This is a genomic window from Paenibacillus kribbensis (genome assembly GCF_001705305.1).
GTDB classification, from domain to species: domain Bacteria; phylum Bacillota; class Bacilli; order Paenibacillales; family Paenibacillaceae; genus Paenibacillus; species Paenibacillus kribbensis_B.
In genome coordinates, this window is record NZ_MCBP01000002.1 from 519,045 (window position 1) to 615,261 (window position 96,217).

A 96,217-nucleotide genomic window follows, 5' to 3' on the forward strand; every position below is an offset into this window, starting at 1 on the left:
ATTCCCAAACTGCGATGCTTATGTGCAATCTGACGCACCACTGGAAGGATTCCCTCCAGACGATCAATGTGCTGCGCAGCTGCATATACAGCATTCGCCAGTGCCCCTTGCTGACGTCCTTGCTTCTGGTTAGCGTGATTGAATATATTCAGCAGCTCGGGATGAGCCTCGAACATCATTTGGTAAAAACGCTTGGTGATCGTAGTTCCATGAACCTCCAAGACAGGTACAGTCGATTTTATCGTTGCAATGGTTTGCTCACTCAGCATCTTTGTATCCCTCTTCTCTCCAAAATAAGATGAACAAAGGGTGTCTCAACATATGCACCCCATGGTTAACCCTCCATTTACAGCCCAGTATACCCACATAAAGTAACCGTTAATGTGATTGCAGTCACTTTAAATTTAAATAATCGGAACATGTCAATGACAAAGCGCACATTCATAAACATTTCCGGTGTAATTAATGACCTTCCCGCAAGCAGGCAAAAAGGAGAACGCCTATAGGCCTGAGCCGGTCGGACGTTCCCCTTTTCATTCACTTACAACATATCAAATTAAGTAGCGTGGTTCGTAAGTTGTAGCTTGTAGGTCATTGGGTCAATATGGATTTCCTTGGCAGAGACTATAGCCACTTCAGCAAGTCTTCAAGTGTACTAAATACATAATTAGGTACAATGGCGCTCTTAAGCAAGCACTCGCTCCCTGTGACTCCGGTCAAAACTAGCGCTGTGTGGACAGCGCTGTTGACACCCATCATTATATCTGTCTCCAAACGATCTCCGATCATCAGGCAGCGCCCTGCATCCAGACCTGATAATTTCAATGCCCTATCTATATAATAAGTGGAGGGTTTGCCTGTCATCACTTGAATATCAAGAGTGCTCGCCGCCTCAATTGCTTTGGCAATAGGCCATGAATCGGGTATGATTCCGCCAGGTACGGGACAGAACGGATCAGGGTTCGCCACAATGAACCTGGCACCGTTCCTGACTGCATTCATACCTGCCGTCATTTTGGCATACGAGAACTCCCGATCCAGTCCGACAACCAAATGCGTAGCTTCCATTGGATTACCCGTCAGGATAATATCCAGCACATCCAGTTCCTGCTCAAGCGCCCGCTCTCCAATAACGAACGCCCGTACTTCCTCTTGTTGCTCCTTCAGATACATCCCTGATACATAGCCTGCTGTCATAATGTCGTCTACCACAGGCTCCAATCCCATAGCCTGAAGCCTGTCACGGCACTCCTCACGGGTATATATCGTTGTGTTGGTCAAATACATGACCTTCTTACCCAACTGAATCAGACGAGAAATCACCTCATTCACTCCCGGCAATAGCTCGCTGCCTGTATAGATCGTTCCGTCAAGATCAAAAAAGTAGGCATCATACCGGGACGGGTCCATCTCCCTAATCGTCCCCTGCCCTTGTGATATGGTGTGTGAGTTCAAAGGATTATAGTGCAAGATGCTGCCGGAGCAGTTGCTTTCCTTTCACTAACTGGTTCAGGGCTGTTCCAGGAGAATATTCCAGAATCAGTTGGCAGGGAGCATCCACCTCTTGTAGTGCATCATATATGGGCTGCCAGTGGATGGAGCCTTCTCCAATCGGTAAATGCTCATCACCAACACCGGAGTTATCATGAATATGAACAGAAAACAAACGTTCCTTCACACTGCGAATCATTTGCGGAATATCCCAGCCATTCAAGTGGGCATGCCCCGTATCAATCAAATAACCTGCCGTATGACCCATCTGATCCAGACAGCTCAAATACTCTTGTTCCGAATAAATGGAGGCACCGTTATAGCCTACATTTTCAACTGCCAGCTTGACCCCAAGAGGCCCTGCTACCTGGCAAAGCTGGTGCAGATACTCCTGTGCACGCTGCTGAGCTACAGCCTTATCAAAGGCTGGAGAGAAGCAAAAGCCCGGATGGATGACCACATGTTCTGCTTCAATCTCATGCGCGAATTCAATGGCTTTTTTGTACTCCACATAAGAAGCCGTGCGGATAGCCTGATTCTCGCTCGTCAGATTCGTATCCCACGCTGGAGGGTGGACGGAAAAGGCACAATGGTGAAGCCGCAAAGCCTTACCTATCTTCTTGATCTGCTCATCCATGCGATCCCACTGGATACCGTCCATAAGCAGTTCGATTTTATCCGCGCCGTGGTTCACCAGTTGTTCCACGTTCTCCTCTACGGAACAGGTTAATAACGGAAGATCAGAGTAGCTGATTTGTGTATTCATGCTGACGTTCCTCCTCAATGCTGTATGTTGTTCTACGTATAAATAAGCTTGTGATGCTGAAGCCGAAGCTGCACCTGATCCCCTTCGTTTAGATGAATATCATTGGGAACGTCCAGCAGCAACTTATGCCCATTTGCATCCGCTATGACCCTATAGCGCTCCCCGAGGAAGATGCTTTCCCGGATACGAACCGGGAAACCCTGACCCGGTAACACTTCAACCTCAATATCCTCAGGTCTGAGGAATGCCTCCACTTCCTCTCCCTCGATAAAATCCCGACTGCCGTGATACGGTATGAGGTCAAATCCGAACTGCACCGACCAGCCTTCCTTCGTATGGACGGCCTGTCCCCTTAATCGGTTGACCTGTCCGACGAATTGTGCCACAAAAGGAGATCTTGGCTGATGATATACTTCCTTGGGCGTACCGATCTGCCGAACCACTCCTTTATCCATCACCGCAATCCGGTCGGCAATCGCCATAGCCTCCACCTGATCATGCGTAACATAGATAGTCGTGATGTTCAGCTTCCGGAAGAGCTGGGCCAGCTCAATCCTCAAGTACTCCTTAAGCTTGGCATCCAGTGCTGTCAGCGGCTCGTCCATCAGCAGAATTTTGGGTTCCGTAGCCAACGCCCGCGCTACCGCTACCCTTTGCTGTTGTCCGCCGGACAGTTGAGATGGCCTGCGATCCTTCAGTTCTTGCAGACTCATCAGCTCCAGCATCTCTTGCACTTTAACCGCAATCTCCTGCTTACTCTTCTTGCGGAGCTTCATGCCAAAAGCAATGTTCTGTGCAACGGTCATCGTCGGAAACAGGGCATACTGCTGGAACACCAGCCCAATATCCCGCTTCTCCGGCAGCAGATGGTTGATCTCTGCTCCATTGACGTTAATGGAGCCACCGCTGGACTTCTCCAGACCAGCCATAATGCGCAGCAAAGTACTTTTGCCGCAGCCCGAAGGTCCGAGCAGGACCAGAACCTCACCGTGCTGAACGTCCAGATTGATCGGTTCAAGTGCCGCCGTTCCGTCCGGATACGTCTTATGCACCCCACGAATGCGAATATAGGTTTCCCTCATGTTTAGACCCCTCCTCTGGTATACGTCGAAGACTGATTCAGCTTGTGCAGAATGAACATCAATGGAACTGCAATGACCAGGAATACCACCGTGTACGCGCTCCCGATCTCGATCCGCAGTGAAGAGTAAGCTTCATACAGTCCTACAGGCAGGGTCACCTTAAGCGGTGTATACAGGAAAAATGTCATGTTGAATTCTCCGAGCGATAGCAGAAATACCAGCATAGCTCCCGATAATACCGCTGATTTGATACTTGGCAGAATAACATAAAAAAAACGGTAAAAAGGACCTGCTCCCAGCGTAGCCGCGCTTTCATCAAGTGCCTTGAAGTTCTTGGTTCTGAGCGTCCCCAGCACAGTCCTGAAGATCAGAGGGAACGTCACAATGACATGCCCTAGCAAAATCAGCCAGCCCGCTTCCCGAAGCGACGCATAGGTCTGAATCAGTGCCAGCGCAATCGCGACCCCCGGCACTGCAATCGGCAAAGTCAAAATTTCCTCCATGATCATCATCCAACGGCTGTTCGTTTTGGAAAACTGGTAAGCCGTCATTGTGCCCAGCAGCACATTGATGATTACGGTTGAGACAGCAATCACCAGTGTGAAGAGAATGGTGGGACCGTAATAGTGAAACACTTCCCGGTACCATTTTAAAGTCCAGCCCGAAGCAAACAGGCTTGACCCCCAGTAGTTGGCGAACGAACCGATCACGGTGAACAAAAGGGGGATCATCATGAACAGGCTGACGATCACAATCAAAGCGTACATGATGCCTTTGCCCAACTTTCGCATATTAGCGCATCCCCCTCTCCATAATGATGCGATTCGTTAGATTCATCAGCACACAAATCATTCCGATTACAACGGCTATCGCGCTGGCCACCTCAATCTTGAAGCTTAAAGTAAACTCGTTATACATCAGGATTGGCAATATGTCGAAGTCATTAGCCAGCATAAACGCAGTACCAAACGCACTCATCGATGTCGAGAAGGCCAGTGCACCGGAAGCTATAAAAATCGGGAATACGGTCGGCAGCACCACATAACGAATCGCCTGCCAGGGTGACGCTCCCAGCGTTCTGGCCGCCTCCTCCAAAGTCCGGTCAAAATGCTGGATCGCACCATATAGCGATAAAATGACCCTCGGTATCTCAAAGTACAAGTAAGCCAGCAAAATGCCTGTGATGGTATAGGCAAATGCCATGGAAGGCGTACCTGTCAACCATTTGCTCAACATCGGCATTACACCCGTAGTACCAAACAAAATAATGATCATAAAGCCAACAACTACACCCGGAAGCGACATTGGAAATGTCAGCAAGGTAAAATACAGCGTTTTGCCCTTAAATTCGTTCCGTGCCAGAAAAAAGGCTAGAAGTCCTGCCAGAACCAGAGAGGATACGGTTGCGGCAAGGGAGAGCAGCAAACTGTTGACGAGTGCTTTAGAATAGTAGGGGTCAACAAGTATTTGTGTGTAGTTGTGGAGAGTCATCGCACCGTCTCCCTCACTCCTCAGGCTCGTTAACACGAGAATAACCAGTGGATAGAGAAAAAAGAAACTGAAGATGATCATGACTGGCGTTAGAAAAAAGATTTTGTGCCTTACCATACCCATACTTCTCTCCTCTTTATCATTTACCAGCGATTACTTCGTTTTTCCAACGTTCATTCACTTCTGTCTGCACCTTGTTCATTTGTTCATAATTTACACTTTGTACACGCGCATAGTCGCTTTCCGGCAGGAATTTGTCCTTTGTTTCACGGGGAATATCTACGGCCCGGATGGGACGTACATAACCTTGAGCGAATAACTGCTGACCCTCATCCGACAGCATAAAGTCTATATATTTCTTGCCGTTGTCCTGATTAGGGCCATTTTTGACAAGGGACACGATATAAGGAACCTTCAGGGAGCCTTCCTTCGGAATCACGACTTCAATAGGAGCCTGATCGTTGTATTTCATCGTATATCCGTTAAAATCAGCATCAATAAGTATTGGAATCTCACCCTTCATAACTTTGGCGGTTGCCGTCTGTTTCGGATGGATAGTACCATTCTGCTCCAGTTGCTTTAGGTACTTGATGCCCGGGTTCCAATTGTCGAGCGTTCCACCCATCGCAATATTGGCTGCTGTTACCACGCTATATCCCACTGCTGCGGAAGTCGGGTCCAAGAAACCAACTTTATCTTTGTACTCTGGCTTGAGCAGGTCAGCCCATGAACGGGGCACAGGCACATTCCCGAGCGCATCCTTATTCACAATGAAAGCAATCGCTCCGTAATGGACAGCCATCCATTTGCCGTCAGGGTCTTTAAGGTCTGCGGGGATATCGTCAAAATGCTCAGGTTTGTAGGCTTCAGCCACTCCTTCTTTAACCGCCTGCGGCCCAAAGGTAATGCCCAAATAGGCCACGTCCGCCACTGGCTTGTTCTTCTCCGCGATCATCGCGGTCATGGCTTGTCCGCTGTTTTTATTATCTGCCGGGACACGAATTCCTGTCTTTTCCATAAATTTTGCCTGGACAGCTTCCCAATTGGCCCACAATGGCGGGTTATTGTATGCAATGGCTACCTTGCTTGTGCTACTGCCATCTTGACCAGCCAGTCCAGCTCCACTCGTACCTGTCCCTGTAGAACATGCTGCCAGAGTTAATGCCATTACCGCACTGACTGTACCCCATACCCATTTTTTCTTCATCATTTCTTAATCACCTGTTCCTTGAGATTTTTTGTACTGCTTGAACGATTGAATGCAAAAGAGAACACAAAAAAAACACATAGGTATCCCCTTATCACATTCAGTAAAGGATAGCTATGGGTTCTCATGGTCTCCACCCAAGATATCGTATGAAATTCACGGACCTACAGATTCCATAATTCTGATCGGCTTAGCGATACGGCATCTGCACCTGCCTTCATTGCTTCTTCCACCTGTTCCGGTGTCGATATCAGTCCCGCAGCAATGATAGGCAAGCCTGTCTGTTCCTGAAAAACCGGAATAATAGATGGTGCGATACCCGGCATGATTTCAATTGCGTCAGGTCCATTCTCTTTAATACTGCGAATTGCGGTATGGAACGATCCTGTGTCAATCAGGAAAACACGCTGAATGGTCAGCAACCCTTCTTTTTTGGCCGCACGAATCGTAGCGCTCTTGGTGCTTACGATGCCCGCAGGCTGTACATGCCCGGCCAGAAACGCTGCAGCCTCTTTATCATTGGAAAGCCCTTTGACCAGATCCGTATGCACAAACACCGGCTTTTGCTTCCTCAGCTCCTGAAATTCCGTCTCCAGCAGACTTGTAATCTTGCCATGCATCAGCAGCACCGCACACGCTTTAGAGCGAACGGCCAGCGCAACATGATCATGTTCTGCTGCTGCAATGATAGGGTGAGTTTGGAGCATTTTTCTGATGTTCATGTGACTTCCTTCTTCCTTCATAGTCGCGTCAAGCATCGTTAGCCAAATGATAAACAGCAATGGATCATAATAGCACATGCTCATCTGCCTTCGCTTATGTTCAACAATAATCAACATTTGTCATCGCAGTATCAAATCTGTTTTAAATTATAATTTTATTAGTCTTACAATTTAATCATCAAAGACTTCAATTTATTCCACTTGTAAACGCTTCCAATTAAGATAAAATCGAAGATGAGGCACGGGACAAGCCGTTCCGGCCCATCCTATCCGTATTAAGGGAGGCAGATGATATCGTGAAGTGGATCAACAGCAGCAAATGGTTAGGCGCATGGATTTGTATCTTGCTCGCAGTGGCCGGTACAGGCCTTCAACCCGATGCAGCGCATGCCAATACGACAGGCGTGACTCATGCAACCTACGGGACCGAGGCGATTCAGGCACTGAATGGTTTGGACGCTACCCATGCAGAATTATCCCTGAACGCAACAGCAAGCACAGCCATTACCAACGGAACGGATTGGAAAGACACTGCTGGTAACCCGATACAGGCGAACAGCGGCAATATTCTAAAAGTAGGTTCCACTTATTATTGGTACGGCGAGCATGCCGAGAACTGGAAATTTGAAAAAGTGAATGTATATACCTCAACCGATCTGAAAAATTGGTCCTTCCGCAGCACCATCCTCACTAAAAATTCCGCCCCTGAGTTAAATTCCAGCAAAATCGAACGCCCCAAAGTCATTTACAACAAAACCACCGGAAAATATGTACTATGGGCGCATTACGAAAATGGTACAGACTATTCGCTCGGTCGTGTAGCTGTCGCTACCAGCGATACACCCGACGGGAATTTTGTCTACCAAGGCAGCTTCCGTCCGTTGAATTACGAGTCCCGTGATATGACAGTGTTCACGGATACCGACGGTAGCGGCTACCTCATTACAGCTTCACGTAAAAATGGCGGTGCCAACGATACGATGGCGATCTTCAAGCTGACAGCCGACTATACGGGCGTGCAATCATTTGTAGGTTGGATCTTCGAGAATGGCTACCGCGAAGCCCCTGCTGTTGTGAAAAAGAACAACACCTACTACCTGTTTACCTCGCAAGCATCCGGCTGGTATCCCAACCAGGGAGCCTATGCCACCGCCAACTCCATGACTGGAAGCTGGTCTGCTCTGTCGCCCTTCGGTGACCCGGCGGCCTATGGCTCGCAAATTCACTCTATCGCCACGATTACAGGCAGCGCAGGGACCAGCTACATCTATATGGGCGACCGCTGGAATCCACTCAACCTGAGTGACCACAAATTCATCTGGTTGCCACTGACGCTGAATGACTCCAATAAAACAGCAACCCTGAACTGGTACAGTAGTTGGGATCTGGATGCGGCAACAGGCTCGGTCATCTTGCCGTCCCTTGTGAATCACGCGCAAGGCAAAACCGCGACTGCCAGCTCTGCTGCATCCGCTTCTCCGGCTTCACTGGCGAACGACGGCAACGCCCAAACCTCGTGGAAGGCTGCATCTGCATCCTGGCCCGCTTGGTGGCAGGTCGATTTGGGCAGTACCAAGACCATCAGCGAAGTGGATATTTCATGGTTTATGTACAAAGGCTCTGAAGCGTATTACAAATATAAAATTGAATACAGCACGGATGGAATTCATTATTCCACCATTGACCGCACGACCAATACTGCGTATGGCTTTACCAGTGACAAAGTCAATCTCCAAGCCCGCTACGTGCGAATCAATCTCGTAAATGCGGTATTATTTAATAATCCGAACAACTGGTATACCCCAACGGTGCATGAAGTCAGACTGCTGGGTAACTAATTCGTTTCATGAAAAAGAACATGGCAGGAAAGCACCTTCATAAAAGAGGCCCCTTCTGCCATGTTTTCTTTTTACCCATTACCATCCGCTTCGTGCACGCTCGCTCAACGCATTCGGTTCACCGTAGTAAACACAAATTTGTCGTACCGATGCCGCGAGAATGAGTATTCAAAAGGTATACCCGTATCCAGATAACCCACCTGCTCAATTTCCAAAATTGGATCATCCGCCGCACAGTCCAAATGCTCCCGATCCAGTTCTGTCGACTTGGACGCACGGATTGTACGATGTGAACCGACAATATTAAGGCCCAGCTCCTCCTTAATATGTCGGTACACCGAGCCGTACAGTACCTGCTCGGTAATACCGCTAATCAGCTTCGTGGGCATGTACGTGCGCTCGATAACATACGGCTCACCCTCCACAACACGCAGACGGATCACATGATATACAGGAGAATTGGCATCAATAAATAGATGAGCCGCTACTTCCTCGGATGGAAATTGAACGTCAAAGGCGACAATCTTATTTTTGATTTCTTTCCCGCGCAGTACGTTGGTTAACCCCAGCATTTCATTGACAACGACGTTAACAGGGCCATTATGAACCGATTTGACGATAAAGGTGCCGTGTCCTCTTTTACGATTCAGCAGCCCTTCCATCACCAACGTATCCAATGCCCTCTTAATCGTCATCCGACTTACCTGAAACTCACTTGCCAGTGAAATCTCATCGGGAATCGGATCATCACCGCTATAGGTCTTATTCATAATACGCTGTTTGACCTCTTGTGCAATCCGCTCGTATTTGTTCATCTGTCTACCACCTGTACTAAAAATTGTTTAATGTCAGCATTTTACCAAAAACACCGGTAGCGCTGGTTCTTATGTCTCTGCAGGCGGGACGTTAAGGTATTACGGTATAAGTAGTATACCGAACATTATACTTTCTCACCAGCGGTAATACAGCATAGCTCATTTCCAGCGATGAAGAAAAAAAGGCGGTCCAGAGGACCACCTACCACCTTAGAATCCGTTATTTTCGATCACCTGTTTGAACCAGTGTCCACTCTGTTTAACGGATCTTTTGCCTTCGTTCTGAAGATCGACAGACACGAAGCCATAGCGATTTTTATAAGCGTTCGTCCAGGACCAGTTATCCATAAACGTCCATAAGTGATAGCCCTTCACATTGGAGCCTTCTGTGATGGCCCGTTGAACCCATTTGAGATGCTCACGGATAAAGTCAATGCGATATTCATCGTGGACCATGCCCTGTGTATCCCTGAATTTTTCCTCACCTTGAACGCCCATTCCGTTTTCTGAAATGAAGCATTCAATGTTGCCGTAATTTTGTCTGACATTGGTCAGAATATCGTAAATCCCCTTCTCATAAATTTCCCAGCCCCGCATCTCATTCATCTTGCGACCAGGCATGACATAATAGTCAAAGAAACGTTCTGGCACAAAAGGCGCGTCCGGGTTCGGCAGACTTTCACGGGCCTTGACTCTGCGCGGCTGATAATAGTTAATGCCCAGCAGATCCACAGTACCCTGGCGTATAATCTCCCGATCTCCTTCTTCCGTCGAAGGTAAAAATCCCTCTTGGCGTAACAGCTCTACGAGCAAAGGATTAAATTCTCCCGTCACAGATGGGTCCAAAAAGGAACGGTTAAAGAACGCATCGCATATTTCAGCAGCCTGCACGTCTGCCGGGTGCTGACTACGCGGATAGGTCGGCGTCAGGTTCAAAATAATACCGATTTTACCTTTATAGCCTCCCTCTTTGTAAGCCTTAATGGCACTTGCGCTCGATAACAGAGTATGATATCCCACCTGTACAGCTTTGCCGAAATCCACTTCATTCGGATAGTGAAAATCGTACAGATAGCCGCCTTCCACCGGGACAATCGGCTCGTTATGCGTAAACCATTTGGCTACACGATCCCCGAATAGTTCAAAGCAAGTGTTAGCGTAATCCACGTAAGCTTCGACCGTCTCCCGGTTCACCCAGCCTCCCTTTTCCTGTAAAGCCATCGGCAAATCAAAATGATACAGATTCACGAACGGCTCAATATCCGCCTGCCGCAATTCCTCAATGACGGCATTATAGAACTGAACTGCCTGTTGGTTCATAGCACCTCTTCCCGCCGGAAACAGACGCGACCAGGAAATGGAGAACCGGAAAGAGTTGTGACCAAGCTCTTTCATAAGTGCAATATCCTCTTTGTAACGGGTATAGAAACGGGATGTATCGGCAGGGCCGACCCCGTCATAGAAACGGTTCGGCTCCTGCTCAAACCAATAATCCCAAATGTTTGGTCCTTTGCCGTCCCCCTCCACGGTTCCTTCTGTCTGGGTAGCCGAAGCTGATGAACCCCACCAGAAGTCGGATGGAAAACGGTATTGAATGGCTTGCTTCTCTATATCTTTCATTTCGGTATGATTCACAGCTCTACTCCTCTCTCTTTTGCAATGAATGAGCTGCTAATCCAGCAGCTCATTCACGTTACATTCCAACAGTTTGATCCTTACCTGCAAGGGCTGCTTGGCTAAGCTCCTCTTCCTGCTCTTTACGAACATTCATCCGGTCAATAATTTTCAGGAACGGGAACCAGATGATAAAGACGACAGCCATATTAAACAGTTGCAGCACGCCACCCATCAGGGAGCCCGTACCCATCATTCCACTAAAGAACAACGGCATCGTCCAAGGAACCTGTATCCCGTTTGGCGGCGGTACAATACCCGTGGACATGGCAAAGTAAGTAATCAGCGTAACGATCATTGGAGAAATGACCCATGGGACAAAAATAAGCGGATTCATCACAATCGGCAGACCGAATATGACGGGCTCGTTGACATTAAACAGACCCGGTCCAAGGGCCAGCTTACTGACCTGCTTCAACTGCTTGCTCTTCAGGAAGATCAGAATCGTGAGCACGACAGCCAGTGTCATACCTGTACCACCGATACCTACTGTATAAATATCCACAAACTGCTTCGTGATAATATGCGGCAGTTCCAAACCTTTGGAGTACGCTTCATAGTTTTCAAGTGCCAGCGTATTCCAGATCGGGTCCATAACCGAGTTGATAATGATTTGACCATGAAGCCCAAAGAACCATAAGAGCTGAACAAAGAAAATAGCAATCAATGTAGGTATAATTCCACTGCCCAAATGCACCAGCGGTGCCTGAACGGCATGATAAATCAAATCATGCAGGTTATTGTGAAGGGTCAGGGTAACTATAACGTTGATGATCAAAAATATGCCCAATGTGATACACGCCGGAAGCAAAGCGGCAAACGATTTGGCAACTGCCGGCGGAACGCCTGGAGGCATTTTAATGATAAAATTCCGCTGCGTCACCTTTCGGTAAATCTCAGCCGCGATAAAAGCGACGATCATACCAAGGAACATGCCTTTGGCCCCGATCCGATCAACCGGAATGACCCCGGCAATCGTAGCACCGCTTTCTTGTGTCAGCACGAACGGGGTCAGCATCAAAAAGCTGGCCAACGCGATCATGCCGCCGAATATGGGTTCGACCTTATAACTTCGAGATAGATAATAACCAATCCCGACGACCACGAATAGGGTCATGATATTCAGTGTGGCATTAGGCGCAATATTCAACAGATTTTGAAAAGTCGTCAGATTGCCCTCGCCCATCCACCCTTTTAAGAACGGCAGATTGATAATAACAACGATAATGGAGCCAAAAACCGTTAATGGGAATGACAGCATAAATGCATCACGCAGTACAGTAAGATAGCGGTTGTTGTTCAGTTTACCGGCAATAGGTATCAGTATCCGGCTTAATTTTTCAAACAAAGCCTATTCCTCCCCGCGAAGTGACTTGCATCAAATGGTTGCAAGCATTTCATGTCACAAATTTCACAAACTTTCAGGTCCAGCTATAAATTTCTGGATTTGAACAGCTCCAGCAGCTCTTGAACCAAATCCTTCATGGTAGCCGTGGACATCAGATGATCCTCGGCATGCATCAGAAGGAGCGAGAAAGGAGTCTGGGTTCCTCCCGCTTCCTTCTGAACCATTTGAAAATGGATATCATGCGCAGCACGCAAATCCTGCTTCGCCTGCTTGAGCAATTCGTCCGCACCTTCCGCATTCTCATTACGGTATTCACTCAGCGCCTGAATCACTTTACTGCGAGCGCTTCCACTATGAAGAATAAGTTGGAAACTAATTTGCTCTTCCGTCAGTTCAGCTATGTTGACTTTATCCATTTTTACGTTCCACCAGCTTCACGGCCTGCTCATAGGCTTTCTTACCGTCGACCATTCCGTATGCCATCATGTCAATCACTTCTACATGAATACCATATTGAGCTGCTTCCTTTTCCAGCTGCCCCTTAAGAAAACTCATTTGCGGGCCAATCAATACCGCGTCAGCCTTAGCCATGTCTTCTGATGCCTGATCTTGACCTACTGCCCAAATTTCAGCCTCGTCCCCAATAGACTTGGCATAATCCTGCATCTTGGTAACCAGCAAACTTGTAGACATACCTGAGCTACACGCCAGTAAAATTTTCTTCATGATTGTTCCTTCCCTTCAAGGTCTGATTGGATGCTAACTACTAGAAAACGTTTACCAGAAAACGGTTGCACAGTAATTATAAATCCGCTTGTTGGATTTGTCTATACATTTAATTTATATGTATAGACTTTTTTGAATATGACACTTTTTATTCCCCTCCAAAAAAAGCGCTTTCATATATTTTCTTAAATCTCTCAATAACATTCGAGCCTCGCAATATTAGAGTCGTACATCATTCGTCCCTCGAAGTGCACACCAGGTGTCATATAGACGAGGCATACAAGCGGTTGTATGATATCAGAAATATGGGATTCATCGCTGACTACATTACACGATACGGAGGTTCCGCCATGAATATACCCGATGATGACAATAACACTGATTTATGGCTGCGATATGCGCCTTTCCTGATGTATGTTGCGGGCAATAAATAGCCACGATCGTCTTTGTCTTCCAATCCCAACGGCTCAGGCCATCCACATGCGGGAAGCGACAGACAAAAGCGATCGCGGCTTTTTTTATACCACAGATGTTGTGGGGTTTGCTTGTTTTAAAACACGCTGATTGATACAGTACACCAGCCTCTCCTGATCCGTAGGAATCATTTCAACAAATATAAGCCCATATGTAATAAAAGGCTGGCTAATATGCGCTTCTTTTCGGATTAAGTGTGCCTGCAAGACAAAAGGCTCTTTGTTTAGCTCGAATTCAATCTGGATGAGGACTGTTTTTTTTAAAGGTAGATCATAATCGCAAATCAGCTTTAGCCCCTTTACACTAATGTCTTGTATTTTACCGATCCCTTTTCTATGAGTAAGCCCTGCCAGGGCCTCGTCGCCAAAATGTAAAAACTCAAACGCACAACCCTCGTCCGGAACACCCAAACGAAAGGCTTCCCGCCGATTCAACTTGCTGTTGACTTCCTCCAGTGACTTCTTAAGCTCCTTTTTCTCCAGCTCTTTCATACCCAATTGTTTTTTTAGATCCATAAAATGAACAATTCCGTTGACCAGACACACAACGATAATTAAAATGATAAATCCTACGATAATGGATGTCATGGAACATGCCTCCCTCTGAGTTATTGTTCAAGGGGACTCGACAGGTCCTCAAGCAGATGCAAAAACCGTTCTACATATAGCAAATCAAATTGTGTTCCAATGTGGCGCCAAAGCTCCTCCTTGGCCTCCTGCATAGACATGCCCCGGCGATATGGTCGATCCGAAATCATACTGTCAAAAGCATCAATAATGGAACACATCCGGGCCATAGACGGGATTTTGTCACCACTTATGCCAAACGGATAACCCTGTCCATCCCAGCGTTCATGGTGAAATCGGACGATGTCCACAACATCCTGATCCAGTATCCCCTCTTTCAAAATAAGCTTGGTCCCCAGGAGAGGATGGATCTTCATCATCTTCCACTCCTCCTTATTCAAGGGGGCTGACTTGTCCAAAATGCCATCCGGCAGCAGTATTTTCCCAACATCGTGAATACAACAACCTATGACGAATTTCCGTGTCTGCTGCTCATCGAAATTTAGATAAGAAGCCATCCGTCTAGCCATATTTCCAACCCGCAGGGAGTGTTCATACACTTGTTTATTTTTGGATAAGAGGCGAGTCAGACAGTTTACTAAAATTTTTTCCACAAATATTCCTCCTGTTTGGCGCGCGGTCAGTAATTTGCCTTAATATTGAGAATGGATATCGCACAATATTCATTGTGCGAACGAACAGGAGGAATTTCTATGTATACGTCCAAAATGATATCTTCTCAGCTACATGCCCATTCCATACACAACCCTGAGACGTACACGGATGACCAAATCATTGGGTTATTTTTAAGTACTTGCGGCAGCTCACCGTATACCCTGCGTAACTATAAGAGAGCCATTCAGCAGTTCCGAAATTTCACATCAGGCAAACCATTACGGACAGTGACATGGCAGGATATTGAGATTTATAAAATCGGCTTATTAGAAGGGTTTTGCAGTTCTACCAAGCAAACCCCCGCACCAGCAACCATTGCCAGCCTTTTGGCACCATTAAGATCACTGTACAAATGGGGAAGCGATCCAAGCATTCATATTTTCCAGCACAATCCCACGACAAGTGTACGGACTCCCAAAATCCCGGTGAACAGTAAAAACCATTTTTTGACCAAAAATGAGCTGCGCCAGCTTTTAACCTATTTAAAAACGCAGGGGGAACGAAATTATCTTATCGCTCTCACGCTGGTATTATTGGGACTTCGGGTGTCTGAGATGGTAGCTATACAGTGGGATCATTTCCATTACGATCCGACAGAGACATTCATTTGGCTGACCGTATTTAACGGAAAAGGAGGCAAACAGCGGGAGGTGAAAGTGCCACCAAGACTTTGGAGTATGTACAAGCAGTTCAAGGGTATCCTTCCGCTGGATGAGCCATTAGATATGCCTGAAAGACTGTTCCCATTGTCCGTAAGACAAGTAGAAACGATCATTAAGCGGGCCAGGGAAGAAGTCGGTCTCACGAAAAAGATAACACCCCACTGGTTTCGCCACACGAACGCTACATTGGCCTTGATTCAGGGTGCATCGTTACAGCAGGTGCAGGAAAATCTCGGACACTCCCACATCAATACGACACAACGCTACCTTCATACGGTTAGCCAAATGCAAAAAGCAGCTCCCGACTACGTGGAAGACTGCTTAAAAGATATATTGTAGGTATTTAGTTATAAAAAAGGAGTTGAAAAAATAGTCTTAAATGACTAAAATAAAATGCAAGAGGTCCTTTTTTTAGTTCATTTTACATATCGCACAATGAATATTGTACGCTATTTTTTTCTAATATTTCACAATTTAAAGAGTGTCCAGATAGTTCTTGAGATATAGAATTCTCACTACAATTATGCCCTTTGAGCAGAACATTAGTCGATAACATAATCATACTGAACTGTCACTTATATATCCGTGATAACAATAATCCACAAGAGGGAAGCTGTGAATAGCAGCTTCCCTTTCCATTTGATCTGTGCACCGATGATAATCCCCCCCATCAGACACTCATTCTCATGAACCGCAATATTTTACAACTGTATAAGATGTCACTCCATCTCTCCATCTCCGTGCTGAAAATTAGAAAAATTTTGAATTACAAGAAACATTCCTACATTTTTTCCGTCTATATTATGGTAAATCAACTTGCAAAGGAGCCTGTGCATGTTAAAAAAGTTCGGATTAGCGATATTGATTCTATGTACCAGCATTGCCGTTTCCGGGATGGGTTCGGCTGCTCCCAGTGTTGCAACAGCTATTGAAGTTTCCAAAACACCGCTGGATTACAATATTGCTCGGCCATCAAGCGACGGTGCTTTTCACGATGGCTTATTAGCCGCTGAAACATCTACTGGGAATCTTGTGTTTTATAATACCAAAGGGGAAAAAGCGTTCTCCCTACCCGCCGAGCTTAAGCCTGTTGGTGATTTTCATGAGCAACGGGCCGTTGTGAAAAACACAAAAACCAATCTCTACGGGTACATTAACACCAAAGGAACACTGGTCATTCCTTGCCAATATACCGAAGCTAATTGGTTTAGCGAAGGAAAAGCCAAAATCACCATAGCCTCCACCAAAGAAAATGCCTTTATTGATCGCACAGGAAGGGTCCTTACTCGTTTTAAAGAAAACGTTGATTCGGAATATCTGTTTACAGATGGACTGGCACTTGCCTATGCTCCCAACACAGGCAAGATCGGCTTCGTTAATGCTTCCGGTCAATTAGCGATCCCCTATAAATACAAATATAGTCGAAGCTTTTCCGATGGCTTGGCTATTGTTCAGAATAGCAAAGGGCTGTACGGATATATAAATACCACAGGAAAGGAAGTTATTCCTCTTCAATATAAATCCGGAGGAGATTTCTCAGAGGGTTTAGCTCCTGTACAAAATGCCAAAGGAAAATGGGGCTTCATCAATAAACAGGGAAAAGTCGTTATTCCCTTTACATTAACCGATGCCCAGGATTTCAGTGAAGGCCTGGCGAGTGTAAAAAATACGAAAAACGAGGTCGGATTTATTGATAAAAGCGGAGCCTTGGTCATTAAATATCAACAAGAATATGATGTCACATTCCCATTCAAGGAAGGCTTGGCTTTAGTGGGTAAACAAGCACATTCATCCGTCTCAGACGGAAAATTCGGTTACATCGATCGTCAAGGCCAATTGCTGACCAAGCTCGAGTATAGGGCGGAATCTTCCTCCTTCTCCAATGGTTATGCTGTTGCCTTTATCAAGCCGGGTAAAGCGTTCATTGTATCCAAACATTCCGTTTCCAAATAAAAAAACGACCCCGGAGGCAGATCAAATGGATCTGTTTCCGGGGTCAATACATGATTGCCTTGGAGTCATTAGTCATGCGTGTAAAATTTTACTCCAGGCAAATCTGCTGCCACCCACGAATAGTTAATGGTATTACTGTTATAATTTTTGGTCCCCGCTTGTGCAATTTGTACCCCTTTTAAAATCGTGATTGATGACCCCTTCGGTCTGACAACGACAACATGACCATGCCCTTCTGCTTTTCTGATCCCGACGGCAGGATATCCGAGATTTGCCCTTTTTTGAGCATCCAAAAAGGTTACGGAGTACCATCCCGGCGTCTTGTTACCTGATAAAGCTTCCGCCATTTGATTGGCTAAGCCGCTCGGTAAGTCAGCCGACATGGCGGACATCACATCCTGCGCAAAAATGTTACACTTGGTACCTCCTACCGATGAATACTTTCTGTTCGTTTCTACCTTAAAACCGTCAATTACAGATGTGTAGGTGCTTGCACTTCTAGCCATTTTGGACTCCCCCTGAATATTAGTTATGGAGGAAGTGATGTTGGCCTCAATTCCCTCTCAACATTTTAGGTGAATTCCGGCTTTCTTTAACAACGTAATGCGCGAAGAAACAATCCCAATTCACAAAAAAGTAATTAGTTGAAAGTATATATAATCCATCCATAAGATGGTATAATATCTCCCAGAATGGCCTCATATTCTAGCATCAGATTGTCCCAAGGAATATCCTTATAGATCGCTATCTAACGAAATACATAAAATGTTACGTTAAAGGGGTTGTTTACATTTGGAACCTACAACCACGATACGCACAGAACTGGAAAACTTCATGAAACAGAATGGGTTAAACATTACCCAGTTTGGTTTGGTAGCAGACATAAACCCAGGCACAGTAAGCGGGATTGTTACGGGCAACCGTACACTCTCCGTTCAACAGTTAGATCGGATTACAGCTACGCTGGGCCACCCCCAAGGACATTTTTACAAGAATTACATTGAGGAATTCCTGAGTACAGCAACCCCTAACATACGCAGAGTCAGACCCCTGTTGTATCATTGCGCGGAGCTGGACATGCTGGATTGTATGGAGCAGGTCGTCAACTTGCTCATGGAAAAGCTGGCATACGGCGATGCCCTGTTTATCATAGCCGAGGATTTGTTCAAACAAGGAAAGTTCGCAGCGTCCATCATCCTTTATGAAAGCGTAGCCGTTGGTGAGAAAAAGCAGCACTCCGAAAGACTAGCCCTTTGTCAGTATCGTATTTTTATGGCGAAGCAAGGGGAGGATCAGGAAATAAATTATCAGGCTGCGATTCAGTTTGAAGACTATATTGAACGCCTTGATGATGCTGACCAGCTTGACGCGTTAAAGGATTTAGTGAATACATACCGCTCTTTACGGAAATGGGGAAAGGTAAACATATTCGCTAATATCATGGGAGACAAGGCTGCAATTCAGTGCGGGATTAACCAACAGCTTAAGTTAAAAAGACGGAAAAAGAAGAACCCGGTCAATCCCCCGTTTGTGTATTGGGCTTACTCCTACTTACTACGTGCAGGTGTCTGTGAAGCCCGGAAAGACTATAATAGGGCATTGGAGCATACTTACGCTTACGCTGATTTAAGTTGGGTAAAGGAAACGGATGAACAGACCTTGTTATGGAAGGGGCGGTTTACAGAATGGGCGCAGGCTAACATTTACGTGAATAAGCTGTTGGCTGGTGATATAAGCGTCCTTCCAGACTATTTAGCTTACGTTACTACTAATAAAAATGAGGTTGTACATGCACTGGTTAACATAATTGAAGCGGCTAATCAATATGATTTTATTGTAGATGATGTACTCAAGCAGTTTGAATTAGAGATACAGTCTTTAGCGGAACAACAAAAAAGCGTGGGCGTGTACACCCAACAATTAATGTCAGAGAGCTTCGCTCGCTTTTTAAAAGGATTAGCTGATTACTACTTACGTAAAGGTATGTATCAAGAAGGTTTTAAAAATTTAATTAACAGCTTGGAATTGTCCTCAGCAACTAATAACAGACCGTATATAATTGAGTGCGTGAAATTGCTTGAGCACTATAGGAAAAATGCAGCTTCCGATATAATAACATCCTACCAAACTTTAATTAACGAGGTGCGTGGTGATGAAGAATAAGTTAAGGCTACTCCTTTTGACAACCAGTCTCCTGTTAGTGATAATAATGATCTTTTCAATACAGCATCTAGAAACAGGATCTACTTACAAACCATTTAGCCAACATGGTGGAGTCTAATAATTTTTGCTAAAACCCTGCTAGCCAGCTCTCCGAGTTGGCTTTTTCTTTTAATGACTTACAAAGTAAGAGAACAAATTAAGCAATTACTATTTCTTCGGATCATCGCCAAACAAAAAAATAAAACGCCTTCCAATGAAGGCGCCCTAAAAGATTAGCTTTTTCATTTACTTAAGCTCATCTTTTGTTTTTATAGTTCTACCGGCAACTAAAACATATTGAAGAGGATCTTTTATGGTCACAAATGAAATGCTTCGAGAAACTGAGCCTCCTTTTTCAATCCTTGGACGCTTTCTATCGGGAATATCTATAGAAGCCTGATCGGCATCCATATTAACTGTTTGATTAAAGACAAAGATTTCGTGTAAATCCTCCTTACCTTCCTTAATCGCAGAACCTGAATGATTCAAAGCACTTACAGTTAAATTGCCCTCTAGTTCTCCAGTAGAATTTATCTTAGATGTTAATTTAAAATTCTGAATGTCCAAAATAGAATTGTTATCCAATATATTGTTTCTACCCCAATCTAGCTCAGTAACATGTTGAAGAACTTTACTTTGGTTAAAGGATTCATTTTGCAAAATAACCTTATTATTTTTATACTCAAATGGAATATCCATAGCTCTTAGTAATACACCCAGTGGAATGATAAAAGAATTATACTTCACTTCAGGATAGGTATCCATTTCTACAGACTTTCCGTTCAACTCATACATATTCTTACCTTTGTGAAACACAATCTTGTCTTTTTCCCAGTTAATAATAGCTTCCTGTAACTTCATGTCGTATTCCACTTTAGCACCAAGAAGTTCAGACACAGAACGAAGGGGAGCCATTAGACGATTTTCTTTATTTGTATATGGGCCAACGGGAGCGCTGTACAGGACATCATAATCGTTTACTTTAAAACCACTAAAGTTTATAGAGTGCACAGTCTGCGCTGCATTAACTACAGGAGATGCACTGAACAGAGCAAATGCAAGTAAAGTGAAGGATAACTGAGTTGTCCTAAACATACACATAAATAGAAGGTTCAAGTTTAACCTCCTTCTTTTAATCGCTTAATCGCTGCTACCAATTGACTAAAGGATACGATATAAAAATCAAATGGGTTTTTCCTTTAATAAGTTACCGTATAATTCATTCTTAACTAAAAGATACGCATAATTGCTTTATCCATAGGATTCGCGGGCACTCTCATTATTATCGTATACTCGTGGGCTAGGGGGGAGCGGAACATACACGATAGTAAAACTGATGTTTTAGTTACTTTTGAAGATGGTTAATGTGGGTTGTCGAATTAGATCTTTAGATTAAAAGCAGTCTGAACCCCTTATATTTGAGGTTTAGACTACTTTACAAAAATCTATATCAGAAATTGGTATTCAGAGTTTCCCCTCATCCGATTTCCTCTGGGAATTTATGCAGAATGCTCATATTAAGAAGCTTCATACTTGGAAGTAGATCTTTCTCGATCTTCAACAATCTCGTTTTTATAGGCATCTTGATACGTTTTATACTCCTCTGTTTTGGTCAGTTCATTAGCAATGCTCTCTTCACTCAGCGCCTGGATACTGTTTTTCGAAAAGAAATCTGTTTTTACTTCTATATTAGAATTTGGCCCTGATACTAGTAAAGAACCATCCTGCTCTGCGGTCGCAGTAAACACATATACCTTTCCTTTTTGTGGTAGGAAATCATTTTCAAATAAGAAATATGTGCTCTTATCATCATTCAGTCCCCCAAATTTTTGAATAGGGATGGAAACATCTTTCTTCAGATTACCTTTTATATTATCAAGCACTTTAACGGAATAATTTGTATAGGGCATCGTCAATACTTTGGAGCCATCCTCCGTTTCTTTCGTTACAGGAAATTTATAATCCGTTCCCGTCATTTCTTCTACCAACCCTACAAACGCATAGTCAGCATAACCTACAACTGCTTTGGGGTTATTTACATCTATAACAAATGAAGCCTGTAAGTAACTGGTCGGAACCTCACCAGACTTCGTTATATTCTTGTCTACCTTTGGATTTGAACAACCAGAAACCAGTATTACAACCGTAGTAAAAATGGACAAGAACATAAATACTTTCTTCATGCTAGTTCTCATTGGTTGTACCTCCTTAACCCCCGTCATACCGGGGAGGTAAACGTAACGATCAAACACCAATACCGCTCAGACGGTTCTATAAAAGAAGAAGTCGAAGATCGGTTCTTCGACTTCTTCTACTTTAGTCTTCTACAAAACGGATATATGGACGTTGGAAATATCTTTGGTCAGACACGAAGTAATATTCTTTCCCCACAACAAGAGGAGGGATAACGGACTTTGAAGAGATATATAATTTTTTAATCTCGCCTCCGTTAGAGGCATCGCTTTGAATGACTAAGTAATCATCTTTAACTTCGACTAATTTAGCGGTTTCACTTGGATGAGATCCTGAATAATAATAAATCAAGCCAATGATTAGTGAAAAAAATGAAATTTTTAGAATAAATGATGAAATTTTATTTTTTGTTACTGACATTAGAATGCACCTCCAATAATTGATGATTATACTATATATATGATATTCTTGGAAATAGAATTACAATATTATTCCACTTTGGAGGTAAAAGATGAAAAAGAAGACAGGGTTACTCTCGCTTGTGGTAGTTGGACTCCTTGCATTTTCTCAAGGCTCAGTTAGCGCGGCTAGTGCGGCAGAAATGGAGGTAATGGACTATACTCCACTGAAAATTGACAACAATCTAACGGTTAAAAAATTTTCTGATGGCCGTATTGAGCCGATTGAGAATGCAAAATCTTTGACGGAGAAACAGCAAGACGAGATCTTAAGCGAAATGGGTTATACCGAAAAAGAAAGTGAAGAACTCTCTGAGGCAGAGAAAGTTTATCTCATTGCTGAGGGTGGAGTGAAAGTTAATGTAATCCAAAGTGAAATGGTTCACAAATATTTTGATCTTAGTGGTAAGGAACATATAATTACACCAGAAAATGAAGCTGAAATTAACAAGATCAAAGAAGCTGATTTAAAAAAAATAAAAGGTGATAAGTTTAGCACATCTGCAATGGGATCTGTTAACGATGGTACTTTTTCAGGCACTTCTTCAATTCAATATTTGGGGAAAACAGCAAATGGTAGAGAGTTCAAGTATTCATATAGAACACATTTTAACTGGAGCAACATCCCTTGGTTTACCTTATCTGATAGGGTAGCGCATGCTTTCCAATCCCATACTTCTGCCATTGGGTCAAAAGCTGATTTCTTTTATCGTTCAGCAAATGGAAACTGGCAAGATGGTAAATTTAGTAATATTGACCAATCACAAGTTTTGGGAACTATTGGGTCGGTCCGCTTAATGCCCATCAAAGAGCAATACGGAACTTTATATACTGAAGTAAGAATACCAGTAGCGCATGGTGGCGGTACAGGAAGCTTTGCTAATAGTTATGCTCATTCATACACTGAAGTACCATTCGCTATATCTTTAGGTTCAGTGAGTATTACTGGGACTGGATTAGGCGATTTTTGGAGTTGGAGAAGCAATTTCACAATTGGTCAATGGGACTAGTAATATTTTTGACGGGAAAATGACCTCTTTATGACCTGCCACTGGACTTTTACTGTGGTAAATTTGTATCATGGAAAATCAAATAAGGAACGCATCGCAGCTTTCGAGCCTCGGTGATCAGGTCGGCCAATGTGCCGGCCTTCTTATGTTAGGGAGGGACGTACCTTGTTCCACGATCAGGAGACAGGTAAAAAGAAGGTTGCCAAAGAGGGATGCTGCATTCATTGTAACAAGCCATCCACGCATGTTTCATTAGGTATCCGGTTCTGTACTGAGTGTGTCCAGGCTATGAAGAACAGTGAGGATATGAGGAAACTTACTGTGTGGGACAACTGATATCGAGAAAGAGCGCAGCGTTTTTGCTGCGGCCGATTCGGACATCAGATTTTAAACGGCGTTACAATAGCAGTAGAAATCGTTATTTTTATGCGAAAAACGTTATTCAAACCTCGAATATCGTACATATGACAGCCAAAGTCGTTTCTTAATAGAGCGGCTTTTTTTATTTTTCCGAAAGGGTGATAGTTTTGCCATGCATAAGAATTGTCCCATTGTTAATAAAAAGAGCCAGATACGGAGAACCACTTCTACGTCCAATGGTTTGAACTACCTGCTTCGTATCTTCCTGAATCTCTAATTCTCTTACAAAATTCTCTTGTCCATTTACTATACTTAACACTCCAACACCGATACGCTTATGATCTTTGTAAGCTATTAGAGAAAATGGCTTGTCTGCATTATTCACTATTTTGTAGTTTAGTAGCTCAAACTCTTCTTTACCTGCAACTTTTTTGATTGCTTCCTCATTAATGGCGGTGTATTTATCTCTTGTGAAGTCATTTGAAACTACAACAATGAGAACTATACATTTCTATACAGGAACAATCCTCATATTCCTCATGCACTTTCATTTTTCCCATAAATACACATGACACCCTAAAATAAGTATCATCTAAGGAGGGATGTATGATGGGAAGTGAAAAAACTTTGCAGCAGCGATTGGAGAAAAATCGGCAGCGGCTCTATGATTTGCAAGCGAAATACGGATTAGGTCATACCAATGTACTCCGGCAATCTATGGTTTTGGACGAGCTGATTAATCAATATAATCGGATATACTATGCCAAATAAGCTGATTGCCAGCTTTATCGTTTATTTTTCAATTCATTCATACAAGAGATACAGATCCAAGCATTTTTAAAGTATGTAAGATGCTCAAGCTCGCCACATAAAGTACAGACTTCCCCCGTGCATTGTCGCATGATTATACCACTGTCCGTCATCCAAAACTCCATGGCTGTATGCTTGCCAATCCCGAAACGCTTCCTTATTTCCACGGGGATGACAATCCGACCCAAGCTATCCAGGTCCCTGACCAATCCTACGCGATCCAAGAAATAACCTCCTTCATCCCAAAATATCAATAGCTCAAAAATAGGCATAAATGCCTGGAATAAGGAAATATTTATCATGACATGGCGCGAACTGGAAAAAGAAGCGTTCGAACTGGAAAAATATAAAACGCCTTGCCGGGAAAGAAGTTCCCCAGCAAAGCGCATGAATTACTCGAACCTGATCTGACTCGGTTGTTGATCATATCCCAAAATGATCGTGGCTTCCTTGATTTGAATTTCAAAAACCTCCAGTGTCTCACGGAGACCCGACAGGATTTCATCATACCCCGGAACCTTGGCCAAAAATAGCTCCTTCACCTCGTCTATAGAATACTTACTCTTCTCAACCATAGCATGGTGGGAACGAATATGAGGAATACCTTCTGTCGGGATCGTTGTAAAGGCTACTTTGTTATTTTGTCCAAACTCGGCAACCTTCTGATTCCTCCGATCTGACGTGAAATAAATAACTCCCGGCCTGTTGGTGTCATAAGCAAAATTGACATTTCTGACATTGGGAATGTTGTCGACCGATGTTGCCAAAGCGATCCTGTTCGTCTCTTCCAAAATCTCGTAATACCCTTGCATGTTGCTCATATGATCAGCCTCCTCAATTGCTTTACGACATGATTCTATCACCGACCATTGACAGCTATATGGCAACAATTCAGAATGAAAATAAAAAGGCTGATGCTACATGAAAATTGACCGACTGATTTCTATTATTATGGTTCTGCTTGAACGTAAAAGAATGAGCGCAAAGTCTCTATCTGACATGTTTGAGGTTTCACTTCGGACCATTTATAGAGATATTGAGACCATCAACATGGCGGGTATACCTATCGTATCGGCTCCTGGCGTGAACGGCGGATTCCGTATCATGGACGAATATAAAGTGGATAAAAAAGTGTTCACACCTGCCGATATTACAACACTTCTGATGGGGCTTGGAAGCATTTCACCCATGCTGACCCGCGAACAGATGTTAGGTACACTTGCCAAAGTCAAAAGCCTCATGCCAACAGAGCAGGCTCACGAAATAGAACTGAAATCAAGTCAAATCATGATCGACCTCAAACCTTGGATGGGCAATGTAAATTTGCAGGTGTTTTTAGAAATGATTAAAACTGCTCTTCAAAAGCACTCTCTTCTATCCTTCCAATATTCCGACCGCAAAGGCCGAATGAGTACCCGCAGGATTGAACCATACAAGCTCGCGTTAAAGGAAAATCATTGGTATGTTCAAGGTTTTTGCCTCCATAAGCAGGACTTTCGTTTATTCAAATTATCCCGCATATCCCAGCTGGAAGTTCTGGATGAGACCTTTACACGTAGGGAATTACCTGAATCGATCTCCGAATTTACCAGTATCATGTCTCAAAAGCAGAGACCCATCCAATTGCTGATTCACGAATCCCTTAGAGATCGGATGCTGGATTATTGCAGCAGCGAACATATCACGCCCCATGGAGATAATCATTTCATTGTTCATTTTCCATTTATCGCTGATGATTTTGGTTACAATCTTCTACTCAGTTTCGGTGATCAATGTGAATGCCTGGAGCCACCGGACGTAAGGGAAGAAATGATCCGTAGAATTGAAAGAATGTCCCAACGATATGAGCGGAGGAAAGAGCAATAGTGCTCTTGTTAATCATCACTTATCTGCATCATTCACTAATGTATTATCATATAGTTGAAAAAATTAGCAATTATTATTTATGTAAAGAGAGGTACCCAGAGGGTTTTAAATATTTAATTTGAATATCAAGTTGCCTCAGCAACCACTTAAGTTCAGCGTCAAAAAAAATCCCGATCATCTCAATTGGCTTCATACGATGATCTCTAACACCAAAGCGTTTATCGGCGGTACGTTTCACGGTTTGGCTCCTAAGCATTTGCAGGCCTACCTGGACGAGTTTTGCTTTCGTACCAACCGAAAGCAGTTTGAAGGACAACTGTTCAATCGTCTTTTACTCGCTTGCGTAGCTACAGAAACCATTACGTACCATAAACTTACAAATTGACCGCTTGCGGATTAAACTTGATATTCAAATTAAAGAAAAAAGGGCAAACTCTCCAAGGTGAGAAGAGTCTGTCCAAAAACAGATATATCTTATCCATGATCTCTTTGGTTTAACAACATAAAATTCAATTCCGCCAGGAATCTTTCGTTCTTTTTTCATATCCCATTATTTTTGCACTAGAACCAACAATAGTGAATTAGAATAATGACATAATACTTGCTAGGACAGTAAGTACACCTATAACAATGATAAATACATTGCTCTTTTTCCCTCTGTATTTAGCTAGTACTGGTACTTTACGGATCGCATACATTGGTAATAGACATAAGATAGCAGCAACTAACGGACCGCTAAGGGCATCAATGATTCCAAGAATACTTGGATTTGCATAAGCAACATACCAGCATGTTAATACGACAAAAGCAAGGATCATTGTCTTAACTGTTTTTTCTTCTATATCTTTTCCGCGTGTTTTACTGAACTTGATAATCATGTCACGCATTACCTCATATGCTCCTATATAATGGCCAAGGAAGGACTTTGTTATAGCCATAAAAGCAATGATAGGAGCTACAATAGTGATTAGAGGCGAATTAAGCTCATTAGCAAGATATGATAGAATTGACAAGTTCTGTTCTTTTGCCATTATAAGATCATTTGGAGTCAAACTCAAGGCACTGCTCCAAACAAAGAACATAACAACAGCGAATGTCATGATATAACAAACTTTTTGTATTTGAGCACATTTGGCATCAGTAGCTAATATTCCATATGTAGCTCTCTGTTTCGTAACAAATGACGAAATAATAGGAGAATGATTAAACGAGAATACTATGATTGGTAGTATCATCCATATCATTCCAAAATATCCTTTTTCTGTTGAAGCAGTAGAAACACTTGAAAAACTAAGCATTGACGTATTCCACTGTGGAATCAAAGATATTGCGATAAAAAGTAGAGAAACTATGAAAGGATATACTAGCATGCTCATTATCTTTACAGTAATATCTTGACCAAAATTTAGTATAGCTATAAGACCGAGTACTAATACAAGTGATAAAATAGCCCTTGAAGGCTCCTTCATGTGTAATTGATTCACGATAAAACTACTTGCAGTATTTGTAAGTGCAACCGAATACATCAGCACAATAGTATAAATTGAGCAGAAATATACTATGTTAAAAATTATACTTGCCTTATTTCCGAAATACTCTCTTATTGTACCTGTAATCCCCTCATCAGCAGAATTGGAAGCGTTTATCATTTTAGCAAGCGCCCTATGTGAAAAATACATAACAGGAAATGCAAGTATGGTAATTAACAGTAATGATAATAAACCACCTGAACCTGCATTAATAGGTAAAAAGAGTACTCCTGCTCCAATTGCTGTTCCAAAAAGGCTCAATGCCCAGGTAGTATCCTGTTTATTCCACTTTTTAGGTTCTGGATATTTCTCATTTTTTACTGCAGTATTTTCAGCTTGAAATTCTATTTTTTTTGCAGCATTACCATTCATATAATAATTCCTCCTTAGTTAGTCATTAACCTGATGGATTTGTTAGCGTTTACAAAACATTTTAATTGTATAATAGTATATTTTAGTGATAATGGCTCTCATTATACAGACATCCTTAAGAGAACAATAGAGAATAGAATTGTTAATTATTTCATAATATTTATAATAACTGTTTATTGTTTCAATTGGATCTCTCCAAAAATTTTACTTTTAATGGTAATTCCTGTAGGTGTGGCCGCAATTCCGCCTAAACCTGTCTCTCTTAATTCGCGAGGCATCTGTCTTCCAACTCTATACATCGCTTCAATAGCTTCGTCAGCATTGATGATATTGTTTACGCCGGCTAATGCGATGTCCGCTGCTACTAAAGCATTTGCCGTTCCAATGGCGTTTCTCTTTACACAAGGAATTTCCACCAAACCAGCGACCGGATCACAAACTAAACCGAGTAAATTTTGTAATGCGGTTGAGAAAGCTTCAGAAGATTGCTGTGGCGTTCCTCCGGCAGCTTCTACCGCTGCTGCAGCCGCCATTGCTGAGGCACTGCCTACTTCAGCTTGACATCCTCCGTACGCTCCGGAAATACAAGCTTTATTTGCGACTATCATTCCAAATAAAGCTGAAGTGAATAGAAAATGGACCATATCTTCATGACTTAACTGCAACGTATCTTTAATACTAAATAGGACTCCCGGGATCGTCCCACTCGCACCTGCTGTTGGAGTTGCACAAATAACCCCTAATGAAGCATTTACTTCATTAACACCGATAGCACTTTGAACCCCTAACACCATCAAATCTCCAGAAAGAGTTTTTCCATTTTCTCGATATTTTTTTATTTTAACAGCATCACCTCCGGTTAAACCGGTCGGAGAAAATACCCCGTCGCCCTCGATACTTTTATTTATGGAATTTTCCATAGTCACTAAATTTTTTTTCATTTTATTACAAATTTCTTCATAAGAATTTTTAGTTTGTTTGATTTCCTGTTCGATTGCTAATTCATAAATTGGCTTTTGCCTTTTATTAGCTGCATCTACAATTTCTTTTATGGACATATACATATTTTTTCAACCCCTAATGTAACTAAAGGATAATGATATTAGCTATGCTGCTTAAACTTCCCAATTCCTTCTGAACATCATCAGGCAATAGCGAATCCAAAGCGAATGCATACAAATATTTTCCGTTTTCTTCTAAAATATGATAGTTGTTAATTTCCACATCATATTGTTTAAAGATCCTGCGTAAAACAAATTCAAAGTCAGCTCTTTCGGAAATCGCAATAATAACTGGCAATGGCCCCTGCAGATCTAAGCTAAATCCGTCAATTTCAACATGTTTGACTTCAATTAATCCGCCGCCGACCGAAATACCCATCGTTCTAATACTTCGACTTTCATTCTCTAAATATACATCTGCCGTATTTGGATAACCAACAGGACTATCACCTGCTTTTTCAATAAAGGTAATGTCAATTCCTTTAGATTCTGCTATTTTAATAGCATCTGGCACTTTGCTGTCATCGGCAGCAAATCCTAATATCCCAGCAATAATTGCAAAATCAGTTCCGTGTCCTTTATGGGTTTCAGCAAATGACTCATAATACCTTACCACGATTTTTTTTGGAATACCTTGAAATAATTTACTGGCAACTGTTCCAATAGCTAAGGCACCTGCAGTATGTGAACTTGAAGGACCTATCATTATCGGCCCAATCACATCAAAACAACTTTTGTATTTAACAACCTTTTTTTCTTCAATAGATATTACATTCATGTTCATATAAGCCCCCCATAATTTATTATTTCTCAACTTTCTCACCCCAAAAAAACCTTGTAATCACTTACCGGAGTCAAAGCTTCTTACGTTTTATTTGATAGTTGGTTTAGCTTCCCAGTAACCATCTTGAAGGTTCTGGAATCCTGCCGGCATTTTTTTCTCGATATACTTTACCAAGAACGCCACTAGATACCCGGCGACAAAACCGGGCAGCATGCCCATTCCGGCGCATGCGGCACCGGCAAGGGCGCCCATGAGCAATTTCCTCCCTAAACTATTAATTCATGTATGCGTTTTCTTGTTGTTGATTAGAAAATTAGTCTTCCCCTTGATTGTTGTTATAATTTCTTAAATGCAAGTAAACCGTGTGCTTTGAGATCTTAAGCGCATTGGAAACGATAGCCACGGAATCGCGCATTTGAAAGACGCCGCGTTCTAAGAGCAGCCTGATAATTTCTTTATTCCGATTATGATGCGGGATATCTTGGGAAGCGTCGACCTCGTGAATCGTCGTTTCTATGGTGTTCTTCAGCAGGTCCTCCACTGAGTTAGCGAAATTCTCTTTCACATTGTTTTCAGGGGATAGGAGTTGATTCGGCGAAAAGGTGTTAAGAAAGTTTGACAGGGAACCGTCAAGATTCATGTTGATGCACAACAAGGCGATAATTTTATTATCCTTACCCCGAATAGCGATGGTGCTGGACTTCATTAGCTGGCCGTTCTTGCCGCGGGTGAAGTAGCTTTTGGATTGTTTAGCGCCTGAATCCTCAAGCTCCTTAAGCATACGCAAGGCCAAGTCGGTAATAGGAGCGCCTACCTTTCTTCCGGAGTGGTGACCGTTGGCGATTACGACTGCGGACTGATTATAATCGTGCAAGCTATGTAGAACGACTTCGCATTCCGATCCTAAGTAGTCCGCAATGCCATAAACCAGAGCTTCATAAGACTTTATAATCAGGTGATCCTCGTCTGTAAAAGATAAGTATGACATCGTATAAGGATTACCTCCCTCCTTAGATAATAACCTGAAAGTTGAGTTAATCAAATTTAGTTAACTCAATCAACTCGTCGTAATTGTATACAAAAAAGTTGATTCCTGCAAGAGGCTTCACAACACTGTCAATATCTTTTTATCTTTCCTGCAAAATGCCTTGGGAACCCCTAAACTTATAAATCCTTTAATGTAAAAAACAAGACATACAGCTCATGCTGTATGCCCTGTTCTCAGCCGCTTGATGCGGCTGCTGTTACATGGATCTTTGCGGGTTTACTGCGTATCTCTTATGATATCCTCCATTTTCTCTCTGTACGGATAAATTCTATTCTCGTCAATTAGCATGGCGTAGTAGAAAGATGTGTTACGGGAAAAAGGATGAAATAACCTAATAGGTAATTTCTTTTGCTTCCTCGCTGTAGTGGATGCCTGTTCATTCTTCACTCCGCCCGTTCAGCCACTTGAACCAGTGGAGCAAATGACTGAACCGGTACTCATGCTGGGAAGCATACGTCCATACCTCCGGCTCTTCACCGGGCTCCTTCCAGACGAGCATGGAAAAGTGACCTGCCTCCTCATTGGCAACCGACAGCAGCGAAAGACGATCATCCCCGAATCGGTAGGGAGCCGATTCTACCCAGTAATTCCGCATATCGCTGATCCAGCCGCGGAATTGTTCTGTACGTGCGATCCGCAGAACTTCAGCAGGCAGGAGCAGATGCTCGCCGATGTCCTTCCAGCCCCCCGCATATCGGTACCGCGCTGCCAGCAGTGGACTGAGCGGCCGGGTTTTACCGGGAGCTAACGTAGGCATGCACTCGACGGGAACGACCGGACCGATGCTCTGGATAGCATAGGAGCGGGCCTCCTTCTCACTCATTCCGCAGGACATAGCCTCCGTGATAAATTCGTTCCGTCGTGTACCAAACTGATGCCGATACTGTGACATTTCATCCCGCAACTCCAATACCATCCCTTGTAATGCATCTGTTCCGATCATTCTCAAGCACCTCTCATTCCAAAATATAGTCTTGCAGCTCCTGCTGCGCTCGATACTTAGCCCAATTGAACGCAGGCCACGCCGTTTCTTCCCTTGTCATGCTCATCAGACGCCCTTGCAGGTACTCATCCATCGCTCCATGTTCCTTACGGCTAAATTCAATCAGTAACGGAACGGCGTCCGCCGATAATCCACTCAAATATTCCTTATCTATCACCGATGTCGTGCGGTATCGTTCGAGATTATTTTCAGCAATACGTACATCAATCCCCACATAGTTCACGACGACATAAGCCACCAGCGCGAGTACAATATAATATTTTGCTAGCGGCAGCTGACGGATATGAATACGCACGGCTGCAATGAGCAGCAGCAAACCCAGAAAAATCATAAACGCGTGTACCAGATAGCGGGTGTACGTATAGCCGTATGCCTCTTCATACATGACTAGCCGGGTATATCCCGAATAGAGCATCACACCCGAGCAGCCAACGAGTATATAGAGCAGACCGCTGTTGATTTTTTGCAGTATGCCTGAGCTGAATTCAGTCCACTTCAACACACTGATCATCAGTACAAAATTGATACCTGTTACCATCACCAGCTCCCCGAATCCCCTTCTTGCATATTCTGCATACGAGGTTCCTTCGGGTAAAGCGCCTTCCCATGCACCAAACAAATACCCAAACTGCAGCACCACAAACACTACATACACCAGATTCATGACGATCAGCACGGTAGCCGTGATCACCGGATCAAACTTGATCGCTACCGGCTCGTGATAAGGTACTGCTGGCGATTGAACTTCTCTCTCTGTATCACGCGGGGCAGGGTGCATGAACCCCCACAAATAACAGAAGAAACAGAAGGTAAAAAAGCAGACCCAGATCAGCCGCAGCATCCCACTCCCAAAGGACCATGTGCCAATCCATGCAGGTATGCCGGATAATAGCTCCTCAAACATCCCGTCTGCCGAAGCCAGCAAGGATACAATGATGAACAGCAGCGGCAAGGCGATGAGCAAACCAATCATCACTTTGCCCAGTACACGCTTACGCTCATCCTTTACATTCCGAAAGGCCGCCCTCTTGAACATCCGAAACGGAGTCGCGATATGGCGCATATTTTGATAAAACCAATGGCTTAACGCCTGACCGATCATACCGGGCTCCGACCAGCCATACCTCTTCTCCCCCAATAACAGCACCATATGTACACTAATCAGAGCGGGTATAGCCAGCGCATTTAACACATATAGAACCGGGTTATTGAACAGTGCATACGTCAATGCCAGCATGATAATGATGACAGACAGCAGACGCCCTATCCATGAACCGAGCTGGATACGATCTCGATTGAAGACATACATATAGGCGTAAAACACAATGACAAAAATAGGCATAGACACGCCCAGCCCATGTCCGTAAAACAGATATTGATGAACCAGCGCGAGCACAATCGCGCCAGCAAAGGCAGACAAAAACGACGGTTTCGGCAGAGATGTTCCACTCATCTTGTCATCCATGGTAAATACCTCCACAAATATGCTTTATAACCCTTATTGTAGATGATAAAATAAGAAGATAAAGAGAAATTAATTGAAACAAAATTTCCTATTTTATATAAGTGGCTGCGCTTTAATCATGTATAGAGGAAACGGAGCGACTATAAATGAAACTTCATGCCCAATTTTTGCAGCTTCACTCCCACACCGCTGACGACAAAGACGAGGATCATACCGTAGAGACTACGCTGGATGAGCTGGCGGCTATTTTTGACTGCACCCACCGCAATGCCCTGATGATCGTTCAGAAAATGGAGCAGCATGACTGGATTCAATGGACTCCCCGCCGCGGCCGGGGCCGCCGCTCCAGCCTGCGCTTCCTGATCCAGCCGGAAGACATTGCTGTACAGTCCATGATGCAGGCCATTGACCGCCATGACATCAAGCGTGCGCTGGATGAAATCCGGGCCCATTCGCGCTCCTCCACGATGCAGGAGCATTTGCAGGGCTGGCTGCTGAATTACTTCGGCCATCACGCGGAGGTGCGCAGCGATCAGCAGCAGATCGACACGCTGCGTCTGCCTATTCGCCAGCAGCTCTATACGCTGGACCCGCTGTACTTGAACTGGCTCGCCGAGTCCTTCGTATCCAGCCACGTCTTTGATGGGCTGGCCCGCCGGGCGAACGAAAGCGGCGAGATTTTGCCGGGGCTGGCACACGCTTGGGAGGTGGACGCCACCCGTACGCAGTGGACCTTTTTCCTGCGCAAGGAAGTGCTGTTCCATAACGGCAAAATATTGACCGCCGATGACGTCGTCTATACCTTTGAGCGATTGCGTCGCGCACCGGGAAGGAGACTGTACCATTTTATCGTCCGGCAAATTCGGCACGTGCAGGCACTAAGTCCGACCATGGTACGCTTCGAGCTGAAGGAACCGAACGAGCTGTTTCTGTCCTTCCTGTGTACCAGCCGGGCTGCGATTGTGCCGCGTGAGCTGAATCAGGCGGGTGAAGCCGCCTTTGGCATTCGCCCTGTTGGTACAGGGGCGTTCAAGGTTACAGAAATGAATGAAAGCCTCTGTATACTAGAGGCTTTTGCACCTTATTTTCAAGGCAGGGCCCATCTGGATCGGGTAGAGATTGTACAGCTCCCGTGGGCGACCAAGCTGGAATCTTTGGATACGGAGGATAACGCTTCTTCTTTTCACATCATCCATAATCCCATATCGGCGGGAGGCACAGATGCTGCATGGAGCCAAATTCACTCGGCGGCTTCGGTACGTAAATTTATTACATGCAACACTCACAAGGATGGGCCGCTGCGCAACCCGGACGTGCGCGCCCGGATCGTAGCCTGTCTGGAGCAGCGCAACCTTCCTCCCGAAGAGGTGGGGGCGTCCGACAATTCATATGAACCACTGGCGGCGTTGCAAATTGCCACCATTCCCGAATATAGAGCGGATGCAGACCGGGTCGCTGCCCAGCTCGAAGCCTGGGGGTATACCTGTAATATCGTAGCCGCATCCATGAATGAGTTCAAAAGCTCATCGATTCGCATGGAGTCGGATTTAATCATCTTCTCTCTATTTCGTGATCGTGATGAGCAATTGCGCTTGTTTGATCTGTATCTCAATGTGTCTGGCCATGTGGAGCCGCATAGCCGTGTGGATATCGAAAGACTGCTGCGTGGAATTGCACGCGAGGCCGATCATACCGTCAGGGCGCAGCAATTTGAACATATTGAAACACGGCTCATCCAGGAGCACCAGCTGCATATTTTATATGAAAAGCCTGTTCAGACCGCCTATCTCCCTTCTGTGCGCGGTGTATCTTTTAATAGCCAGGGCTGGGTGGATCTGCGTCATGTCTGGTTTCCACCCGCTTTACCTCCATCATCCAACCCTTCATAGACAAGCAGTTCATCCGAGTGTAATGGAACGACTCAAAAAAGGTATCCTCTTTTTACAAGAGAATACCTTTTGGGTTACCACCAATCCAGACCTTTTCAAGCAAATGTATCCTTGGCTGAATATGTCCATCCCCCCATCCCGTGACTGCGAACGTCGCAAGGATCTTCGTAAGGAGGAGCAACGAGTGAAAAATTTAACAGGATAAAAGCATTAAATGCGAGCAGAGTAAAAACGATCTTTTTTATCATGGATGTATTCTACCTCTCCAAGTAAGTTTTTATATTCCTTTTTGTCCTCAGAAGAGGCAATATGTCGGTACTTTTCAAATAATCCTACACATTTGATGGTGACAGGATTACCATTCAGCATTACGGAATAAGAAAGGCTCTCCAGCAAGAATTTCATACCTTTGGTATAGCGATCTTTATTGAGATCATAACAAGCCATCTCTGCCAAAAATCGTGCATAAAGATCTGCTGACATTTGTTCTGTATAAGTGCCTACCTTGACATGCTGATCTGCTAATGCCTCAATTTGTTTTTCAAAACGCTGCAGTACATGATCGACATTAAAATCATAACGGTTGGCCGCCACCAGAATTTTATGCAACCCTACCAGAATTTCGCCTTCGTTTTTCTCCAAATAGTCTACATACTGTGGAATCACGTCCAGGCTGCCGGACATCAACTGATAGAGATACCCGTTGGCCTCAGCCCAGTTGCTACAAAGGGCCTTCAAACGGCGCGCTTCTTCTGTGTCCTCTTTTACCCAGCTCAAATCAGAATACAAGGATACATATTCCAGTGCCTTCTGATAATCCCCACGCTCGTCCCACACCCCGGCGCGCATCACATAAGAGTATACAATGTACATAAACAAAGGACCCTTGGGTTCCTTGCCACGCTCTGATCTTCTGGTATTTCCGTATTTTTGCTCGTATTGCACCTTGGCTTTTTGGCCCATTTTTTCAGCTAACCATTCTACTTTATCCCAACGTCGCAAGGAGGCATAAGTATTAGCCAAGTCTTTTAAGGCCTCCAGTTGGTCTGCTTCACCCAGTCGATCCACAAAGCTCTCAAAGTGTGTAGCCGCCCATAAATTTTCGTCCTGCTCATCACCAATGGCAATCGTGAATAACCGATACTGGCAAAGAGCCAGACGCTCGGAATGTTGGTATTTCTCACTATCCGAGACATTTTTATAGATAATAGCCGCAGCCTCATACTTGCCTTTTCTGAATAGCTCTTCTGCCGTCTCAAATAAAGCCGGGGCGTAAATGAGATAGTCCATCATAAACTCCACGACCTGCTTAATACAATCCAGTTTGTTCAGCTCTGCACAGCGATGCAAAAATGGCCGAACCCGTCGCCAATTTGGTGCTGTATTCCGTATAAACTCATCAATGTATAACTCATAGAGGCTTCCTTCTTCAAGCCCCATGCCTGCCCCAATCCGATCCAGCAGGAGCATCGCGATCGGCCGATTGCCGTTAATAATGGCACTGATCGTTCCTGCATTAATACCTGTGTTCTCCCCAAACTTGCTAATCGTAATTCCTTCTCGTCTAATATACTGCTCCAGCTCTGCGCGAATTGTGGTTGTTTCCTTCAAATCAGGCACCCCCAGGGATTACTTGCATGATTTCAATACAAAAAAAGAGAATTCCCGTTAACATTCCCTTAATTATACAAAATAAAGCCCAGTTCGCCAACTGCCTGGGTGAATTTATTTCAAAAATTTCAATAATTCTCCGAATTACCGTATACTACAGGGAGGTGAGCTGAATGGCTACACTCAATCGGTATGCAGGAAAGGACACAAAAAAAATGGACAATTCCCCTACAACAGAACAACAAATTGCACAATGGATGGTCGCGCAGATCCGTGAAGTGGGTACCCTGAAACAGGAAGATGCGATTGCATATGTACGCTCTACGTATGGAGAGCAGTATGTGTTTATAAGCGAGCACGGTCATGTATCTCTGGAAAAAGAAATCAAAAAAGCATTTCGCAAGCTTCATGGCGGTAGAATAGCCTGGGATCGTGATGGATTCCTCTGGGCCTGGACTTAACAAGCAAAGGCATCTGCCCCTGGGCAGGTGTTTTTCTAAATTCATGCATATAGCTTTTGGAGCTGGCTGATTTGTTCTTTCACAAACTGTCGGAGTGCCGCAGGCTCCATAATTTCACACCGGCCGATCCAATCCATAGCATCGCGGCAGGCCGCTTCATAGCTGTACATATTGACCGTCAGATGCAAATAGCTTCCTTCATGCACGGACTGGATGATCTCCAGCCTGTTCGCTATGGTTCCAGCTTGCGTCTTATTCGTTCGGATCACTACGGGATAGTATTCTTCCTCTGTGCAAAGCTGCTTAAACCTGGTTTCTTGCTGCATCCAATGCTGCTCCAGCGAAAAATCCACGGGAACCTCGAAGACCTCCGCAGACGGCTGGACCTCCGTGATACGCTCGCACTTGAAGGTCCGAATCTCCTGCCCGATCTCACAGAAGGCAATGAGATACCAATCGCCCTTTTTCACCACAAGTCCATAGGGATGTACATGGCGAGAAGAACAAACTCCGTCGGCTTTCCGATATTGAATGGTTATTTTATTAGACCCCCATACCGCAGCTCTCACGGTCTCCAGACAGGGAATGGCTACACGCTCCGTCCACCAGGGCGTATCATCAAAATAAAACCGTGCTTTGGCTTTCCGAATATCCGATTGATAAGGGTCTGGCATGATCTGCTCCAGCTTGAGCAGCGCATTTTTTAATTTTAATCCCGATTCGGTGGGCCCGCCCGTATATATGCCCATGCCTGTTAAATACAGCTGAATTACATCTCCGCCATTCAACTGCTTCAGGTTGGCCGTATAGCCCTCCATCAAGTAAATTCCGCCCTTCGGGCCAGATGCGGTAACAATCGGAACCCCGGCTTCAGCCAAAAGGTCGATATCCCTGTAAATCGAGCGTACCGAGGTTTCCAGTGCCAACGCCAATTCCTTGGCCTTCATTCTCCCTCTAGATTCGATACATAATAAAATCGCGATTAAACGATGCAGTCTCACAATCATACCTCCACAGTAGATGGTTGCCCAAGTTGAAAAGTTGATGCAAAGATTGTTGACACCCTGTTGGCAATAATAGATGTGTATCATAGAAGTAAGGGGTGTGATGGATGATGAATATTGGAATTTTGGGGACGGGATTCGGCGCGTATCATGCGTCACTTTTAAACAACCATCCCATGGTGAACAGAATCGTTGTATTCGGAAGGAACGAAACCAAGCTGCAAAAGCTGAGAGCGGACCTGAACGTTGAAGTCACACAAAATATAGAGGATATTCTGCTGGATTCAGACGTGGATGTCGTCGATCTATGCCTGCCCTCTCATCTGCATAGGTTATATGCCATTGATGCACTAAAGCACGGAAAGCATGTGTTTTGTGAAACGCCGGTTTGCTTTGATCTCGAAGACGCTCTTCTTATGCAACAAGCTGAAAAGAAATATGGTAAAAAGATTCTGGTCAACCAGTTCATTAAGTTTGATCCTGCCTATACCTATCTGTACGAGTCTCACCGTCAGCAAAAGTACGGGAAGCTAATCTCCTTGTCCTTGAAAAGGGAAACGCCTCCCCTGTGGGGAGATCTTGGACCAAGCTCCATCCCTACTCAGTTCATGATTCATGAACTGGATTTACTCGCATGGCTGCTGGGCCCCTGTGACCCATGCACGGTCTGGGGTACAGAGGTTGCCGATCCTGAACAGGCACAGGTGCGGGCTTATTTTCAGCATCAGGATACGTTCACAGAAGTCATCGCCTCTTCCCATATGCCGACAAGCTATCCATTCACAGTAGCCTATGAAGCTTATTTTGAGAAGGCCAAACTGGTATTCCATGAAAGCGACGGAAATGATCTTATACCTACCGCATTATATGAGTATACCGCATCAGGGCAGCAAAAAATCAACCTCGAATCCGCCAATCCGTACGAAAAAAGTCTGGATCATGCCCTTGCATGCTTTGACGGACTTTCGGAATGCCTGATTCCACTGGAACAAGCCATCCAATCGCTGGAAATGGCTATTAAGATTAAACATAGACTGGAGAAATTTTAGCGTTAACTCGATGTCTCCGGCAGTTCAGCGGTCAACCTCCCTTACAGGGAGGTTGTGTCCGCAGGCAAGGAAACTTCGTCCACATAGTTCGTTGCCATAATCTTGGCTACCCCGGCCGGATCGGTGGTCTGGCCCAACGCCCACATCATTTTTGTTACAAGTGCTTCCGTTGTCATGTCATACCCCGGAATAACGCCCTTTTCCAATACCTTCTGCCCCACCTCATAAATCGTCAGATCTCCGCCCTCATAGGGGCATTGGGTGGTCACGACAATACTCATACCGTCCTTCATCAATTCCTCGATTTTGCTGATCAGGCTTCTTTCCTTGAAAGGCACACCGCCCATACCAAAGCCCTCTATGACGATGCCTTTATAGCCCAAGCTTCGAATGGCATCAAAAATCGCCGGATTCGTCCCCGGAATCAGCCTCAGCAAAAATACCTCCGATGCATACCCGTCATTATACGGGTGGCGAACGTTACCGCGATTTGCAAATACGCCCTCCGTATAGACCACCTTTCCGTTCTCCACCAGGCCGATATACGGATAGTTAATGCTTTCAAAAGCGTTATAGCTGCGGGTTCTGATTTTGGAGCTGCGGCTGCCGTTGATAATTTTGCCGTTAAATACAACAAAAACCCCTGCCACCTCGCCACATGCGGTCAGGAATGAGTCGATTACATTTTTTTTGGAATCACCGTGCTCGGCCAAAATGGACACCTGCGAGCCTGTCACAACGACGGGCTTGTCTACGGTTCCCAGCATAAAGCTCAAGGCCGAAGCCGTATAAGCCATCGTATCCGTACCATGTGCAATGACGATACCGTCGTATTGATCGAGGGAACGGTGTACCATTCGGGCAATGGCAGCCCAATCCTCCGGTTGTGTATTGGTGCTATCAATGCTCATCAGATTGTGGGCATCAATGTCGCAAATTTCCTTGAGCTCCGGAATTTCCGCTAAAATATTCTCAGCCGATTGGGTCGGAGTTAGGCCGTTTTCCTGATAGGAGGAAGAAATCGTCCCGCCTGTGTTGATGAACAAAACCTTTTTCATGTGCCAATGTTCCTTCCCGATTACATCTTCACTTTATTGTTCTTAGAATTTATCATGAATAAGTGTGATAATCTACATTGCTATAGAAAAGAATTAATGAAGGATGGTGCATTCATGAATCTGGAGCAACAAGCTTACGTTTCTATATATGACATGCCCAAAAAGCACGTCAGGCAAACGCAGGTATCCCTTCCTCCTGCGAATGGTCTAACGTGCTTTTTACTTCCCCATTCCACGTCATTTTGCGGAATTACGGTTGCTCCTGTAGTGTTCTTTGTCCCAAGGCTTTGCCCAGGAATTGCCGTGTCCGTTCTTCCTTCGGATTGGTGAAAAATTGCTCCACAGGGCCCTGCTCCACGATGACGCCATCCTCCATCAGCACAACCCGATCCGCTACATCCCTCGCAAAACCAAGCTCATGCGTGACAATAATCATCGTATTGCCTTCACTTGCCACTTTTTGAATGACTGACAGCACTTCATCTACCAGCTCAGGATCGAGTGAGGAAGTCGGTTCGTCGAACAGCAGCACCTGCGGATTCAGCGCCAAAGCGCGGGCTATGGCAACACGCTGCTGCTGTCCACCCGAAAGCTGGGCAGGATAGTAGTTCATGCGATCCTTTAACCCGACCTTTTCCAAAATCCCCTCACTGATCTCCCTCGCCTGCTTGCGATCCAGCTTTTTTACACTGGTCAGACCAATCATCACATTGTGGAGTGCATTCAAATTTTTAAACAGCTGATATTGCTGGAATACCATCGCCGTTGCCATACGCAGCGCGAGGATATCTTTCTTACCCGCCTTGGTTGCATCTACCTTTACCCCGTCAATTTCGATGATACCGCTGGTCGGCTGCTCCAAAAAATTAATGCTGCGCAGCAGCGTAGACTTCCCCGACCCGCTCGGGCCCAGGATGACCACAACTTCTCCCTTGCCTACGGTCAGGTCTATGCCCTTCAACACGTGATGCTGTCCAAAATGCTTATGGATTTGATGAAGTTGAATCATGCCCTTACTCACTTCTTTCGTAAATTCGAATACGCTTCTCCAGCACGACAAGCCCGCGTTCAATCATGATGCACACCAGCCAGTAGATCAGAGACACCGCCACATACACCTCAAAAAAAGCCAGCGCCCGCGCGCCCATAATTTTAGCCTGTCCCATCATATCGACGACACCGATCATAAAAATAAAAGACGTATCCTTCACCGTACTGATCAGCGTGTTCCCCAGATTGGGCAAAGCCACCGTCAACGCCTGTGGCAGTACAATTTTGAGCATAATCTGCGGCTGACTCATCCCGATGGAATTGGCAGCCTCAAATTGCCCACGGTCCACTGAGTTAATCGCCGCCCGGAACGTCTCCGACAGATACCCCCCGAGGTTCAACGAAAATGACAGCAGCGCAAATAGCTCGGGTGGAATTACATAGATATTGAATTGCTGCAAGAACCCATATTCGCTCTGAAAATAGTACAGAAACTTGGGTATTCCGTAATACACGAGGAACAGCTGCACGATGAGCGGCGTTCCCCGGATGTACGAAACATACAGTGTAGACAATTGCGCCAAAACAGGCACCTTGTATATCCGGATTAAGGCCGTCGCCAACCCGATGATCGAACCCAGCAGCATGGACAATAGCGCAATCCATAGCGTAACGGGTAGATACTCCACGATCCGGGGAAGGCTTTTCAGCATATAATCAAGGTCAAACAGCTTTTCCATAGGAACCTCACTTTACCCATTGCATTGTTGTTACTGAGGGATGTATTCCCCGCCTGTCCATTGTTCAGACAGTTTTTTCAACGTTCCGTCCGTTTTAAGCTCTTTAATAATCGGGTCAATTTTCGCTTTCAGCTCTTCGCCCTGCTTATCCTTTTTGAACACCAGATTGATACCATCCGTTTGCACAGGATCACCTATCGCTTCGACCTGCAAGCCTTCCTTCTTAATCGTCGCCGCCGTCATAACCGGATCATTCACATAAGCATCAACCCGACCATTTTGCACATCCTGAAGGTTGTCGGACGAAGTGCCTGCGTCATTGTATCTCAAAATAATTTTATTTCCGTTCTTTGCATTGTACTGTTCCAGTAATTGAGTGTAGGAATCCCCTACGGAAGCAGCTACCTTCTTGCCTTCCAAATCCTTGAGAGAGTGTATATCCGTTCTGCCTTTTTTCACAACAATGACAGATTGAGCCTGGAAGTAAGATTCATCTGAGAACAAGTACTTTTGCTCACGCTCGGGATTTTTGGCAACTTCATCTGCCACCACCTGAATTTTGTTCGCTTCCAGCGCCAGGAAAATTCCATCCCAGCCCGAAGGGACAAACTCAAACTTGTAGCCGTCCAGCTTCTTGTCAATTTCCTTGATGACATCCACATCGTATCCGGTCAGTTCATTTTTATCATTCGTAAAAGCAAACGGCGGGTAGTCATTTTGTGTGCCGACATAGATCACCTTATCCCCGGACGCCGCTTCCTTCGAGGAGCATCCACTCAAGGCACCCGTTAATAACACAAGAGATAGGCCAAGCGCTGCAACAAAAGCAGATTTTTTCATATGTAATACCCCTTCTTAATCCAAGTAATTTACTATGATTTTATATTATAGCGGGTTATCCAAATAATACAACAGATAAATTTGATTTCAATACTTATCCATAAGCTGCACAAAAAAAAGGACCCTTGCGGGTCAACTGTCATTCATGAAGTGGAAGACGGTCTGCTGGATGTTCCGGCAAAATGGACGAGATCAACCGTTGCACAGCCGGATGGGTGGATTCAAAAATCCGATCCTTGTCATCACAGCGCTCGATCAATTTCCCCTGCTCCATCACAGCAATGCCATCACAGACGGCGTAAGCTGCCCGAATATCATGCGTGATGAACAGATACGACAATCCGAACGAGGATTTCAGCTCTCCCAGCAGGGATAAAATATGCATCTGGTGTACCATATCCAGGCTGCTGACGGACTCATCCAGTACGATTAGCTTGGGCTTGAGGGCAATCGCCCGCGCAATGTTGATTCGCTGCAATTGTCCACCGCTAAACTGATGCGGAAGTTTATTCCGATCCTCCGGCTTGAGACCGACCCGCTCCAGCAGGTGCTCAACCGTTCTCTTTTGCTCCTGGACTGATAGTCGTTCGTAATTGTCCAGAGGCTCCCCGATAATCTGTCCGGCGGTCATCCGGGGGTTCACAGCGGAATAGCAGTCCTGAAATACGACCTGCATATCCCGTCTCAGCCTCCTGCGGGCCTGTGTGCTTCCATTATAAATGTCCTGACCCTCAAACAGCACCTGGCCCTCCTGCGGCTTCTCCAGCCCCAGAATGACCTTTCCCAGCGTGCTTTTACCCGCTCCGCTGGTTCCAAGCAAGCCCAGGCAAAATCCGTTCTCTATCGTTAACGAAACGCCGGCCAGTACAGGGGGGCGTAGTTCGGAGCGGCCCAACCATTTGCGCCTTCCATAGCTATGAGTTACTTCCTTCACTTGCAGCACGCGTATTCGCTCCCCTATTGAATGTGTAACCATCCACAGGCGACTAACCGCCTGCCTGATTCATGTCCCGCAGGGACAACTTGGGCCTGGCATCCAGCAGCATTTTCGTATATTCATGCTGCGGCTGATTGAACAGCCGATGGACCTCCGCCTGCTCGACAATACGTCCCTGCTGCATGACAGCCACTTCATCTGCCATTTGCGAAATGACCCCCAGATCGTGCGAGATCAGCAAAACGGAAGTGCCGTATTCCGTACGCAAGCGATCCAGCTCTCTCAACACTTGTAGCTGATTCACGACATCGAGCGCCGTTGTCGGTTCATCCGCAATCACCACCGCTGGCCGCAGGCACATGGAAATGGCAATCATGACGCGTTGCAGCATTCCCCCGCTGAGCTGAAACGGATATCGCTTCAACAGCCTGGCCGGTTCGGGCAAATTCATCTTTTCCAAAGCTGTTATGGCAAGATCACGGGCCTGTCGTGTGGTCAATTCGGTATGAGTGCGGATGGTTTCCATAAACTGAGCCCCGATCGTATACACTGGCGTAAAAGCATTCATCGGATTTTGCATAATCAACGCGATTTCCTTGCCGCGAATACGCCGCATCTCCTCGGCCGCCATTCCATTCAACTCACGCCCGTTCAGACGGACACTGCCTTTTACGTCCATCGTCTGGTGATCCAGCAGCTGAAGCAGGGCGTTGCAGGTCACCGTTTTGCCGCTTCCACTCTCGCCAACAAGACCCAGTACCTGCCCTTTTTTCAGTTCAAAATCAATCGGCTCCAGCAGAGGGACTGTCCCTGTACCCGTTTGGAGCTTCACCTGCAAGCCGCGGACCTCCAGCACCTTCGACTTCGCCCCGTCATCCATCGTTGTTCTCACTCCTGTTTTACTGACGTTTGGAAATTCCGTATCGGTCTGACAGCGCCTCTCCCAATATATTGAAGGCCATGACCACTACCAGAATCATGACGCCCGGATAGATCATTAATTCCGGATGACTGCGGATGTATCCTGTTCCCTCATGAATCATCGCTCCCCACTCGGGAGTCGGCGGCTGGATACCCAGACCGAGGAAAGACAACGCGGAAATATCCATGATCGCCCAGCCCATCTCCAGCGTACCCATGACCACAATCGGCCGCAGCACATTGGGAATGATATGCCTCCGGATAATGGCTCCTGAGGAGGAGCCGCTGATCCTTGCCGCCGCTATAAAATTCCGCTCTTTCAGACTAACGACCATATTGCGGCACATTCGGGCATAATACACCCACTGCACCATCATCAAGGCAAGCAGCACCTGCATCAGACCCGGCCCAAAAATACCAACAATACCCAGCACAAGCACCAAATTCGGGAACGCCATAACCCCTTCGCAAAACCGCATTAGCACACTATCGACCCAGCCGCCCACATAACCTGCAACCGATCCAATCACGACACCGATGCCAAGCGAGGACAGGAAAATCAATGTCGCAAAGCCGAGTGAAATCCGCGCTCCATATAGCAGTCGGGACAGATTGTCCCGACCCAAATGATCAGTTCCCAGCCAGTATTCCTTCGAAGGTCCTTCCAGCTTGTGCAATAAATTGACTTTAACCGGATCATGGGGAGCCAGCCACGGGGCTATCGCCATAATGATGAAAAGAGCCGCCAGCACGACAGAGCAGACCACGATTACTTTTTGACCCTTGAACATTGTACGCAACCTTGTCATCACTGCTCTGCTCGTCCCTTCGCTGAAATTCGGGGGTCCATATACAAATGCACCAGATCAACGAGCAAATTGCATACGATGAACAGGCATGCCGCCAAAAACACATAGCATTGTATGACGGGAATATCCCGGTTAAAAATCGCTTCCACAAAATATCGGCCAAAACCGGGCCATGAAAACACCTGCTCCACAATAATCGTTCCGGTCAGCAGCTTGCCCAGATTCATGCCCATACCCGTAATCAGCGGGGCAATGGCAATTTTGAGCACATGCTTGAGCATAATTATACGTTCACGAATTCCTCTGGTTCTGGCATACTGCACATACGTTTCCTGAAGCTGCTCCAATACACTGGAGCGCAGCAGGCGCGTATATAGAGCAATCAGAACGAACGATAGGGTCAACGTGGGGAGCACCAAATGCTGCCACGTCCCCCGCCCCTCTACAGGCAGCAAGTCCAGCCGGACGGAGAAAAAGAAAATCAACAGATATCCCAGCCAGAATTGGGGAATAGACGCTCCAACATATGAAATCCCTCGACTAAGCATGTCGATCCAGCCATTTTTACGTATCGCCGCCAGCACGCCCAGCGGGATACTCACCACGATGGATAGCGCCATGCTGCTCAAGGCCAGCTCGACAGTGGCAGGCAGCCGAACCTTCACCTCATCCCACACCGGCTTGTTCGTAAGGTATGAAGTGCCGAAGTCCAGCCGACTGATTCTTTGCAGCGTCTGCATATACTGTGTCAGCAAAGGCTGATCCAGCCCGAATTCATGCCGCTTCTGCTCCAGAATTTCCGGAGTCGGATAGATGTGAGCTGCTGTCAAATAGGCCTCGGCCGGATCAACCGGTGAAATATGAATGAGTGCAAAGGTAACGAGAGTGGCAAAGAGAACAATAGGAATGACCGCTATCATTCGTTTCCCAATATAGCCGATCATGAGTTGTCCTCCTCTTCTGTAAACGAACGTTACCCTTCAGTTTCAACTACTTTCCGATTTCAATTCCATCAAACGGATTTTCATCCCGATTGGCCGGGAATACAAAATTCGTAATCTTTTTCTGATATACCGCAGTTTTCTTAATATATGAAATAGGCACAATGGCAGATTGCTCCTGAAGCGTCTTCAGAATCGAAGCATACAGCTCTTGGCGCTTGGTTTCATCTGTCGATGAGAGTGCTTCGTGTACTTGCTGATCCAGATCCTTCTTCATCGGAAGAGCGCTCAGCACCTCGGAAATCCCGAAGCTCTTCTTGGCAATGACGTTAATAAAGGAATGCGGATCATAAGGCGCACCATAGTTGTACCAGAAGTACAGGTCAAACTGGTTGGATCTAAGGCGCTTGATTTGAACCGTCAGCTCCAGCCCGGTCAGGTTCACTTTAACACCCAGCTCTCCCCATTCCGCCTGAATGGTTTCAGCCATCGCCTTTTGGATCGGATCGGTTTTATCAAAAATCAGCTCAAAATCGAGCTGCTGTCCATCCTTCTCCCGCACCGTACCGCCAGCGGGCAACTTCCAGCCGGCCTCATCCAGCAGCGCTTTGGATTTTTCCACATCATAGTCAACAGGCTGTAAGTCTACATTCGTATACGGATAGTTTTTGGACAAAACCGTATCCGCTTTTTCCTCCAGCCCCGAGGTCACGCCTTCCACCATCGCCTGCTTGTTAAAGCCATGCTGGAGGGCCAACCGTACGCGGAGGTCTGACAGCTTGGGATTGGACGAATTGAGCAGCAGGCTTCTTGTGCCGACAGGCTCGGACAGCTTGGTAACATACTTATCCGTGTCGCGAAGCTGCTTGAAGGCATCCAGACTAATGACACCTTCTCCGTAAATCAGATCCAAATCGCCTTTCTCAAAGGCCATTACACGTGTCTCACTATCGGGAATGATTTTTACGATAATTTTATCGACCTTCGGTGCAGTGCCCCAATAATTTGGATTACGCTTAAAGGTTGCATATTCATCCTGCTTGTATTCATCCAGCATCCAAGGCCCTGTACCTACAGGTTTCTTGATGCCTTTGGACGTGTCTCCATCATCCGGGAACCCGGCTTCACCCAAAAAGCGGAACGGACGAACGACGGACAAGTCCTGAATTACCGGATAATACGGCTCCTTGAGCGTCATACGGAAGGTGCTGTCATCTACGGCTTCCGTTTTGTCGAGAACACCTACCACACCAAGCCAGTTGTGCGTCTTATCATTTTTCATAATAGCGTCAAAGTTCTTTTTGACAATAGCTGCGTTGAACGGTGTTCCATCTGAAAATTTCACACCTTTGCGAAGCTTGAACGTATATGTTTTGCCGTCCTTGGAAATCGTCCAGGATTCAGCCAAAGCAGGCTCCAGCTTGCCTCCTTGCTTGTAGCTGACTAACGGCTCATAAATCATGGATTGTGCAAAAAGCTGGGAAGGATTATATACGTGAGGATTCATCGTACCAATGTCGCGCGGCCACGATAGCGTGATCGACTTTTCATTGGCAGCTCCGTCAGTTGAGGTGGATGCAGGTGTATCCTCCTGCTTCGCGCAACCCAAAATAACGGATAATAAGAGGATTGCAACCAGCATAAGGGTGGCAGTCTTGCGGTGTCGAACGGACATCAATGGTTTTCCCCTTTTCTATATATGTGATAATGATTATCATAATCATATTAAGAATAGGTAGCACATCTTATTTTGTCAACAATATTCGGCAAGAAAAGGTCAAATTTATTTTAAATTTGTATAATTTGAGATAGATGGATCATTCCACCAACGTTTGAAACAAGGTGTGAGTGTATTCATGCTGTAACAGGTCTTCATCCCAATCCTTGAATATTTCCACGATTTCACCCTGATACATAACGGCAATCCGATCACAAAACGGACGGGTGGATTGAAGATCATGAGTGATGAAAAGGTAGGATAACTGACGTTCTATCTGGACTTTCTTGAGCAAATCGAGTACGGAGGACTGCGTTGCCACATCGAGATTGGCGACGGATTCGTCAAACAGGATAATTTCCGGCTCCACCGCCAGTGCACGAGCGATGCATACCCGCTGCTTTTGCCCGCCGCTTAGCTGCGATGGGTATTTCTCCAGACTTCCGGCCTCCAATCCTACCGATTCCAGCAGGGACAGGCAAATATCCAGCGCTTGCGCTTTTCGCTCAGGAAAATAGTTACGGATCGGCTCCAGCAAAATATCGCGAATGGTCATATGGGGATGCAGTGAGGAAGACGAGTCCTGCGTGACCAACTGGATTCTTTTATATAAATGAACATCCTTCACCTTTCCAGCATGAATGGGCTGACGATCCAGCCAAATCTCCCCCGAGGTCAACGGTTCCAGCCTCATGATACATTGTGCCAGCGTACTTTTGCCGCTTCCGCTTTCGCCAACCAGTCCGAGACATTCTCCCCGCTGTAATTCAAGACTTACCTGCTTCACGGCGGCTTGCTCGCTATCTTGCTTGCTAAACCAGCCTTTTTTCCGTCTGCGGACAGGATAAGTTTTGGTCACTTGCTTCAATTCCAGTAACATTCGTGCATCCTTCCTTCCGACCTCATTTCCAATACGCGATCCGCTACACGGTCCATGCCCTGACGGTCATGAGAAATCAACAAAATGGTGAGATCGAAGTCCTTTCTCAGCTGCTGGAGCAATGCCAAAACCTTGTCCCGGTTGATGACATCCAGCGCCGTAGTTGGCTCGTCAGCAATAAAGAGGCGCGGACCGGAGCTTAACATGGCTGCCAGCAGCACTCTTTGGCACATTCCTCCACTTAGCTCAAACGGATACGACGACAATATGTGCTCCGGGTCCGCAAACCCGACCTTGCTGAGCAGAGCGTGTAGATACGCCTCGTGTGGTTGCGTAGCACGGCCCCCAGCTAGCTCCGTGGCACGGCTTATCATCCGTCTCATCCAGGGCAGCGCGCCCTGTAGGGCAGCTTGCCGCGGTGCAGCGAAGGACGGGGCAGTATGAGCATCAGCGTGCCCCGGCTCCTTCTGTTCTTGCAGTAGCTGGCGCCGCCCGTGCAGCCTCAACGTATCCGTCAACTGTGTGCGCACGGTACGGATCGGGTTCAACCCGCTCAGCGATTGTTGAATGAGCAGCGCAATATCCTCGCGGCGCAGCCTTTGCCAGCGCCGTTCATGGAACGGGACGATGTCCTCCCCGTTATAGTAAATATGCCCTTGCGTAACACTGATCCCCGGCTCCAGCATGCCTGCGATTGCGTGTGCAGTCAGGCTCTTGCCGCATCCGCTTGGCCCGGTCAGAGCCACAATTTCACCCGGATATACGGAAAAGCTCACATCTCGCAGCAGCGGTTGATGGTTAATGGTCCCAATGGCTGTTCCTGCACCTGTGCGGCATATCTCCAAATGTTCCACGTGTAACAGTGGTTTTCGCCCGTCCACTCGCTCTATCGTATCCTTTCGACCAATGTTTGCCCGATCCTCCACTATTTCGCCGCCCCCTTTTCTGAAAAGCGGTCACCCAGCAGCTGGCACGCAAGCACAAACAGCATAATCGCCAAGCCCGGGAAAATCATGACATGCGGAGCCACCTGAAAATACGAGGTTGCATCATGCAGCATCACACCCCACTCTGGCTTGGGCGGCTGTACACCCAGTCCAAGAAAGGAGAGCCCGGCAATCATCAGCACCACGCGCCCGATATCCCATACCGCATAAACAACCAACTGCGGCAACACTTGTGGCAATACGTAACGTCTCAGTATGCGTACGTGTGAATTGCCGGATAAACGGGCATATCGCACATAGTCCTCCTGACAGGCTTTTTGAACCAGACTGCGGATATAGCGGACATAGCCTGCCCACCGTACCGCAATAATAGCCAAAGTCATGTTAACAAAACCCGGGCCCAAAATCCCCACAATCGCCACCGTCAAAATAATATCGGGAAAAGCCAGCACGCCGTCGATTCCTCGCATGATCAGCTGATCCACACGCCCACGTACATAGCCAATGAGCAAGCCTATCGGTAGACTGACACTCAGCGTAGCCACAGTAATCGCGCACGCAATTAGCACACTCGTCCGAATCCCGTAAATGAGTCGTGACAGTACATCCCGCCCCAGGTGATCTGTACCAAAGGGATATTCCCGGCTAGGTGGGGCCAGACGGTTCATAAGGTCTACATTCAGAGGATCATGAGGAGCAACCCACGGAGCCAGTACCCCGAGCAGCACGATCAAGCCAAACAGCACACCGCCAGTCAGCAAGCTTCCTTTGTAGGAAAGCCGTATCCTTTTCATTTCCAGCTTCCTCCCCTAACGCAAACGCAGCCTCGGATCTATCGCCGTCTGGACCACATCTACCAAATACTGAACGCCTACAATTAAAAATGCAGCAAAAATAACATACCCTTGAATCACAGGGTAATCCCGCTGCGAAATCGCATCTATAAAATACTTGCCCAAGCCCGGCCATGAAAAAATGGTCTCTACGATAACATTACCTGCAAGCATAAATGACAGATTCGTACCTAACAGCGTAATAATGGGCAGAATAGCATGCTTAAATACCTCAAAAAACAAAATATGCATACGTGAGAAGCCTCTGGCTCTCGCCGCTTTCACAAAATTCCGATCGCTCAGCTCCAGCATTTGCGCACGCAGCACACGAGCTTGTACGGCCCCCAAACCTGCGCCAAGCGTCAGGGCTGGAAGCACCAGATGTGTCCAGTCCTCCCTGCCCATGGATGGAAGCCAGCCCAGACAAACGGAAAACAAATAGATCAACAGAAAGCCAAGCCAAAAGGAGGGAATGGATGAGCCCAACAGGGCCAAAATTCTGCTCAGACGATCCAGCGGGCCGCTGGATTTGACCGAGGCGGCCAGTCCCATCCCCAGAGTTAGCACGGTCATCACGGCAAATCCGGCCAAAGCCAGCTCTACAGTAGCAGGCAGTCTGCTCCACAGCTCGGCCAGCACCGACTCTTTGGATACATACGAGGTGCCCCAATGCCCTGTGAACACGTCCCGCAGCCAGTTTACATACTGAATATGAAGCGGCTCGCTCAAGCCCAGCTCCTTCCGCAGTGCCGTCAACGCCTCCTCAGAGGCAGGTACATTATGCGCAGTAAGCAAAATGGTAGCAGGGTCTCCCGGGGCTAGTCTCATCAGCACAAAAGTCGCCGTGGAGACAGCGAATACAATGATGACCAGCTGCGCCGCACGTTCCAGAATAAAACGAATCATAGGATACACAGCCTGCTATTTCGCAATATCGGATTGCGCTGTAATGTAGTAATACTCGATCGGATGGGGCGTAAAGCCCTCTACCCCTTTTTTCACACCAAATACATTGTCAGGATGCACAATGAACGACTGCGGCAAATCCGTATTAATGATATCTAATGCTTGCAACGTCAACCCATTGCGCTCTGCAGTATTCTTTGCCAGCTTCAACCTGCCAAGAATGTCCTCCAGCGGTTTGGAGACATATCGGCTCACGTTAGCTTCGCTTTTCGAGGAATAAAAGGTATCCATAAAATATTGCGGCTCCCCTGTATGGGCCGTCAGCATACTATACATGGCAAAATCCCAATCGTTTTTGGTTAATGCCTCGTCGATATTTTCCACCTTGCGAATCTTGACCTGGATACCCTCTTTCAGCAATTGGCTCTGGATGACCTCAGCCATCACGGAGAGCTCGGGGCGCTGAGGGAAGGTCAGCAGCGTAACCTCGAACGGTTTGCCTTGCTTGGCCCATGTGCCTTGGGCGTCCTTTTGCCAGCCATCCCTTGTCAGCAGTTGCTCCGGTGTTCCGTCCAGTGCTTTACGCTCAACCTTGCCAAAAGGAAGAATGCTCGGGAACGGACTGCTTGCCTCCGTACCAAAGCCTCTCATGACCGCACTCACAATGGATGCGCGTGGGATCAGACTGTCCACAACCTTGCGGTTCGCTGCGTCTTTGAACACAGGCGACTCCATATTGTACACGATCATATGGGTGCGCAAGGAAGGTGCCGACAGCACCTGCAGCTTGTCGTTCTTTTTCAACACCTCCGCGTTATCCACCGGAATATCCGTTGCTACGTCCACCTCGCCGGATTGCAGCGCCATCAGGCGCGAATTGCCATCCGTAATGAACTTCATGGTCGCTTCAGCCAGCCGAGCCTTCTCTCCCCAATATCCGTCATAGCGTTCTACGACCAGTGATTGATCCTTGTTGAACGCTTTGATTTTAAAAGCACCTGTCATCGCAGGATAGCTCTGCTCATCTTTCATAGACGCTACATCCAGCACAATCGTCGACGGATCGGCCAGATTGGATACCAGCGCCGCGTTCGGCTGGTTTGTCGTGATCTTCAACGCCAGCGGGCCGCTTACATCAATGGACTTCACATCCAGCAAATCCTTCGCCAGATGGCTTTTTTCAATAGAACGGAGCAGTGAAGCCTTGACGCTGGCTGCATCCATACTTTTTCCATCATGAAAAGTAACCTGATCCTGCAAGCTGAACGTCCAGACGGTAGGGCTATTCTGCTTCCATCCTTTCGCCAGCCAAGCCACAGGCTCCAGCTTTTCATTCAAACGGACAAGGGTCTCACCTGCACCAGACCGCATGACATCCCAGCTATTATCTCCGTGCGGGTCAACGCCTGACGGTTTCCATGTGTACGCCATCACCAGCTTTTTATCCGCTGAGCTCTGCTCAGTGGGTGTCTGTCCGTTCTTGGTAGAGTCCGCCGTTTGATTGGATGTGGAGCATGCCGCCAGAGCCATAACGGCCATAAGCAGCAGCAGTCCCGTACATATAAATCGTGAGTTCCTTTTACGATTGCTTATCATTCCATGAATCCCCCTCTATCTTGTAAAATCATATAACCTAACGCGAAAAAAGCATCCCCGACCGCATGATCAGCAGTCAGAAATGCTTTCATTATAAAATGCCAAAGCTCACCCTCTGCACCCTCTAAAAAAGGGGATCGGTCGGTTTCAGACATTCCGTATGCAGCACGCCTAACCACCTCCCCAGCATCCCGTGGGTCTGACAGTGATGTTAAAACAGGCAGGTCTCCTGACTCCAGGCGTATCTTTCAGGCCTTCCCGGTTCTTCACAGTTCCAGTGGCTGTTCTGAAAGCTCCAGCAGTCCCCTGCTGATGCCTGTATACAGTGGCGGGTCCGTGTCGGAATGTACCGAACTTCCCTTTTAAGCGAACACGTAACCCACCACTACAAGGCTTCAAAAAAACCTGTATGTGGAAAGTTCGGCTCACACCTGTTTTCTTCCTTTATTCCTTTATATTACGATTTAGGACTATCTTATTTTGTTGCTACTGGCTTGTCAACAAATGTTGTGTAATATTTTAAATTTTAATGATATGACAAGAATCAGAGCTATGGCTTTCCGTTGCATGCACGAAATGAACATGCTAAAATTAGGTATATAGATACCCACCGTGTCCATATACTAAAAAAGAGCCTTCGCCGCGCCAACGGCAAAGACTCTTAGGATTTGAAAGGCTGTGGATCACCACCACGGCGCGCTGCATAACTGAATGTTAATGCAAACGAAACCCACCGTTAGGGGCCAACCTAATTACGCGGTGGGTTTTCGCTTGTTCCGAAATTTGTATACCATTCCTCTTCCTACCACTCTAGCAAATTCTTCTAGTATATAAACCAACTAAGAGTTAACTTTAGCGCTACTACGCAGTAAAAATATTAGTAAATCCTTCATCTTAGAAAGGATGTATCCTTTTGAGAATAAACAGCTTTCGCTTCTTTATACTTTCCTTGCTCGTTCCAGCTCTGTTATCTTCCTGCTCTCCATCTTCTACTCCAGCAACAGAACCAATTCCATCGAAACAAATCCAATCAGGTGAAAAGACAGCTCCAGTCGGACAAGGCCAATATCTATCCATGACCTATACAGAATATGTGAATGGAAAAAATACAGAAAAAGGCATGGTTATGCGGGTCATGACGTATGACTTAAGCAGTAAAAAAATGACCAAACTGGCCGATGTTCCTTATACCTCTCAATACCCACTTTCTGTGGTGTCCTTACCTGATCACAAGATTTATTACTCTGCTGATGTTGCTGATAAGGGAGACCAACTATTTTCGTACGATTTAAATTCAAAAAAAATCGAACAATTATCCGATAATTTGTTTGCGATTAATCGTATAGTACCAACTACTCCAGAAGGTCCACTCGTTCTAGCCGCCGTCAAAAGAGGGGAACGTACACTTAAAACCATTTTCTACAATAAATCAACTCATACAATGCAGTTCTTGCATGATGAAAATCAGGATATGAATACTTGGTCTGTATCTTACAACCCTAGCAAAAGCGCAACTTACATTTCCCAATTTTCTGAAAATGGACGAGATAAACAAAGAGACATCGCAACCAAGAAACAGGCTACTATGGTCCCTCCGGACTACAGGGTTACAGAAATCAATAACATCACCAAACAAGAAAGATCTGTCATCACACTAAAAAACGAACAAATCCTATCAATGTCCAGCAGTAATGATCAATTGCTCCTGGTAACTGCTCGTTTCATTAATCACGGTAATCCCGAGTATAGTCTTGTGGATATTGCTACTGGCAAACGCACCAAGCTTGAACTCCCCATTTCGTCCCGGAGCTTTATCTATATGTCCCCGGACGGCAAGGGCATCTACTATTTAGGCAGTGCCTCCCAGAAAAATCAGGAGGAAGGGCGCGGTGTATATTATTATGATTTCACATCAAAAATCCAAACCCCAATCTTCATACAGGAAGAGGGTTTTATCAATAACTTCATGCTGCTGAACAAATAATCCGTTTTGAATAATCCTATGCCAAAAAGCCGGAAAAAGAGGCTTACGTCCTCTCTCCGGCTCTCTTTACCCATTTCTAATCATCCAACCTTCTGCGGAACCTCCGCCACATTTACACCCTTGACCGAATCACCCTGTTTTCTCGTCAAAACGATGTTCAGCACAATCGCTGTAATCGAGCCCGAAACGATGCCGTTTTGCAGCAGCATTTTGGCAAAGCTCGGCAACTGGTCGAACATTTGCGGCAGAACGGCAGAGCCTAGCCCCACAGCAATACTGCACGCCGCGATCAACAGATTGCTTTCCTTCCGCAGGTCCACTTCTGACAAAATGGACATGCCAGATGCAGCGACCGAACCGAACATGACGATCATCGCCCCGCCCAGCACGGCATTCGGAATGACGGTCGTCAAGGCAGCCAGCTTGGGCAACAATCCGAGAACAACCATGATGCTCCCTGCTGCAAAAATAACGTTACGCGATTTGACGCGAGTCAGAGAAATCAGACCGACATTTTGCGAGAAGGCCGTGTAAGGGAACGCATTAAAAATCCCGCCCAGCATAATCGCAAGTCCTTCGGAACGAAGTCCATTGACGATTTGCTTCTGCTCCACCTTCTGATCAATCGCCTTGCCTACTGCCAAATAAACCCCCGTAGATTCGACCATGCTGACAATATTGACGATAATCATCGTACATACCGCCATAATGCTAAACTCCGGCTTGCCAAAATAAAACGGCTGCGCCACACTCACCCATGAGGCGTCCGCCACAGGAGCAAAATGCACCATTCCCATCGCATATGCGACCACAGTACCCGCAAACAAACCGATAAGTACGGAAATCGAGCGCAAAAAGCCCTTGCCCACTCGATTTACAAGCAGAATAACCAGCAGTGTAACCAACGCCAGCAGTAAATTACGCGGCTGTCCAAAATCTGCACTGCCCTGTCCGCCTGCTACATTGTTCATCGCTACCGGAATGAGGGACAGACCGATAATGGTCACGACCGAGCCGGTAACCACGGTCGGGAAAAAACGAAGCAGCTTGCCATACAGCGGCGCCGCAAGCACCACGAATATACCGGACAAGATTATGGCCCCGTACGCTGTCGCTAAATTCGAGGTCGAGGCAATTGCGATCAGTGGTCCGACCGCCGTGAACGTACAACCTAAGATGACCGGTAATCTACTGCCAAAAAACCGTGTACCCATAATCTGTAACAACGTGGCAATCCCACAGGTGAACAGATCGGCGGCTACCAGATAGGCCATTTGGGCTGGCGTCAGGTGCAACGCTCCTCCTACGATCAGAGGAACGGCAATCGCTCCGGCGTACATCGCCATGACATGCTGGAAGCCCAGCGCAAATAACTTTTGTTTGCTTAACATCCCACATTCTCCTTAACGGGAGGAATCACCGCATCAGCTTCCTCTATAAAATGAACCTCGCCCGGTGCCATGGAAGCAATACGCGCAAGAGAACGTACAGCAATGCCTCTTTGCTCCAATAGCCCGCGGCCTTCCTGAAAGCTCTTTTCGATGACGCAGCCAACCCCGGCCAGCTCCGCTCCTGCTTCCTTCACAATATCCGTAAGCCCAACCAAGGCTGCGCCAGTAGCCAGAAAATCATCCACGATCAGCACATGGTCGCTGGCATTCAGATATTTTTGGGAAATGCTCACCTGATAGGTTTCCTGCCGTGTGAACGAATGAACCTCAGCGAAGTATACCTGCTCATTCAGCGTGATTGCCTTCTTCTTCTTTGCATAAATGAACGGGACACCTAATGCAATGGCTGTAGCCATGGCAAATTGAATACCACTTGCTTCAATCGTAAGCACCTTGGTAATCGGGGCACTGCCGAACAGGCGTGCGAATTCCTTGCCAATTTCCAATGCCAACGCTGTATCCACCTGATGATTCAAAAAAGAATCTACCTTTAATACGGTATCGGATAAAATCTGTCCTTCTTGACGAATACGTTCCTCCAAAGCTTTCATTACGCCGCTATCGCTCCTTCTGTACCTGAAAATAGAATAAAACCTGCCAAAACCAAAAAAGGACAAGCTCCCTTGAGTTGTTTCTCAAGTGAAGCCTGTCCTTGGGATTATCGTCCCTTGACGGATTGGGGCACAAATAAATGTCCGCATTCATCCGAAGCCGATGCGCTATCACTCATAGTCGGACGATTGCAGTGGTCATCCGGTAGAAACTTTTGGGCCATATCCCCAATATTATACGAGTCATATGAAATTGATATCTTGTATACTACACCCTCTGGCTGGCGGTTTCAAGACTATTTTTCATACAGATAGCGGCACCTGAAGAACCTTCCACAATTTGAAAATCGGTAAAGCGCATCACCTTCTATTTAAGGTAAATATATGGTAGAAAACAGATAGTAAAAAACGGAAACCCACACAAAACAACATTCAATTTTATATATAATTTTAAAAACAAAAATAAAACCAAAAAATATACTTCCGTTTATGTTGACTACACAGATAAACGGAAGTAGTATGGAGTTAGTTAAGAAATTAAAGGCAGACTTTCAGGCTGCCGGGATTTTATCCATGCTAGGAGATTGGATATGAATAATTATCTTGCTGTTGATATTGGAGCTTCAAGTGGAAGACTCGTGAGTGCAACTCTGGAAGGTGACCAGCTTCATTTGCAAGAGCTTCATCGGTTCAACAACTCCTTTACCGAAAGGGACGGACATGATTACTGGAATATCGACGATCTGTTTGATGAGATTATTCAAGGCTTGCAAAAAGCTAAACAGAACGGGATTCATTCCTGTACGCTCGGCATTGATACATGGGCTGTAGATTACGTGCTGCTTGATAAGGAAGGTAACCGCATTCATGAGGTATACGCTTACCGGGATGCACGCACCCTCCACGCGCCCGACAGGCTGCACCAGCTCATCAGTCGAGAAGATGTATATGAGAAAACAGGCATTCAGGAACTCAACTTTAATACGTTATATCAACTGTTCGTCCATGATCGGGAACAGCTTGCCCAGGCGGATAAAATATTGATGGTGCCTGACTATCTGTACTACCGCCTTACAGGCATTATGGTCAATGAAATGACAAATGCATCCACGATGCAGCTTCTCAACGTGGACACCCGGGAGTTTGATGAAGACCTGCTGTCCCTGCTCCAGCTCCGGCGCGATCAATTTTCAGAGCTTGCCGAGCCGGGACGGGTTCTGGGTTCCCTTTTGCCGGAGCTTGTTCAAAGGTACGATCTTCCGGACTGTCAGATCATTCTTGTGCCTACGCACGATACCGCATCAGCTGTTGCAGGTGTTCCATCACAGCGTGAGGAATCCTGGGCTTATATCAGCAGCGGAACGTGGTCACTGCTGGGAATGGAACGATCCGAGGCTCTAAATACCAAGGCAGCCATGCAGGCGAACTACACCAATGAGTGGGGCGCTTACGGTACGTACCGTTTTCTGAAAAACATTATGGGCTTGTGGATGATTCAGGAGGTGAGAAGAGAGGGTGGCTTCGCACACAGCTTTGCCGAATTGGCCCAACTGGCTGCAGCAGAAACACCGTTTGCCAGTCTCGTCCTCTGCAACCAGTCCTCATTCTTAAATCCGGATAGCATGACCCTTGAGATTCAGCGATTCTGCGAAGACACGGGGCAGCCTATCCCCCGGACACCGGGTGCGCTTGCCCGCTGTATTTTTGACAGTCTGGCCTTAAGCTACCGGGATGCCTTACATGAGCTGCAACGTTTAACAGACGAAACGGTTGCCAAATTGCACATTGTCGGCGGAGGCGCCAACAACGAATTATTATGCCAGCTAACAGCCGATCTTTTGGAAATTGAGGTTCTAGCAGGTCCTTCTGAATCTACAGCTATCGGTAATATTATCGTGCAATTAATCAGTTCCGGTGCCCTTGAAGACCTCAAAGCTGCTGGCAGAGTCATTGCCCAATCCTTCCCGACTCGCCTCTATAAGCCGCAATTGTTGGAAGGCTCGAAAGAGCTGCTGGATCGCTGGGAACACCTTAAGAGACAAACCATGTCCACTACTCAGATATCTTAATAAAGGAGCAAAGCCATGAACGAAGCCATTGAAGCCAGTTATAACGAAGCGAAAAAGCTGTATGCCCGCCACGGTATTCAGGTGGATGACGTTTTACGCAAGCTTTCAGAGATCAAAATATCACTACACTGCTGGCAGGGAGACGATGTGCAGGGATTCCTGTTTAAGGACAAACAGCTGAGCGGGGGAATTGCGGTAACGGGCAGCTACCCGGGCAGAGCAGGAACGCCAGCTGAGCTGCGTCAGGATTTGGAAAAGGCCCTATCGCTCATTCCAGGTCAGCATAAGGTCAATCTGCACGCTATCTATGCGGATACGACAGAGCAGGTGGATTTGGATCAACTGGAGCCACGCCATTTTGAGAACTGGGTAGATTGGGCCAAACAGCAAGGACTTGGGCTTGATTTTAATCCAACCCTGTTCTCCCATCCCAAAGCGGAGGATGGCTTCACACTGAGCCACAAGGACCCGGAAATTCGTGATTTCTGGATTACACACTGCAAAAAATCACGCAGAATTGCCGAGTATTTTGGCAAGGAACTCGGTCAGCCCTGTGTTACAAATCACTGGATGCCGGATGGTTACAAGGATGCCCCGGTTGACCGCCTGGCTCCAAGAGAACGTCTGCGCGATGCGCTGGACGAAATTTTCAGCGAGGAAATCAGCGAAGAATACAACATTGATGCGGTTGAAAGCAAGCTGTTCGGCATCGGTTCAGAAAGCTATGTCGTCGGCTCACATGAATTTTATATGGGCTACGCCCTGACACGCGGCAAATCCATCTGTCTCGATGCCGGTCATTTCCATCCAACGGAGGTCATCTCGAACAAACTGTCCTCCGTGCTCATGTTTACCGATCAATTATTGCTCCACGTCAGCAGACCGGTTCGTTGGGACAGCGACCATGTCGTGACGATGGACGACGAATTGCTCGACATTGCCCGTGAGCTGGTTCGCGGGGATTTGCTTTCCCGAACCCACATCGGCCTGGATTTCTTTGATGGCAGCATCAACCATGTGGCGGCATGGGTTATCGGAACACGCAACACCATCAAAGCACTGCTTCGCGCCATGCTGGAACCGATTGAGGAGCTAAAAAAGGCAGAGGAGGAAAGAGACTTCACGACTCGCCTTGCCCTGGTTGAGGAATTTAAATCGTATCCGTTCGGTGCCGTATGGGATTACTATTGCGCTCAAAACGGTGTTCCTGTTCGTGAGGAATGGCTGACCGAAGCGAAAGATTATGAACAACAAGTACTGTTGAAACGATAACTGCTGAAACGGTAACTACTGCATTGATAGGCTTGTATTTTATATCATACAAAGGGAGAGATTATCCATGACTACTGTGCTGGAGAACCAAAAAGAACGAAAGTCAGGGCTCGATATCCCATTCGTTCGCGAGATGGCGGAGATTACACAAAACATGTGGAAATTCGGGTGGGATGAACGCAACGGAGGAAATGTAAGTTATATTCTGGATGAAGCTGAGGTTGCAAAATATATGGATATCCATCAGGTTATCCGTACGATCAAACCTGCTTTTCCAGTGAATGAGCTGGCTGGCAAATATTTTATCGTCACCGGATCAGGCAAATATTTTAAGAACGTCATTGCCGATCCTGAAGCCAATCTGGGTGTCCTTCGTGTCTCCCAGGATGGTGAACAATTGGAACTCTTGTGGGGTCTCAAGGATAATGCGGTGCCTACCAGCGAATTGCCTTCGCATTTTATGAGTCACATTGAGCGCTTGAAGGTTGATCCTAACCATCGTGTCGTGATCCATAATCATGCCACTCATGTCATTGCGATGACGTTCATTCATAGCCTGAATGAAAACCAGTTCACCAAAACCCTGTGGGAAATGTGTACCGAATGCATCGTCGTCTTTCCGGATGGTATCGGTGTGATCCCTTGGATGGTGCCGGGTTCCAGTGAAATCGGCCGCGAAACGGCAAAGAAAATGAAGGATCATCACGCCGTATTATGGCCTCATCACGGCATTTTCGGAACAGGCAGCTCAATTGATGAAGCGTTTGGCCTGATTGAAACGATTGAAAAGGCAGCGCAAATTTATATGCTCATTGCTCACCATGATATTCAGCAACGGATTACGGATCAGGAATTGGCCGATCTGGCCAAAGCCTTTAACGTTACTCCAAGAGAAGGAATTCTAAACGTATAAACACAGGCTAAACATATAGTTCGACTCTTAAAGCTCCACGGCTTGTCTCCACCAGGCCATGGAGCTTTTGTCATACCTACCGGGGGCCATCACCTTTTATGCTGATACCGCATAAGGAGCTCTGTTCTATCTTAATAACCCCAAATTCCTATGAATTAACTTGTAATTATTCTTTCCTTTATATACAATAAACTCAAAATCCCCTTATCTCCACCAAAGGAGAGGTGACGTATTATGAAAAAAGTAAAAAATGAAGATCACTTCGACATCGTGGAAGACCATTACTTCACAGCTACCGAACTGGAAAAATCCAGTGCCATATGGCCAGTCCGACTCGGGATGGATATTTCGAAAACCAGCTGTCATGTGGGCCCTAAGGCTGTGCCCTATTTTTATTTCATTTTTGTGCTTGAAGGTCAGGCAGAGTTTATTTACCAGCACAAAAGTCAGCGTGTCCAAAAGTCCGATTTATTCTGTTTCTTTCCGCATCATGCACATGAATATTACACGGATCAGGCGAACCCGCTGCAAAAGGTATGGATTGCCTTTGAAGGACCCAAGTCCCTGGCGCTACTGGAACGGATCGGAATTAAGCCTTCTTCACCTTTTATGGCTAACGCAGTGAGCGAGGAAATTCTCGAACTGATCTCCAACCTGTTTTCCATTGTACATGACAGCAATAGACAGGGCAGCGATCTAGCCCGCCTGATTACACTCCATCAGATTTTCGAGGAGCTGTCCCGGAACACGTCTGACGCGCTTCGCAGCTTTGTAGGCTCTGATTATTGGCTCCAACAGGGGAAGGATTACATTGATATGCATTACTGTGATCGCATTACCATTGAACAAATTGCCGAGCATGTAGGAGTGGACCGTGCGCATTTTTCACGCAAATTTCATTCTACCTTCCTCATCTCTCCCGCCAAGTATTTGCAAAACCTCAAGATTGACGAAGCCAAAAGATTACTGGAGCAGACGACTTACAACTTGTCAATCATTGCCCAATCCATCGGTTACACCGATTTATCCACCTTCTCCAAGGCATTCAAGAAAACAGCAGGAATTCCGCCACGTGAGTATCGCTTCCGGCATCAGTCCCGGCAAGAGATTCGTACCGCCAATGCTTAATGACCTGATCCTAATTCGCACTTGGTTCTCAGCCCTTTCAACGCTATAATAAGCATCAAACCAACAGGAAAGGTACGTGAATTTCATGCTGCGATTCAATGCGATACGTACGGGCTATCTGCTGGGCATCTCACTGGTACTGGCCGCGATCATTTATTTCTTTGCCTCTAATTGGGGTGGATTGGATAGGACGGTCAAAATTGTGCTGGCTGCTGCGCTTATTGTTCTGTTCTACGGCTTATCCTTTGTATTTGCACGTATACGCGCCGTTCCCGGTCAACAAGCTTTTCTGTCCAATATATTTCTGGTAGCTGGCTGTATAGCCTTTGGCGTCTCCGTGGCGTTGCTCGGTCAAATTTACAATTCCCATGCGGACAGCTACGGGTTGTTTTTGATTTGGTCCGTTCCGGCTCTGCTGCTTAGCTGGATTACCCGTTACAATCCTTTTTACGTGCTGTCCTATGTACTGATCCATCTCGGCTTATGGCTTTATTTTTATCCGACGATGCAAAACGCGTCTTACAGCGAGCTGGAATCACTGTCCATAGCCGGGGTATTCGCACTGGTCAATCTGGGGTTGTTTCTATTCACGTTCCTGCGCCGTCTAAGCTCTATACCGCTAAAATATATAAGCTTTATCGTCTTCCATATAGCCTTGCTGACCATGACTAATTCTTTTGCATTGGATGAATACGGTCTTGTCATGAACATACCGTGCATCGCTGTGATTGCTATGGGATTTTATGTATTCATTAAGATTCGACTGAGCAAAACGCTGCTGACCTTGAATGCATTGGCGGCCTCTGCCTTTGCTGTCTTTAAATTTATCGAACTGGCAGAGGCGTACTCCTCTTCTCTGTTCTTTGTTTTTGGTTTGATTTTTGTGGCGCTGCTGCTGACAGGTAATGTCTGGTTTTTCCGTTATTTAAACCACTTGGGCAAATCGTCACCGGACCCCAGTGCATCGGCGGCTGAAACAGCGGTTCCCGAGGAACGCGGCGGTGAATGGATCAGCAAAGCCGTATCCCGCATGATTAAGGTGGTCGGAGTACTGATCGGCAGTATATCTCTGATCGGGCTGGTTACCATTACCGCGAATGTAAACCACACCGAATATGTACTGTTGGGTGTGTCTTTGCTGCTTATGCTTTCGATGATTGTTATTCCGGAATCCAGGCTGGATTCTGTCATACGTTATACCCTGCTTACGATCAGCTATATTACAGGCTGGGCAGCCATTCTATGGTCAGATCAGACGTTGCTTTCGGTGCTGTTTCTGTTCGTTTCTATCGCGGGATGGTTTCGCTCCAGGGGGAAACGGCAGCTCTTTGTTGCCTACGTCTTTGTGAACCTGAATCTGGCGACCATTTTATTTCAGCAGTTTCAGGAATGGGAACGGTGGAACTGGACCTATGAGTTTATTATCTTTGCTCTCTTCTTCGTCAATGCCGTGTTATATGGGATAAGCTACTTTGTATTCAAAGCAGGTTTACGAGAGCATCTCCGGGATAGCTCATTATTTTTCAGTTTGTTGTTCCTGTTTTGGGCGACGTTTTTCGAGGATGTCTTTCCTCACTCTTATATGCTGATTAATGTTTTTTATTTTGTGGTTGTTACAGGAATGGTCTTCGCCTTTATCCGTCTAAAACAAAAATCGGCCGCCATAACGAGCATCGTGTTCTGGTTTATTTTTATCGGCTTCAAATACTATGACTTATTGTGGACGCTATTGTACAAATCGTTTACGCTGGCGCTGCTGGGCGTCCTTGCACTCGGCATTACCTGGTGGCTGGATCGCCGGACGCCTCATAGTGGCAAAGCAGCGTCCGAGGCTGATCATCACAGCTTTAGCTTTATGCGTCTCAGCCCGCTGCTCATCGTCATCGTTATCGTGCTGCAACTGGGCATGATCGGCTATCAAACCGCCAGAAGTGAGACCTTACTCGCCACAGGTGCTTCCGTTAAGCTCAAGCTGGCTCCTGTAGACCCGCGTTCCGTGCTGCAAGGCGATTACGTTGTACTGAACTACGATATTTCTACCCCACCTCCTTCTTCAATGAACCCTCTTCAGGAGCAGGACTGGAAGCGAGGCAAGGTTAAAGTCGTCCTCACGCCGGGTAACCAAGGAGTATACATCGCTAATCGCCTGTACCAGGAAGGTGAAAAGCTTGCCAATCATGAGATTGTCTTGAACGGGCGGTGGGATGGTTCCCGTATTCAGTACGGTATTGAGAATTATTTCATTCCCGAAGGAACCGGACGTACTGTTGAGCAGAACGCTCGTTACGCCTATATTCGGGTCAGCCGCAATGGTGATGCATTGCTGGAACGCTTGGCAGAAAGCTGACCTAATCGGCAAAAGCAGCGAAGGATGCCGGCCCCAAAAGTACTCATACTATAAAAAAAAAGCAGGCTGAGCCAAGCTTCTCCATTGCTGGAGTACAACTTGGTTCAGCCTGCTTGTTCCTTCAGGTCATTCGAGGGTGTCTTCCTTAATGGGATAGCCTTCACCATACCTGCACTCTCCCCCGTTTATACCTCTCTTGACCATGCCGCTATTTCTTTAATATCCTGGGGCTGAGTTCGGCAACAGCCGCCAATCAGACGGGCTCCTGCTTCATACCATTGGCGGGCACTCTGCCCAAATGTCTCTGTACAAGTGGTGCCGTGCCATGTTTTGGTGACCGGGTCATATTCCTCTCCCAGATTGGGGTACACCACCACAGGCTTATCTGTATGGCTGCGTATTTCGTGAATAAGCGATGGAATGAACTTCGGCAAAGTGCAGTTAATCCCTACAGCGGCAACTTGCTCATACTCACTCAGCCATTCAGCACACGCCGCGACAGACTCGCCATTGCTGATGTGCTGGCCGTCCTTTGCACTAAAGCTGATCCAGGCATATGTGCCGGGAAACTCCTTCAGCAATCTGGTAATGGCCTTGGCTTCGACCAGACAGGGTATCGTTTCACAAGCCAAAATATCTGCCCCGGCCTCAATGAGAGCCTTCATTCGCGGTCTGTGAAACTCGACAAGCTGCTCTTCGCTCAGCTTGTAATCACCGCGATATTCGGAGCCATCCGCCAAAAACGCCCCGTAGGGTCCGACAGAAGCCGCGACCAGCGGCTTGGGACGATGCTGCTGATGGGCCGCAGTCGCAGCTTCAGCCCAAAATTCATCCCGTGCCTGCACAGCAATCCGCACCGATGACTGAATCAGCTCCAGCGCCTCATTTTCGCTCAGACCCCGTTGAACATAGCCTTCAATGGTAGCCTGATAGCTCGCCGTAATCGCGCAGTCTGCCCCAGCTTCAAAATAATCCCTATGTACACGCTTGATCGACTCCGGGTGCTCATGGAGGATTTTCGCTGACCATAAGCTATCGTTCAGATCATGCCCATGACGTTCCAGTTCAGTTGCCATTGCGCCATCCAGCACGATCAGCGGATATTCGTCCAGTATATGTTGTATCGGATTCATGTAGCCCCTCCTGCTCGTCTTTTCTATTTAACCCACTAATTAAGTGGGATTTAATGATTTATATTATAGCATGTATGTTGATGAGTACCTCTTATTTGCTAATCTGTTTGCCCATCTGATGTAACGTATAAATTTTTTAAATTAGTTTCATAAGTTAAATTAATTAGATATTGTTCTTTTTTTCACAAAGTTTTTTTACTATAAAGGTGCAAACCAACTACTTTGGCCAAAAGATCAGGGAATTGCATCGTCACATTTTGCATCGTCATATATGTGAAAAAAGGTACAAGAGAGGGTTTTAACTATGTCTTTACTAGAAATGATTACAGCGACCTTAACAGATAACAATATTGTCAGTTCTATCGCTTCCACCGTTTTTATTATCCTGCTTGGTTTCTTTTGTCGCAAGAAGGGGATTTTTACCGCAGCAGTAGGAAAGCTGTTATCCAAGGTTGTTCTAACCGTGGCTCTACCAGCACTAGCCTTTAATTCCTTCATGCAGGATATCAATCCTACAATATTAAAACAAGGCATGAATGTTTTAGTATGGGGAATTCTAATCTATATTATTCTCATCTTTATTTCGAAGCCTTTCTTCCTAAGTTACAACAAGGATAAACAGGATGTTTTGCGGGTGTTGACTATTTTCGGTTCTACTACTTTTTTCGGAATTCCGATTGTCGGGGCCATTTACGGTCCTACCGGAGTTATGTACAGTTCCATTTTTAATATAGGCTACCGTATTTTCTTATACTCCTATGGCTATATCAAAATGAGCGGCTTAAAAATGGAGCTTAAAAACCTCAAAACCATGTTTTTGAATCCGATTGTTATCGCCACTTTTCTAGGCTTGTTTGTTTGGTTGTTTCAAGGTTATTTGCCACAGATGAGCGTAGCTACAGAGGATGGGGCCATTCAGCAGTTCGCTTTTCTAAGAATTGATCAAACCGCTGTCTGGTTGTTCAAGCCCATGACCTACCTTGCCGGACTAGCTTCTCCGTTAGCCTGGTTATCGATTGGCTCGACATTGGGAGAGATCAGCTTCAAGTCGGCAGCTACGGACAAGACGTCTTGGTATTACAGCATCGTTAAGGTTTGGCTTGTACCCATTGTTAACATCGTTTTGCTGGCTTTGCTAACTGTATCTCATATTCTGTCGGTCGATACTGTCGCTTTATCTACTATTGTCATTATGATGGCTACTCCTACAGCTACCGTAGCCGCAGCCTATGCGATCAGTTTTGATAAGGAAGCCGTTCTGACTTCCAATGCATCGCTTCTATCTACTATAACTTCTGTCGTCATGATTCCAGTGTGGATCATTACGCTCAATATCATTGATAAAATTGGCATTTTCTAAATCAGGGGGAAAACAACATGTTAAAAATCATATGCTACGGCGTCCGTTCTTATGAGAAACCATATTTCCATGACCTCAATAAATACAACTTCCAGCTAACGCTGGTAGAAGAGCTGTTAAACTCCAGCAACGCAGAATTGGCACAGCATCATGATGCCGTTTTGTTGAGAGGAAACTGCGCTGCGAATCGAGAGAATCTCACGAAATTCAAGGAATACGGCATTCAATATGTTTTCACCAGAACAGTGGGAATCAACCACATTGATTTGGATGCCTGCAGTGAATTCGGAATGAAGGTCGCACGCGTCCCATCCTACTCTCCGAATGCCATTGCGGAGCTCTCCTTAACTCTGGCTATGATGCTGTTCCGTCACACTGCCTATATGACTACCAAAAGCTCGTTCAAAAATTTCATTGTGGACGAGCATACATTCAGCAAAGAGATCCATAACTGTAAAGTTGGGATTATCGGGGTCGGTCGCATTGGTCTGACGGAAGCCAAATTGTTTAAAGGATTAGGAGCTTCTGTTATCGGCTATGATGTGTACCAATCCGACGCAGCCAAGGAAGCCATTCCATTCACAACCTTAGATGAACTACTCGCAGAGAGTGATGTCGTCAGTGTGCACGTTCCTTATCTGCCGGGACAGAACGACAAAATGATTAACGCCAGCTTTTTAGAAAAAATGAAAAAGGGATCTATTCTCATCAATACCTCACGTGGCGAATTACAAGATAACCAAGCCATTTTGGATGCTTTGCTGAGCAACCATCTGGAAGGGTTCGCTACGGATGTCTTCCCTAAAGAAGATGAATTATTTTTCAGATCATTTGACCCATGGCAAATGCTCCCGGACCCAACAATCCAGAAGCTCGTGGAGCTGTATCCAAGAGTTTTGGTAACGCCTCATGCTGGCTCGAATACCGTTACGGCCTTATCCAACATGATTGAAACCAGCTACGACAACTTCCATGATATACTTACAACTCATTCTTCGGACAATCTGGTCCCACTTCCTGTTCTTTCTATGAAATAATCAGGAAGCTCGCATTCTAGCTGGATAAAAAAAAGCCGTCATTTCCAGATTACAATGGAAATGGCGGTTCTTTTATATTCGGATTCAGCTGATACAGCATTAGCGGCCTGCCGACCTTGTGGTATTCTATCGATTCGACCAGGAAGCCATCGTCCACCAGGAACTGAATATATTTTTTTACCGTAATACGGGACAAGTCCACTTCCTTGGCTAACGTTTCAACCGAGAATGGTCCGTCCAGCTCTTGGATACTCTTCAGTATCGTGGTCATGGTCAGTTTGGACAAATTTTTAGACAGGTTTTTCGATAGATTATGCGATGGATTTTCAGGAGGTTCTTTCTTCTCCACACCCCTATGCTCTTCTTTATTAAAATAATGATCAATGACAGCTTGATTAATTCCGTTCCCTTCCTCCATCACCGTGGCCAAACGCTGGATTTTCTCAACAGCCAGCTTAAAGCGTTCGAATGTAAAGGGTTTAATTAAATAGTCCGCAACTCCATAAAAAACAGCTTCCTTCACCGTTTGAATGTCCTTTGCAGCCGTAATTAAAATAACCGACGCATGGTACTGATGCTCCTGCATATGTGATAATAAAGTTAATCCGCTTTTTCCGGGTAAATAAACGTCCAGCAATACCAGATCCGGTGTCCATTTTTGGAGACAGTCCTGTGCTTTCTTGACGGTATCTGCCTTGCATACCACATCCAAGTTGTCCATGCGCTCAATAAACTGTTGATTGAGCTCAGCCACCATAGGATCATCCTCAACAATCAGAACTTTCATTTATTTGTCACCTCCAATATACAGGGCAACTCTACATATATACTTGTTCCCAGGCCAGGTTGGCTGTCAATCTCAATGATGCCCTGATGCTTCTCCACCATGGTTTTAACCAGATTCAAGCCGTAACCTCTGTCTTCTCCTTTGGTTGAGAAGCCATGCTCGAATATTCTTCTTTGCATTTCAGAATCAATCCCCATACCGTTATCTTTCACTTTCAGAATGAACACATTTCCTTCACACTCGTAGTTCAATTTCAACTCAATTCTACCGGGCTGATTTTTTTGTAAGATCGAGTCTATGGCGTTGTCCATAAAATTACCCAGTATGTGGATGACATTATGAACGATGTCCTGCATCTCTACATTAGAGACATTTGAGCTTTCTTCAAGAAGAACCGAAATATTCTGTTCGCGTGCTTCGTTGATTTTACCCATAATAAAACCTGCTAATGCCGGAACTTTAATTCTCTCGGTCAGAAAGCCTACCTCATTTTGATAGCGGTGATTTAGCTGCTGAATATACTGACTAACCTCTACATATTGCCTCATTTCAATCAGTCCGGATATCACGTGCATTTTGTTCATAAATTCATGAGTCTGTCCGCGAAGGGAGTTAATATAATATTTTGTACCACTTAACTGGTTGCTAAGATGAATCATCTCGGATTGGTCGCGCAGCGTTGCAACAGCCCCAAAAAATTCATTCTCAACATATATAGGTGTTACTGTCGCAATGACTTCTATACCATTCACATAAAATGAGCGATCCTTGATCTTCTTTTTGTCATCAAACACTCTCTTGAAGAGCACATTATAAAAGTTGGTATCTACCTGCTCGCCAATCGGGGCTTCCATGTCTTGGTTTGCCAGTTGATACTTGGCCTGGGCTTCCTTGTTCATAAGCATAATTTTCTTGTCAGCCGTAATGGCTATAATTCCTTCAGCAACCTCATTTTCAATAATTTCTTTTTCGCGTAATCGTGCTGCTATCTCTTGCGGCTCGAGCCCAAATAAAATCGTTTTGATTTTTTGAGCCAGAAAGATCGCGCCCAGAACTCCACTAAAGAGTCCCAGCATCAGTCCTCCAAAAATGGTATACTGCGCCTGCATCAAATCATGATTTAGGGTCCTCATGGTCAGTCCTACACATACAATGCCAATGACCTCATTGTGTTTATTAAATATCGGCGCAAAATATCGGTAGCCTTTGCCCAAAATACCTATATTCTCAGAAAAATGCCCCTGGCCGGATAGCGTTCTTCTGGCATCATTCAAATCAGAGAACGGTTTGCCAACCATCGTTTCATTGGGATGAGACAGCCGAATTAAATCGCGGTTCAGAATGACAACAAAATCCACATTCACGTTATTCATTACGCTAAGCGAATAGTCCTGGATCTGCTTCACAGGAACTCCCTGCTCGACATTTCGAATAACATCGCTGTCACTTGCGATCACCTTGGCAATACCTGAAAGTTTTTCCTTCGTATTATCAAAATGCTTGTTAATCACGAAACTACGAATAAGAAGCAAGGATATAATTAAGGAAATAATGATGACTAAAACAACCAAAATAATAATCATGAACTGTAGCGAAACTTTGAATTGTCGTCTCGGTTTCGACTTATCTTTTAACCGCAACCCCATCACCAGCTTCTTTCTCAAGCTCTAAAAAACCTCTAATGACAACAAACGCAACCTTTATCTGAAATAAAACAATATGCTGAATAAGGAAGAATCAATTCTCCATAATAAGGACGTATACCTAACGAAATGGAGGACATCGGATGATTGACAATCTCGAAAGTAATTACAACTGCGCCAATGCAGGGCAGGATCTTCACCAGCTCAAGCAAGAGCTCGCTGCGCTTCAGGAGCAAGGTGCCGACGACCAAGCATCCAAGGAAGCCATTCATCGGCTGGAAAATCAAATTTCATTCATCTTGAACAAGTGCGATATTAACCACTAATTGAGCTTGGCTGTACTGGAAAATACAAAACCGGCTTGCCCAGGGAGACAAGTCGGCTTTGTATGCTCAAGTTTATGCAAACGGGTACGAAATTCACAGGATTCCTCGTATCTCATCCAACGACTGCACCTTTTCCCGCTGCATCCATTGTTCAAGACCATATACTAGCTCAGATCCTGCGTGTAGGTGAACAAAATTATACGTTCCCACCTGGATTGCCGCTGCCCCTGCCATGATGAATTCAATAATATCCTCCACAGAACTGATGCCGCCCATCCCGATCACCGGAATTGACACCGCCTGCGCCACCTGATGAACCATGCGTAAGGCAATCGGCTTGATGGCCGGGCCGGAAAGACCTGCATACGTGTTGGCGAAGACACTCCGACGCCGACGTATATCAATTTTCATCGCAGAAAATGTATTGATCAGCGAAACCCCGTCCGCGCCTTCTTCCTCGCACATAACCGCCATCTGTGTAATGTTCTCTGCATTGGGAGACAGCTTAACGACCAGCGGAAGCGCCGTTACGTTACGCACCTGCCGCACGACGTCCCGCGCCACCTCCGTCTGGATGCCGAATTGCATCCCGCCCTGCTTGACGTTGGGACATGAAATATTCAATTCCAGCATATCGACGCCCCTGCGATTCATCGTGCGACGTTTTTGCGCATTTTCCGTAATCATAGCTACGGCCTGAACGTATTCCTCCAGATTGGAGCCGCCCACGTTGGCAATAACAGCCGTGTTCCAGCGGGTCATGTCATCCAGCTCATCCTTCAAAAAGGCGGCAACCCCCGGATTCTCCAGTCCCACACTATTGAGCATGCCGGATGCTGTCTCATGTATTCGTGATCCCGTGTTGCCAGCCTTCGGATGAAGGGTCAGTCCCTTGCCGACGATGCCGCCCAATAATTCAGGAGAATAAAATTCGGCATATTCACGTCCAAAGCCAAACGTACCGGAAGCCATAATGATCGGGTTCTTGAACGCTACACCCGCAATATTACACGCCATGGAGATCATCAAACTCCACCTCCTCCACCGGAAATACAGGCCCTTCCTTACACACCCTGCGATTGCCTTCACGGGTACGCATCGTACAGCCCAAACATGCGCCAATACCACAGGCCATGTGTCTTTCTGTTGAAATATATAAACGGGACGATGTCCCCTCCGTTTTCATCGCGAGTGCTTGTAGCATTGGAGTCGGCCCGCAGGAAAACATATTCACATAACGAGCCGGATCGACCTGTTCAATGATGCTTCCTCCGACCTTGACTTGCACAGATGCCGCCACAGCTTCGAATGCCCCAACCCCGAAGGCTTGCTGTGCAAACCCCAGATAAACGTGCGCATGCGGGTAATGCTTCGCAGCCAGCAGCAATGGAGCCGTCCCCATTCCACCACCAACTAAAGCCAAGCTACCCTCCACCTGCGGAAAACCATTGCCGAACGGTCCCTCCAGCTGAATCTCCTGACCCGGCTGTAGCTGGGAGAACAGGCTTGTCCCCTCTCCAACAACCCGGTATAAAAAGGAAATGTAATCTTCCCCGATATCATAAATGCTAATAGGTCTGGGTAGCAGTGGATAATTCATCCCGCTGCGCAGCATGTAGAACTGCCCCATTCTTCCTCTAAAATTGCCCTCAATTTTCATCACATAGATGCCCGGAACAAGCGCCACATTCGAAATTACGTTAGCCATATAACCCCTCCACTAACCACTCACTATAACGTAAAAGCAGCAACTATTACGTGACTATTTTCACATTCCCAGATGATGTTTTACCCTCTGATCTGTGGTGCAAAAAAGCGTACTCCTGTGAGAGAGTACGCTTGTGCATTTAACTAATGGCTTCGCGTTCCGAATTGCGACTGCCTTGGGCGTCCTTGCGAATTTGCTTGCTGCGCAGCTGTCCGCAGGCTGCGTCAATGTCGACTCCATGCTCCAGCCGAACACTACAGCTAATGCCCTGCTTTTTCAATACATCATAGAAGCCGGTAATGGATTCCGACTCACTCCGCTGGTATTGGCTATGCTCATCCACCGGATTGTACGGAATCAGGTTTACATTTGCCAAATTGCGACGGTGGCCTACCAGCTCAGCCAGCTCCAGCGCATGCTCCTTGCCATCATTAACATCCTTCAGCAAAATATATTCCAGCGTGATTCGACGGTTCGTTTTGTCCAGATAATAATCAATCGCCTGCATAAGCTTCTCAATCGGAATGGCCCGGTTGATCTTCATAATACGGGTACGAATCTCGTTATTCGGCGCATGGAGAGAAATCGCCAAATTAACATGCAGATCAGAATCGGCAAATTCAATGATTTTATCGGCAAGTCCGCTTGTAGAAACCGTAATATGCCGTGGACCAATCGCCAGCCCTTTATGATCCTTAATGACCCGGATAAAGTCGGACAGGTTCACAAAGTTATCAAACGGCTCACCAATCCCCATCACAACGACGTGACTGACCCGGTCGCCCGGACGTTCCTTGTCCAGATACAGCTGCACCTTCATTATTTGCTCTACAATTTCACCGCTGGACAGGTCACGGCTCTTCTTCAACAGTCCGCTCGCACAGAAGCTGCATCCAATGTTACAGCCCACCTGTGTCGTCACACATACAGACAGTCCAAACTTATGACTCATCAATACAGTCTCTATCAAATTACCATCCTGTAGCCGGAACAAAAACTTGACTGTCCCGTCCGCCGACTGCTGCTTCACATGCTCTTCCAATGTTTCTATGGAAAAATGCTCTTCCAGCAGGCGAACGCAGTCCTCATGAACCTCCGTCATCGCTGCAAAATCGGTAATCCGCTTCCGGTACAATGCGTCCCATACCTGCAACGCACGAGATTTCTTATGTCCATGCTCCATGAGCCATGCTGTCAATTGGTCTAGCGTTAATCCATAAATGGATTCCTTTTTCATGTTCGATCCTCTTTTCAAAGCATTAAAATTCGTATTTCTATATATAAATCCTAGCCATCACGACTCGTCTCAACTATCATTGCATCATAGCATGTTTGAACGCTCTGCGCTATTCAAACGCTTCTTCTATTGTCCCAAATTTTAATTATGAACACAAGGGGGCAGGCTGATGGTATCCTGTTCCACAAAAGCACGCAATGACAGGATTACAGACACTACCAATGATATGATTACAACCAAGGAAGGTGATACGGTTGGAATGGTTGCTTCGGATCAAGAACGCGCTCGATCTGATGGAAGAAAGGATGCAGCAGCCCCTCGATATCGATGAAATTGCAAAGGCGGCCTACTCGTCCCCCTTTCATTTTCAACGGATGTTCTATATGCTGACAGGCGTCACGGTAGCAGAATATATGCGCAAACGTCGATTGACCCTGGCTGCTCAGGAATTGAGTCTTTCTACCACCAAAGTACTGGATGTTGCGTTCAAATACGGATATGATTCCCCCGAATCTTTTTCTAAAGCGTTTCGAAAGGTACACGGTATTTCTCCCACTGAGGCCAGAAGTCCAGGGGTTAACCTGAAAGCCTTCCCACGCATCACCTTCCATCTATCGTTGAAGGGAGATCAGGAAATGGATTACAAAATTGTAGAGAAAGCGGCCTTTACGGTCATTGGCAAGTCCATTCAAGTCACCACTAAAAACGGTGAAAATATGCGGGAAATCCCGAAATTCTGGGACCGACTTAACGCAGATGGCACATCTGACCGCATTCATGCCCTGGGAACAGGCGACGATATACTCGGTATATGTCTGGACATGAAGCATGGAGAGGAGACGTTTAATTACCTGATTGCCGCAGAAGGCAGTGAGGACGTAGCAGTCTCTAACGGATTAGAAGCCAGAACCATTCCGTCTGCAACCTGGGCCGTATTTACCTCCATTGGCCCTATGCCTCACTCGATCCAAAAGGTATGGCAAAGGATTTTCCAGGAATGGTTCCCTGCCAGCAATTATGAGCATTCAGGCGGCCCCGAGCTGGAAGTCTATACCATGGGAGATTCTCGCGCAGAGGATTACCGCTGCGAGGTTTGGATTCCGATTATGAAAAAGTAAACAAACGAACCGGCTGCGTATCGTAGTCGGTTCAATCCCTTATCCCCTACTCCGGCTTAAAGCGCCGGAGACAACTCTCCAAGCTCCTGCTTCAGCACGGAATATAGCCTTGCACATGCCAGCTTTAGCGGAGCCTCTGTTGCTTTACAAAGAAGGAGCCTTCTCATGATTTTGAGCGGCTCCTTTTTACATAAAACTGCTTGACTTGGTGTGAACACCAAGGTGTAGCATAACGTTAACCCTAACGAAAAGCAGGTGAAAACAGCATGGGTGAATCTTTTTCTATCAAACAAGTCTCACAAAAAACCGGATTAACGGAGGATGCCCTTCGGTATTATGAAAAAATCGGACTGCTTCCGCCACCCAAAAGAAAAAAGAACGGACACCGTGTGTACAACATCGAGGATACAGAGGTTATGAAGCTGATCATTTGCCTGAAGAAAACAGGCATGTCGCTGGAAGACATGAAGGCTTATGTCCCTCTCTCCTATAAAGAAGACGTAACAAGCGTTCCGGAAGTGAACGCTCTGTTACAAAGCTACCGTCAAAAAGTGATCGGACAAATAGCCGATTTACAGCGCATTGTGGGATTCATAGATCATAAATTAAACAACCAGCAATCCCTGCTCGAAACAGATGCAACAGCCCATACAATGGATAAAGAATAGGAGGATGCCAGCATGGCTACAAACAAGCATCATAAAACGGCGCTCATTACAGGTGCAAACTCGGGGGTGGGATTGGAGTTAACCCTAAAGCTCCTTTCCGAAGGCTGGCATGTTCTTGCCCTGATCCGCTCTGGATTCCCGAACGACAACGAACCACAGGTTCAGCACGCATTAAGCACAGGACAATTGAGGATATATAAAGCCGACTTGGCCGATTTCTCAAGCCTTAAAAAGGCACTGGAGCAGATCCAAAAAAGCGAATCTCACATCGATATCCTTTTTAATAATGCAGGTGTGTCGCTTGGAGAAATGATATTCTCTCCATTAGGGCGCGAAATGCATTTTGAAGTCAATACCGTCGTTCCCTACATCATTTTTATGGAGCTTAAGGAGCTTCTGCGGCAAGGAAACCTGAGAACCGTCATTAACACCTCCTCGAATGCTTCCCTCATTGTAAAACGATTCGAGGTGGAGCTGCTGGAACGCCCTGCCAAATTCAAAAAGCTTGTCGGGCCCTACGCCTCAAGCAAGCTAGCTCTTTCACTGTGGACCCAAGAGATCGCTCCGGCAGCCGCCGCCGAGGGAATCAAGATACGCAGCGTCTGCCCGGGTGCGAATAAAACAACGATGACTTCGAGTTCAGGAATGCCGGGGTATATGATCCCGATTCGTAACCTGATTTTTTCCCACCCCAGCAAAGGAGCCTCTCGTTTATACGAAGCCGCTCTGGGTGAATTCAGCGAACAAACTGGCATTTTTCTGAAGAAGGGAAAAGTCACCCCTTTAATTTTCACTCAGCACAGCTCCCAAGTCCTTAGCAAGATCGACCAGATTTATAAACAGCAATTCATAGAATCCACTTTTTGATTAGAACCGGACAGGGTTACTGTTGACGCTTTTGGCAATGTAGTCGCCTGTACATAACGATGGGCGCAAAGCAATCATGGACATGCTTAGATGATGGAATAGTTAACCCAATCTGCCTGAACGGCGCCCTTTTCTTCAAAGAAGCGTTGCGCCCGCTTATTGCCGGGACCCGTGATCCAGGACATGTACGCATACCCATGGTCTTGCGAGTAACGTCGGCATTCCAAAAACAGTTGCGATTCCACTTCTGTATCTCTGTATGGCTCCATGACAAACAGATCGTTCATGATGGTAATTTTATCGGCTCTCATCGTGCTGAAAGCAAAGTATAATGTAGCGAAGCCAATAAGCCCCCCATCCTGCTCTACTACGAACTGTATACCTGCTTGCTTCTCTAAAAGGTTAAAAATCAAATTATGTAGTTTCTCAGCAGCCGGTCTGGGATTCTTATAAAAACCAACAATGTACTCATACATTAACTCGTCAAACCATTTACATCGTTAGGTTCAGCATTTCTTATGATAAATGACATGTTAACTCCCCCTCTTATAAGCGATTGAATAAATATACTATATAACGAATTAATATGCAATCAATTAGAGATAATTAGCACATTTCGCTAATGCCCATCATAGCCTGATAAAACAGAACCAGCCTAACACTTTATCTGTTTTATTGATGTGCTTCGACTGGTTTTTGATTTATAAGGTTCAAAATTAATTACATATATCCAAACGCGCTTGAGCAACTTTATTCTAATGCTGAATCCGACGTTTGTTTCTCAAAATGGTGCGAATCATCTTATGATTGGGGAGTTGCTTGAACAACTTATGCCCGGGGTGCGGATTAGCCTCGATAATCCAGATTTGGCCACTCTTCTCAATAGCAAGATCAATACCCAGCTCGCGAAACGGATGATTTTTATCGATCGTATCGGCAACCATTTTAGAAAGCTCGATGACTCGATCAAGCGTCTCTTTCATTTTCGTTCTGTCATGTTTAAAGACCTTTAAAAGTACCTTGGACAACGGTGCCGCATGTCCTCCTTTGCGGTAATTGGTAACCACTTTTCGGGGTGCGGCAACACGGCCGGTAATTCCTGAAATGACCCATTCTAATTCCGGCTTCTGCATGTACACTCTGGCATCAAAAATCGAGCCTTGGTACTTCGCCAACCGAAGCCCTTGCTGTACCAAATACCGGCGATGTGGCCTCCGATAGGTCCTGATCGCTCGTCTCACCGCGTGGGATCTGACAATTCTGCGGCTGGAGCCGCACCGAATCTCATACCTCCTCCCCAGCTTTTTTGCCCGTATAACACCAGTCCCTCCGCTTCCATAATTGGGCTTAATGTAAACCGTCCGATATTCATCCAGCATACGCAAAGTTCTTGCATTGCTAATCCATTTGGTCTCCGGTAAATGAGAACTTAAAACGGGATGTTGTCGCATTTCCTTATATTGAATCATCTTTCCAATGGGCACGAAGTATCCCTCTATTCTGTAGGGTTTTTGCACGCATTACATGAATATGCATCCATATTCTATCTTGGTAACGGCGAATGCCACAATTTGCTATAAAAGAGGCGAACCCCTTCTATCCTACCTTCTTTGATTCAAGAGAGATACGCAATATGTTCATGACATGGCAAGTGGAACTTCTCCAAATTTCTGATTGATCGTGACGGTCATGTAAGAGGAAGGTTTGAAGTAACGACAGAGCTCTCCGCCATAGATGCTGTCATCCAATCGCTGCTATAGCTTCCCGGTTTGCTCCTTTGAATGATTTCAGAAAAGAGTATCAAATGACAAATATTATTTTTTGTCATTTGATACTCTTTGTGTTATCCTGATGGCAAGGAGGTGAATTACACGGCAAACAGGTCGTGGCTTTATGGAAAAACCCTCAGATATATTGACTAAAGAACAGATTCTTGTCGCGACAGAAGAAACACTCAGGCGGTTTGGTATAGCCAAAACCTCCGTGACTGATGTTGCTAAAGTATTAGGTGTGAGTCATGGCAGCATCTACCGACATTTTAGTAGCAAAGCTGAACTCCTCGAAGGTGTGACCGAAAAATGGCTGAATGAAAAGATTATCGCTCCACTGTCGAAGGTGTGCCTGGATTCATCTTTAACAGGCACAGCCCTTTTAAAACGATATATACAGACTTTGGTCGAACTCAAACATTACTACGCCCGTGATGACGAGGAAATGTTCCAGATGTATACCCGGGTCACCGAGCAAGCGGCTGATTTCATCGAACAGCATATAGACCATATTGTTAAGCAGCTCGCTGGCATCATTACACGGGAAGGCATCACATCCGATCAGCCGCCAGCACAGCTGGCTCGTACTCTTTTCCATGCTACAGCACGTTTTCATCACCCTGCTCATGCTTACGAATGGAAGAATCCTAAAATAGATCAGGAGTTTTCGGATGTGTGGTCGCTTTTGGAACATGGAATCTCTTAAGAAATATATGGAAGGAAGGTTGAACACACATGAAGCATTTGGACGGAAAAACAGCAATTGTCACGGGATCTTCGAGAGGGATTGGACGTGTCATTGCGGAGCAATTGGCGAAACTGGGCGCTCATGTAGTCATTAATTATGCCAGAAGCCCGGAGAAAGCCCAACAGGTCGTAGAAGGTATTATTCAAAAAGGCGGCAAAGCTATCGCGATCCACGCCGATCTGGGCAAGATGAGTGATATTGAAGCATTATTTACGAATACCATTGCTGAATTTGGCAGATTAGATATTCTGGTTAACAATGCCGGACTGATGATTACCAAGCCGCTTACTGACGTTACAGAAGCCGACTTTGACAAACAATTTGCACTGAATGTAAAAGGCACCTTCTTTGCTTGCCAGCAGGCCATGAAGCACATGGAGAACTACGGAAGAATCGTGAACCTGTCCACGTCCGTAATTGGACAAATGTTCCCGGCCTATAGCGTATACGCAGGCACCAAAGGCGCCGTTGAACAATTTACCCGCCAACTTGCCAAGGAGTTCGGAAATAAACATATTACGATTAATGCCGTGGCTCCCGGCCCTGTAAATACCGAGCTTTTCCAAGAAGGGAAAACCGAGCAGCAGATCGAAGGTATGAAAAAAATGAATGCATTTGGGCGTCTTGGTGAACCTGAGGATATCGCGGATGTGATTGAGTTCCTGGTCAGCGCCAAATCACAATGGGTTACCGGGCAGACGATCCGTGTCAACGGCGGATTTATCTAAAAAGCTGGAATCACATGATGCAAAATGCAGATACATGGAATGGAGGCTGCACACGTTCATGATAATACACAAAGGCGAAACCCTATTTCGACAAGGGGAATCCGGTCCTCTGTATCGGCTGCAGAGCGGCTTGTTAAAGATCGTCCGAGTCCACGAGGATGGCTCGCAAATTTTAGTCAACGTTATTGTGCCCGATGAAATCATCCCCCATCACTCCCTAATCAGCCCCAATCCTTATTATGGTACAGCGATGGCGCTAGTGACCAGTGAGATTGAGGTTCTATCACAGAAGGAATGGTATCATTCGCTAGAGCAAGACCCGACGCAATGCCGGACTATTGCTTTGCAGTTGCAGGACAAGTTGCGCATGATGCAGCAACGAATCGATCAGCTCACTGAAGTTTCACCTGCCGAGAAGCTGCGTAAGCTTCAGCGCTGGTTCCACTCCTATATTGCACCCGCCACGTTAACGGACGTGCTGACACAAGAGGAAATCGGGCAATTCATCGGGCTGCGCCGGGAGACGATTAACCGGTTATTGCGTGCATCAAACGCTCCTTCTGCAAAAGATGATGCCGATAATGCATCTCGATGAGCATGAACCACTCCCTGGCATTCAGTGCACCAAAGCGGGGGTGAGAGATGGTATACCCCTCTGAAGATTCGCGGAGGACAGGTTCAACCTCTCTCATTTGGCGCACCACAGCCTGTAATCCCTCCACGATGTCTTCTTTGCTCGACGGTTGCGGAGGAGTGTACTGCGGAGATGGCGGGACCTGGATACGCACGGGCGGAAAGCCTCCCAGATCAAAAATGGCTGTGCCCGCTTCTGTTTTAACCCCTGTTTCCCCGTTTGGTTTTAGACAAAGCTCAATATTTTTAAGCTGCATATGAAGGGCCGAATTTACCAAGTGAAGGTACATTTGCCCAAGTGACCATTCGCCCTCCTGCGGTGTATACTGCAATTGCTCCAGGCTAAAGCTGTCCAATTCAAGGAGATAGTGTTGTACCGTTTCTTCAAAACGCTGTAAAGTTTCAGTTGTATTCATATCCTTAAATACACTCCCTTTTCTTTTAAGTAGCTTTACTATACACAATTGCTACTGACAGCATCATGTCAGTAGCATTTCAACATTTTTTCAACTTCTGCACGTACTCGCTTCCGAAGAGTCTCAGGCTCCAATACGACCATATCCGCGCCCCATCCGAGTATCCAATGCAGTAATTCTTCCGGTTGCCTTACGCGGAAGAGTACATGCAATCCATCTGCATGCTCCTCCATGGTCTCCATATAAAAATTCTTCGCTTCCTTCACTTTATCTACGATATGCGGATGGGCTAATATACGAACATATACATGACGGTCATCGATTTGCTTGTAATCCTGCAAATTAAAATCGACAGGGTGCTCAAACCTGTCCTCCAGCACAGTCAGCTCGTCCATACGGGACAAGCGGAAGTGGCGGAGCTGCTGCCGCAGTTCGCATTGCCCAATCAAAACCCAGGAACCATGCATCAGCACAAGACCGTAGGGTGCAACCACACGCACACTTTGACGATTCCCATCGGCCTCTGGCATTCTTTTGGAGTAGCCGAAGCGTACCTTTTGTTTTTCCAATATAGCAAAACGCAGCTTTTCCAAATAGTTTTTTTCTCTATGGTCTACTTCTTTCCCCCCTGTAAAGAGCCTGATGGTTGTACGCACCCGCGAAACCTCCCTGCGAATGCTCTCAGGTAAAATAGCTTCTATCTTCCTGCGGGAGGCTTGCGCCTTGCTGCCGTATTCTGTATCAAATTTTTGCTCGACAAAATCTGTTCCTATTAGCAATGCTACGGCCTCTTCCACGTTGAAGCTCACTGGGGGCAGGAAGTAGCCCTCCATTAAGGAATATCCGATGCCCGGCGCTCCCACAATCGGTACACCCGATTCACTTAGAGCCTGTATATCCCGATAGATGGTTCTTACACTCGTTTCAAATATAGCCGCCAAATCCTCAGCCCGTAAAACATCCTTGCGTTGCAGCTCTAGTACAATCGCTAGCAGACGATCTGTTTTTTTCATACCAGGACACCTCTCTGGAAGATTCAATATGGACTTATGACTAATATAAAAGAGCAATAAGGGCAGTACAACCACTGCGGCTTATTGCTCAGTTCTTTTTGCGTCAACCGTTTTGGTAATCCGTAATGCGGTGATACATCGTTTTATCCTCCAGCTTACGGAAATGGGACCTTGCCGGAAAAAGATTAGCTTCAATAATCCCAATATGTCCTTTCCGGTCTATTCCAATGTCCAGTCCATATATACGGTGCCCCGGAAAAAAAGCGCTTAGTCTCTTCGCGGAACGGATGGAAACACGATCAATATGGGACTCTAATTTACTGGCAGACAAGTGCCGAACGGAAGATTGTCGAATGCCGGATTTAAAATGGTGTAATGTTCCCTTACTCCGTGTATTATTGGAAACAATATAACCTTTGCCTGCAACTTTGATAACCTTTCCTGTGACTACCCATACAGATGAGCCAGTTCTCCGTTGAATGATGACTCTCATATCAAAAGGGCGTTTGTTGATGGTTGGACGGGTAATTCTGCGTTGAACCATATAACTGGCGTTTCCGATTTTTCTTCTAATATAACGATACGTATTGGTTCTGCCCCGTACTAAAACTTTTATATTCTCGTAATGTACAATGTACTTATGGTGTCCTAACCATGAGACCTGAAAGATCCCCTGGCCACGACTCCCCCACACCGGTTTCACGATTACATGCCCGTACTTGGAGAGAAGTTTCGAAAAATTATACCTGTCCAGGAGCTTCGTTTCGGGGACGTAGGACCTTAGAGACGCATGCCTTCTCAATAATAAATACTTGTACCACTTATCTTTTGCTGCTGATGCCATGGGACTCCACCTTTCTCATCCGCATTTTATGCTACTGAGATAGCGTTCAAGCAATTCCAAAAATAACTCCATTTCCTTATACGTGATATCACCTATATTGGCAATCCGGAACGTATTTAGTTTCTCAAGTTTGCCGGGATAAATCATAATGCCTTTACTGTAAAAATAATCATGCATCGATTGAAAATCATAACCTGCACAATGAGGTTCAAGAATGGAAGTAATGATTTTGGAATGATGCTCTTCGGGAATGATATAGGTTAGACCTAAGCGGGCTAACCCGTTAGTTAAGGTTTTCCAGGATGTCGCGTACCTTTCGTACCTTTTATCCACCCCCTCTTGCTTTAATTCCTCAATCGCTTGTCTAAGCGCATATAAGGTTTGGACTGGAGGCGTAAATCGCATCTGCCCATGTTCCACAAAATAATTGTATTGAGCATACAAATTCAAATAATAGCTTCTTGGTTTCTGACCTTTCAAATTCTCCAATTTGCTTTTTTCAGCTATCACAAATGAAACCCCGGCCATTCCCTGTAAGTTTTTGTTGGAGGTTGCCGCCAGGTAGGCAATGTTCATTTCCTTCAATTGAATCGGAATGGCCGCAAATGAGCTTATGGCATCCACGATCATGTCAATTTGATACCTTTTGCATAATTCTCCGATATCCTTCACCTTGTTAAGCAGGCCAGTTGTCGTCTCGTGATGTACAACGGCCAGATGGGAGACGGTGCGTTCGGCAGATTGGATATACCTCTCTAATTCAGCCAAATCAATGGCATCATCGGGAGGACTTTTGAATTCAAAATACTCCACTCCATAAACCTTCGCTATCTCGCACATCCGTTTTCCATAGGCTCCATTGCTGACAATGATCACTGCCTCGTGATTCGGGACCGAACTAATGATGGACTCCACCGCTGCAGTACCCGATCCGCCAAACAATATGGTCGCATAATGATCCGGGTCTGCGACCAGCCGGGTAAGCTCTGTAGAAATATACTCCATGATTCGGCCAAACTCGGCTTCACGAGGACAGATATCTGGAACCACCTGTGACCATTTCACACTTTCTGTAGTCGTTGCCGGACCAGGGGTAAGCAAAATGTTTTTCTTGACGGGGGAACTCATGAATCGCCCACTTCCTTGCCCTTTAAAGGACTGTTATGAATAAAACGCTGCAGTCGTTCCTTTACTTCATGTGGCTTTATATGCGGACGTGCAAGCTGATCCTTGGAATACTTGGATATTTTCAGGCACAAAAACGTAAGTTCTCTATTCGCTTTCCATTCCTGTAAAGAGGCTTTCAGTTCCTCAAGACTGTGAACATGAATCGACTTCGTATACCCGCAGGAAGCCGCGATGTCTATAAAATCGACATTATGGGATACCGTGCTTTGTCCGCCTGTTGATTCATGAGCGTTATTATCGAGCAAAATATGAACCATGTTGGCTGGATGATAATACCCATTGGTTGCCAGACTCCCCATACGCATCAACAGAGATCCGTCTCCGTCAATCACGACGATACCTTTGCCTGGTTGGCTCAGTGCCAAACCAAGTCCCAAGGAACCGATACACCCCATAGAGCCTACCATGTACAAGTTGTTAGCCGCATCCTCAATTTCATACAGCTCACGCCCGGTTTTACCAGTTGTTGCGAGCTGTACGGTATCGTCGTCTTTCATGGAGTTAATCGCAGATAATGCATCATACCGTGTAGGCATTTGATGGTCCGCATGACCATGCTGCCGGATCTGATTTACATGAATGGAAGTTTGCAGTTTTTTCAATGGCTCTTTGTCAAAGGTCCCTTTCTTAACGACAAAAAAGAACGAGCGACGCAGCGCAATTTGTTCATTAGCCTGGATCAGCTGATTTTTGGCCTCGTCTAAATCCTTGGAGAGATACTGCCATTCCACACCCATCACATCCAGCATTTGCGTTGTAATCCGGCCCATCAGTTCATGCTGAGGTTCGTCAGGTATCCCCGGTTCTCCGCGCAGGCTGACAAATCCAAGCAGCGGAATACGAAATGGGTAGGTAAGGGAGGTCAATGGCGAAATAGCGTTAGTCAGCCCTGAATTTTGCATAAGGACTACCGACTTCTTCCCCCCTATATAAGCTCCGGATGCAATCGCAACCGCATCCCCTTCGTTAGCCGCTGCAACATAATCGCATTCATTTATCGCATAATTGATCAGACTTTTCAAAAAGGAGCATGGAACACCGCTAAAAAAGGTAAATCCTAATTTTTTCAGCTCTTCTCCTAACAATTTCGTGTCCATTATACGTGCTCACCCGAATCTGGTTCTGACGACGGGAGGTATTGCCGTTCCGCAGCTTGCAGCTCCTCGACCCCTTGAAGCCGGAATACTTCTTCGAGAGTTGCGACGCTCTTTTCGATATGAACAAGGCTTTCATCCCGATAAATTCGGTCAGATAATTGTTTCATCGCTCGGATGGAGGCTCTCAAATTATGGTTTGCCCAAATCACAAGGCTGATCCCCATCTCCTGGAACCTGACGGTTGGAGTCGTATAGTATTTGGTAGGCACGATCACTATCGGCAATCTTCCGGCCCATTCCTTCATGAACGCTTCAATCTCGGCGGCATCCGGTCTTTTGCTGTGTATAAATACGGCATCGGCTCCTGCCTTCCGGTACGCCTCCGCCCGCTGCAGCGCCACTTCAAGCCCTTTCCCGGCAATAAATGCCTCTACTCTGGCCACCACCGTAAAATCCGCGTCCGTTTGCGTATCTTTCATTGCTTTAATTTTCCCGGAAAACTCCTCGATATCAGCCAAGGCCTGCCCTTGACCGTTAATGAAAGAATTCATTTTGGGGAACCGCTTATCTTCGATGCATACCCCTGCAATATGACGCTGTTCCAGTTTCTTTACCAGCCGCCTTGCATTATTGAAGTTGCCGTACCCCGTATCTCCGTCCAGCAAAATCGGGATGGAGGTAGTATCACTCATGAATTCCAAAACATCCAAAACCTGCGTCCAGGAGGCCTCATTGCTGTCCCTGACTCCCATTGCTGCAGAGATGGATAACCCGCTGGCCCAAATTCCTTTAAACCCCGCCTCCTCCACAATTTTAGCTGACAGACCATTATGGGCTTCCATGATAAACTCCAGTTTTTGAGAATTGACCAACTCTCTTAGCTGCTTTGTTTTTTTCATTGAAACTTTCTCCTTCTCCCCTAAAAATAGCGTGCAAGGAATCTACTTCCAAATAAGCCTCTTGTTTCTCATGATCGTGTTGATCATAGTAGGATCGGGAAGCTGGGTAAACAGCATATGTCCGGGATGTGAATTGGCCTCAATAATCCAAATATGGCCTTTTTTATCTACGGCAATATCGACCCCCAATTCACGAACCGGATGCCGTTTATTAATCGTTTTGGCAATGATGACGGATAGTTTGGAGATTCTACGGTAATAGGCATCCGCTTTCGCGTGGTTGTGCTTAAAAAGGCTGAAAAGCACTCGATGCAAAGATGCTGCATGCCCTCCTTTAAGATAATTAGTAACATATTTATGGGGTGCCGCGACACGGGCGGCCGCGCCGGAAATAGCCCATTTCCTCCCTGGTTTCTGTAAGTAGATCCTGGTGTCAAAAATCGACCCGTGGTACTTAGCTAACCGCAGCCCCTTCTGTACTAAATACATGTGTCTGGATTTCTGGTATGACTTAATTGCCTTTAAGACATAACGAGATCTTACAATCTTTCGACTTGAGCCCCTGCGAACCTCATATCCTTTCTTCAGTCTCTTGACTCGGATAATCCCGCTGCCACCACTCCCGTGATTAGGTTTTATGAAGACCGATGAATAGGTATTCAGCATCCGCGAGGTCCTCGAATCTGTAAACCAGTGGGTTTCGGGTAAATGCGGACGCAAAACGGGATGTTGCAACATTTCTTTATGCTTTTTCATTTTTCCAATAGGCACCAGTCATCCCTCTTATCTTTTTTGGTTTTTTTGCGCATATCGTATGCATATGCACCCAAATCCTTATCTGCGTGGGCCGCTGCCTCTGGTGAAAACTAAGATTTATGTCACAAAACAGCATGTACCAGCTTTTATAAATATGAATACTCGAAGGAGACAGCCTTTCGAACAGGCTCGGGGTCCGGGCTACAGAAGATAGGATGTCACCAAATAACAAAAGATCCACTACCGAAAAGGTAGCGGATCTTTTGTTTCCAGCAAGCGCTGGTGACACAGCCTGCTCTCGTGCCGGGTGATATTTATGACTCATGGCCGAATGGCCGCTGCTTGCCTTATTATCGCTCCCCCGGGACAAGCTTCGTCGTTTTTCCTGCGCTTCTTTCCAGTACCCAGACAAGAACCCCCACTGCAAGACTGGCGATGACCGCCATAATCACGGAGCTGCCAGCATGCAGCAGCAGCACAGGAACCCAAAGCAGCCCGAGCGAACGATGTACAGTCCGCATCCACTTGTTGCGAACCTTGTTAATAAAGAAGCCATATCCGGCAATCGCCAATAGAATGGCAAAGCTAGCAAGCCCGGTGTAAGTTTTGTGATCTTGAAGCTTGGTAATCAAAAAATAGACACCGTGAACGGCAACAAGAACCAAGGTCGCCCACCCCAGCAGTTTATGCATGAAATGTAACAACTTCCCGGCCTTTCTAACCAACATCGATGGCGATCTCAACTTCTTCTTAAACCAGAACCAAGAGAAAGCAGCTGCCCCAAGGAACACGGAGATCGTACCCAAAGTCTTGAATATCTCCCCGTTGCCCCCACGTCCCTCCCCTCCGGGAGGACGGCCCATTTGCCCTGCAGGCACGTTGCCTACGCTACCTTCTGGCGGTCGAGGTCCAGGTCCGCCGCCGGAAACCGAAGACATGTAGTAATAGTAGAGGACGAGCAAAGCTGCTACCGTAACTGCAATCATGGCCGGAATCCAAACGGTCTTTTTCGTTTTCATAGTTGTACATCCTCCCTAGCAAAATTGCCTTGATTGTACCCGGTCAAGCTGAAAAGAAAATTAAAGCCAGCTGAAAGTATAACTTTTTCGCAAGTACACTTCGTTGCTAAAAGGTTCAACGGAAAAACACTTGAAATAAAACCCATTTTGACCGAAAATATATAAAGGGTATTTCTGTAATTAATTCAACTATTTTGTTAGGAGGAGTGTGTAGCATGTTAAGTATCTTTAGTCGTAAGGTCAGGCTCAGCTTGTTGCTCGTAGCTGTCATTGCATTTGTGATTCAAGGTTCTACAGGTGACATCCATGTCGCCCAAGCGGCTGACAATGTAATTAATGCCAAGGATTTTGGAGTTAAAACCAACTCGAACACCTCACAGTCAAAGGAAATCCAAAATGCGCTGAAGTATTTCTATGACCGGGGAATGGAGGGAACCGTCTATTTCCCAAAAGGCACGTATTTGGTTGACGAATCTATTCGTTTATATGCCGGGGTTAGTCTGAACGGTGACGGAATAGGCAAAACCATTTTCAAAAAAACAGGCTCTAAAAACCAATATGTCATTGGGAATCCAATTCTACGCAACAATTCTGACCGACTAGACGTGAAGTTATCCAATCTCACCATTGACGCAGACCGTACGAACCGTGAAGCCCGTGGCGAAGGTCAGGTAGGCGGTATTATTATAGATGTGGCCGTCTCGCACCTCACGTTGGATCGCGTAGAGGTTCGCGACACCACAATTGGCGCGTTGCTTCGCAGAACAAGAGATTCCGAGATTACGAACAGCCGCTTTGACCGAAATAACGGACATGCCATTGCCACCGGGCACGAAAGCTTCCCGGCAGGTGAGTTCCGTAACGTCAAAATTACGAATAACCAGATTACCAATTCGGGCGGCGGAAGTGGAATCAATCTGTCACGCGCAACCTACACGACAGTCACCGGGAACCAAATTATCAACAAAACTCATCAATCTGATGGATATGCAGGCATTCGCATCCCCAATAATGGTGCCAACAATACCGTCTACAACAATGTAATTGAAAATTATCCGCGGGGAATATTTGTGCTGACTGGCGCAACAGGCAACAATGTCTACAAAAACACGATAAAAAATGCATCCCTGCAAGGTTTGCTGGTCGAATCGGACGGCAATACCTTCACAGACAATGAGTTTTTCCAAACCAATTCTTCGCTTAAGCCTGACGCAGTCATCCGCCTCTCAAGTGCAAACAACAATAAAATCATTAGCAACGAGATGACCACGTACTCCGGGTTCTCCAGTATAGGAATACGTGTGACCAATTCCAACACCAATGAAATTAAGGACAACATCACAGATACTTCAGGTAAATCAGTCAGTATTGAGGGTGGTAAGAATAATGTGAATACAGGAAACCGCAATCGGTAGAAATTTGGTGAATTATCTACTAGGCGAGTACGTCCGTTTCCGTTACAATATGTCAGTGTGATTCTGGCATCGGCAGATTGACGCGTATTTGAATATTATTGGAGGCTTGTATTTTTTTATGCAAAACGAATCTCATTCTAACGTAAAAATCATAACGGCCGATCCGAGTGCGATCGGTCTGTTTGGCTTGGCTATTGTCACGCTTGTGGCTTCGTCCCAAAAGCTCGGCCTCACTGAGGGCTTGAGCTTTATCATCCCCTGGGCTATTTTCCTCGGTGCCTTCGCACAGCTGTTTGCCTGCATTCAGGATGCAAAGCATAACAACACCTTTGGGATGACGGCGTTTGGTGCTTATGCCTTCTTCTGGTTCGCCGTAGCAGGTAGCTGGATGATTAAAATGGGCGTATTCGGTCCAGAGCTGGCGTCCGCTGTAGATGGCAAGCAGCTCGGTTTTGCCTTTGCGGGCTACCTTATCTTTACGCTGTTCATGACCATTGGAGCGATGGAGACGCATAAGGTCCTGTTCTTTATCTTTGTCCTGATCGATTTCCTGTTCCTGGGTCTTAGCTTCGATGCATTCGGCGTTGCTCCAGAGGTGTTCCATACCCTCGCAGCTTATGCAGAAATGGGCATTGCTTTGCTCTCACTGTATGGTACAGGAGCCGCAGTTCTAAATGCGCATTTTGGCCGTACGTTCCTGCCTGTAGGACGTCCCTTCGGTATTTTCAAGCCACGCCCTTAGCTGTATATGTAAGCCCCGCAAAGCCGCCTTTTCGCGCCGATCCGCGTTAAGGACGGCTTTTTGGGTTATAATGCCGGAATTATTCGGCTTGCCAATTCGGCATGCGCTCTGCCGCATAGCGAAGCCCGGCCGCCATTCCTTTAGGAATGATCGCATTAATATTTTCCATTTCCTCCGTAGATAAAGCGATATCGACTGCCCCTGCGTTTTCTTCCAGATAAGCCACTCGCTTGGTGCCTGGAATCGGTACAATTCCCTCTTGCGCAAGCAGCCATGCCAAGGCCAGTTGAGAAGGCTTGACCCCTTTTTGAGCAGCGAGGTCCTTAATATGCTGCACGAGATCAAGATTCTTCTGGAAATTCTCAGGCTGAAAGCGTGGCACGATGCGACGGAAATCATCTTCTGCAAAATCTTCAAACCTCTGAATTTGCCCGCTCAAAAAGCCGCGTCCCAGCGGACTGTACGCTACAAATTCAATTCCCAGCTCCCTGCAGGCGGGTATAACCTCATCTTCTGCTTCCCGGCTCCATAAGGAGTATTCCGTTTGCAGGGCCGTGATCGGGTGAACCTTGTGAGCACGTCGAATGAGTGCAGGAGAAGCCTCGGACAGTCCCAAATAGCGGACCTTTCCTGCCTGAACCAAGTCACTCATCGCGCCAACCGTTTCCTCGATAGGTACGTTCGGATCGACACGATGCTGGTAGTACAAATCAATAACATCTACTCCCAGTCTTTGCAGGCTGCGGTCACATGCCTGTTTTACATATTCAGGACGACCGCTGACACCCAGAAATGCCCCATCCTCTCCGCGCATAATGGAGAATTTGGTGGCCAATACCACCTCATCCCGGCGGCTCCGCAGGACTTGACTGATTAGTTTTTCATTTTTCCCCACACCGTAGACATCCGCTGTATCCCAGAAGTTGATCCCAAGTTCCAGCGCACGATGCAGCGTTTTAATCGATTCCTGATCATTCAACTCGCCGTAATACTCGGACATTCCCATGCAGCCCAGACCCAGTGCAGATACTTGAAGATCACTTCTACCCAGTTGTTTCTTCTTCAACTTCCATCACTCCTGTATTGAAAGAATAGTCATTGGCCTTTCTAATCACCATCACGTTGTATCCAATATGTTACTACTTAAAGTTAACTTGAAGTCAAGCGTTGCCTCGTTACACGCTCTATATCAAATTGAGGTGAATATAAAATCCTGAAATGTTAATAATAAACATAAAGTGTAATCAAAGGGGTCGGTTGTAAAAATGATGCATAATGAACCTCATACAAAATTTCCTCAATTTCCGGAATCGTATTGGTTAGCTTCAACTGACATCCCCAGTTTTCCCAAGCTTAGTGGGGATATTCAGGTGGATGTTGCCATTGTAGGTGCGGGAATCACCGGTATTACCACTGCTTATTTACTTTCTAAAAAAGGACTAAACGTCGCAGTCGTCGACGCAGGACGGATGCTTCATGGAACAACGGGCCATACTACCGCCAAAATTACCGCGCAGCATGATTTGATCTATGGCGAGTTTCTTTCACATTTTGGCAAGGAGAAAACCCGGCTCTATTACGAAGCCAACCGCGACGCTCTTCAATTCATTAAACAAACGATAGAAGAGTATAATATCGATTGTCAATTTACAGAAGAAGATGCCTACGTTTATACATGTGCAGATACGTATGTGGAGAAAATCGCCGCCGAATATAAAGCCTACGAAGAATTGGGTATCCCGGGAAGTTATGTCGAGCAAACGCCTCTGCCGTTTCCAACTAAAGCAGCTATTATGATGAAAAACCAGGCTCAGTTTAATCCGGTTCCTTTCTTAAGGTATTTGGCAAATCAAGTCATCCGTCAGGGCGGGAAAATTTATGAGCACACCACCGTTGTAGGTATGGAAAAAGGAAACCCTGCCATCATTAAAACAAACGACGGGAATAAAATTACCTGCAACCACGTCGTGTCCTCCTCGCATTTTCCATTCAATGATCCAAACGGTCTTTATTTTGCACGATTGCATGCCGAGCGTTCTTATGTACTAGCGGTCAAGACCGACAGAATCTATCCGGGTGGTATGTACCTAAGTGCGGAAACCCCAAAACGCTCGCTTCGCTCGGTACTGGTAAACGGAGAACCGATGGTCATCGTCGGTGGGGAAGGCCATAAAACAGGCCAAGGAGTCTGTACCTTCCAGTACTACGAAGCTTTAGAAAAGTTCGCAGAGCAAACATTTGGATTAAAGGAAATCATGTATCGCTGGTCAGCCCAAGACTTGTATACGCTAGACAAACTCCCCTATATCGGACAGGAGCTATCCAACATCCCTAACATCCTCGTTGCTACGGGTTATAGAAAATGGGGGATGACCACAAGTGTGGCGGCAGCTTTATTAAATGCGAATCTGATTACCAGAAAGGAAAGCCCCTACCAGGATCTTTTCTCCCCTTCAAGGTTTCATGTAGACCCCGACATTAAAACATTCGTGGCACAGAATGCGAATGTGGCTAAACACTTGATTGCTGGGAAGTTGGAAATGATCCACAAAAAAGCCGAAGAACTACAGCACGACGAAGGAGCGGTCATCCAGGTGAATGGCAAAAGGGCGGGCGCTTACCGAGACCTGCAAGGAGCATTGCACCTAGTGGACACAACTTGCACCCATATGGGCTGTGAAGTCGAGTGGAACGAGGCGGAAAGAACATGGGATTGCCCGTGCCATGGCTCTCGCTATTCGTATCAAGGCGAAGTAATCGAAGGACCGGCCAAAAAATCGCTTGGCAAGGTTGAATTCGAATAGCAGCAACTTTTCTATGTTAGTAAATTCGATCTATCCAGATTTTGAAATGAACATCATTATGTATGAACAGAAGCACTGCCGGGGCTTCTGAGTAGAGAGAGTCTATTAAAGAGCTAGAGCTTCTTCCGTAATCTTTTTAATATCAATGGATGAGGGCGTTTCTTCCTTGACCATATCCGGCAAGATATTTTCCAAAAAATAATCAACGCATTTTAGTTGAATATTTTTGATTTTTACAAGCGCATTACGATACATCACTATAAATTCTTTTTCGGTATTTCCCCGCTGAAGTTCAGCAAACGCTTCGTACACCTGATCCATCTTGTCCGCAACCTCAAGAATTAAACCTTCTACAGAATCATCTTTACCTTCCCGTAACTGTTTGCGGAAAATGGCTTTAAAATCCTCCGGAATGTTCTCTTCAATAAAGTATTCAATCATACCTTCTTCGACCTGCTGAATTAATAACCGGAGTTCCTTGGAGGAGTGCTTAACAGGCGTTTTAATGTCTCCAATAAAAATCTCTCCGTAATCGTGACTGCTTGTGATCTCGTAAAGCTTTTTCCAGTCAATGCTTACACCGTTTCTCTCTTCAATATCAGCCAACGTTTTGGCATACTGCACCACTTTCCATGAATGAGCAGATACGCTGTGTTCCTCAAATTTAAACTTGCCTGGACAACGAATAATTCTTTCCAACTCGTTCAGTGATCGAAAATACGCGTGAATTCCCATCGTTGCATCCATCCTTTTAACATGTATGAGATAGTGGATATACGCTAACTATAAGCCTCAACTATTAACTGCAGATTATCGCAATATCAAGTTGAGTCTGCACATAGGATCATCCTTTTTCCAAATATTTGAGCGTTTTCGTTCCTGCATGTACAATAAAATAACTATCATCGTTACCCCAAAGGGGGAGAGCTTATTTTATTATTACTCATCAATGGCATCGGCATAGTAGCCAACATTATACTCGGTTCCTTTGTAGGCGTGGCTATTTTTATGGGAATCGTTTTTTTCCACTTATATTATGTCCACATTATTAACTCTTGTTGTATTCATGGTTATCATTTCCTGGAATATCCGTGCTTCAGGTGATTTGATGCTTGCAGGTCCGCTAACACCGCAAATGAAGCTTCTCTGGGGACAAAAGGTGCTAACGCTCGGATTGCTGGAAAGCCTATGGGCTTTCGTCAGTCTAAAATGGCTGTTGCCTTTCTTTTTTGATCCGCTGGATCTGAACAAGAAGCAAATTCTTGTTGTAGTGAGCGGGATTGTATTTAGTGTAGCCTCGGGGATTTATGCTATGCTTGAAGCAAGCTAAAAAAACCTCGCCCTTCTCTGTCACAGACAGGAAGAGCGGGGTTTTTGGGTTGGTTGCCGCTTAGCGCAAAGGCTCAAATCCCTCTACTTGCTTCAGAATCCGCTCGATTTCATCATAAATCTCCGACTGAAGCGTCACCTCAACCGCTTTCACATTTTCTTCGATTTGTGCCGGTTTGGTGGCCCCGATCAGGGCTGCGCTAATCCCCGGTTCTCTCAGAATCCAGGCAAGCGCGAGCTGTGACAGGTTGATACCCTGATCCTTCGCCAGCTTATCCAGCTCCTGGACACAATTCAGAACAGCATCGTTCATGTAACTACTGATGACATGGTTAACGGAGGCATCAGCCCCGCGGCTGCCCGTCGGTACGGGCTGTCCCGGTTTATATTTGCCCGTGAGTATACCTTGGGCCAAGGGCGAAAATACAATTTGCCCAATCCCCATCTGTCTGGATACGGGGAGCACCTCATGTTCGATATAACGCTCGAACATGTTATAGATCGGCTGATTGGCAATCAGCGGGCGCAGATTCAGCCTTTTCCCAATGCCATAGGCATCCGCGAGTTGGGCAGCGCTCCATTCACTAACAGCGGCATACAGGATCTTGCCTTGAGACTGAAGGTCATCAAGCGCCCACAGCGTCTCTTCCAAAGGAGTGTCCTGATCATACCGATGACAGAAGTAAATGTCGATATAATCCGTGCCGAGGCGCTTCAGACTCGCCTCACATTGCTCCATAATGTGCTTGCGTGACAGTCCCCTGTCATTAGGACCGGAATCCATCGGAAAATAAACCTTGGTAGAAAGCACATAGCTCTCTCTTCGGTAAGGCTTCAAGGCGGCTCCCATAGCCTTTTCGCCTTCTCCCCGATTATACGCATTCGCGGTATCAAAGAAATTAATTCCAAGCTCAACGGCTTTGCCAATACAGGCATGGGCTGCTTCCTGTTCGGCGGCTGTACCGTACGTTAACCAACTCCCCAGACCGATTTCACTAATTTTAAGACCGCTGTTGCCGACATTTCTATATTTCATATCTACTCCTTCTTTCGTAAGAGGATAACATGTATATATTTATATCATGTAAACCCTTTCATTAAAACATATTATAGAGAATTCATGAAGTTACATGAAGGAAAACAACTGACTTCGTTGGGCTGGTTGACCTCGAATCTATACTTAAGATGGTTGCCTCATTTCACTTTTCCGCATTGTAAATGCTGATAAAACTGCGATAAAATATAGCCAAGAAGTATATAATAAAAAAGAGCAAGGATGCGCTAACATCCCTACTCTTTGGCAACAGCCGCTTTTAAGGGCGGTCGGCTGTGGTTTTTAGATCGGGGAAATAGATCTCACCTTTGGACGGGGCGATCTATTCGTATTATAAGACTAACCAGAATTTCTGGTTGGTCTTTTTATTTTGCTGTTTTAAGATGGGGAAAGCCGGAAGAACGTGGCGGTCTATGGGGGTAAACCCCGCAGTTGAAAACTGTT

Annotated in this window: 95 protein-coding genes, 2 pseudogenes and 2 riboswitches (1 of these 99 running past the window's edge); of the genes and pseudogenes, 30 read left to right on the forward strand and 67 right to left on the reverse strand. The window is 46.0% G+C overall.

The features are described from left to right. From hmpA to BAZ21_RS05555, 8 genes are all read right to left on the reverse strand, one after another. Window positions 1-269 carry the 5' portion of an NO-inducible flavohemoprotein gene (hmpA, locus tag BAZ21_RS05520; protein WP_068497840.1) on the reverse strand. Its footprint begins 961 nt before the window's first position, so only the first 269 of its 1,230 coding nucleotides appear in the window; it begins with the start codon at window positions 267-269; its stop codon lies off the left edge, out of view. A 355-nt stretch (window positions 270-624) separates the two neighbouring features. Then, window positions 625-1,470: an HAD-IIA family hydrolase gene (locus BAZ21_RS05525; protein WP_373441512.1), complete on the reverse strand. Its 846-nt coding sequence runs from the start codon at window positions 1,468-1,470 to the stop codon at window positions 625-627. Then, entirely contained in the window at window positions 1,460-2,257 is a 798-nt protein-coding gene (locus BAZ21_RS05530; protein WP_068497844.1) for a sugar phosphate isomerase/epimerase family protein, read from the reverse strand. Before BAZ21_RS05530 ends, BAZ21_RS05525 begins: the two co-directional genes overlap by 11 nt. 32 nt (window positions 2,258-2,289) lie before the next feature. Next, the gene (locus tag BAZ21_RS05535; protein ID WP_068497846.1) at window positions 2,290-3,339 is read right to left on the reverse strand and encodes an ABC transporter ATP-binding protein; all 1,050 of its coding nucleotides are present in this window, start codon (window positions 3,337-3,339) and stop codon (window positions 2,290-2,292) included. Between the two features lie 2 nt (window positions 3,340-3,341). Continuing rightward, on the reverse strand, window positions 3,342-4,130 hold the full coding sequence (locus BAZ21_RS05540; protein ID WP_068497849.1) for an ABC transporter permease: 789 nt from the start codon (window positions 4,128-4,130) through the stop codon (window positions 3,342-3,344). Window position 4,131: 1 nt separating this feature from the next. After that, the gene (locus BAZ21_RS05545; RefSeq protein ID WP_256019935.1) at window positions 4,132-4,911 is read right to left on the reverse strand and encodes an ABC transporter permease; all 780 of its coding nucleotides are present in this window, start codon (window positions 4,909-4,911) and stop codon (window positions 4,132-4,134) included. Window positions 4,912-4,969: 58 nt separating this feature from the next. After that, the gene (locus BAZ21_RS05550) at window positions 4,970-6,037 is read right to left on the reverse strand and encodes an extracellular solute-binding protein (RefSeq protein ID WP_068498046.1); all 1,068 of its coding nucleotides are present in this window, start codon (window positions 6,035-6,037) and stop codon (window positions 4,970-4,972) included. Window positions 6,038-6,201: 164 nt separating this feature from the next. Beyond that, window positions 6,202-6,759: a glycerol-3-phosphate responsive antiterminator gene (locus tag BAZ21_RS05555; RefSeq protein ID WP_068498048.1), complete on the reverse strand. Its 558-nt coding sequence runs from the start codon at window positions 6,757-6,759 to the stop codon at window positions 6,202-6,204. A gap of 296 nt (window positions 6,760-7,055) precedes the next feature. Here BAZ21_RS05555 and BAZ21_RS05560 point away from each other — a divergent pair, with 296 nt between their 5' ends. Then, complete coding sequence (locus BAZ21_RS05560) at window positions 7,056-8,597, forward strand: family 43 glycosylhydrolase (RefSeq protein WP_068497851.1); 1,542 nt, start codon at window positions 7,056-7,058, stop codon at window positions 8,595-8,597. 104 nt (window positions 8,598-8,701) lie between these two features. On the opposite strand, the gene BAZ21_RS05565 is transcribed toward BAZ21_RS05560, so the two are convergent. The 7 genes from BAZ21_RS05565 to BAZ21_RS05595 all read right to left on the reverse strand — a co-directional run bounded on the left by BAZ21_RS05565 (window position 8,702) and on the right by BAZ21_RS05595 (window position 14,814). Beyond that, entirely contained in the window at window positions 8,702-9,412 is a 711-nt protein-coding gene (locus BAZ21_RS05565; RefSeq protein ID WP_068497853.1) for a GntR family transcriptional regulator, read from the reverse strand. A 210-nt stretch (window positions 9,413-9,622) separates the two neighbouring features. Further along, the gene (locus BAZ21_RS05570; RefSeq protein ID WP_068498050.1) at window positions 9,623-11,032 is read right to left on the reverse strand and encodes a glycoside hydrolase family 1 protein; all 1,410 of its coding nucleotides are present in this window, start codon (window positions 11,030-11,032) and stop codon (window positions 9,623-9,625) included. Window positions 11,033-11,105: 73 nt separating this feature from the next. Beyond that, the gene (celB, locus tag BAZ21_RS05575; RefSeq protein ID WP_068497855.1) at window positions 11,106-12,434 is read right to left on the reverse strand and encodes a PTS cellobiose transporter subunit IIC; all 1,329 of its coding nucleotides are present in this window, start codon (window positions 12,432-12,434) and stop codon (window positions 11,106-11,108) included. A gap of 83 nt (window positions 12,435-12,517) precedes the next feature. Further along, complete coding sequence (locus BAZ21_RS05580; RefSeq protein WP_068497857.1) at window positions 12,518-12,850, reverse strand: PTS lactose/cellobiose transporter subunit IIA; 333 nt, start codon at window positions 12,848-12,850, stop codon at window positions 12,518-12,520. After that, window positions 12,843-13,160, reverse strand: coding sequence for a PTS sugar transporter subunit IIB (locus BAZ21_RS05585; RefSeq protein ID WP_007433040.1), 318 nt, complete (start codon window positions 13,158-13,160; stop codon window positions 12,843-12,845). Before BAZ21_RS05585 ends, BAZ21_RS05580 begins: the two co-directional genes overlap by 8 nt. A gap of 518 nt (window positions 13,161-13,678) precedes the next feature. Then, a complete protein-coding gene (locus BAZ21_RS05590; protein WP_068497859.1) occupies window positions 13,679-14,221 on the reverse strand; it encodes a PilZ domain-containing protein in 543 nt (180 codons plus the stop codon). 20 nt (window positions 14,222-14,241) lie between these two features. After that, window positions 14,242-14,814 carry an HD-GYP domain-containing protein gene (locus BAZ21_RS05595; protein WP_068497861.1) on the reverse strand — a complete coding sequence of 191 codons (573 nt, stop codon included), beginning with the start codon at window positions 14,812-14,814 and terminating at the stop codon, window positions 14,242-14,244. Between the two features lie 99 nt (window positions 14,815-14,913). On the opposite strand from BAZ21_RS05595, the gene BAZ21_RS05600 reads away from it, so the two are divergent. Together BAZ21_RS05600 and BAZ21_RS05605 are read left to right on the forward strand one after the other, a co-directional pair. Beyond that, window positions 14,914-15,876 carry a tyrosine-type recombinase/integrase gene (locus BAZ21_RS05600; protein WP_068497863.1) on the forward strand — a complete coding sequence of 321 codons (963 nt, stop codon included), beginning with the start codon at window positions 14,914-14,916 and terminating at the stop codon, window positions 15,874-15,876. Between the two features lie 495 nt (window positions 15,877-16,371). Then, entirely contained in the window at window positions 16,372-17,490 is a 1,119-nt protein-coding gene (locus BAZ21_RS05605) for a WG repeat-containing protein (RefSeq protein ID WP_068497866.1), read from the forward strand. Between the two features lie 68 nt (window positions 17,491-17,558). On the opposite strand, the gene BAZ21_RS05610 is transcribed toward BAZ21_RS05605, so the two are convergent. Continuing rightward, window positions 17,559-17,996, reverse strand: a complete 438-nt coding sequence (locus BAZ21_RS05610; protein ID WP_068497868.1) for a hypothetical protein — start codon at window positions 17,994-17,996, stop codon at window positions 17,559-17,561. 607 nt (window positions 17,997-18,603) lie between these two features. Between BAZ21_RS05610 and BAZ21_RS05615 the strand changes: the two genes are divergently transcribed. After that, window positions 18,604-19,653, forward strand: a complete 1,050-nt coding sequence (locus BAZ21_RS05615) for a transcriptional regulator (protein ID WP_305953034.1) — start codon at window positions 18,604-18,606, stop codon at window positions 19,651-19,653. Between the two features lie 285 nt (window positions 19,654-19,938). Here the strand turns inward: BAZ21_RS05615 and BAZ21_RS05620 are convergent, their stop codons facing one another. The 3 genes from BAZ21_RS05620 to BAZ21_RS05630 all read right to left on the reverse strand — a co-directional run bounded on the left by BAZ21_RS05620 (window position 19,939) and on the right by BAZ21_RS05630 (window position 22,305). Beyond that, window positions 19,939-20,808, reverse strand: coding sequence for a copper amine oxidase N-terminal domain-containing protein (locus BAZ21_RS05620; RefSeq protein WP_256019940.1), 870 nt, complete (start codon window positions 20,806-20,808; stop codon window positions 19,939-19,941). A gap of 401 nt (window positions 20,809-21,209) precedes the next feature. Next, window positions 21,210-21,887 carry a hypothetical protein gene (locus tag BAZ21_RS05625; RefSeq protein ID WP_084011515.1) on the reverse strand — a complete coding sequence of 226 codons (678 nt, stop codon included), beginning with the start codon at window positions 21,885-21,887 and terminating at the stop codon, window positions 21,210-21,212. Between the two features lie 121 nt (window positions 21,888-22,008). Continuing rightward, the gene (locus tag BAZ21_RS05630) at window positions 22,009-22,305 is read right to left on the reverse strand and encodes a hypothetical protein (RefSeq protein WP_068497870.1); all 297 of its coding nucleotides are present in this window, start codon (window positions 22,303-22,305) and stop codon (window positions 22,009-22,011) included. 91 nt (window positions 22,306-22,396) lie between these two features. Between BAZ21_RS05630 and BAZ21_RS05635 the strand changes: the two genes are divergently transcribed. Beyond that, a complete protein-coding gene (locus BAZ21_RS05635) occupies window positions 22,397-23,353 on the forward strand; it encodes a hypothetical protein (RefSeq protein WP_068497872.1) in 957 nt (318 codons plus the stop codon). A 502-nt stretch (window positions 23,354-23,855) separates the two neighbouring features. Here the strand turns inward: BAZ21_RS05635 and BAZ21_RS05640 are convergent. After that, window positions 23,856-24,098: a hypothetical protein gene (locus BAZ21_RS05640; protein ID WP_068497875.1), complete on the reverse strand. Its 243-nt coding sequence runs from the start codon at window positions 24,096-24,098 to the stop codon at window positions 23,856-23,858. Window positions 24,099-24,322: 224 nt separating this feature from the next. Here BAZ21_RS05640 and BAZ21_RS05645 point away from each other — a divergent pair, with 224 nt between their 5' ends. Then, entirely contained in the window at window positions 24,323-24,484 is a 162-nt protein-coding gene (locus BAZ21_RS05645; protein ID WP_068497877.1) for an aspartyl-phosphate phosphatase Spo0E family protein, read from the forward strand. 14 nt (window positions 24,485-24,498) lie between these two features. Here the strand turns inward: BAZ21_RS05645 and BAZ21_RS05650 are convergent, their stop codons facing one another. Continuing rightward, entirely contained in the window at window positions 24,499-24,747 is a 249-nt protein-coding gene (locus tag BAZ21_RS05650; RefSeq protein WP_068497881.1) for an AbrB/MazE/SpoVT family DNA-binding domain-containing protein, read from the reverse strand. Window positions 24,748-24,915: 168 nt separating this feature from the next. After that, window positions 24,916-25,344: a pyridoxamine 5'-phosphate oxidase family protein gene (locus tag BAZ21_RS05655; RefSeq protein WP_068497882.1), complete on the reverse strand. Its 429-nt coding sequence runs from the start codon at window positions 25,342-25,344 to the stop codon at window positions 24,916-24,918. 100 nt (window positions 25,345-25,444) lie between these two features. Here BAZ21_RS05655 and BAZ21_RS05660 point away from each other — a divergent pair, with 100 nt between their 5' ends. Together BAZ21_RS05660 and BAZ21_RS27645 are read left to right on the forward strand one after the other, a co-directional pair. Continuing rightward, window positions 25,445-26,389, forward strand: a complete 945-nt coding sequence (locus BAZ21_RS05660; RefSeq protein ID WP_068497885.1) for a helix-turn-helix transcriptional regulator — start codon at window positions 25,445-25,447, stop codon at window positions 26,387-26,389. A 139-nt stretch (window positions 26,390-26,528) separates the two neighbouring features. Then, window positions 26,529-26,774: pseudogene (locus BAZ21_RS27645) on the forward strand (transposase); the annotation flags it as partial. Between the two features lie 196 nt (window positions 26,775-26,970). Here the strand turns inward: BAZ21_RS27645 and BAZ21_RS05670 are convergent. The 7 genes from BAZ21_RS05670 to BAZ21_RS05695 all read right to left on the reverse strand — a co-directional run bounded on the left by BAZ21_RS05670 (window position 26,971) and on the right by BAZ21_RS05695 (window position 33,591). Beyond that, window positions 26,971-28,290: an aromatic amino acid transport family protein gene (locus BAZ21_RS05670; protein ID WP_068497889.1), complete on the reverse strand. Its 1,320-nt coding sequence runs from the start codon at window positions 28,288-28,290 to the stop codon at window positions 26,971-26,973. A 173-nt stretch (window positions 28,291-28,463) separates the two neighbouring features. Next, on the reverse strand, window positions 28,464-29,354 hold the full coding sequence (gene sdaAA, locus BAZ21_RS05675) for an L-serine ammonia-lyase, iron-sulfur-dependent, subunit alpha (protein ID WP_068497891.1): 891 nt from the start codon (window positions 29,352-29,354) through the stop codon (window positions 28,464-28,466). Window positions 29,355-29,376: 22 nt separating this feature from the next. Continuing rightward, window positions 29,377-30,075 carry a serine dehydratase beta chain gene (locus BAZ21_RS05680; RefSeq protein ID WP_068497893.1) on the reverse strand — a complete coding sequence of 233 codons (699 nt, stop codon included), beginning with the start codon at window positions 30,073-30,075 and terminating at the stop codon, window positions 29,377-29,379. 87 nt (window positions 30,076-30,162) lie between these two features. Continuing rightward, the gene (locus BAZ21_RS30190) at window positions 30,163-30,327 is read right to left on the reverse strand and encodes a hypothetical protein (protein ID WP_373441516.1); all 165 of its coding nucleotides are present in this window, start codon (window positions 30,325-30,327) and stop codon (window positions 30,163-30,165) included. 61 nt (window positions 30,328-30,388) lie between these two features. Then, window positions 30,389-31,063, reverse strand: a complete 675-nt coding sequence (locus tag BAZ21_RS05685) for a helix-turn-helix transcriptional regulator (RefSeq protein WP_068497895.1) — start codon at window positions 31,061-31,063, stop codon at window positions 30,389-30,391. 436 nt (window positions 31,064-31,499) lie between these two features. Further along, complete coding sequence (locus tag BAZ21_RS05690) at window positions 31,500-32,066, reverse strand: hypothetical protein (protein ID WP_068497897.1); 567 nt, start codon at window positions 32,064-32,066, stop codon at window positions 31,500-31,502. Window positions 32,067-32,079: 13 nt separating this feature from the next. Beyond that, the gene (locus tag BAZ21_RS05695; RefSeq protein ID WP_068497900.1) at window positions 32,080-33,591 is read right to left on the reverse strand and encodes a DUF4153 domain-containing protein; all 1,512 of its coding nucleotides are present in this window, start codon (window positions 33,589-33,591) and stop codon (window positions 32,080-32,082) included. A 146-nt stretch (window positions 33,592-33,737) separates the two neighbouring features. Here BAZ21_RS05695 and BAZ21_RS05700 point away from each other — a divergent pair, with 146 nt between their 5' ends. Next, window positions 33,738-35,480, forward strand: a complete 1,743-nt coding sequence (locus BAZ21_RS05700) for an ABC transporter substrate-binding protein (RefSeq protein ID WP_068497902.1) — start codon at window positions 33,738-33,740, stop codon at window positions 35,478-35,480. 210 nt (window positions 35,481-35,690) lie between these two features. On the opposite strand, the gene BAZ21_RS05705 is transcribed toward BAZ21_RS05700, so the two are convergent. Beyond that, a complete protein-coding gene (locus BAZ21_RS05705) occupies window positions 35,691-37,091 on the reverse strand; it encodes a transcriptional regulator (RefSeq protein ID WP_068497904.1) in 1,401 nt (466 codons plus the stop codon). Window positions 37,092-37,306: 215 nt separating this feature from the next. Between BAZ21_RS05705 and BAZ21_RS05710 the strand changes: the two genes are divergently transcribed. Next, entirely contained in the window at window positions 37,307-37,552 is a 246-nt protein-coding gene (locus BAZ21_RS05710; protein WP_007433059.1) for a DUF6953 family protein, read from the forward strand. A gap of 41 nt (window positions 37,553-37,593) precedes the next feature. Here the strand turns inward: BAZ21_RS05710 and BAZ21_RS05715 are convergent, their stop codons facing one another. After that, complete coding sequence (locus BAZ21_RS05715; protein ID WP_084011516.1) at window positions 37,594-38,553, reverse strand: helix-turn-helix transcriptional regulator; 960 nt, start codon at window positions 38,551-38,553, stop codon at window positions 37,594-37,596. Between the two features lie 110 nt (window positions 38,554-38,663). Between BAZ21_RS05715 and BAZ21_RS05720 the strand changes: the two genes are divergently transcribed. Further along, a complete protein-coding gene (locus tag BAZ21_RS05720) occupies window positions 38,664-39,605 on the forward strand; it encodes a Gfo/Idh/MocA family protein (RefSeq protein ID WP_068497908.1) in 942 nt (313 codons plus the stop codon). 41 nt (window positions 39,606-39,646) lie between these two features. On the opposite strand, the gene BAZ21_RS05725 is transcribed toward BAZ21_RS05720, so the two are convergent. From BAZ21_RS05725 to BAZ21_RS28860, 15 genes are all read right to left on the reverse strand, one after another. Then, window positions 39,647-40,663, reverse strand: coding sequence for an asparaginase (locus tag BAZ21_RS05725; RefSeq protein ID WP_068497910.1), 1,017 nt, complete (start codon window positions 40,661-40,663; stop codon window positions 39,647-39,649). Between the two features lie 250 nt (window positions 40,664-40,913). Next, window positions 40,914-41,672 (reverse strand): amino acid ABC transporter ATP-binding protein, encoded by a 759-nt coding sequence (locus tag BAZ21_RS05730; protein WP_068497912.1) that lies wholly within the window; start codon window positions 41,670-41,672, stop codon window positions 40,914-40,916. A 4-nt stretch (window positions 41,673-41,676) separates the two neighbouring features. Next, window positions 41,677-42,393: an amino acid ABC transporter permease gene (locus BAZ21_RS05735; RefSeq protein ID WP_068497914.1), complete on the reverse strand. Its 717-nt coding sequence runs from the start codon at window positions 42,391-42,393 to the stop codon at window positions 41,677-41,679. Between the two features lie 30 nt (window positions 42,394-42,423). After that, window positions 42,424-43,233: a transporter substrate-binding domain-containing protein gene (locus BAZ21_RS05740; protein WP_068497917.1), complete on the reverse strand. Its 810-nt coding sequence runs from the start codon at window positions 43,231-43,233 to the stop codon at window positions 42,424-42,426. Window positions 43,234-43,372: 139 nt separating this feature from the next. Further along, window positions 43,373-44,182, reverse strand: coding sequence for a nickel import ATP-binding protein NikE (gene nikE / locus BAZ21_RS05745; RefSeq protein WP_068498059.1), 810 nt, complete (start codon window positions 44,180-44,182; stop codon window positions 43,373-43,375). A 37-nt stretch (window positions 44,183-44,219) separates the two neighbouring features. Further along, the gene (nikD, locus tag BAZ21_RS05750; RefSeq protein WP_068497919.1) at window positions 44,220-45,050 is read right to left on the reverse strand and encodes a nickel import ATP-binding protein NikD; all 831 of its coding nucleotides are present in this window, start codon (window positions 45,048-45,050) and stop codon (window positions 44,220-44,222) included. A 19-nt stretch (window positions 45,051-45,069) separates the two neighbouring features. Further along, window positions 45,070-45,900: a nickel ABC transporter permease subunit NikC gene (nikC, locus tag BAZ21_RS05755; RefSeq protein ID WP_068497921.1), complete on the reverse strand. Its 831-nt coding sequence runs from the start codon at window positions 45,898-45,900 to the stop codon at window positions 45,070-45,072. Continuing rightward, window positions 45,900-46,844, reverse strand: a complete 945-nt coding sequence (gene nikB / locus BAZ21_RS05760) for a nickel ABC transporter permease subunit NikB (protein ID WP_068497923.1) — start codon at window positions 46,842-46,844, stop codon at window positions 45,900-45,902. Before nikB (BAZ21_RS05760) ends, nikC (BAZ21_RS05755) begins: the two co-directional genes overlap by 1 nt. A gap of 46 nt (window positions 46,845-46,890) precedes the next feature. Next, window positions 46,891-48,516 carry a nickel ABC transporter substrate-binding protein gene (nikA, locus tag BAZ21_RS05765; RefSeq protein ID WP_068497925.1) on the reverse strand — a complete coding sequence of 542 codons (1,626 nt, stop codon included), beginning with the start codon at window positions 48,514-48,516 and terminating at the stop codon, window positions 46,891-46,893. Window positions 48,517-48,658: 142 nt separating this feature from the next. Then, complete coding sequence (locus BAZ21_RS05770) at window positions 48,659-49,438, reverse strand: ABC transporter ATP-binding protein (RefSeq protein WP_068497926.1); 780 nt, start codon at window positions 49,436-49,438, stop codon at window positions 48,659-48,661. Then, complete coding sequence (locus BAZ21_RS05775; protein ID WP_068497929.1) at window positions 49,423-50,364, reverse strand: ATP-binding cassette domain-containing protein; 942 nt, start codon at window positions 50,362-50,364, stop codon at window positions 49,423-49,425. The genes BAZ21_RS05770 and BAZ21_RS05775 overlap by 16 nt, the downstream gene beginning before the upstream one ends. After that, the gene (nikC, locus tag BAZ21_RS05780) at window positions 50,364-51,179 is read right to left on the reverse strand and encodes a nickel transporter permease (RefSeq protein WP_068497930.1); all 816 of its coding nucleotides are present in this window, start codon (window positions 51,177-51,179) and stop codon (window positions 50,364-50,366) included. The genes BAZ21_RS05775 and nikC (BAZ21_RS05780) overlap by 1 nt, the downstream gene beginning before the upstream one ends. A gap of 15 nt (window positions 51,180-51,194) precedes the next feature. Beyond that, a complete protein-coding gene (gene nikB, locus BAZ21_RS05785) occupies window positions 51,195-52,124 on the reverse strand; it encodes a nickel ABC transporter permease (RefSeq protein WP_068497932.1) in 930 nt (309 codons plus the stop codon). 15 nt (window positions 52,125-52,139) lie between these two features. Continuing rightward, the gene (locus tag BAZ21_RS05790) at window positions 52,140-53,720 is read right to left on the reverse strand and encodes an ABC transporter substrate-binding protein (RefSeq protein ID WP_068497934.1); all 1,581 of its coding nucleotides are present in this window, start codon (window positions 53,718-53,720) and stop codon (window positions 52,140-52,142) included. Further along, window positions 53,717-53,875 (reverse strand): hypothetical protein, encoded by a 159-nt coding sequence (locus BAZ21_RS28860; RefSeq protein WP_176718104.1) that lies wholly within the window; start codon window positions 53,873-53,875, stop codon window positions 53,717-53,719. Before BAZ21_RS28860 ends, BAZ21_RS05790 begins: the two co-directional genes overlap by 4 nt. 47 nt (window positions 53,876-53,922) lie before the next feature. Beyond that, a riboswitch (cobalamin riboswitch) is annotated at window positions 53,923-54,118 on the reverse strand. Window positions 54,119-54,633: 515 nt separating this feature from the next. Here BAZ21_RS28860 and BAZ21_RS05795 point away from each other — a divergent pair. Beyond that, window positions 54,634-55,704 carry a hypothetical protein gene (locus BAZ21_RS05795; protein WP_068497936.1) on the forward strand — a complete coding sequence of 357 codons (1,071 nt, stop codon included), beginning with the start codon at window positions 54,634-54,636 and terminating at the stop codon, window positions 55,702-55,704. Between the two features lie 80 nt (window positions 55,705-55,784). Here BAZ21_RS05795 and BAZ21_RS05800 read toward each other — a convergent pair whose 3' ends face one another. Then, window positions 55,785-57,095, reverse strand: coding sequence for a nucleobase:cation symporter-2 family protein (locus tag BAZ21_RS05800; RefSeq protein WP_068497938.1), 1,311 nt, complete (start codon window positions 57,093-57,095; stop codon window positions 55,785-55,787). Continuing rightward, window positions 57,089-57,706 carry a xanthine phosphoribosyltransferase gene (locus BAZ21_RS05805; protein WP_068497940.1) on the reverse strand — a complete coding sequence of 206 codons (618 nt, stop codon included), beginning with the start codon at window positions 57,704-57,706 and terminating at the stop codon, window positions 57,089-57,091. Before BAZ21_RS05805 ends, BAZ21_RS05800 begins: the two co-directional genes overlap by 7 nt. 158 nt (window positions 57,707-57,864) lie before the next feature. Continuing rightward, window positions 57,865-57,968, reverse strand: a riboswitch (purine riboswitch). A gap of 328 nt (window positions 57,969-58,296) precedes the next feature. Between BAZ21_RS05805 and rhaB the strand changes: the two genes are divergently transcribed. From rhaB to BAZ21_RS05830, 5 genes are all read left to right on the forward strand, one after another. Then, window positions 58,297-59,775: a rhamnulokinase gene (rhaB, locus tag BAZ21_RS05810; protein ID WP_068497941.1), complete on the forward strand. Its 1,479-nt coding sequence runs from the start codon at window positions 58,297-58,299 to the stop codon at window positions 59,773-59,775. A 15-nt stretch (window positions 59,776-59,790) separates the two neighbouring features. Continuing rightward, window positions 59,791-61,047 carry an L-rhamnose isomerase gene (rhaA, locus tag BAZ21_RS05815; RefSeq protein ID WP_068497943.1) on the forward strand — a complete coding sequence of 419 codons (1,257 nt, stop codon included), beginning with the start codon at window positions 59,791-59,793 and terminating at the stop codon, window positions 61,045-61,047. 67 nt (window positions 61,048-61,114) lie between these two features. Continuing rightward, complete coding sequence (gene rhaD, locus BAZ21_RS05820) at window positions 61,115-61,960, forward strand: rhamnulose-1-phosphate aldolase (protein WP_068497945.1); 846 nt, start codon at window positions 61,115-61,117, stop codon at window positions 61,958-61,960. Window positions 61,961-62,191: 231 nt separating this feature from the next. Then, a complete protein-coding gene (locus BAZ21_RS05825) occupies window positions 62,192-63,088 on the forward strand; it encodes a helix-turn-helix domain-containing protein (RefSeq protein WP_068497947.1) in 897 nt (298 codons plus the stop codon). An 85-nt stretch (window positions 63,089-63,173) separates the two neighbouring features. Then, window positions 63,174-65,435, forward strand: coding sequence for a GDYXXLXY domain-containing protein (locus BAZ21_RS05830; protein WP_176718105.1), 2,262 nt, complete (start codon window positions 63,174-63,176; stop codon window positions 65,433-65,435). Window positions 65,436-65,620: 185 nt separating this feature from the next. Here BAZ21_RS05830 and mmuM read toward each other — a convergent pair whose 3' ends face one another. Next, a complete protein-coding gene (mmuM, locus tag BAZ21_RS05835; protein ID WP_068497950.1) occupies window positions 65,621-66,568 on the reverse strand; it encodes a homocysteine S-methyltransferase in 948 nt (315 codons plus the stop codon). Between the two features lie 304 nt (window positions 66,569-66,872). On the opposite strand from mmuM, the gene BAZ21_RS05840 reads away from it, so the two are divergent. Then, window positions 66,873-67,928 (forward strand): AEC family transporter, encoded by a 1,056-nt coding sequence (locus BAZ21_RS05840; protein WP_068497952.1) that lies wholly within the window; start codon window positions 66,873-66,875, stop codon window positions 67,926-67,928. A gap of 17 nt (window positions 67,929-67,945) precedes the next feature. Beyond that, entirely contained in the window at window positions 67,946-68,965 is a 1,020-nt protein-coding gene (locus BAZ21_RS05845) for a 2-hydroxyacid dehydrogenase (RefSeq protein WP_068497954.1), read from the forward strand. Window positions 68,966-69,014: 49 nt separating this feature from the next. On the opposite strand, the gene BAZ21_RS05850 is transcribed toward BAZ21_RS05845, so the two are convergent. Then, window positions 69,015-69,752 carry a response regulator gene (locus tag BAZ21_RS05850; RefSeq protein ID WP_068497956.1) on the reverse strand — a complete coding sequence of 246 codons (738 nt, stop codon included), beginning with the start codon at window positions 69,750-69,752 and terminating at the stop codon, window positions 69,015-69,017. Beyond that, window positions 69,749-71,335 carry an ATP-binding protein gene (locus BAZ21_RS05855; protein ID WP_084011524.1) on the reverse strand — a complete coding sequence of 529 codons (1,587 nt, stop codon included), beginning with the start codon at window positions 71,333-71,335 and terminating at the stop codon, window positions 69,749-69,751. The genes BAZ21_RS05850 and BAZ21_RS05855 overlap by 4 nt, the downstream gene beginning before the upstream one ends. 203 nt (window positions 71,336-71,538) lie before the next feature. Between BAZ21_RS05855 and BAZ21_RS05860 the strand changes: the two genes are divergently transcribed. Continuing rightward, complete coding sequence (locus tag BAZ21_RS05860) at window positions 71,539-71,721, forward strand: DUF2524 domain-containing protein (protein WP_068497960.1); 183 nt, start codon at window positions 71,539-71,541, stop codon at window positions 71,719-71,721. A gap of 93 nt (window positions 71,722-71,814) precedes the next feature. Here BAZ21_RS05860 and BAZ21_RS05865 read toward each other — a convergent pair whose 3' ends face one another. The 3 genes from BAZ21_RS05865 to rlmN all read right to left on the reverse strand — a co-directional run bounded on the left by BAZ21_RS05865 (window position 71,815) and on the right by rlmN (window position 74,666). After that, window positions 71,815-72,747: a dihydroorotate dehydrogenase gene (locus tag BAZ21_RS05865; protein ID WP_068497962.1), complete on the reverse strand. Its 933-nt coding sequence runs from the start codon at window positions 72,745-72,747 to the stop codon at window positions 71,815-71,817. Further along, window positions 72,728-73,429, reverse strand: a complete 702-nt coding sequence (locus BAZ21_RS05870; RefSeq protein ID WP_068497964.1) for a dihydroorotate dehydrogenase electron transfer subunit — start codon at window positions 73,427-73,429, stop codon at window positions 72,728-72,730. The genes BAZ21_RS05865 and BAZ21_RS05870 overlap by 20 nt, the downstream gene beginning before the upstream one ends. 139 nt (window positions 73,430-73,568) lie before the next feature. Beyond that, window positions 73,569-74,666, reverse strand: a complete 1,098-nt coding sequence (gene rlmN / locus BAZ21_RS05875; RefSeq protein WP_068497966.1) for a 23S rRNA (adenine(2503)-C(2))-methyltransferase RlmN — start codon at window positions 74,664-74,666, stop codon at window positions 73,569-73,571. Between the two features lie 248 nt (window positions 74,667-74,914). Between rlmN and BAZ21_RS05880 the strand changes: the two genes are divergently transcribed. The 3 genes from BAZ21_RS05880 to BAZ21_RS05890 all read left to right on the forward strand — a co-directional run bounded on the left by BAZ21_RS05880 (window position 74,915) and on the right by BAZ21_RS05890 (window position 77,319). Next, window positions 74,915-75,784: an AraC family transcriptional regulator gene (locus tag BAZ21_RS05880; RefSeq protein WP_068498061.1), complete on the forward strand. Its 870-nt coding sequence runs from the start codon at window positions 74,915-74,917 to the stop codon at window positions 75,782-75,784. Window positions 75,785-76,050: 266 nt separating this feature from the next. Then, window positions 76,051-76,452 carry a MerR family transcriptional regulator gene (locus tag BAZ21_RS05885; protein ID WP_068497967.1) on the forward strand — a complete coding sequence of 134 codons (402 nt, stop codon included), beginning with the start codon at window positions 76,051-76,053 and terminating at the stop codon, window positions 76,450-76,452. Between the two features lie 12 nt (window positions 76,453-76,464). Further along, window positions 76,465-77,319, forward strand: a complete 855-nt coding sequence (locus tag BAZ21_RS05890; RefSeq protein ID WP_068497969.1) for an SDR family NAD(P)-dependent oxidoreductase — start codon at window positions 76,465-76,467, stop codon at window positions 77,317-77,319. An 86-nt stretch (window positions 77,320-77,405) separates the two neighbouring features. Here BAZ21_RS05890 and BAZ21_RS05895 read toward each other — a convergent pair. Beyond that, window positions 77,406-77,851, reverse strand: a pseudogene (locus BAZ21_RS05895) (GNAT family N-acetyltransferase). A gap of 223 nt (window positions 77,852-78,074) precedes the next feature. Continuing rightward, window positions 78,075-78,803 (reverse strand): YheC/YheD family protein, encoded by a 729-nt coding sequence (locus tag BAZ21_RS05900; protein WP_068497975.1) that lies wholly within the window; start codon window positions 78,801-78,803, stop codon window positions 78,075-78,077. Window positions 78,804-79,212: 409 nt separating this feature from the next. Between BAZ21_RS05900 and BAZ21_RS05905 the strand changes: the two genes are divergently transcribed. From BAZ21_RS05905 to BAZ21_RS05915, 3 genes are read left to right on the forward strand one after another with little or no spacing between them, the layout of a single operon-like run. Continuing rightward, window positions 79,213-79,794, forward strand: coding sequence for a TetR/AcrR family transcriptional regulator (locus BAZ21_RS05905; RefSeq protein ID WP_068497976.1), 582 nt, complete (start codon window positions 79,213-79,215; stop codon window positions 79,792-79,794). 29 nt (window positions 79,795-79,823) lie between these two features. Then, window positions 79,824-80,564 (forward strand): SDR family oxidoreductase, encoded by a 741-nt coding sequence (locus tag BAZ21_RS05910; protein WP_068497978.1) that lies wholly within the window; start codon window positions 79,824-79,826, stop codon window positions 80,562-80,564. Window positions 80,565-80,622: 58 nt separating this feature from the next. Further along, window positions 80,623-81,159, forward strand: coding sequence for a Crp/Fnr family transcriptional regulator (locus BAZ21_RS05915; RefSeq protein WP_068497979.1), 537 nt, complete (start codon window positions 80,623-80,625; stop codon window positions 81,157-81,159). Here the strand turns inward: BAZ21_RS05915 and BAZ21_RS27665 are convergent. From BAZ21_RS27665 to BAZ21_RS05950, 8 genes are all read right to left on the reverse strand, one after another. Further along, a complete protein-coding gene (locus BAZ21_RS27665; protein ID WP_084011517.1) occupies window positions 81,092-81,613 on the reverse strand; it encodes a DinB family protein in 522 nt (173 codons plus the stop codon). The two genes, BAZ21_RS05915 and BAZ21_RS27665, sit on opposite strands and share 68 nt — an antisense overlap. 68 nt (window positions 81,614-81,681) lie before the next feature. Continuing rightward, the gene (locus tag BAZ21_RS05920; RefSeq protein WP_068497981.1) at window positions 81,682-82,626 is read right to left on the reverse strand and encodes a helix-turn-helix transcriptional regulator; all 945 of its coding nucleotides are present in this window, start codon (window positions 82,624-82,626) and stop codon (window positions 81,682-81,684) included. Between the two features lie 103 nt (window positions 82,627-82,729). Then, window positions 82,730-83,470 (reverse strand): YheC/YheD family protein, encoded by a 741-nt coding sequence (locus BAZ21_RS05925; RefSeq protein WP_068497983.1) that lies wholly within the window; start codon window positions 83,468-83,470, stop codon window positions 82,730-82,732. Window positions 83,471-83,485: 15 nt separating this feature from the next. After that, on the reverse strand, window positions 83,486-84,598 hold the full coding sequence (locus BAZ21_RS05930; RefSeq protein WP_068497985.1) for a 2-aminoethylphosphonate aminotransferase: 1,113 nt from the start codon (window positions 84,596-84,598) through the stop codon (window positions 83,486-83,488). Further along, window positions 84,595-85,755: a phosphonopyruvate decarboxylase gene (aepY, locus tag BAZ21_RS05935; protein ID WP_068497987.1), complete on the reverse strand. Its 1,161-nt coding sequence runs from the start codon at window positions 85,753-85,755 to the stop codon at window positions 84,595-84,597. The genes BAZ21_RS05930 and aepY overlap by 4 nt, the downstream gene beginning before the upstream one ends. Beyond that, complete coding sequence (gene aepX, locus BAZ21_RS05940) at window positions 85,755-86,654, reverse strand: phosphoenolpyruvate mutase (RefSeq protein WP_068497989.1); 900 nt, start codon at window positions 86,652-86,654, stop codon at window positions 85,755-85,757. The genes aepY and aepX overlap by 1 nt, the downstream gene beginning before the upstream one ends. Window positions 86,655-86,696: 42 nt before the next feature. Continuing rightward, window positions 86,697-87,425 carry a YheC/YheD family protein gene (locus tag BAZ21_RS05945; protein WP_068497991.1) on the reverse strand — a complete coding sequence of 243 codons (729 nt, stop codon included), beginning with the start codon at window positions 87,423-87,425 and terminating at the stop codon, window positions 86,697-86,699. A gap of 335 nt (window positions 87,426-87,760) precedes the next feature. Further along, window positions 87,761-88,429 carry a hypothetical protein gene (locus BAZ21_RS05950; protein ID WP_068497993.1) on the reverse strand — a complete coding sequence of 223 codons (669 nt, stop codon included), beginning with the start codon at window positions 88,427-88,429 and terminating at the stop codon, window positions 87,761-87,763. A gap of 215 nt (window positions 88,430-88,644) precedes the next feature. On the opposite strand from BAZ21_RS05950, the gene BAZ21_RS05955 reads away from it, so the two are divergent. Further along, a complete protein-coding gene (locus BAZ21_RS05955; RefSeq protein ID WP_068497994.1) occupies window positions 88,645-89,844 on the forward strand; it encodes a glycosyl hydrolase family 28-related protein in 1,200 nt (399 codons plus the stop codon). Between the two features lie 118 nt (window positions 89,845-89,962). Further along, window positions 89,963-90,586 (forward strand): acetate uptake transporter, encoded by a 624-nt coding sequence (locus tag BAZ21_RS05960; RefSeq protein ID WP_007433114.1) that lies wholly within the window; start codon window positions 89,963-89,965, stop codon window positions 90,584-90,586. A 79-nt stretch (window positions 90,587-90,665) separates the two neighbouring features. Here the strand turns inward: BAZ21_RS05960 and BAZ21_RS05965 are convergent, their stop codons facing one another. Further along, window positions 90,666-91,652 (reverse strand): aldo/keto reductase, encoded by a 987-nt coding sequence (locus BAZ21_RS05965; RefSeq protein WP_068497996.1) that lies wholly within the window; start codon window positions 91,650-91,652, stop codon window positions 90,666-90,668. A 199-nt stretch (window positions 91,653-91,851) separates the two neighbouring features. Here BAZ21_RS05965 and BAZ21_RS05970 point away from each other — a divergent pair, with 199 nt between their 5' ends. After that, on the forward strand, window positions 91,852-93,390 hold the full coding sequence (locus BAZ21_RS05970) for an FAD-dependent oxidoreductase (RefSeq protein WP_068497997.1): 1,539 nt from the start codon (window positions 91,852-91,854) through the stop codon (window positions 93,388-93,390). A gap of 105 nt (window positions 93,391-93,495) precedes the next feature. Here BAZ21_RS05970 and BAZ21_RS05975 read toward each other — a convergent pair whose 3' ends face one another. Beyond that, entirely contained in the window at window positions 93,496-94,125 is a 630-nt protein-coding gene (locus BAZ21_RS05975) for a YfbR-like 5'-deoxynucleotidase (RefSeq protein ID WP_010346906.1), read from the reverse strand. Between the two features lie 301 nt (window positions 94,126-94,426). Between BAZ21_RS05975 and BAZ21_RS05980 the strand changes: the two genes are divergently transcribed. Further along, window positions 94,427-94,720 carry a hypothetical protein gene (locus BAZ21_RS05980; RefSeq protein ID WP_068497998.1) on the forward strand — a complete coding sequence of 98 codons (294 nt, stop codon included), beginning with the start codon at window positions 94,427-94,429 and terminating at the stop codon, window positions 94,718-94,720. 60 nt (window positions 94,721-94,780) lie between these two features. Here the strand turns inward: BAZ21_RS05980 and BAZ21_RS05985 are convergent, their stop codons facing one another. Further along, window positions 94,781-95,755, reverse strand: a complete 975-nt coding sequence (locus BAZ21_RS05985; protein ID WP_068497999.1) for an aldo/keto reductase family protein — start codon at window positions 95,753-95,755, stop codon at window positions 94,781-94,783. Window positions 95,756-96,217 lie beyond the last annotated feature (462 nt).

Bases quoted from the DNA above. Each gene is read 5' to 3' on its own strand.
- BAZ21_RS05530 (WP_068497844.1), bottom strand. From the start codon at position 2,257: ATGAATACACAAATCAGCTACTCTGATCTTCCGTTATTAACCTGTTCC.
- BAZ21_RS05535 (WP_068497846.1), bottom strand. From the start codon at position 3,339: ATGAGGGAAACCTATATTCGCATTCGTGGGGTGCATAAGACGTATCCG.
- BAZ21_RS05540 (WP_068497849.1), bottom strand. From the start codon at position 4,130: ATGCGAAAGTTGGGCAAAGGCATCATGTACGCTTTGATTGTGATCGTC.
- BAZ21_RS05545 (WP_256019935.1), bottom strand. From the start codon at position 4,911: ATGATCATCTTCAGTTTCTTTTTTCTCTATCCACTGGTTATTCTCGTG.
- BAZ21_RS05550 (WP_068498046.1), bottom strand. From the start codon at position 6,037: ATGAAGAAAAAATGGGTATGGGGTACAGTCAGTGCGGTAATGGCATTA.
- BAZ21_RS05555 (WP_068498048.1), bottom strand. From the start codon at position 6,759: ATGAACATCAGAAAAATGCTCCAAACTCACCCTATCATTGCAGCAGCA.
- BAZ21_RS05565 (WP_068497853.1), bottom strand. From the start codon at position 9,412: ATGAACAAATACGAGCGGATTGCACAAGAGGTCAAACAGCGTATTATG.
- BAZ21_RS05570 (WP_068498050.1), bottom strand. From the start codon at position 11,032: ATGAAAGATATAGAGAAGCAAGCCATTCAATACCGTTTTCCATCCGAC.
- BAZ21_RS05580 (WP_068497857.1), bottom strand. From the start codon at position 12,850: ATGGATAAAGTCAACATAGCTGAACTGACGGAAGAGCAAATTAGTTTC.
- BAZ21_RS05585 (WP_007433040.1), bottom strand. From the start codon at position 13,160: ATGAAGAAAATTTTACTGGCGTGTAGCTCAGGTATGTCTACAAGTTTG.
- BAZ21_RS05590 (WP_068497859.1), bottom strand. From the start codon at position 14,221: ATGACATCCATTATCGTAGGATTTATCATTTTAATTATCGTTGTGTGT.
- BAZ21_RS05600 (WP_068497863.1), top strand. From the start codon at position 14,914: ATGTATACGTCCAAAATGATATCTTCTCAGCTACATGCCCATTCCATA.
- BAZ21_RS05605 (WP_068497866.1), top strand. From the start codon at position 16,372: ATGTTAAAAAAGTTCGGATTAGCGATATTGATTCTATGTACCAGCATT.
- BAZ21_RS05610 (WP_068497868.1), bottom strand. From the start codon at position 17,996: ATGGCTAGAAGTGCAAGCACCTACACATCTGTAATTGACGGTTTTAAG.
- BAZ21_RS05615 (WP_305953034.1), top strand. From the start codon at position 18,604: ATGGAAAAGCTGGCATACGGCGATGCCCTGTTTATCATAGCCGAGGAT.
- BAZ21_RS05625 (WP_084011515.1), bottom strand. From the start codon at position 21,887: ATGAGAACTAGCATGAAGAAAGTATTTATGTTCTTGTCCATTTTTACT.
- BAZ21_RS05630 (WP_068497870.1), bottom strand. From the start codon at position 22,305: ATGTCAGTAACAAAAAATAAAATTTCATCATTTATTCTAAAAATTTCA.
- BAZ21_RS05635 (WP_068497872.1), top strand. From the start codon at position 22,397: ATGAAAAAGAAGACAGGGTTACTCTCGCTTGTGGTAGTTGGACTCCTT.
- BAZ21_RS05645 (WP_068497877.1), top strand. From the start codon at position 24,323: ATGGGAAGTGAAAAAACTTTGCAGCAGCGATTGGAGAAAAATCGGCAG.
- BAZ21_RS05655 (WP_068497882.1), bottom strand. From the start codon at position 25,344: ATGAGCAACATGCAAGGGTATTACGAGATTTTGGAAGAGACGAACAGG.
- BAZ21_RS05660 (WP_068497885.1), top strand. From the start codon at position 25,445: ATGAAAATTGACCGACTGATTTCTATTATTATGGTTCTGCTTGAACGT.
- BAZ21_RS05670 (WP_068497889.1), bottom strand. From the start codon at position 28,290: ATGAATGGTAATGCTGCAAAAAAAATAGAATTTCAAGCTGAAAATACT.
- sdaAA (WP_068497891.1), bottom strand. From the start codon at position 29,354: ATGTATATGTCCATAAAAGAAATTGTAGATGCAGCTAATAAAAGGCAA.
- BAZ21_RS05680 (WP_068497893.1), bottom strand. From the start codon at position 30,075: ATGAACATGAATGTAATATCTATTGAAGAAAAAAAGGTTGTTAAATAC.
- BAZ21_RS30190 (WP_373441516.1), bottom strand. From the start codon at position 30,327: ATGGGCGCCCTTGCCGGTGCCGCATGCGCCGGAATGGGCATGCTGCCC.
- BAZ21_RS05685 (WP_068497895.1), bottom strand. From the start codon at position 31,063: ATGTCATACTTATCTTTTACAGACGAGGATCACCTGATTATAAAGTCT.
- BAZ21_RS05690 (WP_068497897.1), bottom strand. From the start codon at position 32,066: ATGATCGGAACAGATGCATTACAAGGGATGGTATTGGAGTTGCGGGAT.
- BAZ21_RS05695 (WP_068497900.1), bottom strand. From the start codon at position 33,591: ATGGATGACAAGATGAGTGGAACATCTCTGCCGAAACCGTCGTTTTTG.
- BAZ21_RS05700 (WP_068497902.1), top strand. From the start codon at position 33,738: ATGAAACTTCATGCCCAATTTTTGCAGCTTCACTCCCACACCGCTGAC.
- BAZ21_RS05710 (WP_007433059.1), top strand. From the start codon at position 37,307: ATGGACAATTCCCCTACAACAGAACAACAAATTGCACAATGGATGGTC.
- BAZ21_RS05720 (WP_068497908.1), top strand. From the start codon at position 38,664: ATGATGAATATTGGAATTTTGGGGACGGGATTCGGCGCGTATCATGCG.
- BAZ21_RS05725 (WP_068497910.1), bottom strand. From the start codon at position 40,663: ATGAAAAAGGTTTTGTTCATCAACACAGGCGGGACGATTTCTTCCTCC.
- BAZ21_RS05730 (WP_068497912.1), bottom strand. From the start codon at position 41,672: ATGATTCAACTTCATCAAATCCATAAGCATTTTGGACAGCATCACGTG.
- BAZ21_RS05735 (WP_068497914.1), bottom strand. From the start codon at position 42,393: ATGGAAAAGCTGTTTGACCTTGATTATATGCTGAAAAGCCTTCCCCGG.
- BAZ21_RS05740 (WP_068497917.1), bottom strand. From the start codon at position 43,233: ATGAAAAAATCTGCTTTTGTTGCAGCGCTTGGCCTATCTCTTGTGTTA.
- nikD (WP_068497919.1), bottom strand. From the start codon at position 45,050: ATGGATGACGGGGCGAAGTCGAAGGTGCTGGAGGTCCGCGGCTTGCAG.
- nikC (WP_068497921.1), bottom strand. From the start codon at position 45,900: ATGACAAGGTTGCGTACAATGTTCAAGGGTCAAAAAGTAATCGTGGTC.
- nikB (WP_068497923.1), bottom strand. From the start codon at position 46,844: ATGATCGGCTATATTGGGAAACGAATGATAGCGGTCATTCCTATTGTT.
- nikA (WP_068497925.1), bottom strand. From the start codon at position 48,516: ATGTCCGTTCGACACCGCAAGACTGCCACCCTTATGCTGGTTGCAATC.
- BAZ21_RS05770 (WP_068497926.1), bottom strand. From the start codon at position 49,438: ATGTTACTGGAATTGAAGCAAGTGACCAAAACTTATCCTGTCCGCAGA.
- nikC (WP_068497930.1), bottom strand. From the start codon at position 51,179: ATGAAAAGGATACGGCTTTCCTACAAAGGAAGCTTGCTGACTGGCGGT.
- nikB (WP_068497932.1), bottom strand. From the start codon at position 52,124: ATGATTCGTTTTATTCTGGAACGTGCGGCGCAGCTGGTCATCATTGTA.
- BAZ21_RS05790 (WP_068497934.1), bottom strand. From the start codon at position 53,720: ATGATAAGCAATCGTAAAAGGAACTCACGATTTATATGTACGGGACTG.
- BAZ21_RS28860 (WP_176718104.1), bottom strand. From the start codon at position 53,875: ATGTCTGAAACCGACCGATCCCCTTTTTTAGAGGGTGCAGAGGGTGAG.
- BAZ21_RS05800 (WP_068497938.1), bottom strand. From the start codon at position 57,095: ATGTTAAGCAAACAAAAGTTATTTGCGCTGGGCTTCCAGCATGTCATG.
- BAZ21_RS05805 (WP_068497940.1), bottom strand. From the start codon at position 57,706: ATGAAAGCTTTGGAGGAACGTATTCGTCAAGAAGGACAGATTTTATCC.
- rhaB (WP_068497941.1), top strand. From the start codon at position 58,297: ATGAATAATTATCTTGCTGTTGATATTGGAGCTTCAAGTGGAAGACTC.
- rhaA (WP_068497943.1), top strand. From the start codon at position 59,791: ATGAACGAAGCCATTGAAGCCAGTTATAACGAAGCGAAAAAGCTGTAT.
- rhaD (WP_068497945.1), top strand. From the start codon at position 61,115: ATGACTACTGTGCTGGAGAACCAAAAAGAACGAAAGTCAGGGCTCGAT.
- BAZ21_RS05830 (WP_176718105.1), top strand. From the start codon at position 63,174: ATGCTGCGATTCAATGCGATACGTACGGGCTATCTGCTGGGCATCTCA.
- mmuM (WP_068497950.1), bottom strand. From the start codon at position 66,568: ATGAATCCGATACAACATATACTGGACGAATATCCGCTGATCGTGCTG.
- BAZ21_RS05840 (WP_068497952.1), top strand. From the start codon at position 66,873: ATGTCTTTACTAGAAATGATTACAGCGACCTTAACAGATAACAATATT.
- BAZ21_RS05845 (WP_068497954.1), top strand. From the start codon at position 67,946: ATGTTAAAAATCATATGCTACGGCGTCCGTTCTTATGAGAAACCATAT.
- BAZ21_RS05850 (WP_068497956.1), bottom strand. From the start codon at position 69,752: ATGAAAGTTCTGATTGTTGAGGATGATCCTATGGTGGCTGAGCTCAAT.
- BAZ21_RS05855 (WP_084011524.1), bottom strand. From the start codon at position 71,335: ATGATTATTATTTTGGTTGTTTTAGTCATCATTATTTCCTTAATTATA.
- BAZ21_RS05860 (WP_068497960.1), top strand. From the start codon at position 71,539: ATGATTGACAATCTCGAAAGTAATTACAACTGCGCCAATGCAGGGCAG.
- BAZ21_RS05865 (WP_068497962.1), bottom strand. From the start codon at position 72,747: ATGATCTCCATGGCGTGTAATATTGCGGGTGTAGCGTTCAAGAACCCG.
- BAZ21_RS05870 (WP_068497964.1), bottom strand. From the start codon at position 73,429: ATGGCTAACGTAATTTCGAATGTGGCGCTTGTTCCGGGCATCTATGTG.
- rlmN (WP_068497966.1), bottom strand. From the start codon at position 74,666: ATGAAAAAGGAATCCATTTATGGATTAACGCTAGACCAATTGACAGCA.
- BAZ21_RS05885 (WP_068497967.1), top strand. From the start codon at position 76,051: ATGGGTGAATCTTTTTCTATCAAACAAGTCTCACAAAAAACCGGATTA.
- BAZ21_RS05890 (WP_068497969.1), top strand. From the start codon at position 76,465: ATGGCTACAAACAAGCATCATAAAACGGCGCTCATTACAGGTGCAAAC.
- BAZ21_RS05905 (WP_068497976.1), top strand. From the start codon at position 79,213: ATGGAAAAACCCTCAGATATATTGACTAAAGAACAGATTCTTGTCGCG.
- BAZ21_RS05910 (WP_068497978.1), top strand. From the start codon at position 79,824: ATGAAGCATTTGGACGGAAAAACAGCAATTGTCACGGGATCTTCGAGA.
- BAZ21_RS05915 (WP_068497979.1), top strand. From the start codon at position 80,623: ATGATAATACACAAAGGCGAAACCCTATTTCGACAAGGGGAATCCGGT.
- BAZ21_RS27665 (WP_084011517.1), bottom strand. From the start codon at position 81,613: ATGAATACAACTGAAACTTTACAGCGTTTTGAAGAAACGGTACAACAC.
- BAZ21_RS05920 (WP_068497981.1), bottom strand. From the start codon at position 82,626: ATGAAAAAAACAGATCGTCTGCTAGCGATTGTACTAGAGCTGCAACGC.
- BAZ21_RS05925 (WP_068497983.1), bottom strand. From the start codon at position 83,470: ATGGCATCAGCAGCAAAAGATAAGTGGTACAAGTATTTATTATTGAGA.
- BAZ21_RS05930 (WP_068497985.1), bottom strand. From the start codon at position 84,598: ATGAGTTCCCCCGTCAAGAAAAACATTTTGCTTACCCCTGGTCCGGCA.
- aepY (WP_068497987.1), bottom strand. From the start codon at position 85,755: ATGGACACGAAATTGTTAGGAGAAGAGCTGAAAAAATTAGGATTTACC.
- aepX (WP_068497989.1), bottom strand. From the start codon at position 86,654: ATGAAAAAAACAAAGCAGCTAAGAGAGTTGGTCAATTCTCAAAAACTG.
- BAZ21_RS05950 (WP_068497993.1), bottom strand. From the start codon at position 88,429: ATGAAAACGAAAAAGACCGTTTGGATTCCGGCCATGATTGCAGTTACG.
- BAZ21_RS05955 (WP_068497994.1), top strand. From the start codon at position 88,645: ATGTTAAGTATCTTTAGTCGTAAGGTCAGGCTCAGCTTGTTGCTCGTA.
- BAZ21_RS05960 (WP_007433114.1), top strand. From the start codon at position 89,963: ATGCAAAACGAATCTCATTCTAACGTAAAAATCATAACGGCCGATCCG.
- BAZ21_RS05970 (WP_068497997.1), top strand. From the start codon at position 91,852: ATGATGCATAATGAACCTCATACAAAATTTCCTCAATTTCCGGAATCG.
- BAZ21_RS05975 (WP_010346906.1), bottom strand. From the start codon at position 94,125: ATGGGAATTCACGCGTATTTTCGATCACTGAACGAGTTGGAAAGAATT.
- BAZ21_RS05980 (WP_068497998.1), top strand. From the start codon at position 94,427: ATGTCCACATTATTAACTCTTGTTGTATTCATGGTTATCATTTCCTGG.
- BAZ21_RS05985 (WP_068497999.1), bottom strand. From the start codon at position 95,755: ATGAAATATAGAAATGTCGGCAACAGCGGTCTTAAAATTAGTGAAATC.